Genomic DNA, 115343 nt, shown 5'->3' with positions numbered 1-115343 from the left:
TGGTCCGTACAGCTACATTATCGTATTTCATACCGTTGTACTCTACGGAAGCCATTTTATATTCTTCTGCACTGGCATTATCCAGCATATCCTGAAAATCGTCCGGGTCCAAAGTGATTTTGACATCCACGACCTTATCTTTTGGAAAGACCTGATCGTCTAGCTTTTTCTCATCGCTCGAAATGACCTTGTCTTGAGCATCAGACGTTGGATTATTTGTTGCAGACGGACTTGCGTTCTGACACCCGGCTACGGCGATGACCAGCAGCAGGCAGCAAAAACTCAGCAGGATTGACTTACCTCTGGTTTTCATCTGGGGCACCGCCTTTCATCTCGTTGTAATTAAGATACATAGTCACCGCTATAGCTGATCAAGAGTGCATTTTTGACACCTTTTAGGTCAGAGACTGTGTTGACAAAGCCGCCTACTTTATCATCCAGACGAAGCTCCAGCGTCAATTCAATATTGTTTGCGGAGACTGTTTTTTGCTTCACATTGTAACGTTTTACGGATTTGGTGATATGGCTGTGTACTTCACGTTCACTTTCATCACTGTCGCAGTTAATGACCAGTAAGTATGGCGTTTCGATAGAAGAGTGTTTGATGAACAGGAACAAAATGAGGCCGATAATGATCGAACCGATAATAGCCAAGGTGAAAAATCCTGCTCCAGTTACAATCCCTGCTACAGCTGCCCAGAACAAGAAGATCAGATCAGTTGGATCTTTGATTGGTGTTCTGAAACGAACAATGGATAATGCGCCGACCATACCGAGGGACAGCACAAGGTTAGAGTTAATCGCAATAATGACAGTAGCTGTAATCATGGTCATGCCCATAAGTGAGACGTTAAAGCTTTTGGAATATAAAACGCCGCTAAAGACACGTTTGTAGAGCAGGTAAATGAAGTATCCGATCAGAAAAGCTACGCCCAAAGTAATCAGCATTTTGGAGATACTAATATCAGATACAAAATTGTCGATCACCGAGTTTTTAATAATGTCTGAAAAATTATTTGTAGTATCTGTAGTCGTTGTTGTTGCTGCTAGCGGTGCTAGTGATGCATTCATAATCAATAATCCTCCCAAGTGTTAGTTTTTAAGAATTTGCGGCAGATCACGTATTTCGAAGCGGACTGCCTATTCAGTCCCTCAAGCTGCAACGCGATTTTAATGTACTCCGGAATGTACTCATCAAATTTCACTTCAAAAATTATGAAGTTCTCATCAATCGCCCGAATCGGATGCAAATCCTTATCGAAAATATCCGTAGAATGCAGGCCCGTACGTAATTCTTTATCGAACGTTATTCGCACATTGCCGTTGTGGCAAACATAAGGCTCGCGAACATAATCCACGATGACCTTGGGTCGCAGCAGGTTATGGCGCATCTGATCGTATAACTCCATGAACAGCGGACTGTCCGGGACGTTCAGCACTTCGTAGTTGCCCGCCATAATCTCGTCGTACATTTGCCGGGTTAGCGGTTCTTTGATTTTGGCGATATAATCGTCCATTTTAATTTTTTTCTCAAAGTGAATGATGTTGTCTTGGATGTTGTAAATGCGAATCCGGTATTTGGCCCGCTCTCTGAGACCGCCGAGCTTGTCTGCAAGTGCCGTGTTGTTGATATCGTCAAAATACAAACTCCGAATGTGGTATTCTCCACTCTCATTAGCGTGTTGATCTTTATCAATCAAGCTTTGCAATCGCTGGCGTAATATAAGGTATTGATGATAGTTAATGAAAAATTTAAGTTCATGCCGGAATTGAAGCTTCTTATTCATTTTCACACCTCGTTTCTCTCTCTATCTCTGGCTAACCTTCCTGCTTGACTAATTCTAGGAGACAGACCTTATGCTTAACTTAAAATAGACTGAATGTTTGCTGAATGTTTTACACTGCGTTAACAAAAGTCTGTATAAAGAATCGTGTGCAGATTTGACTTCTGACTTTGTAGGGGGCTATCTTATTTAGAAGGCTAGAGAGAAATTTTCATAAGGAGGTACCGTGATGAGAGACTATAAATTTGCCATAATCCTAGGAGTGCTTGTGATTGTGGTTATTTTAGTGGCTTATGGGTTGGAACGATCGAAAAGCGGAAGTGATGCAAATTCACCAGCACCGTATGATCTCGTGACTACCTTTAAGGGAGCCGCGAGCACAAGCCGCGCGTTTACTTGGTATACAAGTGATTCTAGTGCAGCAGGCATTCTGGAGATTGTAAAGGGACAGGTGTCCTCTTTTGCAAATACGGATGTACAAAGGGTAGAAGCGAAAAGCAGTTCCATCAAAACAGACAATGGCACCAAAGGTGTTCATAAAGTGGAAGCTACGGGTCTTGAACCCGGGACGTTATATACTTATAGAGTGGGTAGTGGCGTTGAAGGGGAATGGAGTCCGGCAGCGGAATTTACAACGGAAGAAGATGGACTGGACAGTGTGTCTTTTATCAACGTAACGGATTCTCAAGGGGAAACGGAAGAGGATTTTAAGCTGTGGGGGAATACACTGAACAAGGCTTTTCAGACATTTCCTGAAGCCAAATTTATTGTGCATAACGGCGATTTGACGGAGGATCCGGAGGATTCGGCAGGCTGGGATGATTTTTTTGGCAATGTGCAGGGCTGGATTTCAGGGATTCCGTTAATGCCGGTAACAGGCAATCATGATGAGGTGGATGAGGATGCAACGTATTATACTTCACACTTCAACCTGCCGGATAATGGGGCGAAAGGTTCAATTGCAGGTACCTCGTATTCCTTCGATTATGGACCTGTGCATGTAACGGTACTGAATACAGAGAGCAATCTAAAAAAGCAAACGGAATGGCTGAAGGAAGATCTGAAGAACACAGACAAGAAATGGAAAATCGTTGCGATGCACCGTCCGGCTTACGGGGGGAACTCCTATAAGAAAGTTGAAGATTGGACGGATATTTTTGATACGTATCAGGTTGACTTAGTGCTGCAGGGTCATAATCATGAATATTCCAGATCCTACCCGTTACGTGGCGGAAAAATAGTTCTAGAAGGTGAGATTTCCAAAGGTGCTAAACGAGGGACAGTCTATGTTGTGACTAACGCTTCTGGAGGGAAATTTAACGAGAAAAAAGAAGATCAGTTCTATCATGCGGTGCATTTTCAGAACAATAAGCAAATGTTTGCCGGCATTAACGTTACCGGGGATACATTAACCTATCAGGCCTATGATGTGGATGGAAAGCTGCTGGATGAGTTTGTGCTGACACATTGAGCTAAGGGAATTGGTAATATTACTAAAATACCTTCTCAGCTGTAAAGGCGGGGGAGGTATTTTTTTGATTTGCATCAAAGCACCAAACCCGGCGCAACTGTACACCATAAGACGCTTTTTCACATGTCTACCTTTTCCGTCATATAAGCTGTTAGCTTTATAATGATAAAATAGATTTAGTTATATTTGGATTTCATTTGAAGTGAAGGGGAAGTAATATGTTTATCAGAAAAGCGGTTTTTATCGGTATCATTTGTATGTTAGGTTTGACAGGTTGTGCAACGAACACTAAATCGGGTGCTGAAGGAGGGGGAGATAAGCGTGCAGAGGAGCTGCTCAGCATGTCTCGGAGTGAACTGGCTAAGCAGGAGAGCTACACTATAGAAATGGAGAAACAAGAAGAAACATCAAGCAAATCGGAAAAAAGTGAAGATAAACATTGGTCGAGCGCTGTCTCATTTCATGTCGACTATGTTAGAAATCCTTATACCGTATATCTAAAATCGGAGACTGCGGAAGGGAAGGAACGAGAAGAGTACATATCGGATACTGAATATCATACAAAGGTAATGGATGATTTATTTATCAAGCAAGACGATTATATTCCAGTGAAAGAAAAACAAATGGTACAAAGATTTATTGATCCGTACGATTATATAGACACGTACCAGATAGATTCTCAGGAGATCGTTGTTACTGAAGAGGAACAAGAATACATGCTTTCGATGGAGATATCGTCTAATGATGCGAGTAAGGAAACACTCAAATTGATGAAACAGAATTTAACAGACAAAATTAAACTAAGATATACGCTGGATAAAACTACACATTTGCCGCAAAAAGTGGAAGCGGAAATATTCACTTCATTAAAATCAGAAAACTTAGATTCAGAATCAGTGCTCACTTTGCAAACAAATATCAGCCATTTTAATGGTATAAAAGAGATTGTTATGCCTGCAGATACTAGTGAAGAATAGTTATATTAGAAAGCCTCTGGGATTTATTCCGGAGGTTTTCTTTATCAATAGAATTATTTTTGATCAAAATTTAGTGAAATTGTATCCTGAAGTGTGAAAATGGTACGATTTTTAGAGACAATCTTCTGCAAAATATAACCATTTTCTCTCGATAATGAAAAACCTTACCATTATAATGAAAGCGTTATCAGAAAATGGATTCTAAGTTCTAAAGGTATGGATTAAGGGGGAGGGAGGAGCAGGGATATAGAGTAAGAAGAAGGCATAAACAAACCAATTATATCGTAGGAGGCGTAAAACGTGATTCGTAACCGTATCCGGAAAACAGGACTTTTGGTCCTGCTTGGCGCGATGGTAGGCTCTTTATTCTCTGCATTCCCAGCTACTACCCATGCAGCCTCAAGTGAACCTTACACCTGGAAAAGCGTTGTAACGGGAGCTGGCGGGGGCTTTGTACCCGGAATTATTTTTAATCAAACTGAACCGAATCTGATTTATGCCAGAACAGATATTGGCGGTGCCTATCGCTGGAATCAAGCTACATCCAGTTGGGTCTCAATTAGTGACTCGGTAGGCTGGGTGGATTGGAACAAGAATGGCGTAGATGCTCTGGCTACAGACCCAATTGATCCTAATAAAGTCTACATGGCAACGGGTACGTATACTAATCATTGGGATAATAATGGCCAGATTATGCGCTCTAATGACCGGGGGAACACCTGGCAAACTACTCCACTGCCTTTTAAAGTAGGTGGCAATATGCCGGGCCGTTCCGCTGGTGAACGCCTAGTCATCGACCCAAATAAGAACAACATTCTCTACTTTGGAGCTAGAAGTGGTAATGGCCTCTGGAAAAGTATTGACTCAGGTGTAACTTGGTCAAAGGTAACCTCTTTTCCAAACGTAGGCACGTATATTCAGAATCCGACACTTGATTATGGGAATGATCTCGTCGGATTGTCTTGGATCACTTTCGATAAGAGTACAGGTACACTTGGCAACGCTACTCAAACGATCTATGTCGGTGTAGCCGACACGGCTAGCAGCGTATATCGGAGTACAGATGGTGGAGTAACCTGGACAGCTCTGGCTGGACAACCTACGGGTTTCTTGCCACATCACGGCGAGCTGTCATCCACAGGCGACCTCTATATTACTTATAGTAATGGTGTAGGACCGTATGATGGTAGTAAGGGTGAAGTATGGAAATACAACAAAACTAGTGGGTCTTGGACCAATATCAGTCCTACGACTGGTACAGATAATTGGTACGGATTTGGTGGATTGGCGCTGGATGCTCAGCACCCTAACACATTGATGGTATCCAGCTTAAACGCCTGGTGGCCTGATGAAGTCATTTTCCGCAGTACCAACGGTGGCGCTACTTGGAGTCGCATTTGGGATTGGGGCAATTATCCAGAACGGACTTATAAGTTCAGTATGGATATCACCGCCGCTCCATGGCTCGATCATGGAACCACTTCTACATCCCTGGATCCTTCACCGAAGTTAGGCTGGATGATGGGTGATTTGGAAATTGATCCATTTAACTCGAATCGAATGATGTACGGCACTGGAGCAACAATTTATGGCTCGAACAATTTGACCTCATGGGATACCGGTGGCAAGGTAAATATCTCAGTCATGGCAAAAGGTGTGGAGGAAACTGCAGTGCTGGGTCTAATTAGCCCGCCAACTGGAACTTCGCATTTGATCACTGCACTTGGTGACGTTTCTGGTTTCCGTCATGAGGATTTGTCGGTAGCACCAACCAAATTCCAGACCAGTCCTTCATGGGCAACAACGATGAGTATTGACTACGCTGAACTGAGTCCGTCCTATATGGTGCGGGTAGGCAGTGCAGATAAAGAAAAAACGCCAAGCATGAAGTCCATTGGTATCTCTAACGATGGTGGAGTGAACTGGTATATGCCAAACTCCGAGCCTTCAAATGGAACCAAAACAACGGTGGGCCATGGACAAGTGGCAGTCTCTGCAAGTGGTAATTCCATTCTGTGGAGCACTTCAGATATTGGGGTCTATTACTCCAAAACCTCAGGCAATTCTTGGACAGCAAGTGCAGGATTACCGGCAGGGGCGAAGATAGCGTCTGATCGCGTGAATCCTAACAAATATTATGGATTCTATGCAGGAACTTTCTATGTAAGTGTGGATGGTGGAGCTACATTTACTGCCACCGCAGCTTCGGGCTTCCCGACCAATAATGTGGCTGGATTACAGCCGAATGAAGCCCAAATCAGTATGAAGGCAGTTCCAGGTATTGAAGGCGACATTTGGTTCGCCGGAGGGAATACGGTTGAGAATAAATATGGTCTATGGCACTCCACTAATTCAGGTGCGAGCTTCACGAAGTTAACGAATGTAGAAGAAGCTGATCTTATTGGTTATGGTAAGGCTGCTCCGGGCCAAACTTATATGGCATTGTACACCGTAGCTAAGATTGATGGTGTACGGGGCGTATTCCGTTCCGATGATGTTGGCGCAACTTGGGTACGTATTAATGACGATGCTCACCAATACGCTAAGATCAATATGGCGATTACTGGGGATCCAAGAATCTATGGACGTGTATATCTCGGTACGAATGGCCGAGGCACCTTGTATGCTGATCCTGTAAATCCACCAGCTACAGGCTCGACCATTACGCCAATAACTGCAAGCTTTGATAAGAAAACAGCGAATCAAGCAGACGTTGCAGTAACTATGACGTTGAACGGAAATACACTGAGCACGATCAAGAACGGAACGGCAACCCTTGTAGCCGGAACGGATTATACGGTAAGTGGATCAACAGTGACGATTAAAAAAGCGTATTTAGCGACACAAGCGGTAGGAACGACTACGCTGACGTTTAGCTTTAGCGCTGGAGCCACACAATCCTTGGCGGTAACGGTAACGGATACTACAACACCAGTATCTAACTCGACCATCACCCCAAGCAGCGCAGGTTTTGATAAGAAAACAGCAAATCAAGCAGACGTTGCAGTAACTATGACGTTGAACGGAAATACGCTGAGCACGATCAAGAACGGAACGGCAATCCTTGTAGCCGGAACGGATTATACGGTAAGTGGATCAACAGTGACGATTAAAAAAGCGTATTTAGCGACACAAGCGGTAGGAACGACTACGCTGACGTTTAGCTTTAGCGCTGGAGCTACACAATCTTTGGCGGTAGCGGTAACGGATACTACAACACCAGTATCCAACTCGACCATCACCCCAAGCAGCGCAGGTTTTGATAAGAAAACAGCAAATCAAGCAGACGTTGCAGTAACTATGACGTTGAACGGAAATACGCTGAGCACGATCAAAAATGGAACGGCAACCCTCGTAGCCGGAACGGATTATACAGTAAGTGGATCAACAGTCACTCTCAAGAAGGAGTATCTGGCAACTCAAGCCGTAGGAACGACAACGCTGACCTTTGAGTTTAGTGCAGGAGCCGCACAATCCTTGGTTGTCACCATCTCAGATACGTCAGTAGCTCCTACAGCAGCACTGAAAGTGCAGATGTATAACGGTACAGTGTCTGCTTCCGGAAATACACTAAATCCAAAGTTTAAGCTGGTGAATACAAGCACAAGTGCTGTTGCACTTTCTGATGTGAAATTAAGATATTATTACACAATTGACGGTGAGCAGGCACAAAGCTTCTTCTGCGATTGGTCACAGGCTGGAAGCGCGAATGTAACGGGCACGTTTGTGAAGCTGCCAACGGCTAAAGCAGATGCGGATTATTATCTGGAGCTTGGATTCTCGAGTGCAGCAGGTTCACTTGATGCGGGTGCAAGCATCGATATCCAAGTGCGAGTGGCTAAAGAGGATTGGTCAAATTACACTCAAACCGGAGATTACTCCTTTAATGCGGTTGATACCAATTTTGTAGATTGGACAAAAGCGCCAGCCTACATCTCGGGTAATCTGATCTGGGGTAGTGAACCTAACTAAGAATCTCCATTAATAGTTATGCTGAAAAGGCTGTCCTAAAAGTAGAAAATTCTACTTTTGGGGCAGCTTCTTACTTTAACCCATAGACTGTGGTGTACTACGTGCGTTCTAAGAGGCGTGTACTATGTGGCAACGTTCTATAAGGCATGTGGTACGTGCTATGAGAAGGCATGTGGTATGTCGGATGCATTTATGGTTCCTACAGTGTTGGCTATATAGTAATTAGGGAAAACCTCCCTGAAAACAGCCGATATTTGCTTTAAATGAACGAAATCAGGGAATACCTCCCTAAAAATCAGGCGAATTCGTTATTTGCCAGTAAATTAGCTAATAATTAGGGAGGTTTTCCCTAATTATTGGTTGGATGACCAGAAAACTCAGAATTTTAGGGAGAAATCCCCCAATTATTCTATCAACGCTTCACTTCCTCCTGTACGGTACGTAAGAACCAGCTAATGATACTTAAAAGTAGTTCTGACATACCATTAGCTGTTTTGGCTGTTACAATGTTTGTCCGCTATCTATGGTAATGATCTGTCCAGTCATTGCTTCCTGTTCTAGCGCAGCGCAGACGAACTGGGCGATATCTTCGGGGGTTGAAATATGCTGAAGCAGCAGATTAGGGGCTAGTTTATACATCTGTTCTTCTCGTCCAGCCCACCATCTAGTAGCAACGGCGCCCGGTGCTACACAGTTAACTCTAATATTTGGAGCCAGCGCATGTGCCAGCGATTTCGTAAGACCGTGGACAGCCGCTTTGGAGACGGCATAAGGAAGGGAGGAGCCTAAGCCTGTCTGTCCAGCGATGCTGCCGAGATTGATGATGGCTCCTGAATTTTTATGGTTCATATACGGTGCAACCGCTCTGGCACAGAAAAACATTCCTTTCACATTTACATCATATAACTCATCCCATACTTCCTCTGTTGCCTTTTCCAGATCTCCGAGAGCAATATGTTTAGTTATACTGGCGTTATTCACTAGCAGATCTATTGTCCCGAAATGCTGAATAATCGAATGGACCATACTTCGCACATCCTGATCTTTAGACACATTCGCTTGTATTGCTATAGCCTGCCCTCCTTGATTCAGAATCGTCTTTACGGTTTCATTAGCTTCATCCTCAGATCTAGAATAGTTCACTACGACGTGAGCCCCGCGTTTGGATAGTTCCAAGCTTACAGCTTTGCCAATTCCAGTCCCTCCCCCAGTTACTAATGCGACTTTATTGTTGAGATCCATCCTCATGCACTCCTTAAGTTGGCGTATGTTGTTGATATAAAGTATTCTATAGAGAAAAGTGGATTTCGTATAATTGAATATAATGAAGGTTTGGTTCAATTTATTTGAATTGAACACTGGAGGACACTAGGATGGATCTAAAAACAATAAAAACCTTTCAAACAATCGTAACTTCCGGAAGCTTTAATCGTGCCGCAGAAGAATTGAACTATGCCCAATCTACAGTTACGATGCAGATGCAAAGGCTTGAATCTGATCTGGGATGTCAATTGCTTGAGCGGGGTAAGCAAATCAGCTTAACAGAAGCAGGCAGATTGTTTTATGAAGAGAGCTTACATATCGTTAAAGATATGGAACGACTAGAGAGCCGTTTGGCTGATTTAAAAATAGGGGAAGCTGGCAACGTGCGATTAGGGGTAACGGACCCGACGGCGAGCTATCGTTTGCCGCAGCTTTTAAGTGAGTTTATGGCACAGTTTCCTAAAGTGAAAGTCTCCGTGGATATTGCGGGAACCGCAGCACTTAGTGAACTACTCCTGCGTGGTGAAATTGATATGGCTGTGTGCTCGGCGCCTGAGCTCGGCAAGGAGCTTTATTTTGAACCCTTATTTGCAGAGGAATTTGTGTTACTTTTGCCAGAAGAGCATCCGCTAGCATCCAAGGAGAGTATCACCCCAGAGGATATACAGGCTCATCGCTTATTGATTACGGCAGCGAATTGTCCTTATCGCAAAAAATTAGAAAGTGTGCTGCAGGAATCAGGTGGGCCGCCACTAGATACAATGGAAATCGGGAGCATGACAGCGCTGAAATATTTTGTGGGAAGTGGTTTAGGAGTGGCTCTTGTGCCTGAGATTGTGCTGAATCCAGCCCCAGCAGGAACTATAGTACGGAAGCTGGAGGGAAAGGTTATTGATATGACCTGTGGGATCATATGTAAACTTTCAGATTATCCGCTTAAGCTAGCGAGCTCCAGATTGTATCATTTTTTAAAACAGGAACTAACCGTGACAAGGATATTTTGAATTTTAAACGAATTGTTAAGAAATAGAAAAAATAGAAAGGGCGGTGTTTGATGTTTTTTAGGAGGAAATTCAGTTTCTGGCTTTCGATTATAAGTATCATCATCTGTCTGAGTGACTATCTGGGGGTGGGGATCGCGAATATTATTCTTGTACGTTTGAACCCTATTATAGATACACTGATCTTTACAGAACCTTTTGAAAGCTTCATGGTTGATGTAAATAATCCGAGATGGGGAACCAATAGTGCGTTAATCAGCGTCAGATTCCCAACTTATATTATTCATTTTGGAACGTTTTTGATTTTGGGGATTCTAATTGATTACCTTATTCGTATATTAAAACAGAAGTAGAAGTGTAAATGAGCCTAGAAGAGGAAAGGTGAGCTGAGATGAGCGGAGCAAAGGGAAAGCTTGATTTGGAGAGAATTGTTTTTATTGGCAGGACCTATGAGGAATATTTACGTATGTTTGATTTGCTGGAATCAGATCTCATCGGCCAGAGAATTCTGGATTGTCCTGCGGGTGCTTGTTCTTTTACAGCAATAGCGAATCAGTTGGGTGGTGCTGTAACGGCTGCCGATATTGCTTACTATTACTCTGAAGATGAGCTGGCAGACAAAGGGGTTCAAGATATTGCGCATGCGATGTCCGGAATGGAAAAAGTACAGGATAACTTCGTTTGGAACTACTTTAAATCAATCGAGGGCCTGACCGAAGCTAGGAACGCAGCTTTAACCGCCAGCACTAAAGATCGAAGACAAACCCCGGAGCGTTATGTTCCTGTGGTACTTCCGGATCTGCCATTTGCGGATGAAGCATTTGATCTGACATTATCTGCTCACTTTCTATTTATGTACAGCGATCGGCTGGACTATGAATTTCATCTAAAGGCTGTTAAGGAACTAATGCGGGTGACGAGAGGCGAGCTTCGAATCTTTCCACTAGTCGACCTTTCTTGTAAAAGGTATGAGCATTTAGACCGCCTTATTGATGATTTGGTGAGGCAAGGATTTACTGCAGAGGAACTAGAGGTTCCTTATGAATTTCAAAAAGGTGCAAAGCAGATGTTGAAGATTAGAAGAGCAGAATTGTTCCTCTGAAATATAAAACGAGGGTGCCTCAAGCCATGATGACTTTGGGAGCGCCCTCGTTTTTTGTATAAATATCTATAAAGCTTACGCCACAGTTTCTTTCCGTTCTGCTACAAAACAAGCTATGCCTAATACCAGACCAAGGCCCACTAGAACCGCACCGACCCAAGGAAGCGAAGTGATCGCTAAATGAGAAATGACCCAACCGCCAATAAAGGCACCCGTTGCGTTACCGAGATTCCCGGCGGAGTGGCTGGTCGTTGAGGCAAGTGCAGGGGCTGCCTGAGCCAGACTCATAATCCGTATTTGCAGACCCGGCATGACCGCAAAGGACACCATACCCCAGAAAAATATTGTGATTACCGCAGCTATTGGGCTATGCATCGTGAAGGAAAAGATCGTTAGAATCATACTGACTGCAAAATAAAGTCCCACGATAGAAGGCATCAGCTTCCAATCCGCAAGCTTTCCGCCAACGATGTTCCCGATGGTCACCCCACAGCCGAATAAGACTAGAATCCAAGTCACACTATGTTCAGCAAAACCAGTCACTTCTTCAAGCAGTGGAGTAATATATGTGAACACGGTGAACAAGCTGGCGTTCCCTAACGCCCCGATCAATAAGAATAGTAGCAGCTTTGGATTAGCCAGCGCAGCAATCTGCTGGATAACACTCGCTGGTTTCTCTTGTTTAAGCTTTGGAATAAAAATGAGAATACCGATCAGCGCGGCGACTCCCATGACAGCAATCGCTGCAAATGAGGCCCGCCAGCCCATACTTTGTCCAATAAATGTCCCTAGAGGAACTCCGACAATATTGGCTATCGTTAAACCTGCCATCATAATAGATACGGCTCCGGCCCGCTTATTGGGTTGTACAAGATTGGATGCGATGACTGCGCCAACCCCAAAAAAAGTACCATGAGTTAAAGCTGTAATTATACGAGCTACCATGAGAACGGTATAGTTGGGTGCAAACACAGAGATTCCGTTGCCCAGTATAAAAAGAATCATGAGAAGACATAACAGTTTCTTTTGTGGAATGCGTTGCGTGAGAATGGTCAGGATGGGTGCGCCAACGGCCACTCCAAGTGCGTACATTGTAATGAGTTGGCCAGCAGTCGAAATACTAACCTGTAAATCGTTGGCGACATTTGGTAAAATACCCATAATAACAAACTCAGTCATACCAATCGCAAAAGCGCCTACCGTAAGAGAAAGTATAGAGATGGGAAAGGGCTCTTTCCCTGCTCGTTCTTTGCGTGTTTGTGCCTTGTTGAGGTTTGGAATTGCATTCATGATGCCGATGTTCAACCTTTCTTCTGCCTGTAATGAAGCTCCACCTTGGTTAAGATGATAGATCCGACATGTAAGTATTGCTTTTCTATTATTTAGTTTTCTGAAAATATTTTCAAGATAAATATTTTTTCAGATAGTTTTCATTTTTATAGATCATTGAAGGGATGGTTATTTATGAATGTTGAAGGCCAAGTCCAAGTGCTTGAATTGCCGGAAATGAAGCAAGAATTTAATAACAGTTTGCAGAGTAATGATCTTGGATTGGATATAGAAATCTATCAAATTGCGAACCCTTCCTGGCCCGATGAGGCTGAAGTGTTCCTTCCTTTGCGATGAGAAAAAATTATAAGCAGGCAGCTTTAATGGCGCTTCAGAACTTTGACCTGGATTGGACGCAGATTCGTTTTAACCAGCTATCGGATACCTGTACCTTTGTAATCGAAACTAATAAAGAGGGAACTTTTTTACTGCGCCTTCATTCGGGGAGATCTAAAGAGGAAATCAACTCCGAAATCGCGTGGCTGGAGCTTTTGAAGAGCAAAATTGATGTCCCCCTGCCAAAAGGTATTCACGATCGCACAGGTGCTGTAACGTTCAGAGTGGAACAGGGAAATGGAGAAGGTGTGTATGCCTCTTTAATGCGTTGGGTTGAAGGGGAACATGCGAATGAAAGACTTACCGAAGAACAAATTTACAAAGAAGGCGTTCTATTAGCCAAGCTGCATAAGGCGGCACAGGAGCTGGAGTTACCCTCTGGCTTTAATCGTCCTGTTTGGGATGAGCATAGCTTTCGAAAAGCAATGCTTCGTTTAAAGCTGCATTATCATTGTTTTCTTACGGATGATGAGTTTGTGCTGTATCAGTCGGCAGCTGAAAAATTATACAACTGGTTAAGCAAGCAGCATAAAAATAAGAACAGAAGGTCTTATGGCGTTATCCATGGAGATTTACATCAAGGCAACATCATATTTAAAGAGGGCGAACCTCGGCCGATTGATTTTGGAAGATGTGGTTGGGGTTATTATCTTTATGACGTGGCACATACCCTTCTTGGACTGTATCCATTGCAAAGAGAAGGGGTCATTAAGGGGTACGAAAGTATCGCCAAGCTCGATGGGGAGTGGGTTCAGACTTTAGAGAATTTTACGGTCATGGTTATGATCGAAAATTATTGCCATCACGTATCCGATCCTAGGGAAACTGAGGGTCTAAAAGCAGAACAGCCCTATGCGCTAGCGATCCTGAAAAATTATCTTAAGGGAGAACCCTTTCTTTTTGACAGGATTGAGATTTAACGTATAAAAATAGGGTCTCTTTGGGGAATTTATATAAAGTTCCCTAAGGAGGCTATTGTGATGAAAAAAAGCTGGATTGCTCCCCTTCTTGTCGCAGTGATGCTTGTTCTGACGCCACAACCTTGCTCCGCTAATAGGTTAATTCAACCTCAATCTATAACGCCCTCCAGGTCTGATTCGGGACTTCAACTGCCAGATCAAGATTCTCGCGAACTTAAGTTTCAAGACATTCTGATGTTATTACTTTTACCCCATATTGAGAAAAAAATTGCAGATATTTATTCACCGCTTCTGCGAGAATCGCCAATGGTTTATCCTTACTTTGTGGATGTGACTGAGGTGAAGCGGCTCAATGGTTTCCGTGGGTTTGATTTCTTGATTACACTTAACGTATATCCTACAGTAGGTCCACATATTTCAGTTGGAGAAGATACCATGACTTTTAGGATCTCTCCTGGTCCTAAGGTGAAGCTTGAATCGTTCAAGCATCTAAAAGACCCCCAAAAGTCAGACTTCCCACCAAATTATCAGAACATCCTGAGATAGTGTAGTTTAGGTAAGGCGGGCGGAAGAGTAGATGTTAATATGTGCCGCGCGTTGAGTTATGAGGCGAGCTATTTTTACATGAGTAGGGAGTTCTGCGGTAAAGGTAATGGGTTGAGTAGGGAAGGGAGTCTTAGGAGATGGTGAGTGAGAGGGGAGGAAGGTTGGGCTAGTGGCGTGATGAGGGTGAGTGAGAGGGGAATAAGGTTTGGTTAGCGGCATGATGAGGGGCAGTGAGAGGGGATGAAGGATGGGCTAGTGACGTGATGAGGGTGTGTATGTGAGGGGATAGAGGTTGGGCTAGTGGCATGATGAGGGTGTGTGAGAGGGAATGAAGGTTGGGCTAGTGGCGTGATGAGGGTGAGTGCGTGTGTCCGGGAGCGGGTAAACGGGATAGTTGCAGTTTATACACTTATTTGCAGGAGATAAGAAGCTTAGTCACTTTTAGTTGCATTTGGTGCAGTTAAAAGAAGTCTTTTCACACTAATTTGTTAATATCGTTGAATTTAGTTGCAGAGAATACACTTATTTCGCTCGGGCAGCACAATGTATTGTTTATAGTTGTATAAAGTGCAATTAACTCATACATTCACAAAAAAATTTAAGCAAAATAAAAAATCCATGGGTTAACGTTGCAATACCCAACTCATACCCAACGCATACCCAACTCATGCCCAGCCCACCACACACACTCCGATCTTTGGGGTGTTTTTTTTGTGGTTAGACTTGTGGTGGATTAATGGCGATTATGGTATTATGAAATTAGTGAATGTATTGATTTGAGTTACTAAATTCAAATACGGAGGTGCGAGGGATTGGGTGATCATAAATTCGAAGGCGTACACAAGAGGAGCAATTTTAGCGAAATTAAAGATAAAGTCACTAGCGATAGCGCAAGTAACAACGAGGATAAAGTTAAAGTAGGTGTAGCTACTAAAGATGGGCAGTTGGGGTTTCTTTTTACAAGGGGAGGTCTTCGGGAGGGTGCGGGTAGAAAAAGCACTGGTGTAACTAAAAAGGTATCTTTGACGTTATCTGAGGACGTTTGGCAGGAGATAGAGCAGGCTTGTGCGGATCAGAACGCATCTCGCTCTCAAGTATTTCGGAACATTATTGAGGCGCATTTTGTAAAGGAATCTAAGGAGAGTTAGGTGAAGTCTTTGCTAATCCATGTATCAAAAGATTCTCTTAGTACCGCATTACAGGCAGCATTAAAAGCCATATCCGCGAATAGTTCCTCACGTGTTCTTTCAGGAATACTTATTCAGGCGCAAACTCAGGGTCTGATATTAACAGCCAGCAATATAAGAATGACCATTGAATATAAGCTCCCTGTGAAGATGGATTCGATGGTTGTGCACAACACAGGTGAGATCGTAGTTCCCGCGCGTTATTTTTATGAGATCATTCGTAAGCTTGATCCTGGACTAATTAGGCTGGAAATCGAAGAGGCATTGATTCTAAACATTCAATCAGGGAACACTCAATTTCGTTTATGTGGAATGGATGCGGCAGAGTTTCCAAGAATCCAATACATAGATCATCCAAACATTCAAAAGATAAGCATGAAGAACACTCTCCTGAAGCAAATATTTAAAAGAGTGGTTTTTGCGGTCTCTTCATCGGAAACCAGACCTGTGCTCACAGGAGTTTTGCTTCAAATAGATAAGCGAAATATTCGTGTAGTCGCCACTGATGGCATCCGCTTCGCCCAGCATATTGTTGAAAGCATAGAAGATTACGGTGCAATTCCTTTAGATGTTGTAATCCCGGGCAGCAGCCTGGAGGATCTTTTAAAAATATTAAGCGATGATGCAGACAGCAGCACCGATTTAGAAATAGGCCCCAAGCAGATCAGATTTATTTCTAATGGATTGAGGGTTCAGTCTGCCCTTCTAGAAGGAACTTATCCCTCTGTCAATAATTTAATCCCAAAAGCGTATCTCTCCGAAGTGATTGTTAAGACAGACCGTTTGTTACATGTGGTTGAACGTATTTCTATATTGGCTGGTGAGAGTGTTATGCTCAGCGTACTTCCTTCTAACACGCTAAGTTTAGTGTCCAAGACTGCAGAAATTGGGGATGTAAAAGAAGAGATTCCTTTGGATCATCTAGAGGGTGATCATTTTCGAGTAGCCTTTAACGGAAAATATTTCAGGGACATCCTTCGGGCGATAGATAGTGAGACGCTTAGAATAAGGTTCGCGGGAAAAGAAAGACCGCTGGTGATCCTGCCTGTAGACGCATCTTCGTCCACACTTTTTTTAATTACTCCTGTGAGGACGCATGATTGAGGATATGTTAATTGCAGTATTTGAGTACATTTGAGCGAATAGCTGCAACTGAGTCCGATAGTGTGGCAAAACGAGCGAAATTATAGAAATAAGAGCAACTGAGTCCGAAATAGCCCAAACCCACTTCAGCATCACAGCTTTCCCAGACGGGAATGAGGTATATTTGATCTGGGAGGGGATGGAATGCATAATGCAAAGACGGCCATATTTTATTTCTCAGGTACTGGCAATACGGAGATTATTGCTAAGCAATTTGCTGAAAGGCTAAGAAGTAAAGGGCAAGACGTAGATTTGTTTAGAGTGGAAGATATTATTAAAGGCACTCGTTCTGTAGAATATGAAGCCTATGATCTTATAGGTATTGGTCATCCGGTTCTAGGCTTTGGCGCTTCCGGTTTTGTTGAACATTTTGCAGATCAGCTGCCTGAATGTAATGGAACCCCGGCATTTGTATTCAAAACGGCATCCTCTCCACACTATATCAATAACGGTGCTTCGAATACGGTTCTTCGTTCTTTGCGTGGGAAGGGATATATCCCTTTTCACAATTCCATTTTGGCGATGCCATGTAATTTTTATATCAAATATGATGACAGGTTGAATAAGCAGTTGTACCAAGCCGCACAGCGTAAGGTGGAATTGTTTGCAGAGGAAATCGTAAACCGAACACCACGAAATCTGCCGATTCACCCTGTGTTGGAGCGGGTTCTGAGAACAGTATATTATTGTGAGGAACACCAAGGGGGAAAATACTTCGCAAAAGGATTGCGTACAACGGACGCTTGCACACTATGTTTAAAATGTGTCAGCAACTGTCCAACATCCAATATTAGTAGCGGCGTAGAAGGAATTGTTTTCAGTCAAAATTGTTTATTATGTATGCGTTGTGTTTATTCTTGTCCTCAGAAGGCAATCCAAGCGACAAGACTGAAGGCTAGCGTAGTAGATCCCTATACTGGAGGTCCGAATCTTCATAAACTAATGAAGGATTCTGCGAATGATGGACGGTTTGTTACTCCCAAATCCAAGGGCTACTATAAGCATTTTATTAAGTATTTGGAGGAATGACATATGAATCTGTTTCGGATGGGATCTAAGCCACTGGGGATTGAGCGGATCAGCACATTTTTGGAGGATAATTATGTGAGTATCGGCTACCCCGGAATAGGGGATCTGGAGAATCTAAGCATAGAGGAACTTCGTGATCGATTAATCGGTACTTACCAATATAGTGAGCCGGAGCTTATGCAACATCTGCAAGCCCTTCAGCTATTTGTACATACGATGCAAGATGGAGATTATGTGCTGGTGGCCGATGGAGATTGGGTACATCTCGGAGACCTCGGAGATTATTTTTACAACGAGTTAAATGATAATGTTGACGAGGGTACTTGCCATCGGCGTGGTGTGACGTGGTTGAAAAGTCTGCCGATTTCTGAACTAAACGCAGGCGTGCGGGAGTTATTTAACCAAAGTGCACCGGTTGTACAATTTAAGGGTCCAAAACCAAGTGCTCGCTTGGATCTGTGGATTACAGGTGTTTCTACTAATGAACAAGAAGTGAATAGTCCGCTGGAATTGGATGAGGAGACGCTCTCTAAGGCGCTTAATATTTTGAAAGAAGCTTTGATTTGTGATGACTCCGAACGACGGGAACGAGCAGCGATTGCGATTTTACAATATGCGAAGTAGAGCACCTCTTCTATATCGGGCACACGGTTCATTATCTTCATGATGAGTTCCAATTAAAAAAAATGTTCCACCCGCTACTTGCCTCGGATGGAACGTTTTGCTGTATCTATAATCAGATGAACTCAACGAATTCGTTGACTGGCTTACGGTAGCCGCGGGGTCTGATTTTATGTTTTTTGTCTTTGCCGATCGTGATCAGCATAACAGGTACCATATGATCCGGCAGATTCAAGGTGGATTGGATAACATCAGCATCGAAGCCGATCATCGGGCAGGTATCCCAGCCTTTATCTTTGGCGATCAGCATAAAGTGCATGGCCGAGAGAGAGGCATTACGTATTGCTTCATCTCTTTGAAAAGCATCCTTATCAATGTAAGCATTGTTAATCATCTCTATTTGCTCATCATATTCCTCTTGTGACATCGCTCCTAAAGCTTTAAGCCCGCCATAGATTTCTGGAGCCTGCTGATAAGCATGCTTATCTCCTAGCACTACAATAACTGCTGAAGCAGTATGGATTTTATATTGGCCGTAAGCCGCTTCGCGAATTTCTTCTTTTAAGCTCTCGTTAGATATCACTTTGTAATTTGTATGCTGTAGATTATAGGCCGATGGTGCCAATCTGGCGTAAGAGAACATTTCCTCTAATTCATTCTGAGGGATGGTGACCCCTTCCACAAAATTCATAGCGGATCTGCGGGACTGAATCAAGTCTGTAAAAGCGCTCATAAGTATTCCTCCGTTGTGTATGTGTTCGGTTGTAAAATATAAACACCTGATATTTGTAAATGTACTAACTAAATGTTACTAACTCAAAATAACACAGCCTATAAAATTCGTCAATGATAAAATTTATTGAAGTTAATCTTGAATACCCTGTTGTCAAAAAATAGGACATAAATTAGGATATTAGGATATGTAAAAACACGGTGAATGAAAGGGTGGATAAATTGATTAATAGTAGAGAACGATTGATGATAGATTTACAAAGAATCGAAGAGAATGACTACGAGCTTAGAAGTGGACAGGACATAAAGGATTATGTGAAGTTGATGCTTGAGCATTTAGGAGATCCCGAGCCTGTGCTGCGTGATGAATTGATTTATTCCACATTCTACAAATGGATTAATGAGAAACATTGGTTTAATGATGCGGAGCTTCGTGAACTGCTGTGGATACTCCTTGACGAGCAGCATCTATTTTATCACATTGGGAACAAAGAAGATCAGACGGTGTATACAAGAACATTTTCTGTATTGGTTGTTGCTCTTATTCTCCAGCGGCATAGGGAAAAGGCTATATTGGATAGCTCTGAATTTACAAAGGTGAAGCAGGGTTTAATTCGTTATTATAAGGAAGAACGGGATTTAAGAGGTTATATGGAAAAAGAAGGCTGGGCACACGCAGCAGCACATGGCGCAGACGCCTTGGATGAGCTGGTTTTTATGCTCGGAGAGTGATGCCGAGGTGCGGGAAGAGGTTCTGACAGTTGTTCAAAAGATGCTTTATAACGATCAATACATATTCAGGGAGGAAGAAGATGAACGGATTGCTACTATTATAGTTACAATCATCGATCATCATTTACTTCCACAGCAGTCTATAACCGATTGGATTCTCAACTTGGCGCAATGTGGCAGTTGGCCTAGAAGCCACAGCCAGTACGTTACTCGAATAAATACAAAGAACTTCCTGCGTTCTCTTTATTTCAGGTTACTTCTAACAGAGAAGAATATGGACATTGTGGATGTTTTATTGAAAACTGAGAAGAATTTGAATGAATTTGTACATTAATTCACTCAAACGGTTTTAATTAACACTGGTAATTTAAATAATTTATTATAATGTAATAAAAATCACAAAATTTTATGGAAATTCAAAAACTTTGTGACATTTATAACTTGATAAGTGCTATAATAGAAATATGGCGTTAAAAGTTCTTATGTTTTTCATTACTATTAAGCAGCAAAGCTTATTGCAGAGGAGATTTGGATATGTCAGAATCAATCACTCAAACACAACCTGAACAAGAATCACCAAAAGTAGCTGTTAGCAAGGAACAAATGGATGTTCTAGAGCAGCTCTTGAAACCAGAAGTTCAGGAATCATTAACAGTCTTGGTGGAACAGCTGCCAAAATTAACTGAGCTTGTTGGCGTGCTTACAAAGTCCTATGACTTTGTGCAAACTGTCGCAGCGGATGATGTCTTGAAAAGTGATACGGTAAGTGCAATTAAAGAACTTGCTGAACCTGTAGTGCATTCCGCGAAGAATATGGCAGCTACAGTGATCGAAGCAAAAGATCGTGCGAATGAAAGTAACGAAGTTATTGGTCTTTTTGGTCTTATGAAGTTGTTGAAAGATCCGCAAGCGCAAAAGCTTTTCCGTTTCGTAAATGCATACCTTCAAGTTGCTGGAGAACGCAGTAAGCAGAAATAATCATTTTCATATCTTATACGTAAGGGACGGAGGAAACATCATGTCTAAACATATTGTCATTCTAGGAGCAGGTTATGGTGGTCTACTAAGCGCCTTAACCGTACGCAAGTATCTCAAAAAAGATGAAGCTAAAATTACTGTAGTTAATCAGTATCCTACCCACCAAATCATCACAGAATTGCATCGTCTTGCAGCAGGTAGTGTTGCAGAGGGTGCTGTTGCTATGCCTCTAACTAAGCTTTTCGCAGGTAAAGATATTGACCTGAAAATCGCGAAGGTTAATTCATTTTCTGTGGAGAACAAACAAATTGTTCTTTCTGATGGTGTGACACTAACTTATGACGCGCTTGTTGTAGGTCTTGGCAGCACTACAGCTTATTTTGGCATTCCAGGGCTTGAACAATACAGTATGGTATTGAAATCAGCTGCAGATGCTAACAAAATTCATCAACATATTGAGGATCGTATTCGTGAATATGCGAAATCGAAAAATGAAGCAGATGCAAACATCCTGATCGGTGGCGGCGGCTTAACCGGCGTTGAGCTTGTTGGTGAAATCGCGGATGTATTGCCTACACTTACTAAAAAATATGGCGTTGATCCTAAAGAAATTAAGCTTATGCTCGTTGAAGCAGGTCCTAAAATCCTTCCAGTATTGCCAGATGCATTGATCGAACGTGCTGTAGCAAGCTTGGAAAAACGTGGTGTTCAATTCTTGACAGGTCTTCCTGTTACGAATGTAGAAGGCAATGCGATTGACTTGAAAGACGGTCAAAAAATTATTGCTAACACGTTTGTATGGACTGGTGGCGTACAAGGAAATCCACTCATCGGCGAATCCGGTCTTGAAGTTAACCGCGGTCGTGCAACGGTGAATGAGTTCTTGCAATCCACTTCCCACAAAGATGTATTCGTTGCTGGTGACAGCGCTGTGGTCTTTGCAGAAGATGGACGTCCATACCCTCCAACTGCTCAAATCGCTTGGCAAATGGGTGAATTGATCGGATACAATCTGTATGCCTTCTTGAAAAATAAATCGTTTGAAAGCTTTAGCCCAATCAACTCTGGTACGCTTGCTAGCTTAGGCCGTAAAGACGGTGTAGCCATCGTTGGTGCAAGTTCTACTCCGTTAAAAGGCTTGCCTGCAACTCTGATGAAGGAAGCAAGTAATATTCGTTACTTGTCCCACATTAAAGGATTGTTCAGCCTAGCTTACTAATATAGTTTAACCCTAAACCCTGCTCGAATCTGAGCGGGGTTTTTGTTATTGTTTTTTTAGTGAAATGTTTGCATTATTGATGTTTCGTAGTAGGCTGTATTCATTGTATTTGATATAATAGATTGGGTTATATTAACAGAGGTAGTTAGAGGAGGATTTCATTTATGATATTCCAACAAAACGATGTCATTCTGTTTCAAGGTGACAGCATAACAGACTGGGGACGTAATCATGAAGACGCTTCATCGCTTGGAGTGGGTTATGCAATGATGGTCGCCGCTCGTCTGGGGTATTTATATCCAGAGAAGAATCTTACTTTTATTAACCGTGGCATTGGTGGCAACCGTATTGTTGATTTACAGGGGCGTTGGGATAAGGATTGCCTGGATTTGAAGCCGACTTGGGTGTCCATTTATATTGGAATTAACGACACTTGGCGCCGTTTTGATTCTGGTGAAGAAACCACTCCCGAGCAGTTTGAAGCTTCATATCGGGACCTGATTAAACGCACTCAGAAATCTTTGGATGCTAAATTAGTTCTTATAGAGCCTTTTGTTTTGCCTGTACCGGAAGATCGTAGTACTTGGCGTCAGGATCTTGATCCTAAAATTCATATTGTCCGCGAGCTGGCACGTGAATATGGGGCGCCGCTGGTTCCGCTAGATGGACTTTTTGCAGCGGCCTCCGTAAAAGCAGAACCGGCTTACTGGGCATATGATGGAGTACATCCTACTCCTGCAGGTCATGCACTTATTGCGGATGCTTGGCTCAAAACGATGGGAGCAATCTAATCAATTGTCATTTTAAGACTAGAACCACGCTTTAATAAGCAGGTTGTAGTCTTTTTTTAATCGCGTGTTAGTAAAGTCGTTTTTATATATTTATAGACACTGTTATAATTGGAATATGCTTATGTATTGGAGGCGATTCGCATTAGGCGGTTAATATGGATAGCACCTTTGTTATTGGTCGTAGTGTTAAGCGGATGTAAAAGTGATTTGGGCTTCATCAATGCCAGATGGATCGAAGGCGTGTCGTTGACACCCGTGGCAACTAGTGATCAGAAACAAGCGGATCGTCCTTTGCACTCAGAGAGCTTAACGCTAAAGGATTCTGTTTTGATCAAGACGCTTGCGGAGGCTATGAACAAGAGTAAAAAATTTTCTGATGATCTGGATTGGGGTCCGGAATTTGAAATGAAGCTTGTTTATGGGGACGGCTATTCGGAAGACTATTACATAGCGCTTGGAGATCAACTTGGACATGAAGGGATGTTTACTACAGCGGAGAACAGCAGTCAGGGCTACACGATTCCTGTGAAAAACTCTGACCAGTTAAGAAAGCTCATTTATGGAACAATCGATACGGAGAACATTGAACAGGCAGACCCTGTGGAGACTTCTGTCGAGGTAACAGGTCCAGTAACCCTATCACATAATGAACTGTCTCCGGTCACAGGCAGAGCGGGATTTTTAAATCTGCAACTGCTAGAGGGGACATATAGCGAAGATTGGACTACACCCAGTCCGTTAACGGGAAGAAACTGGAGTGGCCGATTTAGACTAGTTGTGACTGATGAACAAGGGAAAACGCTGAGTAGCTATCCGTTAAATGATCAATTTGCCCAGACCTTTAATGATTTTTTCCAGCTTCAGTTTGAGGATTATAATGGAGATGGTGATCCCGATTTTACGATCGGACAATATGGAACGAGTAACGGTTATTTCTATAAGCTTTTTACACTCAGAAGAAATAACGTGATAGAAGAACTGCCTATTAAACCTGAAAATCAGCTGTTTATCAGCAGTCCTGAGCGGTATTCCATAAAGCTGGATAAAGTTGATGAGCATAGCTTCAAGAGAAGTTACTACGATAACGCAGCAGGCAAACAAGTGGAAGATACTTTTCAGTGGGTAGGGAGTGCATTTCAGAGGCTGGACAATTGATTAATTCATGAAGTGAGAGGAATGTGTGTTGGATGACAAGTGATACGGTACAAGATTTAGAAGGGTTAAAAGCTATTGGAAAAGTGGTGGGCCACACCATCGCCGAGATGAAAAAGAAAGTAACCCCTGGGATGACGACTGCGGAGTTGGATCTTATTGGAGCTGAGATTCTGGAAAGCTTCGGAGCATCCTCAGCCCCGAAGATAACTTATAATTTCCCGGGCAGCACCTGCATCAGTGTGAACGAAGAGGTTGCTCATGGTATTCCGGGTCCGAGAGTGATTAATGCCGGCGATTTGATCAACATTGATGTCTCTGCTGAGCTGAATGAGTATTATGGGGATGCTGGCGTTTCTTTTCAACTGCCGCCCTATAACGATGATATTCTGCGTTTATGCCGGAGTACTGAGGAAACCATGATGAGTGTGATCAATCATCTGCGGGCAGGGATGAAGGTTAACGAGATCGGCAGAATGATGGAACTTGAAGCTCGCAAACGCGGTTATAGAGTGGTGCGTAATCTGTGCAGCCATGGAATTGGCAAATCACTGCATGAGAAGCCTTTTGAAATTCTACCCTTCTATAATCCAAGAGTGACCACAGTACTGAAGGAAGGACAAGTAATTACAGTAGAGCCTTTCCTCTCGACTGGAGCGGACTATGTTGAGCAGCAATCGGATGGCTGGACGCTAAGTGTTGTAGATAACGGTCGGGTAGCGCAGTTTGAACATACGATTATCGTGACTAAAGGTGAGCCTATTATTCTGACTAGTGTGTAAGCCCGAATAGCGACTTAAAGGGGTGGAGGATGGAGGGGGATATGAGCAAAAGCCCTTACCCGGACCCTCCGTTCCTTCCATGTCGTTAACGAAGTTGTTATTAGCCGTGATAAGTGGCAATGCGGTAAATACTTTAAAGAGACCTGTCTATTTGACAAGTCTCCTTTTTTCTAGGATGAGGCGTTACGCTTATATCCTATATTTGGCATAAATTATCGATGTTTTTTTCAATGGAATGATAAAACAGGTCTTCCGCATGAAGGACATAGGCCATGTATTCTTCCATCTGGTCAGTAAGTGTAAATTCATTCATGATATACTGCCTGGTCATAACATTCCTTAAAAGTTCCCATTGTTCGATGCTTTGCCGAGCACAATGAATGACATCGCTGAGAGCATTAGGATTTGCTAAGGAATTCAGCAGCAACAGCAATACTTTTTTCCTATCTGAATGACGGGTGAGCGTCGTCCGGGTTAAAGAGTAAAGGTCATGGGGGCGGTTTGAAATCTTTGTATTGAGGATGAAACGTCCACTTGCAAACAGATTGTTCAGTTCCTGGATGGCTGATCGTCCGATATATTCCAGGCGGCCTTCGGTACAAGAGGGCGGCTTATAATAATTCGATAGTGCGGTTCTTAAAATGAGCGTGGCTCGGGCTGGCAATTCAGCAAGCTCATCTTGATTAGGATGCACTGTGAAACAGGAAAACTGCCGATTGTAGGCATCCATAAACGAAGTTTTGGCATCTTGACCGATATTTTTGTTATGCGGATAAGGCTTGAAATACTCTTTGTTGTAATTTATATAATTGTCCAAGAAATAAAAATCAGTTGCCGTCTGCCCTAGGATCAAAAATATATGCCCATCCACAATATGATCTGTTTCCAGAGCCGGGTTTAATTCAAATGTTCTATAAAAGGGGACTCGTTTCATTAACGTATTGACAAATACGACTTCGTTATTTGCTAACAGTGTCTCTATCGTCTGGATGGCTGCCTCTGCATTGTTGCTAAAAGTATGTTTATTAGCGACTGTTATATAATCCTCGGGATCTTTGATCTCGTTCAAGCTTAATTCAAACTGGTCACTGTCAGTATGGGTAACTAATTTCAGATTAAAATCATCTAAAAACATCTTGTACAATACGCTAGAGTCATTGACATACCTCTTTAGCATGAAAAAAATATTACGGGTATAGCAGTTTCCCAGTGACTGTACCTCTGCAATAGGCTCCCCTGCAGAATTATAGTAATATTCCATTTCTAACGTCTGCAACGTCTGCATAATTGTCCCTCCAACTGCTGCTAATTCTCCAATTCATCCCTTGGAGCCGAGCGCGCTTATTATTTCGCCCAATAATTTGGTTTCGTCTGTTTGTATGGTCAACAGAGAATGTTTGAGTGCGTCTAGCACCTTGGGGTCCATGGACAGATTATACCGAAGCACCATATTTCTGTTCAGAAGAGAGCGTTCTTCAAGCTCAGTACAACGCTCAATCCATCGGTCGCTTTGCAGCAGGAGTTTTATTTGTTGGAGATATTTAAGTCTTAAAACCATAAGCTTCTTATGCTCCCACAGCAAATGATAGGCTCTAATGTCAAGCTCAGGGTCATCTTCTTTAGGATGCTCCATTTGATAAATGAGGTGTTGGTACACACTTTGTCCATAGATGCTGGTAATGGTATGGTTAATAAAATCGAATGAGCGCTTGGAGGATAGATATCGCTGCAAGCTGTCGACAATCTGTTCGACGTTTAAATCAAATTCTGCATCGATTTTGCTAAGCAAAGTTACACGCGTAATAAAATTTTCTTCCCCGGACAGATAGTCAAAGGCGGATTCCAGTTCGGAAAAGGTGCATTGAGCGGTCATAAATTTACCGCCCGTAATATTGTCCCGAATGCAGACTGTTTGGCGATCAAGATCGTAGCCGTAAATTAATGTCTCGTGAAAACGGTGTTCTTTGCCGAACTCCTGATATGCAGATATAAAGTACCGGTCGAGATGGCACCATACATAGCAATCGCCGTTGATAGAGTCTACTACAAAATCCGTAAAGGAAGACCACTTGGAAATGATGGTTCTAGGCAATATGAACTTATTGAGAAATGGGCAATAATCAACAAGAAGCTCATGATTGTCAAAAAAGTAAGTTTCCCAATCCGTTACATATCTCAGCTGAATGAAGTTGGAATAAACCCAGGGCCATATGCGGTTATCCGAAGAAATAATAGAAAACAAAGTCCCATAGGCGTTGGAAGTATTTATTAGTGGATCGGAAACGGGTAAAGTAATTTTACTCAATTTACACCTCCATATTCCCCTTATATGTAAATGAAAATGAAATAAATGACATTATTATACTATAATAATTGTTCATTCCAATTATGTGATGATAATCATATTATGATAATAAAGGGAAATGGTAATCTGGCGAAGAATAGTACTTTTGGAAACATTTTGACATACGTTTCTCTGATAAAAAAGCAGCAGAATGTGATGGGGGGAGCGATATATTGCGAATAGTGGTTTGTTTAAAGTTTATTGCACACGTGAACAAAAACAATGTGCGTGGCATTGATGATGGCCGTAAGATCTCGGCCTCACCGCCACCGAAGGCAACCTTTGAGCTAAACTATCCGGACCGGCAAGCCATCCATGTGGCATTGGAGCTGAAGAATAGCTGTAATGCTAATGTAACTCTTATTTCCATGGCCCCTCCCGGTTGTAAAACGGCTCTGCAGGAGTTTATGGGTTATGGAATCGATGAGGCAGTCCTGCTCAGCGACGCTTCTTTTGCCGGTTCGGATACATTGGTGACATCGCTGGTACTGGCTCGTGCTGTTGAGAAGCTTGGTGGATGTGATCTGGTTCTGACCGGCAGCCATTCAACCGACAGTGATACCGGTCAGGTAGGTCCGGGAATCGGCGAGTATCTAGATATCCCCCACGCGATAAATGTAACACGGTTTGAGGATATTTCGACCGATGAGGTATTGTTCCACCGCCAGCATGACGAAGGGGTAACAACCAGACAGTCTTGCCGGCTTCCGGCAGTATTGAGTATTGGTGGAATGACAGCCGTCTCTGAGTTGAAACCGCTAACAATTGCTGCCAAATTGCATGCCAGAACCAAGGATATTCTGGTATGGTCCTGTCATGACCTTGGCCTTGACCCACAGACGGTTGGTTTGGCAGGCTCGGCTACTGAAGTAGTTTCAGTGTACGAACAGCACTCCGAAAGAAAGGGGATTTTGCTGGAAAGCGATGAATATCTACGGGTATTGGAGCCGATAATCAGCAAAATCAGCGAGGTTAGAAATGGATGATTAGGATTGATCAGGAACAATGCACATATTGCCTCCTGTGTTTAAAACGCTGTCCCGCCGCTGCAATCAAGGATGAGGATGAGGGCTTGCGTATCGACGTTGCGGCATGTACTTATTGCTCAGTCTGCACGTCTTGCTGTCCTAACCAAGCCATTATAATGAAAGACAGGGCACAGGAGACCAGACAACCGTACCCTGAGCATGAGGGTATTTGCCTTGTTGTTGAACATGCTGAGGGCGCTCTCTCTTCATATTTTCCGGAACTGGTTACCGCAGCAAAACAGCTGCAGGCTATGAGAGCCCAGCGCATTTACGCTTTGGTGGTCGGAGAGCGTATAGAAGACCTAGCCCAGCGTCTGCTTCAGTGGGGAGTAGATGAGGTGTGGATGGTGAACAAACCGGGAATACAGCGTTACGCCGAAGATATTCATTATAATTTGATTTCTGCGGTGCTCCGGGATCAAAGACCGTCTGTCGTGCTAGGTATGGCCAGCGCATGGGGAAGGTCTATTTTCCCCAGAGTCGCAGTCCGCCTGCGGACGGGGCTATGCGCCGATTGCATCGATTTGAAGATGGGACCGGATCACGGGGATTTTATTATTACCAGACCGACGCAAATGGGCGAGCAATTCGCTGAGATAAAAATACCGGCAAGACGGCCGCAAATGGCAACTGTAAAAACCAATTTTTATTCCGCTGCTGAGACCGCACACGTCGCGCAGGGCAAGATTGTTGATCTAAGCTCCCTGTATTCTTGCTCTTCCTCAGTCCTGCAGTTTATGGGAGTAATTGAAGAAGCCGCGGGCAAGGAGAACATCGAGACTACAGAAATTATTGTTGCTGCCGGGAGAGGCATTCAAAACGCAGACAATCTTCGTTTAATCTATGCGCTCGCCGATGCGCTTGGGGGGAAAGTAGCGGTTACCAGACCGCTTGTAGAATGTGGATGGATGGATAGTATGCATCAAGTCGGACTGACAGGTAAAATGGTCAAGCCCAAACTGTACATCGCCTGCGGAGTGTCTGGGGCAGTGCAGCATAAGGTTGGGATGCATCATTCGGAGACGATAATTGCAATAAATACGGATCGCAATGCACCTATCTTTGATTACTCCACATATGGGATCGTAGGCGATCTTTTTACAGTCATACCTGAAATATTGTCGGCATTGAACACAGTACAGGAGGTTGGGCGATGATTGAGAAGGAGCTATTAAGACAACAAACGCTGCATACGATTGGCGTCATGCTCGATGAGCACTTGCTTCAGAAGGAGGATATGTTCAGGTTTCAAAGCGATGTCCACGACACATATTCTCCGGAATACATCCGGAGCGAGATGGAGAATTGGTACAGAACATTAGGAATCGAATATATCATCCAGCGAAAATTTTCACTTCGGATGCCGCAGTTTACGAGAGAAGAATTAGAAGAAGCGGACCGAAGAAACGAGATCATTTTATGTGTTCCCCAAGGCGTCAGTCGCAAGCAATTAGGCTGCTTGTTTAATATCCGCAATTGGGCGCTGGAGAGTGAACTGGTCGCAGCAACTCCGGAAATTGAGGATTTCTGGTTCACCGTTCCGCGGACAACCGAACCGGATATGCTGGATCGGACGGCTGTGGAAATACAGCGTACATACAAGAAAACCGGAAAATTGGGAATGAGTCTGGAGCGGTATCTGGTATTTGTCGCCCGTATGAGGCATCTGACAGGACAAACACCGGATATAAGGACAAAGATGTGGATTACCAACGGCAAATATGAAGGAAAGGCGATGCTTGTGGTTGGTTTCGACTCGGCTGGCGAGTTTACAGCACATGGCTGGATGCCGAATTTCCACTCGCCTATGGTGGGCGGACGTTATACCTGGATACCTGACCATATATAAACAGTAAGGAGACGGTTATTTCGGCTATGTACAATAAGTTCACTGAATCAGGGCCTCAGCCTAGTGTACACTTCACCGCTGCTCGCAAGGCGGAACCGGGTCCTAATGAATTGTTCATTACCAACCGTTTTACTTTAACGGGAACGGTAAAGGACCCATCGTGCTTGCAGCTTTTTCATGGGGCATGCCATTTACCAGGGCATTATCCTTACTCCAGTGTCGGAGTAGTGACTAAAGCGGGGCTTGGAGCAGAGCATCGCGTAGGCCAAGCTCTTGTGTTTTCTCCTCATTATACAAAGGATGTATGTGTCCCTCTGCACAGTGGGGTGGATGGTCAGATCTTTATTTCCAACGACTTAGACCCTGTGACAGCTGCGTTTGTTCCTATGTTTTGTGTGGCACTAAATGTGTGTGAAGAGCTGGCAGATGAAGGCATTAAAACGGTGGAACTGTGGGGAATGGGACTGCTAGGAAAGCTTTTATTAAGGTTGCTTAAGCAGGATGAAGATTTGAGCTTCAGTGTTGAAAAGAAGGAGGCCAAGGATGAGATTTGGGCCGGGTTAAACAGCGGTGTGTGGGACTGCGAGGAGAGAGCCATTGTTGCACTTGATTCGGACCTGCTCTCGCAGGTTCAACGGCATTCGGCTTTAAAAAACCATCCACCAGACCAGCACATACAATTTATTGATCTGACAAGACCTGGAATACTTAAGGAATCCATAACGCATGACCGTATTCAGGAAATCTCTCGCAGAATTGGGAAGCAAGAGCTTGAAGTAACCAGCCTAATTGCCCAACATATTCATGCGGAACATATGGAGCAATTTATCAGGCAAGCGGCGGAAGGCTTTTTTGAAGGGAAAACTGTAGTCTATGACTGGTAGAGGAGGTTCGTTATGCAGTTGACACAAGGTGTTATGGATGTACCCGCACTCGATATTGCATTTTCTGAGCAGGAGCGGCGTATCATTATGGAGCGAATTGATGATTGTCTGTCGAGAGGAGCGTTGAGTCAGGGTAGGTATGTACAGGAGCTGGAGGAACGTTTTGCCCGGTATGTAGGAGTTACTCATGCCATTGCGGTTAATTCGGGTACAAGTGCGATTGAAGCGGTAATGAGAGTGCTCGAAGTAAAGGGGCAGGAAGTGCTGGTTCCGGCAAATACGTTTATTGCCACGGCTTCCAGTGTCCTGTTTGCCGGAGGGCATGTTCGCCTTGTTGATATTGATCCCCGTACATTTTCGGTGTCGCTGGCTGAAATAAAGAAGCAGGCCACGAGTCGTACCCGAGGGGTTATTATCGTACATATTGGCGGAATTGTTACACCGGAGATTGAAGAAATCAGGCAATGGTGCGATGAGCAGGGGCTCTGGTTATTTGAAGATGCCGCTCATGCACATGGCAGCAGGATGGCCGGAAAAGGTGCGGGAGCTTTCGGAATTGCCGGAACTTATTCCTTTTTTGCCACGAAAATCATTACCTCGGGGGAAGGAGGGATCATTGTCACAAACGATCATTCAATGGCTGAGAAGCTAAGAATGTTCCGCAATCATGGCAAGCCCCAGCCTTGGGAGACTTACCACACCTCGCTTGGCAACAATTATCGAATGAGTGATATCACAGCAACGATAGCGCTTACCCAGTTTGAGCGGCTCGACGCGATCATTGAACAACGGGAAGCGATCGCCAACCGTTATACTTCCTTCTTTACGAAAAATCTTCCTGATTTCGAGATTGTGATGCCGCAGGACAGATGCAGTTGGTATAAGTACATTGTTATAGTGCCTTTAGACGTTGACAGTTCCGATTTGAAGGACAGACTCAAGGAGAAAGGCGTTTCGCTCCAAGGGGAGGTATATGCAACGCCGCTTCATAGGCAGCCGATCGCTGCTTCCCTACAGTTCAGTGGGGAATATCCGCTAGCGGATGATTATTGTCGGCGTCATATCTGCTTGCCGATTTATCCCAATTTGACTGATCAGCAGATCGATTATGTTTTGGCTGTATTCTTAAGTGTGGTCGCAGAGTTAAGGGGGCAGCAATGAACGAGGGCATTATTATTGATAATCTGAGAAAGGTCTATCGCGTCCCTGTAAGAGAACATGGGTTAAAGCATGCGTTCAAAAGTCTGATCAAAATGGAATACAACGAAGTTGAGGCGGTAAAAGGTATCGACCTCAGGGTTGAGCCGGGAGAAATTGTCGGGTTCATCGGACCTAACGGCGCGGGAAAGACAACCACGCTGAAGATGCTCTCCGGTATCCTGTATCCGACATCAGGCAACATTTCCGTCTATGGCTTCAAACCGTGGGAACGCCAACATAAGTTTCTGCGCAACATCAGTATGGTAATGGGGAACAAATCGACGTTAACCTGGGATATTACTGTCGAGGACTCTTTCTTTGTGATGAAGGAAATATACGGAGTCTCTGATGCTGATTTTAAACAAAGACTCAACGAGCTAAAAGAACTACTGGATATAGGGCATCTGCTTAAGAATCAGGCACGGAATCTCTCTTTGGGAGAACGCTCCAAGTGTGAATTAACAGCAGCGTTGTTACATCAGCCACGTGTATTGTTTTTGGATGAGCCTACTTTGGGGCTGGATGTTAGCATGCAGCTGCGGCTTCGCAGTTTTATCAAGGAGTATAACCAAAAACATGAGACAACCATCCTGCTTACCAGTCACTATATGGAGGATATTTCTTCCCTTTGTAAACGGGTTGTGCTGATCAATCAAGGCAAGCTGTTATACGACGGATCTCTGGAGCAGCTGAGCGGTAAAATAGCTCCCTACCGCATTCTCAAAGTCAGTTTTATGGATGAAGACGTAACGGGCACAATTGAAGAGCTAAAGGAGAAGTTTACTGACAGCTTGCAGGTCATGGAGCTTGCGGAAAGCTACGTATTGTTTAAGATTCAGAAGGAAGCTGTACCTGAGATTGTTTCAGAAATCTTTAATAGCTATTGCATTGGAAATGTAACAATCAATGATGCTCCAATCGATTCGGTAATTGATGAAGTGTATCGAGAGGGGAGGCTCCTTTGAATTTTCGCGGAGGCTTTGCGCTGATACGTAGGACTATGTTCGGGTTTATGGCTGAGAAAGGTTTCTTCTGGACATTGACGCTTGGTTGGATGATGGGACCTATCATCTATATGTTTGTTTGGACCGTTGCTGCGGGAGATGGAAGCATAACCGGGTTCACTCAGCAGGATTTTGTGAGGTATTATATTCTGTTAATTCTTGTGAACCAGCTGACCTACCCTACATCACACTGGACGGTCGGCGATCAAATCTATGGCGGCAAGATGTCGATTGTATTATTGAGGCCGATATCGCCTTTTTACGATGTGGTTGCATCAGATTTGGCTGTCAAAATCGTCTGTATGCCTTTTGTTATATTTGTTGCCGGTGTGGCTGCCATTTTTTTGAACTTCAGACTGGCTATATCCGGTCTGGACTTGCTGGTGGCCGTTTATCTTCTTCTCATGGCTCAAATAATCAGATTTATGCTGGCCTATACACTTTCCCTGTTTGCATTTTTCACCAATAAAATCAAGTCCTTACTTTCTATTAATGACACCCTGGTATTTTTGCTGGCCGGACAGGTAGCGCCTTCGTCGTTGCTTCCGGGATTTATGCAGGATATCTCGGATTATTTGCCTTTTCAATATATGATCAGCTTTCCGATAGAGTTTTCCCTTGGAAAGTTGGATCATTCACAGCTTGTTTTTGGCATAATTGTTCAATTCGTTTGGGCGGTCGTTATCATATTATGTAACCGTTTAGTGTGGAAAAAAGGGATTCGTGCATACATGGCCGTGGGAGGGTAGGGAACATGCTGAGATATATGCGTTTGCTGAGATTGTTTTTCTCTACAGCGCTTCTAAAGGAAGCGTCATTCCGCGGTGACTTTCTAATCAAAATTTTGTATACCGCAATTAATTTAACCGGGACGATTGGCGGGATCGCGATCCTCTTTTCCAACACAAATTCGCTTAACAGTTGGACTTTTGCGGATACGCTGGCATTATCGGGCGTGTACTATTTTATTTTGGCAATGAAAAATCTATTTGTTGGTCCAAGCCTTGGCTCATTAGCCGGGATGGAAGGGGAGCTATGGACTGGAGGATTTGATTTAACGCTGCTCAAACCGATTGAGACCCAGTTTTATGTGAGCACGAGATACTGGTCTCCGCTTAATCTGTTTGATGTTATGGTGGGAGTAGCGGTGATGGTGCTGGGCGTTTCTCAAATGCAAGAAGCGATAGGAATATCCACTTGTCTGATGTTTGTATGGGCCATTTGCAATGCTTTACTGCTGTTGTACTCAATACTGCTGTTATTAAGCTCTTTGGCGTTTTGGTATGCCGGAAGTCCGATGTTGAGTATATTCGACAGTATCATGCAGATGGGTAGATTTCCGGTCAATGTATATCAGAAACCAATCCAATTGGCGCTTACCTGGATCGTTCCTGTCGCCTTTATCGTTTCCATTCCTGCAGAAGCATTAGTGGGCAGGGTAAGCCTGTCCTATTTATTCGGAGGCAGCTTGCTAGCTGCGGTTTTGCTAATGTTAGCCAGTGCGTTTTTTAAACGAGCAGTGAAAAAATATGCAAGTGCTTCTAGTTGAGGAGGATTCTAAGTGAACACTTCTTCCATATTGGATTTGATTTATTTCAATTGCTCGAATAATCCAGGGCTTACGGCCATTGATTATGAAGGATCAACGATCACTTATGAAGAGCTACGGCAGGAACTGGAGCACAGTAGTGAGAAGCTGGATCTCGCGGGGATCCGGCCCGGGCACAGAGTTGCCTTAGCCGTTGCAGACAAATCTGCTTTTATCATGCTGTGGCTTGCATGCTGGCATACGGGAGCCGTTCCGATCCCATTTGAACCTGTGAAGAACTTACCGGAACTGGAGAGAATGCACTCGTCAAGCCATTGTCAGTATTTAATTTGCGATCCAATTGATTCGGAGGGCAGCAGTCAGCTTGAGCTCGTACTCAGAGTACCGATGTTTATTTTTAGGACTGCAACGCTTTTTTTACAGGCAGATAAGCAGTCTGATGAAGATATTGCTTTGAATTTTTATACCTCAGGAACGACTGGACCGCCTAAATGCGTACAGTTTAGCGATCGGGCCATCTACAATAATGTAATGGCCATCTGTAGAGGGCTTGAAATTACTGCAAACGACAAGCTGTTCACACCGATTTCGCCGTGGCTGCCCGCGACGCTAACCACTGTAGTCCTACCGGCCCTCTGTGCCGGTGCTACATTAATCATGTCGAAGGGAACAATGCCTGCTAGAATTTGCGAGCAGATCAATCGCAAAGAGGTAACGATTCTTTTTGCGGTTCCCTATATGTATGCCTTGCTTAATGAGTCAGTCGTGTCATCGTCAAGTGTAGCTTGGGATAAAGTGAGACTGTGCATCAGCTGCTCTGCTCATCTGGACGCAGCGACTTTTAAGGACTTTTATAAGCTGTCGGGCAAGTCTATCCGTTCATTGTTCTGTTCATCCGAAGGTGGGGCAATTGCCTATAATCCTTCAAATGAGCAAGAACTGATCAGAGATTCGGTGGGACAGCCACATCTGGGAGTTTCTATTCGGCTGCTTGACCCGGAGGGGCACGAGGTTGCTCATGGAGAGGAAGGAGAGATATGGGTCAGCGGCGCTCATATATCGTGCGGGTATTACGGGCAACCCGAGTTGCAGGCAGAGGTCTTTCAACAGGGTTGGGTACGTACGGGTGATCTGGGAAGGTTGGATGAGGCTGGGTATCTGTATTTGTCGGGGCGGCTTTCTGATAACATCAATGTCGGCGGACATTTGGTAAATCCGGCAGAGATTGAACAAGTCCTGCTGCTCCATAACGGCATTAAAGAAGCACTTGTATATGGTGTTTCCGATAAATACTATGGCAGCAAGCTGATTGCGGAGATCGTGCCGCTGGATGCCCAGGTATCAGCCGATGATATTATCAGATTCTGTTCAGCGAGACTTGCGGCATATAAGGTGCCGAGAGTAATCAAGTGGACGGATAACATTCCCAAGGGTCGCTATGGGAAGAAGCTGAGAAATCAGAATCAAGCAGCCAGTCACATCCTGACGCCATGAGGTTTCTTGTGACAGGTTGCAGCGGTTTTATCGGGAGCAGGTTAACAAGCAGTTTACTGGAACAGGGACATGCTGTCAGAGGGCTTGTATTGCCGAAGGAAAAAGGCGTTGGCGAAACACTTGCAGAATTGGGTATGGAACTGTGGGTAGGCGACGTTCTGAACCCTGAAACGATGGATGGCATAGGGGAGGATATTGATGTCGTCTATCATCTTGCCGGCAAACATTCTGGTTCTGTGTCCCGGATGAGGCAGCTGTATGTAGAGGGGACGCGGAATCTGCTGGACCAACTTTTGCGCAGCGGAACGTATGGCAAGTTCATTGTGGCAAGCAATGGGGCTGTATATGGAAGCGACAACGTTTGTGTGGCCGATGAATCTGCACTGTGCCATCCCGTTCATCCATTTGGAAGAATTACACTCGAAATGGAGCGGCTGGTCCAGCAATACTGCACCCATGCGAAATTTTCTTATATCATTCTCAGGATCGCTGAAGTGTACGGCCCGCTTGAGCATAATTATATCCGGCAATTAATGCGCTGCACTCAGATGCTGGGGAACGGGCGCAGTTATTCATCTAAAGTGCATATTGATGATGTTATTTCAATGATGCAGTTGGCCTGGAGTAATCTTGCTGTTCAAGAGATTTATAACGTGAGTGATGATCTTCCTCTAACACAGGAGGAATTGATAAAAGAGGTTCGGAAATATGCTCAACTGTCTGAAATACAATGGATTTCTCCTGAGGCTGTCACTGATCGTATCAGACTAAGTATACATGGTTTACGCGCCCTTTCCGTACGTATGGGAAACGAAAAGATAAAAAAGAATGCCGATGTACGGCTGGCATACCCTACTTACACCCATGCGATTCCTTATTTAATCGAAGAAATGTCCAATAGAAGCGAGGTGAATAGTTTGTGAGTCCGCCAAGAATTATGCTTCTTCCAAGCCCTCCTAGCTCCGGTTCTGTAGGATCAGTGAGCAAAACGCTGGGCATTGCCAAGGTTCTGCAAAGCCAAGGTTGCACGGTCAGCTTTGTGATTGGCGGCAAGCTTGCTGACTTTGTCCGAGCCAACGGCTTTCAGGTTTATGACTATCCGATTCCGCTTCCTTCAGGGAATTCCGGAGATGTTCGCAGTGCTGCCGATTATGTAGAGTGGACAGGGATGGCAGAATCGGGCTTTATTCGTCAAGCGGTTGAGGCTGAACTGAAGGCGATACAGGCTTTTAAACCCAACGCCATATTTGCCGAGTCTCGTCCGAGTGCTTCCATTTCAGCTGCCGTGGCCCAGATTCCCGCTTTAATGATTGCGAGCTGGCCAAGCCATCCAGCCTTCCCGGCCAACCTACAGTATCCGGGATCTGCCAAAGCTATCGCCGCTTTTAATGAGGTGTTGGCGGATTATTCACTGGATTCTGTTTCCAATCTGGCTGAATTATTATTTTCAAGAGCAACAATTAAAATGGCACCGACACTACCGGAACTGGAGCCGGAGCTGGCTGCGTTGAAGGAGTGCGATTTCGCCGGTTACATTCTGGATTTGGAGGCAAGACAATCTTCAAATCTGCAGTGGCATCCGGACTGGCAGGGCAAGCCGCTAATTTTTATTTATTTAAGCGTTAGTGCCATTCCCCCTTTAATTTATATTGAGCTGGTCAAAGAGATCTTTGACAAGCAACCCTACCGTGTTGCCTGTTTATGCGGATTTCATTATGAGCTTAAGGTGCTTCCTGACCATACCGACAATATTCAATTCCATTGGTTTATCCCGGCTGCTGAAATTATGCCGGAAGCAGCTCTGGTAATCTTTCATGGCGGACAAGATACTATGCTTACGACAATGTTGCATGGACTTCCGAGCATAACCGTTCCCGGTCAACATTTTGAACGGGACTATAATTGTACGCAGCTCCAAAATCTTGGTCTCACTTATAAGCTACCCGTTCAAGCATTCAGACCAAGCCGTATCCGTAAGATTGTTGAGACAGCGTTGAACGATAATTTGGCTGAGCTTCGCGGGCATTATAAGTCCAAGCTGAGGACTTTAAGCGGAACTGAGAATTGCTGTGCTGCATTGATCGCACTGGCACAAAAAAATAGCTGGCAGGTGTAATTTATGAAGATATCTGTTCCATATAACGGCGATATCCAGCTTATTGACGAGCTGGGCGGATACGAATATATCAGCTGCTTCTTCGGTGGTTCTTCTCAGGAGGGCTGTGGAAGCGGAAGATCGGCTGCGGCAATGCCGATAAGTACGCGGAGCGATATTGAACAAGCGGTTAAGCGGGCCCATATGTACAACAAAGAGTTTAACTATTTGATGAACAGTTCCTGTCTCGGCAACAGGGAATATGAGGATGAAGGCTACCGACAAATTGTAGATCAAATGGATTGGGCCGCTGAAATAGGTGTGGACTGGATCACCTTAGCCAATCAGCTGCTTGTGGACATTTGCAGGAGAAGACATCCTGAGATCAAAGTGAGCTTGTCTTCCTTTGCGGTGGTCGAAAGTGTGGAACGGGCAAAATACTTTGATTCAATGGGCGTCAAAGAGATCACAGTAAGAGAAAACATAGCCAGAGATTTCAGGCTGCTTGAACGTATACAGAACAGCGTTGAATGTGAAATCCAGGTCATTGTCAATCAGACCTGTCTCTATGAATGTCCAATGCAGGTCTATCATGACAATGTAATGAGCCATGGCTCATCCAACCGTGGAACGGATAACCAAAGCTTTATGGATTATTGCTCCGTCAAATGCACTTACGAGAAATTTAATGATCCAGGGAATATCATGAAGGCGCGCTGGATCAGGCCGGAGGATTTGGCGGAATATGAGAAGATAGGCATACACCGTTTTAAGCTGACGGACCGGTCAAAATCTACTGCCTGGCTGTTGCAGGCGGCAAAAGCCTATCATGATAGGCAGTATCCGGGGAACTTGGCTGATATTTTGAACATCGTTCACACCAACCATCGCAGAACGGCCGGTGCGGTTACACGAGAAAAGGCGGTTTTTTCCCGGCAAACGCAGCAGAGCCGCCAGAGCATCCGTGCCCTGACCTTATTGGATGTTTATATTGACAATTCTAAGCTGCAAGGTTTTATTGATTTTTTCAAAGAAGTCGATTGCCGGTCACTGGATTGTGCGGTATGCGGGTATTGTGATCAATTTGCCGTTGAAGCCCTTTCGTTTCCTGATCCTTCCGCCCGGACCAAGAGCTTAAACATGCTGCAGCAGCTGGTACAAGATACGGCAGAGCGGCAACCAAAGGTTTTCTGAGAGGAGATATAAGCATGCAGAACAAGGAGATTTTGGGTAAGCTGGCCGCTATTTTTTCAGAGGTCTTGAGCAAGGAGGTTACAATGGAGGAACTGGATGCGCAAGCGGATTTACTTGAAGCGTTCCATATGGATTCACTGATTGCTTTGCAGATTATCGTTAAGATTGAACAACAGCTTGGAATCGTCATTGAAGATGATGACCTGGCACTGGAACTATTAAATGATACCGGAAAATTGACGGCATATATTGAGGGACAGTCGGAAAGGGTGAGCAGCTGACGATGAATCTTTTGTTTCTTTCTGAAGGTGCTTATTTTGCCTATTATCAAGGGGCCGTCAAGGCTAACCGTGCAGTATTCGAGTCCCTGGCTGCCAGGGGACATCAATGTAGAGTAGTCCATCTGGTAGACCAGGAAGATTCTATGTTACAGGTGGAGGAACAGCTGCAGGAGCATGGGGTAAACAATATTATTCGTTCCGCGCATAGTCTTCAGGGGACAGTAAATGGTGTAGAATGCCATTTCACCACGAGTGTTATGCTGTTATACAGAACAGCAGGGGATTTGATGAAAAAAGGCAATCCGGACGTGGTTCTTGTGAATATGGCTTACCACACCATGGTTGCTGCGGGAATAAAGCTCGTGGCTGGAAGCGCAACAAAATTGGTTGTGATTTGTCATGATGTGATCACTCTCCCTTTTGGGCCGCATAGCTGGATCGAAAATCCGCTGCTCCGACAGGAGCTTGCCCAGGTCTCCGGCTTTATTGGTGACAGTGATTTCGTAGCTCATAATATCACCGAATGGGGTGGTTATACCAATGCTGTTTCGCTACGTTTCCCAATTTATGGGGATGGTATTTTTCCAACCTTTCATAATTTCAACAGAGGATACATCGCGATATGCAACCCTACAGAGATAAAGGGTTTATCCATTTTTCTGAAGCTGGCTCAAGCTTTTCCGGACTATCCTTTTGCTGCGGTAATTACATGGGGCGATTTGAAGCAGGAGGAACAATCCGCTTTACGTGCTCTGCCTAATGTGACACTGCTTGAACCGGAGCGCGAGATGAATTTGATTTTTGAACAGGTACGAGTGTGGCTTCATCCTTCCATCTGCGCTGAAGCTTTTGGGCAGACAGTAATTGAAGCGATGCTAAGAGGTATTCCTGTTATTGCAAGCGACCAAGGCGGCCTCATGCAATCGAAATGCAAGGTTGACTATAATCTTCCGGTGACGCCGATTACGGAAACTTACAAGGATGAAGCAACAGGACATACAATGCCGGTTATTCCCGAACAGGATACTGCCATATGGGTGGAGACTTTGCAACGGCTGCTGACGGACAGGACACTCTACGAATCCATTTCTGCAGCCTCTAAAGCTGCCGCGCAGGAATTTATAACGGAGGCCCAGCCTGAAAAATTCGAACTGTATCTGGAGAATATGCTGCAATCCGAAATGTCAGCAAGGTGAGGTGAAGAGTGTGGAAAAGACATTGGATACATCCGCCATTTCCGTTACATTGCTCGACTGTCTTCATCGTGCTTTAACAACAGGAGATATTGAACTTTGGCTGGAGACCCAGTATTTCGAAGATGAAATGGAAGCTGAATCACAGCGGGCATGGTTCCATGGGTATTTACAAAAAACAGTTCCGACTTGCATAGAATTTAACGTACGAAATGTCAGAATAAGTCTTGCTGAAATTGTTGCTGCTTGTACTTTGACCTTTACTTATGAACAGTTTGACCAGCTAAAGGATGAGCATATTTATACTATGCGCTATGTTGAAGACAAAAAAGAATGGAAGGTTGTAACGATCGAGAAAAGCTGGCTACCGTTTGGTTCGGCCGAAGCCGATCTAATTCATTACGATACTTATTCCATGACTGATCTCTTCTGGTGGACCAATGAAGCGGAATTGGAGATTGTTAGAAACAGCAACGATCCTCTGCCGGCGAATTTATACGCTCGGGCAATTCCACGAAATATACGTTCCCGGGAAGTGCACTCTGAATTGGAATGTGCGGCCATTCTATCCAATATGCTGTCTTTGCGCGTAGCTGATCTGGCAGCATTGCTGTTTCAGCCAACCGCTCTAGGGACGCTGGAGTCCTTATATCATTTTGCAAGTGAAAATATCAATTTCCAGATTGAGCGGCCTGATCGTAACAGCAGCTGGTCAAGCAAATTTACTGCTCCAACGTTTAGTTATGATGAACTGTTGACCTTGGCTGAAGATCACTTTCCATTAACCGCTAATTGTACGCCGCTTATGTCATTTTATTTTGCGGTGCTCCGATTATGCGGCTTGGCGGCTTCGGATATCGTCCAGCTCCGTTTAGTTAATTACGATTGTTTGCTCGTCTCCATCACTGGAGAGGCATACCTGTTTTTCACAGACCGGATTGTTAAATTAAATGCAGGTACTTACTATTATCAGACCGAAATCAGCAAGCTGTTCAATGAGAGGGAGTATTGGTCTGCTGCCGGAAGTTCGAATTTATCAGGCCGGACGGTGGAGCGATTAAATAACTGGTTCAAGGATGGCATTGTGTTTAAATTCACACGTCCGCTAACAACGGGAATTAGCTATATGGATGAATGCCCAATGCCCAGTTTAAAAGAATGCGCTGACCCGCTGCAACTTCATCGGTTGCTGCGTCAAACGATGCTGAGATACAGCTGCAATCTGCCGGATTCTGTATATACGTACGCCAAATATGCTTATCAGACACTATTAGTAACAAAACCGCAGGCTTATGTTCTGGCATCTATGAATAGTCCGCTTATTCGTCAGTTTCTGAGCGATTATAATACGAAACAGCATTTTTTTGAGTATGTGGATTTATTGAAGAAGAAATCCATATTTCGGGAACACGACCGACTGATGACTGCAGACCAAGTAATACGTCACGGTACCGCCGATCCGGCTTCCCTTACAGTGTTGGTGTATGTCTGGTTAAATCAAAGCCACCAGTCTCAAGGCGGGGTTTGTATAACTGATGAAGATAGCTATTGTTTTTTTGAAGGAGAAATATGGAGCGGCAAAAAACGAAAACCAGCATCAAAGATGCAAGGAAATCTGTTAGTAGCTTTTAACCATGAATCATGCTTCAGTGAGCTGATGAACATTTCTGAAGCGAAGACCGAATGGATAACATTCATACGGCAGCATATGACGATGTCTCATGAAGGAGCCGATCACATTGAATGACTGGATTAAAATTCAAGGTGCGAGAGAAAACAATCTGAAAAATATATCTCTGTCTATCCCCCGAAACAAACTAGTGGTGTTAACTGGATTGTCTGGTTCCGGCAAATCAACGCTTGCCATGAATACCTTGCAGCAGGAATGTCAGAGGCAATACATGGATTCGCTCGGTATGATAAGTGATTTTATCCACAAACCTAAGGTTGATTCTATTGAAGGGTTGTCGCCTTCCATCTGTATTGACCAGCGCCACACTAACCGAAATCCCCGGTCAACCGTTGGAACTACAACGGATTTGTACACCTTGCTTCGTATATTGTTTACCAAAAGCGGAGAAAGAGCTTGTCCTAATTGCGGAAGCCAAGTCAAGGGTTCAAGTAGTGCTGACATCTGGCAGGAAAACTATGAGTCGATCGAAACAGAGATTCAAGATCTTCCTATGTCCTATTCCGATGAGGGCAAAGCCGTGTGCCCAGAGTGCAGCCATGAGCTTAGAGCATTGACCATGTCCCATTTCTCTTTCAATAAACCTGAAGGCGCATGTCCGGTTTGTATGGGCTTGGGGGTTGAACGAAAACCGAATTTACAAGAAATTTTCAATGACAGCCTCAGCTTGAAGCAGTGTGCACTTAAGGGGAGCAATCCTCATGGAGCACAGTTAATGGCCGATAATTTGGTTGCAGCCGGTAACTATTACGGATTTGTGTTTGATCCTGATAAACCCTTGAGAGATTTGGGCACGGTCGAACGGGATCTGCTGTATTTCGGTGTATACAGCCAGCGATTTATCAGGCATTTTCCTGGGAAGACCCCTCCAACTTATGCTGCAGAGGGAAGATTCGAGGGGATTCTGACCAACCTGGAACGCAGATACAAGGAACGTGGACACGAATCGGACTATCGAGAGAAGATTGAAAAATTCTTTCATCTGCAAGAGTGTTCGGATTGTCACGGTACGAAGCTGAACGCAGACAGTCGAGCGGTTACGCTAGCCGGGAAAAGTATCACCGAAGCATCTGCAATGCCGCTCTTCCATTTGCTTGGCTGGTTGCGTAAAGTGTCCGCTCAACAGCTAGGGGGAAGTCAGGATCCGCTTATGAACATCGTTTCCGAAATGGAAAAAAAGCTGGCTCGCTTGATTGAAGTGGGTGTCGGCTACTTAAGCTTGGACCGCTCCACCGTTTCTTTATCTCTGGGAGAAATGCAGAGGCTTAAGCTCGTCTCATTAATCGGAGCTAGCTTAACAGGAGTTTTGTATATTCTCGATGAACCGACAATTGGCCTTCACCCGATAGATACCGAAGGTCTGCTCCGGGTGCTCCGGCAGTTGCGTGATCTTGGAAATACGGTTCTAGTTATCGAGCATGACCCGGATGTTATGCGGGCGGCCGATTACCTTATTGATATCGGACCGGGTGCGGGCAAGCAAGGGGGAGAAGTGGTTGCGGCTGGCTCCGTGCAGCAGCTGATTCAGTGCAGCAGATCATGGACCGGGCAGTATTTCGCTGGTAAAGATACGGTGGTTCTTCCTGAACAGCGCCGCAGAGGGAACGGGAAATGCATTGAGATTACAAATGCCAATCGCCATAACCTTAAGGATGTAAGTGTGAATATCCCGTTGAGCAAGCTCGTTGTGCTGACCGGGGTATCAGGGTCGGGGAAATCGACTCTTATGTTCGACGTCCTGGCTCGATCCGCACAGCTTCATTTTACCCAAAGCACCGAGACTGATGCCTATGCAGATGTTAAGGGCTGGGAGAATGTGCATAAGGTCATTAGCTTTGATCAATCCCCTATCGGTCAGACTGCAAGATCAAACGCGGCAACTTACACAGATGTATACACGGCGATAAGGAATATTTTTGCTGCGCTGCCTGAAGCGAAAATGCGTAATCTCCAGGCCAAACACTTTTCTTGCAACGTCCCCGGCGGCCGATGCGAACGCTGTCAGGGAGCAGGGCTTGTGCAAGTGAATTTGCAATTCCTACCGTCGGTTGAGACCCCATGTCCTGTATGCCGGACCAAACGATTTAAGCCGGAGATTCTGGATGTAAAGTATAAAAACCATAGCATTTCAGATGTATTGGCTTGCTCTGTAAAAGAAGGGATGGAACTGTTCGCGGATGAACCATCCGTATATAACAAGCTGGATGTGATGTGCCGTATTGGACTGGATTATTTAATTCTGGGCCAGCCGGCAACCACTTTGTCCGGCGGGGAGGCACAACGGGTAAAGTTGGCCAGAGAGCTCTCCAAAAGCAGTAGACACCACACCTTGTACTTGCTTGATGAACCAACAACAGGCCTGCATCCGCATGATGTGATTAAGCTGATTGATATGCTTGGGCAGTTGGTCGACTCGGGTAATTCTGTCGTTGTGATAGAACATAATACCGATGTCTTAGTCATGGCGGACTGGATTATTGACATGGGGCCGGAGGGAGGCCTGGAGGGGGGACAAGTCTTGGGTGAAAGCACACCAGAGAACATCGCGGAAATCAAGAATTCCAAAACAGGTCGAATTGTAAATCAGCTTCTCAATCAATATCAACAAAACTTAGAGGGGGAGTATACGTGTTAATTCTTGGTTTAAGCGGTGGGCTAGGACATGATTCAGCGGCATGTTTGGTTCATGATGGCGTTTTGGTGGCCTATGCTGAGGAGGAGCGTTTTTGCCGAAAAAAACATGCTTACGGAGAGCCCCCGGTTTTGTCGCTCCTCAATTGTCTGTCACAAGCGGGCGTTGCTTTTGAAGATATCGATCTGATTGCTTTATCATGGGACCCGCAAAAAGCGGAAGAATTGGGGATATTGGAGAAATTCAAGAAGCACCCGGTATTATCAGGCAAAAAAATGCCCACTATCATTTCGGTCAGCCACCATTTATGCCATGCGGCAAGTGCCTACTATTTATCCGGGTTCGATGATGCGGTGATTTTGGTTATGGACGGACAAGGTGACGATATTTCAACCACAGTAGCCTATGGGAAGAATGAGCATATTGAGGTTAAGCAAGAATACGGGATTTCACAATCGCTTGGATTTTTTTATTCCATCGTCAGTGATTATTTACAGCTTGGAGCATCGGGAGAAGGAAAGCTGATGGGATTAGCCTCTTATGGAGAGTCAGTCTATGACTTTTCTGTACGGTTGACGGAAGACGGGTACGAGATTCCTATCGGAGAACCTGATAGTTCGCTTGGTTTGGAGGATAAGTATAACAAGCTGACCCGAATATGGATGAAGGAAATGTACCGTAAATTCGGTGATCCTCCAAAGCGTATCTATAGCAATAATACACTGTATGGCGGGCTCAATTATACGGTCGAATACAGCAAGAAGCACAAAGATATTGCCGCATCGGCGCAGCAGGCGCTGGAAGACACTATTGTGCATCTTTGCCAGCAGACCATCCGGCAAGGCAACAGTAAAAATTTGGTGATAGGCGGAGGTGTTGCTCTCAATTGTACGACGAATGGAAGGCTGGAACGCCTCGGAATTTTCGATGAAATCTTCGTATTACCGGCAACCAATGATGCTGGGGGCTGTATCGGAGCTGCCATGATTGCCTCTAAAGAACGTTCCGTTCTCCCTGTAAAGGGCAGACTGAAGACTCCTTACTGGGGAATTTCCTATGATGACAACCATATATCGGAGGTATTAAACAAGCTTGGTTTGAAGTATAACTATTCATCCGATATTTGCCGGCAGACGGCAGAACTGATTGATAGAGGTAAAGTCATTGGCTGGTTCCAAGGCGCAGCCGAGATGGGGCCAAGGGCATTGGGCAATCGTTCCATAACAGCCAGTCCTGCAAGTTATGATTCATATGTAAAAGTCAATCAAAAAATCAAATTCAGAGAATCCTGGAGACCGCTGGCGCCAAGTATTATGGATGAACATGCGGATTGGTTGGTGGAGGAGGCGCAGTATTCGCCGTATATGCTGAAAGCCTACACAGTCAAAGAAGAGAGAAGGCAGGCTGTTCCTGCCATCGTGCATGTAGATGGATCTACCAGACCGCAAACGGTTCGAAGCGAGGTGAATCCGGTCTGGCATCAGCTTATTGCCGAGCATTATAAGTTGTCTGGAATTCCGCTGATAATGAACACATCGCTTAACACACGAGGAGAACCGGTGTGTGAGACTCCATACGACGCCATCAAAACCTTCTATACCTCCGCTATGGATGCGCTGGCGGTCGGCAATTTCTTAATCGAAAAATAATACGGGAAACGAGGGGATTTGACCGTTATGAACAGAGATGAGGAATATATCCAAGCGACAGTGATGGAACTAATCCGCAAAAATGGAGCCTTACCCTTAGTAGAGCAGAAAGAGACGCTGCAGGCTGCTGATTTGAACAGAACTTTAACCGAATGGGGAGTTAATTCGTTCCGGGCTTTATATCTTCTGTACGATTTGGAGGAGGTCTTCCGGGTTCAGATTCCAGACAACTGTCTCACTCCAGAGACCTTTGAGTCTCCCTTGACGATTATTAACTGTCTTAAAGTGTTGCTCAATGATAAGGCAATTTCCTGATGCATGATTTTTAATTCCAAGAATCGGGAGGATGAAGTATGACTCGAGGTTTATCAAATTGGGAAGCGCTGCTGCAGGCCGAGCGAATGCATAGAAGTCTCCCTCCTATCCGTGCTGATTCCGATTTAACCGATATTCCGCTGAGCGGCGCTCAGCGCAGATTATGGTTTTTGCATCAATTGAACCCTGCCAGCTCCGCTTACAATATGACGATACAATACCGCTTGAAGGGTTGTCTGAATTATAAACACTTGACTGAATGTCTGGGTATATTGAAGGAAAGGCATCGAATTTTAGACACTGTATTTTACGAAAAAGACGGGGAGCCTTACCAAAAGACGGTTCCACAGCCCGCAGCGGTCAGGATTGAGCGGTTGGATTGTCTTGAGTCAGAGATGGAGAAACAGGCGTTGGATTGGTTGGCAATGGAGATTAATAAACCGTTCGAATTAAATGGAGGCTCTTTATTTGAGACGGTACTGGTGCAGATGAGCCCAACCGAGCATTTACTGATATTTCGTTTCCATCACAGCATTTCAGATGCGTTGTCTCTGGATATTTTTACAAATGAATTCAGGGAGATCTACAACGCTTTGGAAGAAGGCAGGGTGGCACGCTTGCCTGAATTGCCGGTACAGTATTCTGCTTATGCGGTCTGGGAACAAAAATATATTGCAAATGCCGGCAATCCAACACTAATGGATTATTGGAGCAACAAGTTAGCTTCGGCAGATACACGGCTTGATTTAAACCTTGCGGCAATGCCTGAAGCTGCTGGGCCAACCGATTCGGAGTGCAATTATGGGGGAGAGTTGCCGCAGGATGCCTATAATGAAATGCTGGATTTTATAAAACGTCACCCCGAATTCACGGTCTATAACGTTATGCTCGCAGCCTACCGGGTCCTGATGTTTAGATATACCGGCCAGTCTAACCTGATTATCGGCTCAACCATGGCTAACCGTAACCGCATTGAAGTAAGGAATCTTATTGGTTTTTTTGCCAATACTTTGCCACTCACCACCAATGTGCAGACTGAAGACAGCTTCTTTGAAGTATTGAATAAAGAGAAAGAAACAATTAATGAGGGCATTGCCTATCAACAAGTCTCTTTCGACAAGCTGGTCAGTATTATGCATCCAGATCGCAGGCCAGGGGAAAATCCGCTGTTTCAAACGATGTTTACTTATGTGCAGAGCGGCAAAACGGATTTGGAGTTATCCAACCTAACTGTTGAAGCGTTAAAGGCAGATAAAAGCTCTTCGGCCTTTGACCTGACGATTGGGCTGAATGATACCGGAAGCGGAGTGCAATTATTTTACGAATACAACAATGATAAATGGTACGCGGCCTCATTGAGGCAATTCCATTACCACTACATTAACATTCTCCAGCAGCTGCTGCAGCGACCGGAGGCTACGGTTAGCAGCCACATGTTTTTGACCGCGGAAGAAATCAATAAAGTGATCTACGAATGGAATGATACTTGTACGGATTTCGGCTGTCTGGACAGCCGAAGGTTCATAAGCCAGATCAAAAAACAAGCTGCGAAGCATAGTCATCTGCGGGCTGTATTTTTGAGCGAAGAAGACAACATGAGTTATGAGGAGCTTGATCTGGCCTCAGATATGCTTGCTTCGAGGCTGATACAATTGGGGATCGGGCGTGGCAGCCTTGTTGGGTTGGGCTTGGAGAGATCTGTTGAGCTAGTCACCTCAATTCTGGCGGTAATTAAATGCGGCGGGGCATTTATGCCGCTTGATCCACAGCTACCCTCCAAACGTCTGGCCCATATGATTTGTGAGTCGTCGTGTGCACTGATCATCACCCAGGAACAATATGCGGCTCTGTTTAAACCGATGCATAAGGTGGTCCTCGTCGGGATTAGCTCTTATTCAGCTGACTTAAGGTGTGAAATTGTGCACAATGAGCCGGTCGAACCCAGCGATTTAGCCTATGTTATCTATACTTCCGGTTCAACCGGAACCCCGAAGGGCGCGATGAACAGCTATGAGGGATTATACAACCGGCTTCTTTGGATGCAGCAGCAGTTTGGTTTGGATGAGACCGATAAAGTGCTGCAGAAGACACCGCTCACTTTTGATGTGGCAGTATGGGAGCTGCTGTGGCCATTACTGCATGGAGCGGAATTGGTATTAGCCCGACCGGATAAACCGCATGATCCTGAATATATTGGGAATGTGATTGTCGAGAGGCATATTACGACGATTCATTTTGTTCCGGCGTTACTGCAGCAGTTTATGGACTCCTTTCCAATAGAAAGCTGCATTTCACTTAAAAATGTCATTTGCAGTGGAGAAGAGCTGAGTACCACATTACGTGATTCTTTTTTCTCAAAATCCGCTGCGCATTTGTTCAACTTGTACGGGCCCGCTGAGGCGGCCATTGATGTAACCTGCTGGGACTGTGCGGAGAGCCGAGGCCATTCAAGTGTTCCGATCGGCAAACCGATTTCCAATCTCCGAATCTACATTCTGGATAAATATCTTCTGCCGGTTCCCGTTGGGGTTTACGGAGAAATATGCATTGGTGGAATAGGAGTGGGCCTAGGATACATCGGAAATGAAGAGCTGACCAACCGCAGTTTTGTACCCGATCCTTACTCCAGACATCCTGCTGCTGAACGTCTGTACCGCACAGGAGACATGGGCAAATTCCTCGAAGAAGGCACGATTATTTATGGGGGAAGAACAGATCAACAAATCAAGCTCAACGGTGCGCGGATAGAGCTGGGTGAAATCGAGGCCGTATTTCGCCGTTACAACCGGATCAAAGAGATTCTTGTCCATCCGCTCAAGCAGAATAACGGGGGGCAGCTTATGATTGCCTATTATGTAAGCGATGAAGAGATTGCCGCTTCGGAGCTGCGAAATTATGCGAGAGCTTATTTGCCGGCCTATATGATTCCTGGCATCTTTATGAGACTTGAGAGATTTCCGTTAAATCGAAATGGTAAGGTTGATCGCCAGGCGCTTCCGCTGCCTGATGTGAGATTTAAAGAAGCGAGCAGCGCTCTACTTCCTAAAAATGAGTTTCAGGCAGAGATAGAATCTATCTGGCAAGAGTTGTTGAGTTTGGAGGGTCGTGCGATCGGCATTGCCGAGAATTTTTTTGATCTGGGCGGCCATTCGTTATTAGCTCTAAAGCTAGTTAGTATTGTCAACAAAAGATTCAATACAAATATAACCATTATGGAGTTGTACCTAGGCGAATTTACGATTGCAAGAATGGCGGACATGCTTGCTGAACCGTCCTCTGCTGCAGCCCAGGGGCAGCTGACGAAATCAGTGTTATCTCAATTAGGAATGTCGTTGGAAGAAATTTTGCAAGTAGGCGAAGGAACATTAGGCCAGAGATAAATGATGGACAGGGAGGATATGATGGACCAAATACAACAGCGGGTGGAGGTATTGCTGCGCCTATTTGTAAAGTGTGATATTTCCTTGGAGCCCGAAAGTGTGTTCACAGATCTGGAAATGGATTCGCTTACTTACATCAAATTTATTGTTGAAGTTGAGCGGGCGTTGCAATTGGACTTTGATCCTTACCTTTTGGTAGCAGGACATTTTCCTACGGTTGGAGATTTAACGGCATATCTCTGGAGTAAAAATGGTGAAGGATGTGCCACAGATGCCTAACCTGCCGATCAAGTACCCTATGGTGAACAGCAGCATGAACAGCTCTCATCTGCTCAGTGTAGTAGAAGTCTGCTCTAGAAAGATGGATTGGCTGCATAACCATTATATTCATTTGTATCTTGGAGCGAATATGGATGTGATGGATCTTGAATTTCTGTCACCCGAGCAATCTTTGGGGCATTTCCCCTATCTGAATTTGAAAGAGATCAGGCTTGGTCCTGAACGTGTTGCTGTAAAACAGATCTTGGATTGTCTGGCCGAGAAGGAGTATGTCGAAGTAAGCTTGGATGAATTTTATATAGAAGGTAAGCACTATTTTAATAAGGTTCATTTCGAAAGGAATTTTATGATTTACGGCTATGATGATCTTAGTCATACATTTAGTATTGCTGGCTCGGATTACGATAAAATCTTCGAGTTTCATGAGCTTCCCGCCGATCAGATCATATCATCGCTGCGCGCTCATGCATTCGAGCGGCGTTCGATTCGCTCTGTCCGGCTAAATGAAGCTGATAAGATGCATTTTGAGCCAACTACACTGATCGCAAGCCTAGCGGATTATTACTATTCACGCCAGCCAGAAACCATGGTAACCTGCCCGGGAACAGATGGAGGTTCGTGTTGGGGAATGAAGGTGTATGGAGCGCTGCTAGACTATTTAGATAGGTTGGCGCGTAACGAAATTTTCTATTGTGTTCGTCCGTTTCATTTACTCTGGGAGCACAAAAAATGCATGGTTAACAGGCTTGGATATTTATCTCAATGTGGATATAACCTTTCTGATTTCATTATGAAAGGCTATGAGGATATATACGAAACCACTCTTATTCTCAGAAACATTTTGGTGAAATATCATCTTGAGCCTGACCTTAACCTGTTGCGGATCGCTGCACGCACAGTGGAGAGTATCGATGTGCAAGAGCGCGCGCTTCTGTCAGCGCTTTTGAAAGAGTTTAGTACTGTAATCAGCAAAATAGAAGAAAAGGAGAATTCTCGGTGATACCCGATAAATGTGAAGTTGTTATTATTGGATCTGGGGCAGTCGGGGCGTGTACAGCCTACTATTTAGCCAAAAAAGGAATAACCGATGTGGTAGTGCTTGAGAAAAGCGAAAGTTTAGGCGGAGCAACCACATCTATCTGCGCAGGCGGGATGCGAAGTCAGTTTACAACGGAGATAAATATTGAATTGTCCAAGTTAAGTTTTCGATTGCTGGAGCAGCTTGATTCGTATAACCTTGTTCAGGATGAAATGGACCAGTGCGGATATATGTTTATTTTCACGGCACAAGATAATCTTTCTGAGTTTTATGATGCGATGCTTTTGCAGCAAAGGTTGGGTGTGCAAACGGAATGGATGGAGCCTAAGCAGATTCAAAAGAAGCTGCCGATGCTGGTTCTAGAGGATGTAACCGGTGCAACTTACAATAAGCAGGATGGATTGATCGATCCCAATAAGATTACAAGCACGTATATTCGGCTCTCCAGAGAGCTGGGTGTCAAATATTATCCTGGAGTCGCTGTAACGGACTTTATTACTGACGGTTCCGCGATACAGCAAGTGGTAACGTCAGAAGGAGCGATAACTTCGCGAGTTGTTGTAAATGCTACGGGCCCCTGGTCCAAATTTGTGGCTGCTAAAGCCGGAATTGAGTTGCCGGTAATCCCCTGCCATCAGCAGTTGTTGGTTACAGATGTGCTCCCATGGCTGCCCGCCGATTTTCCCGTTATTGTGTTCCCCGGGGAAGGTCTGGGCTTACATAAGGAGACAGGCGGTCTGTTAACGGGCTTAAATAAGCCCTTTGTTGCAGGGGGATGCGAAGATCCGGATTATAGCTACTCAGACCCGGAATGGGAATATAAACATCTGGAAGCTGCTCTTCGTCGGCTACCTCGTCTCCAGGAAGCAACCATCAAATCCTGCTGGGGAGGGTATTATGATGACACGCCGGACTCCCATCCGGTGCTGGGCGCTGATAACAAAATCCAAGGGTTTTACCATGCGTCAGGATTCAGCGGACATGGTTTTATGCACAGCCCGGCCGCCGGACTCCTAATCAGTGAAGAAATAGCCGGGAATTCGGCACAAACATTAGACATATCATCATTGCGGTCCAATCGCTGGCTAACTGCAGCAGGCAGAAAAATTAATGAATACTACAAGATTTAGAAGTATAGGAGGTTTATTGAAATGGAGAACTCTAAGAACCAAATGTTAAAGCTTATAGATAATATGCTAAACGCAAATGTGCTTCAGCGGACGGATCTCAAACGGTTTACCGCAAAACTTGAGCATTCACCGGATGATCCCGAAATGCTGCGTCTGGAGCTTGAATCCTGGTATCGTGGGATGGGGGTAGATCAGATCATTGGCAGAAAATTCGAACTATCGCCTTGTCCTTTTACAAGCGAAGAGATTCGTTCATCGAGAGAAAATGGAGAAATTATTTTGTGCTTTCCCAAGGGAATTACACGGGAACAGATTGGTGAGCTTACAAGAATTTCAAGCTGGGCCTTAAAAGATCCACTTGTGACAGCCGCAACGGAGCAGGAAGATTGCTGGATTCGAACATCGGCTGCGCTGTCGCCTTCATTAATGAAACACACAGGGCTAGAGGTTGCACACTTAGTGGAAGACAGCGGGGATCTTAACTTTAGTTTGGAAAGGTATCTTCTTTTCGTGGCTAGAGTGAGATTCTTGACAGGTAATACCCCGGATTCGGAATACTGGATTTGGCTTCCAAGAGGGAGATACGACCGTTCGGGAATGTTAATTGCCGGTTTTGACCGAAATGGCTGCTTTAATGTGCATGGCTGGATGCCCCAATTCTCTGCCAGTTTTTTGGGTGCCAGATTTGGAACACTTCCCGGTTCCGCTGCCAAAGTCGGTTCTTCCATCGTCTCAGATTCAGACCTCAGTTTCACTAAAATTTAACAATGGAGGCCGAAATCAATGGCAGATCGTCAGAGTAAAAGAGTAGCCTGTGTTATTCCCCCGTTTTACCGGCTTATTGAGTCGAAAAACAATAGGATCAGTCCTGCTATGCATTACATAGCGGAGATATTGCATCGTAGGGGTCATGCAGTCACGTTAATTAATGGCGATAATGCTCCAGATGATCATGATTATACAGAGCGGTACAGTATGACTATGAACAGCTGGCTTATGCAGGAACGTTGTACTCGGGGGCATGAAAGCTTTGATATGGTCATAAATGAGCTAGAGCGCTTTCAGCCTGATTATGTGTTTATTGGTGTTGGCGATGTTCTGATGCCTACTGTCGAACTTGGAAGTACTCAGTCCTGTGCATACCTTGCAAAAGAGATAAAGAAGAGATGGGGAGATAAGGTTACCTGTATTGGTTATGGACATTTGCTTAAACATGCCAAGCTGAAGGACACGGCTGATTTGGATACGATCATTGTTGGAGAAGGCGAGGATCTTGCGGTTTCTGTAGTAGAGGGGAATGCAAGGGGAATGCTGCCTGTTAAATGGGCCCAGCAATTAAACGATCTTCCGATACTGACAGATTCATATTTAGCGCAGAAAAATAAGCCGGAAGACTGGGACTACATTATGTCTATGCGCGGGTGCCCCAAACGCTGTACATTCTGTTATCAGCCCTCGCTGCGCGGCTGCAATGTCTCCTTTATGTCTCCCGAACGTTTTGTTAGCGAAATCCGCTACCGCATTGAACGTATGCATGTATTTGGATTTTATTTCTCAGATATGATCTTTCTGCCGGGCTTAGGCAAACGCACTTCAGAAATGCTTAGATTGCTGATTGAACTAAAAGAGGAGTACCCTGAGTTTCACTGGTGGGCAGAGGCGCGCGTGGACATTTGTGTGAGACAGAATATCCTTGATAAGATGAAGCAGTCGGGGTGCGTGCATTTGAAATTTGGTGTGGAAATGGCCAACCAAAGGATGCTGCAAGTGGTGAATAAAGGAATTAGATTGACGGAAGTCGAGGAAGCTTTCCGCATGGCAGCGGAGGCGGGAATCAAACGGACAGCCTATATTTTGCTGGGATGCCCTGGATTCAATGACCAAGATTATATAGAGATGTTACCTTTTTTTAAAGCCTTAAAGGCTGATAATTATGTGATAAATATCAATGTTCCTTATGTTGGCACACAGCTATATGAACAGGTGAAGGAACAGCTTTTTGATTTTGGAATTTATAAAGATGGTGAAGAAAGCTACATGCATACTTCCTTGGTGATGCAAAAATTCTGGGGAATTTCTGATGAAACACGGGATAGTTTTTTTGCACTTCAAGGAGAGAAAGATGATGCAAAAGTAAGGAATTATAAGCGGAAAATTGTAGAGAAAGCTGCTTTTATAGAGAATGACGTGTTGTCCTTTCATGAATAGGATTCGCAAGTACTTATGAGCTGAAGGAGTAGCGATGAGCGATGGAGATTTTCGGGGTGAAGGTGGCTGAGCTAATATCTGAACCTGCGTTAGAAACATTAATGTGGCGCATCCCCCAACAAAAGAGAGAGCGGCTTAAACGCTTTAAAAGAGTGGAAGCGTTGCAGCATTCTCTTATTGCTGAATTGCTGGTTCGTGTAAGCTTAAATAAACGGTTAAAAGTGAACAACCGCGATATCGAGTTTGTTACAAATGTCTACGGAAAACCCTCCCTAAAAAAAAGGGGGGGTACTGTAGAGTTTAATATTTCGCATTCAGGAGAATGGGTGGTTTGCGCATTAGATGAATTGCCGATCGGTATTGACATTGAGCAGATTCAGCAAGCCGATCTTAATATTGCTAAGCGTTTTTTTTCGCAAGATGAATATGTCCAATTGACGGAATGTGAAGAGATGGGTCGGATGAGTCTTTTCTTTGACCTTTGGACACTTAAAGAAAGCTATATCAAAGCGATAGGGAAGGGATTATCTCTTCCATTGAACTCGTTTTCGTTTCGTTTAAACAACGGAATTCAATTGGAGAACCATGACGCAATCGGATTGTATCACTTTAAGCAGTATCATATTGATGAGAAATATAAATTAGCCGTATGTGCGCAAAACCCCTTATTTCCCGGGGAGGTTTCAGTGGTAAACCAATGCCAATTTCACCAGGATTGCATGCAACTATTGGATGCTTTTTAACGATCTAAGCCTAGGTGATATTGAACTTGTTACAGAGAAGCGGCTTATCTACAGATAAGTTGCTTTTTGTCTTGCACGTTTTCGCTTTATCTAGATTTGAAGTTTTCTGCCAAGGTGTTAATATTCCCTCATCGGTTATATGCATAAGCCATTGATTTGATGTAAAATGTCCATGAGTGATTAATGCTGGAGATTTGATCAAATATTGATGGAACAGGAAACTCGCATACGCGATGCAAGGAATCGTTCGAATCTGAAGATAACTATCGGAGGGACCAGAGATGGCTGAGCAAAAGATGATTGAAGTGCCGTTTCAGCAATGGGTAAACGATAAGGAGCTGTGGGTACAGCTTAATGATTTGATGATGCAGGAGAGTAAACTCCCAGGACCACGAGTGAATTTGGAGCTCTCAGACCATTTCGCCAAACAATTCGCGCATCCTAATCTAACAGATACAGGCTGGGAGCTGCTCGTCTCTTGGACTAATATTACTGAAGCTGAAGCTGGGGTGAATGATCCCCGTGAGTTTCTGCCGTTTTGTGCGATTAGGGCGTTCGGTGCTTATTACAGTTACGGTGGAGAAGAGCAGCAAGTAGTGATTCAAAACATCATTAAGACAGCTATGAATGACTCGCGATGGAGGGTACGTGAAGCATCTGCTATGGCGCTGCAAAGTATAGGGGAGGATGATTTCACCCTACTTAGACAGCTGATCGACATGTGGGAGAAAGGTGCGAACAGGCTTGAACAACGGGCTTTTGTAGCGGCATTAGCGCATCCTCCTCTTTTAAAAAAGAAAGAAAATACGCTATATTGTCTTCAGTTGGCTGCCCGAATCATGGAGAGTATAGATGGTGGGGGAGCGCAACATGAGGACGCTGAGCATTTTCGTGTATTATCTAAGGGACTTGAATACAGCTTGAGTGTATTTGTGGCGAATGAGCCTGAAGAAGGCTTTGTTATGCTGGAGAGATTTGCAAAGAGCCGAGATGCCCGAATCATTAAGATTGTGAAGAGTAATCTTGGCAAATCGCGTCTGAGTAAAAAATATGCTGCCCAGGTGGCTGAGATTCTAAAGGAATTCGATAACATAGGAAAAGATACTTAGGATACGAGTGCCATTTGGCAGTTGTATTTAATCATTTTTTTGTTTTTACTTATATTAGAATTAACAATTAAAGAAACAAAGAGAATTAAGATAATCAAAGAAAACCATTCTATGGATTGTTCGAATATTAAACTGTAAGTTATATTAATAAATTCAAAGACAACTGTTATTATTAAAAATATTGCCCAGCGATCTTTTTTCATGAAAATATACCATCCTAATCTATATGGAGAATATTGATAGATTTTAAGTTGTTCATATCCTCAAAAGTTTGACAAACGCATGAAATGTAACTATTATAGTTGCATCTGAATGATGTTTTGCAGCAAGGCAGAAGGAGAGATTTCTATGAATATTAGCACCCGATTTGCGGTAGCCATTCATATATTAACGTTGATTGACAGCAATAAAGAAGGCAAAAGCACTTCGGAGTGGATAGCTGGTAGCGTAAACACAAACCCTGTAGTTATCCGTCGGCTTACGAGTATGCTGCAAAAAGCAGGATTAGTAAATGCCCGCCCCGGAGTCGCAGGTGCTTCGCTTACACGTAGCGCATCCGAGATTACGCTGCTGCAGATTTATAAAGCAGTTAATGCGGTGGAAGAGGACTCGTTGTTTTCTGTCCATGAGCATCCTAATCCCGATTGTCCTGTTGGCAAGAATATAGCCAGTGCAATTGTACCTGTGTTCTCGCTCGCCCAAAAAGCAATGGAGAATGTTCTCCAGGAGGTTACATTGGAGCAGATTGTGAATGAAATGCCTGAATTATGATTACTCCATATCATAGCTTAGAAGGAAGGCCAGAACATGTGAAAACGTGATTCTGGTCTTTTTTTGCTTAATTAGGTTTATGGACAAAGAAGGGAAGTAAGAGGGAATATAGAATCTGTATTTAGAAGCCGGATTAAAGATAATATACATACATTGAGGGAGAGCTAAAGAATGTTAAAGAAATTACTGCCTATACTACTAATTATAGTAATGATTACCGGATGTAATGAATCAAGGGATACCACTAAATACGAGGATGCGAATTTTGGAATCACCTTTAACTATCCGGATCATTGGGTTGTAACTGAGAAGTATGGAGCGCCATTATGGTTGATAGTCTCTACGACTGATTATAAACCTGCTGAGGGACTTAAAGGTCCAGGAGTAATGCTCTTTGGATTTAAGCCTAAGGATATGGAGCTTGTCAACAAATGGCTCGGGGATGCCCAAACGAATTACAACAACGGGGCGGAGCTGACAAAAAGTAAAGCTAGTTTAGGCGGGTTAGAGTCCATAAAGTACGAAACTGAAGTATTCGAAGAGGAAGGGAGTAAAGGGAAAGCTATCTATTACGTTATTGAGGAACCGGAAATGTCATTTATGGTGCAGTTCCCTTACAGTGTGGATGAAGTACATAAAGAAGACATGAAGAGGATAGAGGATATTTTACAATCCATAAAGTTTACAAAAGATTAAGTGGGACTAGAACAAGATAGCTGGAATGGTGAAATGTACGGTATAAATGCCTTTGTAATGGGCTGTAGTAGCTGAAATGGTGAAATGTACGGTATAAATGCCGTTGAAATGTGCAGAAGTGGCTGGAATGGTGGAATGTACGGTATAAATGCCGTTGAAATGTGCTGAAGTGGCTGGAATGGTGGAATGTACGGTATAAATGCCGTTGAAATGGGCTGAAGTGGCTGGAATGGTGAAATGTACGGTATAAATGCCGTTGAAATGGGCTGAAGTAGCTGAAATGGTGAAATGTACGGTATAAATGCCGTTGAAATGTGCGGAAGTGGCTGGAATGGTGGAATGTACGGTATAAATGCCGTTGAAATGGGCTGAAGTGGCTGGAATGATTAAATGTACGGTATAAATGCCGTTGAAATGTGCTGAAGTGGCTGGAATGGTGGAATGTACGGTATAAATGCCGTTGAAATGGGCTGAAGTGGATGAAATGGTGAAATGTACGGTATAAATGCCTTTGAAATGGGCTGAAATCATCCAAAGTAGCAAAATGAGAAGCAAAAATGCCCTATAAATGAGCAACAGTCGCTGATGCAGTACAATTAGAATTAGGATAAGTAACTTTTTTAAAGATCAATATATACGGAGGTTCTACAGTGGAGCAAATTGCAATAATCTCAGACATTCATGGAAATATACCGGCCCTTACGGCCGTTTTAGATGACATCCAGCAGCGGGGAATCAGCAGAGTCTTTTGTTTAGGCGATATTGTTGGAAAAGGACCGAACTCAGATCTAGCCGTTGATATCATAAAAAAGAATTGTGAAATCAGTGTTATGGGGAACTGGGATGATTTAATGAATCAGGATGTTGATTTTGAGATGGCTCGGTGGTGCCGCGGGTTATTAGGTCAAGAACGTCTTGATTATTTAAGCACGTTGCCGTTTTCGATTGAGTTTATGATAAGTGGTAAATTTGTGCGATTATTTCATGCTTCGCCACGAAGCCTGTATGAACGTGTTCAACCTTGGGATGATTATGAAAAGCGATTATCTTTGTTTGATTATTCTGATCTCTGCCAGGAGAAACGACAAGCGGATATCGTAGGTTACGGGGATATTCATAATGCTTTTATTCAACATCTAGAAGGCAAGACTTTATTTAATGTAGGCAGTGTGGGGAATCCGCTTGATTTAACCCAGGCATCTTATGTGATTATGGAGGGAGAATACATGGGAGGGTCAGCAGCTCCTTTAAATATGCAATTTGTAAGAGTGCCTTATGACATCGAGTTAGCCGTTCAACAGGCCGTTGAGGCAGATATGCCAGCTGCTGAGCCTTATATTCGTGAGCTTAGAACCGCGCAGTACAGGGGAAGTGTCCGGGGATAATAAAGGAAAGGATAATAAAGGAAACAAAAAATCAAACTGCAACCTTAATCCAAGCCATCAAAAAGTAATGGAGGGAACAAATTGAAGCTTAGTCACGTATTTGAGCAATTCCCTACTTTGGAATCCGAGCAATTATTACTGAAAAAGATTGAAGTCAGCAACCTTAATGAGGTATTTGGGATATATAGCAATGATCAAGTGTTTGAGTACTGTGGGATTATTCCAAAACATAATAAAGATACAGTTAAGAATATGATCGGGCATTTCGAACGTGATTTTACCAAAGGGGTAAGAGTGAAATGGGGGATTTTCCTCAAAAATAACCCTTACATACTGCTAGGTATCATCGAAGTTATGGATTTTAATCAAAAGGTGGATATGGTGACGATCGGTTACTTTTTGGCGGAACTTTACTGGGGAAAAGGGATTGCAGCTCAGGCCATTCAGTTAGTGGTGAAATATTTATTTGAGACTGCAGAAGTCAATCGAATTCAAGCTGAGGTTATGCCCTTTAATGAACGATCGAAGCGGGTGCTTTTGAAAAATGGTTTTACGAAAGAAGGCACATTAAGGCAGGCGCATGTATGGTCAGGTAAAGGGCTGGTGGATCTGGAGATCTACAGCATTTTGGCAGAGGAATATTTTGCAAGCATCGGTAAGCCAAGAGTAAGCAATAGGATGTAATCCTAGTGAAAGAAGGGGAAAACATGGGCACTATCGTAGTTATTGGCGGGGGAGAGTTAATCGAGCTTGAAACGCTGGAAATTGATCGTGAAGTTGTGCAGCTAACTCAAAAGGTTAAGCCGAAGGCGTTATTTATTCCAACAGCCAGTAGTGATGCGCCAGGGTATTGTGATACTTTTAGCAAAGTATATGGCGATATTCTCGGATGTGAAACAAGTCACTTATTGCTTGTGAGCCAAACCTACACTCAGGATGAGATTACAGATTTAATTACAGCTGCTGATTTGATTTATGTTGGTGGAGGCAATACCCGAAAGATGCTGGAGATTTGGAAAAATACAGGGGTAGATACGCTTTTGAAAGAAGCTTATTCCTCTGGAACCGTATTGGCCGGGCTTAGCGCAGGTTCCATCTGTTGGTTTGAATATGGGCATAGTGACTCTGAAGCGTTCGACGACCAGGGGGAATGGCAGTATATCAAGCTTGCAGCCATGGGGATTCTGCCGGGAATCGCGGTGGATAACAATTGTGCAATCATCTATAAAGATAATGAATATAAAGTGATGTCGACCAGAGAAGTAGCTAAAGCCTACCGTGTGATTGACTCCGAGCAAGGTGTTGTCGTAACGGAAATAGAAGAACATCCAAGCTACAGACCTCTTTATGAACTGTATGGCGCGTTATGATTATTTTTGAAAAGCAAGAGATCAGACTGAGAACACTTGAGTTAAACGATGCCGCATTACTTGTGAAATGGCTCTCAGATCCCGTTGTACTGGAGTTCTATGAAGGCCGTGATCGCCCGCATGATTTGGAGCTGGTGAGGGAGCATTTTTACGACGAGCAAGCAGAAGTCACGCGGTGTATAGTGCAATACAAGGAGCGGGATATAGGTTATCTTCAGTTCTATCTTATAGATGATGAAGAATTAGAAGTGTACGGCTACGTGGGATTCAAAGGTCAAATCTTTGGGATGGACCAGTTCATTGGCGAGCCTGATTTATGGAATCAAGGAATTGGTTCACGGCTCATTAAAGAAACGGTTAAGTATCTTATCGAAATAAAACAAGCGGACAAAATCGTCATGGACCCGCAAGCCTGGAATAAGAGAGCCCTTAGAGTATATGAGAAGATTGGCTTTGTGAAGAAGAAATACCTTGAACAGCACGAGCAACATGAAGGAGAGCTAAGAGATTGTTGGTTGATTGAATACACGAAGCAGGCGAGACAATAAATATCTTTTTAACAATCGGATAAGGAAGGTGCACTTATTAAACTACTGTTTGTCTGCAGCCAGAATCGCTGGCGGAGTCTAACTGCGGAGAAGATCTTTCAAGGAATTGATGGTCATGAAGTGAGATCTGCAGGGACTGAAGATCATGCCAGAATCAAAATTTCTGAAGGGCATTTGGGTTGGGCGGATGTGATTTTTGTGATGGAGAAGAAACATGTTCGAAGAATTCAAGATAAATTTAGAGGTTGTGTAATTGGCAAAAAAATAATTTGCCTGAACATAGCTGATGACTATAAGTATATGGATGAAGATTTGATCGGCCTTCTGGAATCCAGTGTATCCGAATATTTTCTGGAATGGAGCAACAAAAATGAGAATTAGAACAGAAACTGTGGCAGACTATAATGGAGTATTTCAAGTGAATGTTAAGGCTTTTGGTGATCGGGAAGATGAAGCGCGGTTGGTCGAAAACATTAGAAATTCGCAGGGGTTTATCCCGGAGCTCTCGATTGTAGCGGAAAAGGATAATGAGATTGTAGGACATCTACTGTTAAGTAAGGCTGTAGTTCAAGATGGGGAGAAGTTATCTGATGTGATTGCGTTAGCCCCATTAGCTGTTCTGCCGAACGTTCAGAAGCAAGGAATCGGCAAGGCGCTGATCCAAGAAGGGTTAGAAAGATGTAGAACGCTTGGATATGAGCTTGTCTTTTTGATCGGGCATCCCGAATATTACCCGAGATTCGGATTTCAACCCGCAGGGCTACATGGGCTGGAGTTGAAGCAATTTGAGGTACCGGAGAATGTCTTTATGGTCTGTGAGCTGAAGGAAGGCGTACTGCAGAGGATTAAGGGAGAGTTGAAATACCCGGAAACCTTTTTTTGAATTACTTATAATATTATTTTGTGAATCATGTTTGGCTGTGAACCAGTCGACATGATTTTTTTATAGGTAATTGACAAACATATAGAAGGTAACTATACTAAAGATAGTTAATTTGTAACTGAAATAGTTACAGCATGATTAGGAGGAATTTATAATGACGACTAAAACAATACTTCAACCAGACACTCAGATCGGTCTGGTGCAGATTAGAGTAAGTAATTTGGAGCGTTCGCTCACCTTTTATCAGAATGTTGTGGGATTAAGCGTTTTACGGCAGACTGGCCGCAAAGTTGAAATGACCGCTGACGGTCAGAATGTGTTATTGATTTTGCGGGAGATTGAAAATGCGCGGGTGATCCGTCCTAATTCTGTGGCTGGGTTGTATCATTTTGCTATCCTTGTTCCAGATCGTCCTAGCCTTGGATTGGTTGTGCGTAATTTGATCTCTTCGGGGATTGAGGTGGGGCAGGGCGATCATCTGGTCAGTGAAGCACTGTATATTCAGGATCCAGATAATAATGGGATTGAAATTTATCGAGATCGACCTAAGAGTGAATGGAAATATGATGCGGAAGGGCATGTAATGATGTCCACTGATCCAGTGGATGTAGATGGACTACTGGCTGCTTCTGAAGGTTTATCATGGAACGGGCTGCCAGCAGGAACAGTGATTGGGCATGTACACTTTCATGTGGGGAATTTAAATAAGGCGAAAGCCTTCTACGTCGATTTGCTTGGTTTTGAACTAACAGCCAATTATGGAAGTGCTGCTATGTTTATCTCTGCTGGTGGTTATCATCACCATATCGGGCTGAATGTTTGGGCCGGACAGGGTGCACCTGCGGCTCCAGCTGATACTGTAGGGATTGATTATTTCACATTAATTCTTGCGAATGAAGAGGAACGTAACGCTGTGGTGGAGCGAGTTCGGCAGGCTGGTTACGCAGTTACAGAAGAGAATGGAAATCCTACATTCCAAGATCCATGGAACATTGGAATCAGACTTGTTTTAGAAAGATAAATCTATATCCATTTTCGTCCATTTATTTTATAATATTGGAAATAGGTGGGCGGAAGGGTGAAGTTTGTTGGAAGCATTCAAAATGGCGTATATAATTCTCTGTCATAAAAATCCGGAGCAGATCAATATGCTAATCGATAGTTTAACTAACGAGTCCGTAGAGTTTTTCCTGCATGTCGATCAGAAAAGTAATATTGAGGCTGATATTATTCATCGTAACGATATTCATTTTGTGGAAAAGCCTATTGATGTACAGTGGGGGCATTACAGTCAAATTGAATGTATTTTGAAGTGCTTTTCGCTGATCAAAGAACATGGGGATTTCAATTATATTCACATCTTAAGCGGTCAGGATCTGCCTCTAGCTTCAAATGAAGTGATTCTAGATTTCTTTAAGATGAATGAGGGTAAGGAATTTGTGAAGTATTTGCAGCTGCCTAATGCAGCGGAAACTTGGGGATGTTACGAGCGGGTCTCAGTTTATTATCCTAGGTTCCTCATCTCAAGGACCCGGCGTATGACAGCGATCAGAATGAGGTACATTAAACTAATTATGAGCGTTCCGTTTCTGCAAAGAAAATTAGGTGCTTTGCCGAAAGGTTTATATAAAGGCTCGAACTGGATGTCAATTACAGGTGAATGTATGGAATACATCTTGGATTTTACAAAAAGCTCTCCGGAATACGTCAGATTTTTTAGGAACACTTTATGTGGAGATGAAATCTTTTTCCATACGATAATTTTGAATAGCGTTTATAAGATGCATGTACTGAATGAAATTAAGCGGTATACAGATTGGGAAACAGGACCGGATTATCCTAGAACACTAACGATAGAAGACTATGATCGGATCACTCAACGGGGCACGGAATGCTTTTGGGGGAGAAAATTTGATCTCGATATCGATAGAACCATCGTTCAGGAGCTTCTTGATATAAATACTAAAGCGAAAACATCGTAAACTCAGGAGGACAATCATATGAAAATCGCAGTTGTTGGAGCAAGTGGAAAAGCTGGAAGTCGAATTACGCAGGAAGCGTTGGATAGAGGTCATGAAGTTACAGCGATTGTACGGGATGCATCTAAAGTAACAAATAGGAAAGCGAATGTCATCGAAAAGGATGTATTTGCGCTTACCACTGAAGATTTGCAGGGGTTCGACGTGGTTGTGAATGCTTTTGGTGCGCCGTTTGGACAAGAACATCTGCATGTGGATGCCGGGAATGTGCTTATTGAAGCTTTGAAGGCTTCGCCCGATACAAGATTGATTGTAGTTGGCGGTGCAGGAAGTCTATATGTAGATGAAGCCAAAACGCTTAAAGTAGCGGATACGAATGACTTTCCTGACTTCATTAAGCCAACAGCGACGAATCAAGCTAAGAATTTGGAGATACTACAAGGAACAGATTCACTCTCTTGGACCTTTGTTAGTCCATCTGCTAATTTTGCCATTGGCACAAGAACGGGCTCTTATGTAAAAGGTAAGGATAATCTTCTGGTGAACTCCAAAGGCGAGAGTTATGTCAGCTACGAAGACTATGCCGTTGCTATTGTTGATGAAATCGAACAGCCGCAGCATATTCGTGAACGGTTTACGGTAGGTTCAGAGTCTTAAGTGATAATTAAGAATAGCGATCATATATGAAAAAAGAAGACAGAGCCGGATTTCAGGCTCTGTCTTCTTTTGTACAATTACAGCTTTCCTTTTCCTTCTGCTAGTTCAGCAATACGTCTGTTTGCATCTCCGCGGTAGCGTCCGCCGTGATAACAAATGACCGTATCGATCTCATACTCAGAGAACTTGGTCAGAGAGGACAAAGCCAGCTCCATGTCAGGTGTGGCGGAAGGAGTGGGACCCTGTAGCTCGCCATTCTGAACGGTCAAGGCATCGGCAGCAATAAGTGTACGGCTATTATGATGGTAAAGACTGAGATGCCCTGGGCTATGGCCTGGGGTATGGATCACCGTAATTCCACCGGCAAAAGGTAACTTTTCTCCATCCACAAGTGTTTGATCCACTTTTCCTTTAGGAGGATGGGCTAATACAGAGAGGAAGGCACGCCGCCACTCCTCAGGTACATGAGCTGGGATCATAGCCGCTGCCACCGCTAATGCTTCGGGAGTGTGCTTAAGGAGCATTCGCTCTCCTTGAATATAGGGCTGCTCAATTTCATGAGCCAGAACAGTAAGCTCTAGATCTTCTTCAGCCAATAGGGCAGGGAGGCAACCAATATGGTCTAAATCCTGATGCGTGATAATAAGGGTGCGGAGCTTCTGCCAAGGCACATCCGCTTCTTTTAGAGCCTCTTTGAAATTAGAGAGTAGACCCGGGAATCCGGTATCGACGAGTACGGCGGCATGTCCATCCCAGAGTAGCGTGGGGTAAATCGTGTCTTTTCCACCCATAACCTGCGCTGTAATCTCGAGCATTTCTATTCCTTGAGCAATGTACATAATATCCCTCCGTGATTGATAATAAGAGCGACGCCGTGAGGCTAATGCATATATTACTCAAAACTAGAAACGAACACAATAGGTAAATATTTTATTATAACACAAATAAATATTTATGTCAATATATATCTGATGGAATTTTTGTGGAATTTGTAGGGGGTTTTATTATTGAGAATCTTTTGCTAGATTTTGCCCTTGCCTAAAGCTTTGCGATATAATAATCAAATAAAAAAAAGGGAGTTGATGTGGTTTGGAGACATTTCTAGTTGTACTCGTCCTACTTGGGCTTATCGCAATATCCAACATCATAAACCGATTCATTCCCTTCGTGCCGATACCCTTAATACAAATTGGCTTGGGTGTAGTGGTCGTACTATTGCCTTTGGGAATACATATGTCACTGGAGCCAGAGTTGTTTTTCGTGTTATTTATTGCGCCGCTTTTGTTCAATGACGGAAAGCGAACACCAAGAAATGAGTTATGGAACCTGCGTGCTCCAATCTTAATGCTGGCACTAGGCTTGGTATTTGCTACAGTGCTTATCGCTGGATATTCCATTAACTGGATGATCCCCACCATTCCACTCGCAGCTGCTTTTGCGCTGGCAGCGATCTTATCGCCGACAGATGCTGTGGCGGTAAGCGCAATCGCTGGGAGAGTACATCTTCCCAAGAGTATTCATCGTATTCTAGAGGGTGAATCATTGATGAATGATGCCTCTGGTCTTGTTGCGTTTAACTTCGCTATTGCAGCAGCTGTTACAGGCATATTTTCTTTGCCGAAAGCCTCTATTAGCTTTGTGATTATTGCTCTAGGTGGACTAATTGTCGGAGCAATACTCGCGTTCCTCCTGATTCGGTTCAGCGTATTTATTCGCAGACTGGGGATGGAGGACATCACAGTGCATGTGCTGCTGCAAATCCTGACTCCTTTCATTGTGTATCTGATTAGTGAAGAAATAGGGGTATCCGGTATTTTAGCTGTGGTTGCAGCAGGCATAATTCATGCTGTCGAGAAGGACCGTGCAGTTTCGCCACAGTATAAGCTACAGCTGGTGTCCGCCAGCACATGGTCTGTGCTGCTCTACATCTTGAATGGCTTGGTCTTCCTTATTCTCGGGTTGTCGATTCCAGATGTTATTGAAGTGATCTACCGGGATACAGCTGTGGACAATCTTATGGTGATTGGTTATGTATTAGCGATAACGTTGCTGCTTTTTGTGCTGCGTTTTATATGGGTGTATGTGTTCTCCCTGGCTGGCGCCGGCCTGCAAAAAATGGAAAAGTCGTCTATTAAGTCTATGCTAATCCTGACAATTTCAGGAGTGCGAGGCGCGGTTACTTTAGCCGGTGCCTTCTCGATTCCTTTTGTGTTAGGGGATGGCTCACCTTTTCCTGAACGTGATCTAATTATCTTTATCGCTGCGGGTGTGATTCTGATGTCACTGCTGATCGCTAGTATCTTTTTACCAATTCTCGCAGGTAAAGAAGAGCCGGTTGCTGAACCGGGTGATACTGAGGTTGAGCAGGCGGCCAAATCTAAGGTTGTTGCCGCCGGGATAACCTTGCTTCAAAGTATGATGACAGAAGAGAGCAAGGAATCTGCATTGCCAGCTTTGAGTGAGTTTAAAGAAAAAGTTTATAGTCTTAACCGCGAAGATCAGGCGAATGACCCCGCATTGGAGAACTTCCGCCGACTTGGGGTTGAAGCAAGGATTGTGGGTCTGCATGCCGAACGCAAAGAGCTGAGCCAATTGCTGGCCAACAATGAGATTCCTGCCTCAGTGGCGCTGAAGATGGAAGAATTCTTGGATCATAGTGAAGTCTTTCTAGCCAGAAGTCTAAACTCTCAGATCAGAATCTCCATTACGGAGATTAGACGGCTGTTTGCGGGGATGTTCTCTGGCCAGAATGAAGGGGAAGCTAGTCAACTGATGCTGCAACAGGCTGAGTGTGCCAGAAAAGCTAAGATCTCTATGTCTCATGCAGCGATTGCTGCTATTAATGCAAGTAAGAATGAGAACAACCGTAAAGCAGCTGAGAAGGTCGCAGACAGTTACGAAAAGCTGATCTCACGCCTCCAGCAGGGACAAGGCTGGACTAAAGATGGTCTTGTTGATGATCAAAAGCTGGAATTGAAACTGAAAGCTATTCAGGAGCAACGGGATAAGGTCCAGCAAATGTACCAGGATGGAACCATTAACCGCAAGCTAGCCGGTAAATTACGCAAGTTCGTCGATCATTTGGAAACATCCATTTGGGAGGATTAGCTGTGTTGAACAAAGTAATGGGAGAAAGTTTGTTATTCACTGAAATTCGCGAAGAGCATCTGTCGGATGTACTCGATATTTATAACTATTACGTGCTGAACACTACGGTTTCTTTTCATACCGAGCCTTTAAGTTTGGAGGAAATGCGGCAATCAGTGATGAATGATGATCCGCGGTTTAAATCATACGTTATATTATCCTGGGACAATGTTATTCAGGGCTATGTTCTGATTGCTAGACATAAGAGTAAGCCGGCTTATGATAGCTCTGGGGAGATCAGTGTGTATTTGAAACCGGCTTGTGTGGGTAAAAGAATAGGACAGCATGCCTTACGCTTTATTGAAGAGAGAGCTGCCGAACTGGATTTCCATGTGTTAGTAGCTACCGTTTGCGCAGAGAATGAACGCAGTCGCCAGCTTTTCTCAAAGAATGGATATGAACAATGCGCCTACTTCAAGGAGATTGGCTGTAAATTTGGTCGAAGACTGGATATCGCCAGCTATCAGAAAATCTTAGGGGGAACTCAAATATGAAACTTGCGGAAGCATTAGTGAACCGAAGTGATCTTACTCGTAAAATCGCGCAGCTAAAGCAGCGGCTCGATCGGGTCGTTAAGGTGCAGGAAGGGGAAGAACCGGCAGAGCAGCCGGAGGCTCTTTTGCGTGAGCTGGAAATAGCTGTTAACGAGCAGACGATTTTGATTCGAGCAATTAATCGAACGAATTCATCTGTGGCCTTCAATGAGAAGTGGAGTATTGCCGATGCCCTAGCCGAACGGGATAAAATGCTTCAGCTGCGGAAGCTTTTTAGCGATTTGCTTGAGCAAGCATCGATCACTCAGGATCGGTACAGCCGCTCTGAGGTTCGTTTCCAGAGAACGGTGGATGTCGCCCAGATTCAGAAGCAGATTGATGAGCTGTCTAAGTCTTATCGGGAGTTGGATTTTAAAATTCAGGAGAAAAACTGGACGGTAGACTTACTTACACCGTAATAAGCTAAGCTTTATCACAGCAGAAGGTAACTGATCTTCATAAAGGCGAGCGCAACCCGCCAACAGGGAAAGTTGGACAAATTGACAGATGCCGGGCCAAATCTGACCAAATCATAACTTAGCCCCGTACTGTAACAACTGTAAAGAGTACCTATTAATGTAACTACCAAGCGCTGATTTATGTAAGAACGGTGAGGGCGGGGACGGGGATATTTTTGCTGTGGTTAGGCTTTTACATAACATGAAGTGGCTCTATTAGGATAGGTATATTCGTCATACATAATGTGAAATAATGTCGAATAAAGTTGAAAAAAGATGAATAAAATTTGCATTATCGTCCTGTTTTGCCTATCTTATCGCTCGTTATCTTGTATAATTTACGAATACGCACGAGGACTTCCTAAACCGCTGGTCTATTCGTATGTTGATTGTACAGGATGAGAGAGTGATTCATTGGCCGAGAAGGTTTAGTGGCCCTTGTCTCTTCAAACATTCTACTATTCCTTTCATGAAAGAGAGAAGTGACAAGTGACCATGAAATCAATTGCCTGGGTAACCGACAGTACATGTACAATCGATCCTGAGTTCGCCAAGAACAACCATGTGTATATTGTTCCTTTACGTCTGATTATTAACAACGAGTGTTATAAAGAAAATATAGATATTACGATCGATGAGTTCTATGAGAAAATGCGTCAGCATGATCAAGTAGGCAGCTCACAGCCGCCAATCGGTGAGTTTATCGAGTTATACGAACGGTTGAAGGAAGAATATGATGAGATTATCGCGGTGCATCTTTCGACAGGGCTTAGCGGAACATACAATGCTTCCATGCAAGGTGCTGAAATAGCAGAAGCTAATGTCATTGGAATTGATTCTAAGGTTGGCGCTTATCCGATTCGGGAAATGATCACGCGAGGTATTCATTGGCACAAGATGGGCTTTACTGCCCTAGAAATTAAAGAAAAGATAGAGAATATCATTCAAAATATGTCCTTCTACTTAATCCCTTCAAGCTTGTCCCAGCTTCACCGTAGTGGGCGTGTTTCTGGTACACAGGTAGTGCTTAGTCAATTATTGCGGATAAATTTGCTGCTGCGTTTTGACGAGGGTAAGGTCATTGTTGTGGAAAAAATCCGTACGATGAAGAAGACGAAGCAGGCGCTGTTAGATATCTTTAAACAGGATGCTGGACTTGTTAGCGATGTGTGCATCATGCATTCCAATAATTTAGAAATGGCGCTGAAGTTAGAAGAAGACATCAAAGAAATGGCGCCTGATTTACGTACGGAGATTATGACATACATTCCTGCCGTGGCTGTTCATGCGGGTGAAGGTACCGTAGGACTTTCTTGGATTAAAAATAACAGGATCAATAGTATTTATTCGGAGGTTGAACCTGTAGCAGTACTTGTGTAGATAGGACAGTAAACAAAGAAATCGCTTCTTGGAAGAGGGTTGGATGATCCTCATTATACCAAGAGACGATTTCTTTTTTTTTGAATCTATGAGATGACGTTGTAAGAAGGTTAGGCTTTGCTTGCACGCCGGCGGAACATTTGTCCGATAACTTCACTCAGTACCAGTCCAGCCGCAATTGCGCCAGAGAGCATTAATGCCCGAACAGCGATTTCTACAGCCAGATTATAGTTCTCTTCCACAAATCTGCGCATAGCATCGTAAGCAAGGCCACCCGGAACAAGTGGGATAATACCGCCTACACTAAAAATAATAACCGGCATTTTGAAGGATCGGGCAAACAACTGGCTGACGATGCCCACAACTACAGTAGCTGCAAACGTAGCAACAACAGGCCCACACTCTACATCAAGGATCACATACACCATCCAGCCTACCATTCCAGCAAAACCACACTGCAGTAGAGCGCGCTTAGGCGCATTAAATAAAATACAGAAGGTTGCCGCGGCGATAAAACTGGTTATAAGTTGCAAAATCATGAAGGGCTAACCTCTTTCACATGGAGAATTAAAATAGTGATAGTACAAGCCCAATGCCTGTACCGATCGCAAAAGCAGTTAGAAAGGCATCGGCTCCTTTGGATATGCCTGAGACCAGATGACCGGCCATCAGATCACGAACGGCATTTGTAATGAGTAGACCGGGTACTAGAGGCATCACGGAGCCGATGATGATTTTGTCCATTTCTTGACCTATACCCAGCTTTACAGAATAGAAGGCTAGAAGTCCGATCAGGAAGGAAGCAGAGAACTCTGCAAAAAATCTAGTCTGCACAAGACGATGCAGGTAGATAACCGCAGCATAACCTAACCCGGAAATCGGCAATGCGGGGAGAGCATCCCACAAGCTGCCTTTAAACATAACGGTGAAGCAAGCGCCGGTAAGTGCCGCAGCTATGATTTGCAGCCATACCGGATACGCATGTGCGGCATCATCGACCTCTCCTAATCGTGTCCGAGCTTCCTCGGCTGTAATCTGACGCTCGTTCAGACGCCGCGAGATATCATTAACCTCCGAGACTTTCTGCAGATCTGTGGTTCGCTCGGCAATCCGATATAACTTAACGGGTTCCGTTCTATTTGTGGTGAACATAATAACGGTTGGCGTCACATAACTGTGTGCCCCTGGAAAACCGAGAGAAGCAGCCATACGTGTCATTGTATCTTCTACTCTGTAGGTTTCTGCACCGTTTTGCAGCATGATCTTGCCAGCAAGAAGACAGAGATCAACGATTTCATAATAGGTAGTGTTAGTGTTGCTCGTGCTTTCCAACTTCTCCGGTCCTCCCCTGGAATGTTACATATCTATGTGTATATACTTATGATTGTCGCTTCATTGTGTGAAAATAACAACCTCAATATAGCATTATAAACGATATGGGATATATTTTAATATAGTTTAAGAAATAAAATGTATAAAGATGCACTGTTTATTTATAGTGCCCGCCAATTTTTCCGGATCTGTCCTTAAGTTGTCCGGCATCTGTGAACGATGCGGCGCGTCCAATGATCGATTCTCCGTATTTATTCTTCAGCGCATCAGTGGCCCGTTCGAGCTCGCGGTAGCGGGGGCGCGACTCAAATAAGGTTAGCTGATATTGGCTTTCGTCAGACAGATTGGACAGGCTTAGATGAATTCGGCGCACAGGCTGACCTTCCCAATGCTGTTTGAAAAGAGCGAGGGCGGCCTCGTATACCAGCTGGGTTGCATTCGTAGGATCGCTCATCGTAGTCTGCCTCGAGAAGCCGCTGGGGTCATCAAAGCTGGCGCCTTGGCAGCCAACAGACACGACTGCACCATGCACCTTTAGTTTGCGGCTGCGCCTGCACACCAGCTCTGAGAGCTCCAGAATGATGGTCTTGATCTCTTGCAGTGTATAGTAATCCCGTGGCAGTGTCATTTGGTGCCCGACGCTCTTGGGTGCTACTTCATAGGTAGCGGGACTTACAGGGCTATCGTCGATGCCATTGGCAATTCGCCAATACAGCTCGGCATCGATATCGCATTTTTTATGGAATTTCTCCCGCATGCGCCATTTCAGCTCGCTTAGCGGCATCTGTGCCAAATGGCCTATCGTTGTGAGGCCCATGCTTTGGAAGTGCGCGGACATGCGGCGGCCTACCATAAACAACTCACTAATGGGCAGCGGCCAAAGTACATCTGGAAGCTCTTCCTGAGTGAGAGTAAATAGACCTTCCGGGTTCTTCTTGGCCCACAGGTCGCAAGCCATTTTGGCGGTAACCTTGGAATAACCTATACCGATACGTGCGCGCACACCTGTATTTCTGCGGATTAAGTCCTGAATGGTCGCAGCGATCTGTCTTGGGCTTCCGAATAAGCTGAGGCTGCCGGTGATATCAATAAACTGCTCATCGATGGAATAAGGTTCTACGAGGTCACTGAATTTGCGTAGAATGTCCGTGATTTGGGAGGAAACATCGATATATTGCTGCATATGCGGTCTGACGACGATTACTTCGGGGCATTTCGCGAGTGCTTCCTTCAAGGTCTCGGCGGTAGTAATGCCAAAAGATTTGGCTAACGGACAAGCGGCAAGCACAATCCCGCTTCGTCTAGCTGGATCTCCGGCGACAATAAGCGGTTTGTTGCTGTATTGCGGATTAGAGGCCTTCTCCACGGAGGCGTAAAAGCTCTGACAATCGGATAACAAAATAACACGCTCTTTATTCATAGATTCACACTCTCCAGGTGAGGTAGAGATACGGTAGATGATTTTCTTATTATTATAATACGAACATATGATCGTGTATATTCATATTTTTTTCCATTTCTCTTCAGTCTCCAAGGTGCAGAGACCTGTGGCCACACCCCCAGCGATAATCGTGAGGATGGAGTGGAAGAAGGTTTCTTTAGAAATTAGGAGTCCTCCCGCGCCGATAATTATGAAATCCGTCAAAAAAATGATGAGTCCAAGATTAAGTGGGAGATACCTTTTGATATATTGAGCCAGCAGATCCGTTCCGCCTGTACTGGCTTTGAACCGCAGCATAAGCCCAAGACCCGTTCCCATTAAAAAACCGCCAATAATGGCGCTGGAAATGGAGCCGAACTCAAAATAATACAGAAAGTGGTACTGCAAAGGACCGAGAAGCTCAATGAGAAACGATGAGGTCAATAAGCCTAATATACTGTTGAAAAAGATATCGCGTTCCTTCAGCCAGGCTAACAGGAATATCGGAAAGCTGCAGAGAAGGACAGCTATACCGATTTTGGCATCGGATAAATAATTGATGATGAGGGCTATTCCTATTATTCCCCCATCTAGGATTTTATATGGGACTAGAAAAAAATTAGTTGCTGCTGCAATAAGCAAACTTCCGATCAGGATGATCGCGTATCTTAATAATGACTGCATATTTAACATCTCCACATTAAAGGCATGTCTTATAAATATGCTTGTCACTTCCAAAAAATTGCAGTGAAGCAAAAAAACTGATTTCGGGCCTAATCATGCGGACCCAGCAGACCCTATTAGGCAGATATAAGGCATTTTTTCGAGCTAACGGACCCAGTTGCAGCTATTCCCTCAAATATGGTCCGATTGCGGGCAAATTATGGGCAATAAGAGCTATACAGTCCGAAACTGCCGCAAAATGGGCCGAAAATCACAAATAGGTGCAATACGGTCCGATACGATCAAGATCGAGCAAAGGTAGCTGATTTCGAGACGTAGACAGCTAGGTTATGCAACAGGTAACAAATTCTGCGCACGGAGTAGCTAGGTTAAGCCATAGGTAACTAATTCCGCACGGAGTAGATAGGTTGAGCCCTAGACAGCTAGTTTAAGCACTGGGCAGCACGTTTAGGAGCAAATTTGGCAGGCGGCGTTCTTTTCAGCAACTGTTCGGACTCAGTTGCTCTTATTTCCATGATTCCGCTCATTTTGTCACACTATCGGACTCGGTTGCAGCTATTCGCTCAAATGCGCTCCTTCTCTGCGCAAATCAAGGGCAATAAGAACTATACAGTCCGAAACTGCCGCAAAATGGGCCGAAAATCACAAATAGGTGCAATAGGGTCCGATACGATCAAGATCGAGCAAAAGGTAGCTGATTTCGAGACGTAGACAGCTAGGTTATGCAACAGGTAACAAATTCTGCGCACGGAGTAGCTAGGTTAAGCCATAGGTAGCTAATTCCGCACGGTGTAGATAGGTTGAGCTATAGGTAGATAATTCCGCACAGTGTAGCTAGGTTGAGCTCCAGACAGCTAGTTTAAACAATGGGTAGCACGTTTAGGATCAAATGCGGCAGGCAGTGTTCTTTTTAGCAACTGTTCGGACTCAGTTGCGCTTATTTCCATGATTTCGCTCGTTTTGTCACACTATCGGAATCAGTTGCAGCTATTCCTACAAATGTGGTCCAAATGCGGGCAAATTATGGGCAATAAGAGCTATACAGTCCGAAACTGCCGCAAAATAGGCGGAAAATCAAAAATAGGTGCAATCCGGTCCGCAACGGGGAATGCTATGAATGATTAAGCAGACGCGTCTCCGGGGGATACAGAGAGTAGTGTGGTGGCTATACGGTGAGTTACTTGCTGATAAGCTTTGGAGGGTCGAGCCGCATAATCAGCGTTGATCTATGGTAAGTATGAGTGCGCCGCGCCTAGGAAGGTAAACTGGTAAAATTATTGCAAGAAGCAAGAAGCAAGAAGCAAGAAGCAAGAAGCAAGAAGCAAGGAGCAAGGAGCAAGGAGCAAGGAGCAAGAAGTAAGAACAGCAGAAGGATTTAGGACGGATCACGGGTACACAATAAATGTGCCAATCGGAGTACTGCTCCATCACAATAGTTACTTAAGTTTCTCCGAGCTAGAGGAGCATCTTGCATCCAATTAAGCCATAGCTAATCACGTAAGCCAGCAGCACAGAAGAAAGCCAGCCTCCCACAAGAAAGCTACAGCATCGCATTAACAACGAAAACAGCACGCCTCCATTATGAGACGTGCTGTTTTTGCTGTTATCGGGAATACCGCTTGCGGAAGCGAAGCGGAGAGATTCCGATCTGCTGAGTAAAGCGACGAGAGAAGTAGGCGGTGCTCTCGAAACCGATACGTTCTGCGATCGCAGCTATAGGCATCTCTGTCTTAAGCAGAAGCAGCTTGGCCTGTTCCAAACGGTAATCCGTTAAATACTCCATCGGAGTCAGTCCATATACGCGTTTCATGCAGCGGGCAAGGTAGTTATAATGAAAATGCAGCGCATCCGCCAGAGAGGCATTGGAGAGAGGCTCCGCATAATGATTGCGGATATAAGTCTCTGTCTTCTCGGCAATCTCTACCGCATGACTTTCTGAAGTATCATGCTGCGCTAGATCCATCATCCGCAGCATTTCTTCAAAAATCCTTTGCTGCTCCCAAACTGCACTGGAACGTCTTCCAGTGGACAGCTGTAAAAGCTTCTCAGCTTGTCCACTCCGTTTAAAGGGATCAGGAAGGGGACCAAACTGCGGGATGCGAATGGTATATGGATGAGTAAGAAACTGCCGGAAATGTGTCTCTCGGTTGATATACACAGGCTCGCCTTCAGAGCTTGACCAATCTGCGAGGGTATGAAAATGAATCCAAATAAACGAAGTCAGCTCCTCGCAAGACTTAACGGAATAATGATAGCGGTCAGGCAGCAGAAGCAGCGTATGCCCAGCCGCAACCTCCCATTGATTATGCTCTTCACCGATAAATAGGCAACCTTGCTCTACAATAATCAGATCAAATAAGCCGATATGGCTTCTATTTGGATGCTGCTCTCCGGGTTGATAAACAGTGTGATTGCATTCCAGAAAATATGGAAAAGGCGGCGCTGCGAAATGTACATAGGAAGGACTCACTGTGTTCTACCTCTCTTTTTATCGTAGTCCGAGCTCAAATTGTCCTTGGAAATAGGAGTGTGAAATAGTACAAAAAAGGGGTTGCTTCTGATTATAGTTTTTATCTATTGTACGCTCTATAATTGTAATTAGCGAGTATAAAATAAGGCTAAGGGGAAGATGATGATGAATAAAACGATCCAGGATCAGCAAGTTGTAAAAGATCAATCCGTTAGCATTAAAGATGATTTCTGGGGAAGTTATATAAAGCTGGTACAGGATGTTGTAATCCCGTATCAATATGAGGCATTGCACGACAAAGCAGCGGGAGCTGAGCCCAGTCATGCCATTGCTAACTTTGAGATTGCTGCGGGCCGGAAGAGCGGCGAATTTTACGGCTGGGTTTTTCAAGACAGTGATGTAGCCAAGTGGCTGGAGGCCGTAGGTTATTCCTTAAGCATCAAACGTGATCCCGAGCTGGAGCGTCAAGCGGATGAAGTGATTGACCTCGTTGGAGAAGCGCAGCAGGAAGACGGGTACTTAAATACTTATTTTACGATAAAAGAACCCGGCAAACGCTGGACTAATCTGAACGATTGCCACGAGCTGTACTGTGCTGGGCATTTCATTGAAGCCGCCGTTTCTTACTATGAAGCTACAGGCAAAAGAAAACTGCTCGACATCATGTGCCGAATGGTTGATCATATCGATTCTGTGTTTGGTCCGGAAGAAGGAAAAATGCGGGGATTTGATGGTCATCAGGAGATTGAGCTTGCGCTCGTTAAGTTGTATCGGCTCACAGGTGAGGAGCGGTATTTGAAGCTCAGCAGCTTTTTTATTAATGAGCGAGGTCAACAGCCGAATTTCTTAAAGCAACAATGGGATAATCTGGGGAGTATCAATTTTTTCACAGGTCAGAAGGAGAATTTAGATTTAAAATATTACCAAAGTCATCTTCCGGTAAGAGAACAGGAAGTGGCTGTAGGACACGCTGTGCGTGCGGTTTATATGTATACTGCTATGGCTGATCTAGCCGCACTTACGGGAGATGATACCCTTCGCGAAGCATGCGAGAGACTGTGGAATAACATCACTACTAAGCAAATGTACATTACTGGCGGGATCGGATCTACGCATCGGGGTGAGGCTTTCACCTTCGATTATGATCTGCCTAACGATTCGGTGTACGCAGAGACTTGTGCATCTATTGGGTTGATCTTTTTTGCACAACGGATGCTGAGAATATCGCCGGATGCACGTTATGCCGATGTCATGGAGCGGGCGCTTTATAACAATGTGTTGGGTTCGATGGCACAGGATGGTAAGCACTATTTTTATGTAAATCCACTGGAAGTATGGCCTAAGGCATGTAGCTGCAACCCAGATAAACATCATGTGAAGTCCGAGCGTCAAGGCTGGTTTGGCTGCGCTTGCTGTCCTCCGAATGTGGCGCGTCTGCTGACTTCGCTTAATCAATATATCTATACGATCCATGGTGATACGCTCTATACGAATTTGTATATTGGCAGTGAGCTGACAACAAAGCTGGGTGGAACAGATGTTGCAATTCAGCAAGAGAGTAACTATCCATGGGAAGGTACAGTCTCGTTGAAGATTAATCCTGCAGCGGAAGCAGAGTTTGGGATTGCCTTGCGGATTCCATCTTGGAGCCAAGGTATGGAGATCAGAGTCAACGGTGAAACAATGAATACTGCTGAGAACATCGAGCAGGGATACCTCGTTATCCGGAGACTGTGGAGAGCAGGAGATGTAATCGAAGTGCATGACCCTATGGAGGCACATCGTATCTACGCACATCCGAATTTGCGTGCAGATGCTCAAAAAGTAACGATTCAGCGTGGACCTCTTGTGTATTGCCTTGAAAGTATAGATAATGGTGAGCCTTTAAGCTCAATTTCTTTAAAAGAAGGCAGTGAACTTACTGCGGCTTTTGATGAGACATTGCTCGGCGGCGCTGTTGTTGTCGAGGCAGAGGGGCTGCGTGTAGATAAAGAGGGCTGGAGTGGTGGACTTTACAGTAGAGTAAAAGCACCAGTTCAAACTGTTAAGGTTAAGGCAGTTCCGTATTACTTATGGGGAAATCGTGGCAGTGGTGAAATGAAGGTATGGATTCCGGAAGCCAGCGTTTAAGTTATCGGTAGACATAGATCTCGGGAATGACTGTGTTTTATCAGTATTTTCCAAGGGGGACAGCTGTAATTTACAGTCTGTCCTTTTCTTTTTGCAAAAAGGAGAACACACGCGAAATGGCGAAATTAGAAGAAACATAGAAATATTCTTAAATCCTATAAAAGTGGAGGCGGGCTATATTTATAATCATGCTCCAGAGGGTTATACTTGTCCCTTTTGTTTGTTGGTTTCGGGCATTGAAAATGAACATGTGCGTTCTAAGCAACGGATATTATTTATAAAGATCATTACATAACGGCTTTTATTGCTTCTCATTGGTATCCGAATAATGAAGGGCATGTTCTAATCATCCCTAATCAGCATATCGAGAACATTTATACATTGGATGTTGAAATTTCAAACCGGATACATGAGCTGGAGATTGAAGTTGCTAGAGGACTTAAAGAAGTTTATAAATGTGATGGCGTTTCTTCTAGACAACATAATGAGCCGGATGGCAGCCAAGATGTATGGCATTATCATCTACATGTGTTTCCAAGATATCATGCGGATAATCTGTATGGCACTTATGGGAAGTTATCGGATGAGACAGCAAGAAAAAATTTCGCCCAATTATTAAGCGGATATTTGAGCAACAATAAGAACATTGGGGCTTATTAAGTTGAGAGGGGGAGAAGTATGAAGCCAAACTTTTTCGAAAAAGTTATAGAGTCAGAAGAAGAGTTAAGGTCTTTATTTGGGTACCCAAGCGAATTGGTTAACAACAAAACCATAACTTTTATAGATCATCATTGCCGTGATTATATCTCAAAATCCCCAATGCTTTTTATGGCTACAAGCGGTTCGTCCGGTGCTTGTGATGTCTCTCCGCGCGGGGACGCAGAAGGTTTTGTTCACGTGTTGGATGATAAACATTTAGTGATCCCTGAACGCCCTGGGAACAGACGGTTTGATTCTTTGCGGAATATACTTGAGAACCCAAAAGTCGGTTTGATATTCATCATTCCCGGACTTGAAGAAACATTAAGAATAAATGGGCACGCGAGTATAGTTAAGGATGAAGAAATATTGAAACCTATGGAAGCGCATGGTAAAGTCCCGGTCATTGGAATAGGCGTGGAAGTTGAAGAATGTTATATGCATTGTGCAAAAGCCTTTAAGCGGTCACATTTGTGGGATGACGATTATTGGCTTGCGAAAGAAGTATTGCCTAATCCATCAAAAATACTGGCGCAGCATGCCCGCAAACTTGGAGTTACTCCAGAGGATATCTCGAAATCACTAAAAGAAAGCTATGAAAAACGGCTATATTAACATTTTTGACTTAGAAATGGAATGGGATTTGCCCTTCATTGTATGCTATATTTGATCTGGATAAGGCAACTGATCATTTTACAGATAATATTGGAGGCATCACAATGAGTAAACGTTATCGAATGACAAGAGCAATGCAGAATGATGGAGATTCAGCACCAACCCTATCTTTAGAAGAGTGTAAGCAATATTTCGCATCCAAACCTGATTTCACCTATACATCAGTTTTTACAGTAACAGGTGCCACTACCATGTCCATTGAGGGAGATTTCTTTATGTGGAGCTATGGTGATACAACAATCCCATTTAGACATTATCAGGGCGATATTTATGTTTCTGGCGCCAATGAAGCCGTGATTCCTAGAATGCTTGAGGTTGCGAGTGATTTAAGAGCGGATATTGTGGAAGGGTAAAAAAAAGATGCCCCCTGAATCCTTCAGGGGGCATCTAATGTTAATTTTAGATCCGCTCAACCGTTCGTTTGAACGATTGAGCGGATTTTTTATATTAACCCAGTTCTACAACTACTTGGTGTACAGCGCCGTCTCCAACAGGAGTGATGATGTTACCTTCTACAGCTGCGCCATCCAAGGTAAGACTAGCTACACCTTTGGATACATGGTTCGGGTTCTTGATTTGAATCACATAAGTATCTCCACGGAAGACACGGGTGATTTCAAAGCTGTCCCACTCTGTAGGAATACAAGGATCGATCTTCAGACCATTGAAGTCCGCTTGAATACCAAGGATAGATTGTGTAATCGCTACATAGTTCCAAGCAGCAGTACCAGTTAACCAGGAGTTTTTAGCTTCCCCGTGGCGAACGGCATCTTTACCTGCGATCATTTGCGAGTATACATAAGGTTCAGTACGGTGAATTTCGCTGATGTCCTCCAAGTAAGCAGGAGCAATTTTAGCGTAAATTTCAAACGCTCTGTCACCATGTCCAAGTACTGTTTCAGCGATCATGATCCAAGGGTTATTGTGGCAGAAAATACCAGCATTTTCTTTGTAGCCCGGAGGGTACGTAGAAATTTCACCCAGGTTCAGATAGTACTTGGAATATGGTGGCTGTTGCAATACGATACCGTATTTAGTATCCAAATGCTCTTGCACGGAAGTCAGAGCTTTTTCAGCTTGACCATCTTCCACACCGATACCGGCCATAACACAGATACCTTGTGGTTCGATGAAGATTTTACCTTCTTCGTTTTCTTTGGAACCGATCTTGTCGCCATAGTGGTCATAAGCGCGCAGGAACCAGTCACCATCGAAACCGTGAGTCAGTGTGATTTCACGCATGTTGTCAATCTTAGCTTCTGCATCCGTAGCTACATCATTAAGTCCGCGCATCCGGCAGATTTCTGCATAGTCCGGTCCAACGAAGACGAACAGACCCGCGATAAATACGGATTCCGCTACGCGGCCTTCGATGTTGGCAGTAGTTTGGAAAGATTCGCCCGGCTCTGTAGAGAAGCAGTTCAGGTTCAAGCAGTCATTCCAGTCTGCACGGCCGATCAGCGGCAAGCCGTGAGGTCCGAGATTGTTAGTTACATGCTCGAAGGAGCGTTTCAAGTGCTCAAACAGAGTAGCTGTGTTATCCGGATTGCTGTCAAAAGGAACCTGCTCATCAAGAATCGATGTGTCGCCAGTTTCTTTGATGTAAGCAGCTGTGCCAAGGATCAACCAAAGCGGGTCATCATTAAAGCCGGTACCGACTTCATTGTTACCTTTTTTGGTGAGCGGCTGGTATTGGTGATAGGCACTGCCGTCTTCAAATTGTGTAGCGGCGATATCGAGAATACGTTCTTTAGCACGTTCAGGAATTTGGTGTACAAATCCGAGCAAGTCTTGGTTTGAGTCGCGGAAGCCCATACCACGGCCAATACCGGATTCAAAGTAAGAAGCGGAGCGGGACATGTTGAAGGTAACCATACATTGATATGGATTCCAGATGTTAACCATACGGTTCAACTTGTCGTCGCCACTTTGGATTTGATATTTGGACAACAGGTTATCCCAGTGTGCAGCCAGTGCAGCCAAAGCGGCGTCCACTTGAGCGTCTGTAGCAAATTGCTCGATCATAGCCTCTGCTGGTTTTTTGTTGATTACGTTCAGAGATTCCCATTTGTCTTCTTCTGGGTTTTCAATGTAACCAAGGACAAAGATGAAGCTTTGCTCTTCGCCTGGCTCCAGAGTAATGTTCAGGGCGTGCGATCCGATAGGGGACCAGCCGCTCGCTACGGAGTTAGTTGGTTCACCTGCAGCAACAGCTTGCGGGCTTTCCAGACCATTGTACATCCCTACGAAAGCTTCGCGGTCAGTATCAAAGCCGGCGATTTCTTTGTTAACAGAGTAGAAAGCGTAGTGGTTTCTGCGCTCACGGTATTCTGTTTTGTGATAGATAACAGAACCCTTCACTTCAACCTCACCAGTGCTGAGATTGCGTTGGAAGTTAGTCATATCATCTTGTGCATTCCAAAGACAGAATTCTGCAAAAGAGAATAGCTTAACGGATTTCTTCGCGGAACCCGTGTTTTTCACTACAAGACGATGTACCTCAGCATTATGACCCATAGGTACAAAAGCAAGCTGGTTTACAGAGATGCCGTTGCGTTCACCAGTAATGGAAGTGTAGCCAAGACCGTGACGGCATTCGTAGAAGTCCAGATCACGTTTTACTGGCATCCAGCCTGGAGTCCAGAAATCACCATCATCATAAAGATAGTAGTAACGGCCGCCAGCATCCATTGGGATATTGTTGTAACGGTAACGGGTCAATCTTCTGAGACGAGCGTCTCTATAGAAGGTATAGCCACCAGCAGTATTAGAAATAAGTCCGAAAAATTGTTCATTACCAAGGTAGTTAATCCAAGGGTAAGGTGTTTTTGGTGTGTTAATTACATACTCTTTACGAGTGTCGTCAAAGGTACCGAATTTCATGTGAGAAAGTCTCCTTTCGATTGTGAACGCGCGTTTATAAGTTTCAGGAAAAATTCCCTCGAGGGAAGGGATTCTTTCCGTTGTTTCTAAAAGATAGTATTAGGCAGTGATTTCGAGAACCAATGATAGCAGCTTCACAGAAAAATATGTATTCTTCAGTGAATGATGAATCTGTGCTACTTCTTCGGCGGTTGACAGGAATCTCTCTCCACTAAACGAGCTGGAAAGCTGATCGTGCTGAAAGTCGGCTGCTGCGAATCACACAGCTCGATTACTTTTTCCACTGCAGCCTTGGACATTTCATAAATCGGCAAGCGTACAGAGGTCAGCTTAGGCTGAATACGGGATGCCAGCTGAATGTCATCAAAACCAGCAATGGAGATATCCTCAGGGACAATGATTCCGTGTTCGGAGAACGCTTCCATCGCTGAAATAGCCATGTCATCGTTGGAAGAGAAGAAGGCAGTCGGCAAAGGTTCATCAGAAGCAAGCAGCTTCTTGACCTCTTCATAAGCCGTCTCTTTCAGAAAATCACCCTTTAGGATAAACTTCTCATTCATAGGCAGACCATGTTTTTTTAGCGTATCCTCATAGGCCGTGTAGCGTTCTCGACCAGAGTACGTATTCATTTGCCCGCAGATGATGCCGATCTCTTGATGGCCTAGGGAGATTAAATGTTCAATCACTTCTGTGGTGCCCTCGTAATCTTTGGAGTTCACAATGGCCAAATGATTGCGGTCAAGATGCTCCGACATAATCTCTGAGATATCATAATCAATCAGTACTAGCGGAGAATCGAGTCCCACCATTTCGCGGACGATATTAATATCCTTCTGAGTGCCGACAATTATACCACCGTCAATCCGTTTTTGCAGAAAAGCTTGTTTTACCTTCAGAAAATCGTCCGGAGAGTATACCGTATGAATCAGAACGTAACATCCGCGGGCATTCGACGTGTCGACTACGGCATCGACGAATGGTGCAAAGTAATTGTTCTGATAAATTCGGGTAGTGTTCTCTTTCTCGTTCATACTGATGGCGAACAATCCGATGGTATCGGTTTTCTTACCGGCCAGAGCCCGTGCAAAGCTGTTCGGTTCGTACTGATGTTGCTCAATCACCCGCAGCACTTTAGCCCGGGTTTCTTCAGGAACATTGGAATAGTTGTTGATCACGCGGGATACCGTACTTCGGGAAACCCCGGCCAACTTAGCAATATCTTCGCTGCGCATGTTTCCCCTCTTTTCATAAACGCGCGTTTATGAGTTTATTGTAAGCGAAAGCATCGTATAAATCAATCGTAAAAAAAGAAATTTTGCGATCAAGTTAATAAAGGGTGACCTATTTTAAATAGAAGAAGAATCCTACCAAATAATGATAGAGCAGAATAACTAGAAATAGTTTGTATAAGTTTTTTGCGGAGAAAGTGCATTGAAAGCTATGAAAGTCATGCTACTATTGTGATAAAGGTTATTGAGAATGATAATCAATGACAATAAAGCATAGGAGTGAAGGGATCAATGGCAAGATGGGGTCAGAAGTTTTTGTGGGCAGCGGTACTTATAATGGCAATCACCGCGCTGGCAGCATGCGGAACGAATAACAATACTGCGAAAGAAAACGTTGCTAAGACAGAGAATGCAGAGGAATCTACCTCAGCGAGCACTAGCGCACCAACTGAAGGAAGTGGAAATGCCGCAGAAGAGGGTGCAACCCGGACGATTGCCGGGGAATTCGGGGATGTTGAAATTCCAGTTAAACCGCAACGGGTAGCCGGGATCTATGTAGAAGATTATTTGAAGGCATTGGGCATTACCCCGGTGGTTCAGTGGTATCATCCAAGCTGGGGCAAACAGGATTATTTAAATCTGGATGTGCCAGAATTCGATATCACGGGTAGCGTGGAGGCATTATTGGAAAAAGACCCCGATTTGATTATTGTGGACGGAGGCGCTGATGCGGCGAGGTATGAACTATATTCCAAGATAGCACCAACCTATCGTCTACCTGAGGCGGTGTTGCAAGACTCAAGACAAATGCTTACAGCTATTGCAGATGCCCTTGGTATTCCGGAGAAGGCGGAATCCGTCCTTGCAGCGTATGATCAGAAGGTGGCAGAGGGGAAAGCTAAGCTGCAACAGGCCCTGGGTCAGGAAAAAGTAGCGGTGATCCGGCTTAACGTAGTGGATAAAACCTTTGCTCTATTCGGTGTTAAAAACCGCTATACCGGTGTGATTTATGATCAATTTGGGCTGACACCCGTGCCTATGGCGGCAGAAATGACCGAATATCAATCTGTTATTTCTGAAGAGCTTATTCCTCAGCTCGACGCGGATCATATTATTGTGTTCCCTGATAATGGGGGCTGGGATACTGAAGGGAATCAGGAAGCGATTCAAATACTTGAGGGTCCATTGTGGAAGAGTCTGCCTGCGGTGAAGAACGGGAATGTCTATAGAATGGAACGTTCCCACTGGCAGTCCGGTGCCATCACAGCCAATTCGATGAAGCTTGATGACTTGCTGAAAGCTATGGTGAAATAAAACGGTAGCCATCGTAAGGAATAGCATAAAGAAGGTCTATCAGCATAGTTGATAGACCTTCTTTTTTATTCTAAACTATAGTAAAGTGAATGAAAATGGTTCTCAATTGGAGGGCGCTAGAATGGCAGAAGATTTACAAGACAGCAATAAAAAGAGGCTATTCTATAGCTTGATTAACATAGAAGCCCAATCCTTATCGGTGAACGGACAGACCTTAGTGTTTCAAGATCATACCCTGATCATTGTATCGGAAGGACAGGGATGGTTAGAAGCCGAGGGGAAGCGTTTTCCCCTGGAAAAAGGTGTCGGGTTCTTGTTCGAACCGGGGCTTATAAGCAGAATCAATGCCGAGGAGCGAGGACTTAGCTTTTATAGGCTTACTTTTGAAGTAATCGAAACCGGGGGAAGTAAGCAGAGTGGAATGGAAAAGGGGACTAGAGAAGGAATTCTCCGGTCTGGTCCGCTAAGCTGCAGACCTTTTTCACAATGTGCACTACTGCTTGAGGCTATCTATCATAGTCGCAGAAGTACGGAAGAGATTGAATGGTTCGCAGGCCATACCCGCTTTCAAGAGTTACTGCTGCTGATCATGCGGGCAAAATCCTCTGTCATCCAGATGAAAGGAGCCCATGAGGCGGTGCAGCGTTCCATCCGCTATATGCAGGAACATTATAATCACGCCATAACCGTCGATCAATTGGCTGAAGTGGCAGGCGTTACACGTGCACGCTACACACAGATTTTTAAAGAAGTGACAGGGCGGATTCCCTTAGAGCATTTGAACGGACTTCGTATTGAAAGGGCCCAGCAGCAGTTGCTGCTTACGAATGACCGTATGCATGATATCGCGTTATCCGTAGGATATAGCAATGAGTATTATTTTAACCGGCGTTTCAAAAGATCGGTGGGCGTTACGCCCGGCCAATACAGAAGCTTCCATCAGGAAGGGCTGCGGGTGTTCGCTCCTTTTCTGGAAGACTATCTGCTGGCTCTGGATATTACACCGGTGGCGCAATATTCTCACGCTCAGTGGGGGAAGCAGGAGTATCTGTCCCTCAACGATGTGCCTGCGGTTGATATTTCAACTGGCGATTGGCAGGAGCTCTCCCAGTACATGCCCGAACTGATCCTGCTGGATGATGGCTTTCAGCGTTGGCACCTGGAGGAGTGCAGCCAAATTGCTCCGTTGTTCAAGCTGCCTTTTCATCAGGAGGATTGGCGTGCCACGTTATTTTCTGCAGCAGCCGTCTTTGGCAGAACGGACCGTGTCCAGGAAGTGATCGGCAATTATGAGCATCGGGCGCAGCAAGCCAAACGAGTGCTAAACCGTTCTGTCCAAGGGCAGACTGTAGCATGCTTAAGAATATCTTCCTACGGAATCAATCTCTATGGATGCGGGCAATTGGGTTATACAGGTAGCGTACTCCATCATGATTTAGGTTTGCAGCCCCATGAATTGGTTCCGAAGTTGACCCGTGGACAGAAGCGGGTGAGCCTAACAAGAGAAGAGCTTGCGAGCCTGACTGCAGATCATTTGTTCATTACCTTTGATCGACAGGAAGGAGAAGGACGGGAACTGCTGGATACACCGCTTTGGCGCAGTCTGCCCGCTGTGCGTAGTCGCTGTGTATATGAGGTGGATTTTATGGCCTGGATGAATTACGGGGTATTGTCGCATCAGCGCAAGATTGAAGATGTGCTAAGAGCGTTAGGGTAAGTGTCAGAAACTAGTCCAGATAAAAACGAGGATAATAAGTGCCACTATACTGCTGAGGCGAGTCATTAATAAATAGGCATCACTGGGCTCTACATCGCCTTTCATCATCCAGCCATAGCGCATGTACCATCCCAAATGAGGAAAGAAGATATTAAGCAATGCTAACAGTACAAAGAGGAATATAAAAATGCCCATGATTTATCACTCCTTTATCTAATGTATACGCCATACTATACGGAGCGTTCCCCAATTTATAAGTGAGTTTCCATATATCATTTAAGCATACGCACGCGATACGAGTCAGTGCAAGGCAGGTCAGAGGAGATTTAAGCCTGAGAAATATTGTAAGGGATACCCTAGCCACCTTGACAGGTGGTTGGGGTATTTTTGTGGCACTATTCAAGGCTGTGTTATCGAAGGCGAATGTTTAGAGGCGTGCTTGTTGTGTTTACATAACAAAGAGTTCGGAAAATATAAAATGTATTTCTAAAAATAAAGGAGGAATTGATCGATGTCTAACCAATATACGATGCAAGATCCTACCACTCAGTACACTAAGGCTGGACCGGAATTTCAGCAGCAACAAGCGGAGCCGGGTCTGCAGAAGAAAATGAATCCAGTACCTGATACAGGAGAAGATACCTATAAAGGAACTGGGCGCCTGACCGGACGTAAAGCGTTAGTTACGGGAGCAGACAGCGGTATAGGTCGTGCTGTTGCTATTGCTTTTGCTCGTGAGGGGGCGGATATTGTTCTATCTTATATGCCCGAGGAAGAGGAAGATGCGAAGCAGGTGGTCAAGCTAGTGCAGGAAGCGGGTCGTACTGCAATCGCCATTCCAGGCGATCTGAAGGATGAGGCATACTGCGAACAGCTCGTCGATACTGCGGTTAAGGAGCTAGGTGGAATTGATATTTTAGCCAATATCGCGGGCAAACAGCAATTCGTCCCAGACATCGCTGATCTCACTACGAAGCATTTTGACGATACATTTAAGACGAACGTGTATGCCATGTTCTGGCTGTGCAAAGCTGCAGTGAAGCATATGCAACCGGGCAGCACCATTATTAACACTTCTTCTATTCAAGCTTATAATCCCTCGCCGATCCTTCTGGACTACGCGACTACCAAGGCGGCTATTAATACATTCAGTAAGTCTCTCGCTCAGCAAGTAGCTGATAAGGGAATTCGCGTCAATGTAGTGGCGCCAGGTCCTGTATGGACACCTCTTCAAGTTGTGGGTGGGCAACCGGAGGAAGTGCTGAAGGAGTTCGGTGCGAGCACACCACTAGGTCGTCCGGGACAGCCTGCGGAGATGGCTCCGGCATATGTATTCCTGGCTAGCCAGGAATCTAGCTATATCAGTGGCGAAACACTGAATGCGAACGGCGGAACACCAACTCCATAAGCCGCTCAGCGGAATGTTGATATTGTAAATACGGCGAATCATTCAAAAGTACCCTGCTAATTTTAGTGCGGGGTGCTTTTGTTTTTATATAAAGAAAGGAGTATTATCGAATTCGAGGCTTTTTCTCCCATTATTTTCATAGAATATGATCTATACTGATCAAGATTGTCGAATACATAGGTTTCCTGCGATTACCCAAGAAATAATTTGAACGGCTCTAAGTTTTAGGGGAGACCACAGAAAGAATTAGGAGATGTATGATGCGAAAAAAGAAACTAGCAATCCTCACCATTTGCTGTGTCTTATTCATGGCGTGTTTTCAATCGGGATCTGTCCTTGCGGATAAAGGAAACGGAACAGTAGTAGATAGTGGAACCAAGGAAAGGCTGATGGAGAAGTATGATCTTGTAGAGCCTGAACCCGCAAATCCAGCAGCGCATGGGAGTCAATACGATTTTGGAATTAGTAACCCTATTTCTTTATTGGTCAGCATCAGTAGGCTGTATTTGTATCCATATGTTTTTGCAGCACAGGAAATAATTAATCATTTGATCGATCAAAGCGAAATTAGTAATTAGTTACTTGTATGTCCTTCAAAATATAATCCCAGCTATCATAATCGTTCATATCCTCAGGAACTTCTAACACACAAATATTATTAATATTCCAACTTAATTCTTGTACCGAGGTTGCTTCACGAACGGGATTAAGAATAAGAATAATAAATTCGTTCGGTTTTAATAAACCAGATAAAATCGATTGTAGCTCTACAGCCTGTTCATATGAGGCGGACCATCTAATGAATAAAGTTTTTTTACTGGTGATTAACTTGTCCCAAAATCTATTAATTCGTAATTCCAGCTTCGCTTTATACGAAGGATAGGTTGTAGACCAGTGTTTACCTTGGTGGATTGGAAAATCATGAACGGAGATAATGTTATATAAAGTATCCTGAATAAAATAGGATTTCACTAATGCATTTTTGTTCCAATTAGGATAGACTGGTATTCCATCCTCCAGAAAAAAATGTGTTTCATCAAGGATTTGCAGATTTATTAATTCCATGAAATTTTGAAATCTATTCTTATACAGTCTATTTACATCAGCTAATGAATAAGAAACCATCCAGTCGAGTGGCATGGAGAATTTCCTCAAGCTATTTCTTTGCAGATTTATAGCAGGAGCACAAGACATCCCTAAGCTTACTATTAAATCATAGCTTTTTTTCACAGCTTGTAATTTCATGGACGCACCCATTTTCAATCAGATTCAGTTCCTAATAAATTATATACACCATTTTCTAGGAATGATTGGACTTTAAGTGTAATGAGATACACAGAAAAAAGAGAGCAGCAATTTCACTGCCCCCTAAACCTATTAGTTACGTTGTAACAAAATATATCCACTAATGTTTGAAGTCTTTTTACGAAAGACTACTTTAAAACCAACATCGTTGTCTAATAAGCAAGCCAAAGCGGTGTTAAGCAATCCATTGGGTCTCAAGCTAGGTCTGCAAGGCACGGCATTTCCAATAACACGCGCGGCAATAATCCTACGTGCTGATCCAGGAACCAAAGGATTTCTGCTCCAACTGATCAAAACTAAATCAGGCTGACGAGTAGCCATGGAAGATCTACCCCTTTCTATTAAGTTTCTTTATATAAAATGCACCATAGATTTTAATGTGCTAACCAATAGCGGAGTAAGGAATACATAGGATCGTGTAGGGAGAGAGGGAGAATAATATGGACAAGGTGTTACATAAGATAGCTAATTTGATTAGCGGTGAGGCTAATAGAGTCATCATTGGGATCTCGGGTCATGGTGCATCTGGAAAAACAACGTTTGCTCATAATCTTTTAAAGCTTTTGCAGCAGGATGATGTGAATTATATTAATACAGACCCCTATATTGTTGAATCTAGTCTTAGAAAATACACTTCTATCGACTATGAATATAAGAATGAACATTACCACGATAAAGTGACAGCTTGTCATCCTGCTGCTCATTATATATCTGCTTTAGAGAGAGATATTCATATGTTGAGGGATGGGTTGGATTTTTACACCATTGGCACGGACTATACAAAAAGTATGTTCATATCTTCACAAAACAAGATAAATATTGTAGAAGGCATGAGCGTTGCTTTTACTGACCCAAATTTGTATGATCTGAAAATCTACTTATATACGGATGGAGAAACCGAGTTGGTGAGAAGGAGTATACGTGATGTTTCTGAAAGAGGAACGGATATAAATTATTTAAGAAAATCCCATGAACAGCGTAGGATGCAATATGAGTTGTTTATGCATTCTTATCATCATAAATTTGATATCGTTTTAAAAAACTCCAATGAAGAGTATGTTCTTGAAAAGGGAACGTTGTAAAGTCAGCTTCATTCTCGTGGAGTAAAAACAGTGAACAGCGAATCAGGCAATATATTGTGTTGGTCCAGTCGGATATCAATAAAAACACGGAAGCCGCTTTACTGGCTTCCGTGTTTTTGGAACTGTGTAGATGAACAGATGCTATTTATTTACCGCTGAGTCACCTATTGGAGTGAATGTATTCTCCACAGTAATGTTAGAGAACTTAGCATAGTTCAGTTGCTCAATCTTATTGGCAACATCATTACTGTCAACGGCAAATCCGACATATACCGAACCATCCATAGCAATAGTTCGCTCGCCAATTAGCTTCCAGTCTTTTCCGTCCGTTGATCCGTAAGCATAAAAAACATCTCCCTTACGGCCAAGCTTGAGCCAATACCCTTGCTCCACACCATTTATTTTGAACGGAATATCTGGAACAAGTTGAATGCCAGCTTTTTCAGCAGCTGATACGCTGTCTAAAGTTTCAGTTAATTCATCAAATCCTCCGCCCTTAATGTTTCTGCCCGTCAGATAAGATGACCAGCTGGTTTCTTTGGACAACTTCACATAGGAGATACCAAGGGCCGCCGCGGCACTGTCTTTATTCAAGTCATCGCGGATCATTAGCCCGGTGAAGGCATGGTTGTCAACGGCCCCGATTTCTTCGAGCTTCGCGGTAAATTCCATATCTCCGTTCATTTCTTTATACACGAAGTGGAAGTCATCTTTGGTTGCATTGTTTGCTTCTGATCGTTCTGTGCCACCTTCACTTTTTCCAAGCTTTCCGTTGCCTTTAACGGTAAGCACATCATTTGTCATACTTCCGGAACCCTTAATGTACGGATCACCGATATCTGCTGTAGTCCAACCCTTTCCAGCCAGGGAAGAGGTAGCGGTATTGACATGAATGTTAGCAGCTGTGGTCTGCGTCTCATTTCCTTGGGTATCGGTCACTCTTGCAGAGATATAGTATGAAGCATCCGTTAAATTCTTGAGGGTATACGTATATGTGTTGCCTTTTTTGACTGCTTCCCCAAGATATTTAGAGCCATTATATACAGCAACTTTTTTTATTTTGTTTCCGGATTTAGGGGAAGCGTTAATTTTAACTTCGACCTCTTTCCCGGTAACAAATTGTGCATTGTTTTCTGGCGCCAAAAGCTTAGCAACGGGGTTGTCGGCGACGTGTTTCATATCAACTAGACCGTTAATATAAAGCTCAAGCCAGGTGTAACCATTTTTAGTAACCGTTTTGTATGCATCCTTGATGCCCCAGATTTTATTTTTCTTTTCCCACTTGTCGTCTATTCCGTTTTGATTAGTGTCAAATTGCTTATCATATTGTGCCTCAATGACGCCAAAGTCTGAAATGTAACCCCCGACTTCATGTTCAGTGTTGATATATCTTCCCGAGTTCTGCTCGACTTCTGCCACAATTCTTGCATCGATAGCATCGCGACGCGGATAGGTAGCTCCCGCTTGTTGCAGAATGCTTTTTAATAGTGATTCATTCGCTTGCTTTACGCCGGACTTAACATAATTATCAAATGCTTTATTGGTAATACCATGGTTAACTCCAGTACTGTCCGCGGAAAGATATGGTGTGGCTGCAAGGGTCGTCTTTTGTTCACCACTCTGTACACCGGAAAATTTCACATAATCTGAAGAATCATTCAGTAAGCCTGTGAGCTTGCCGTTAATTCTGTTTCCAGCGATGTAGAAACCGCCCAGCTTGGTAGCTTCACCGGCATCAATGACTCTGTTAGTTACATTATCTCTTGTACCTGGACCGGCAATTTCGATATTGTTCATAAAGTTAGTAAAAGTAAAACCTCCGCCATAAGTGCCGTTAAAGCCCCAATTGTAAATTACATTGTTCGAGAACTGAACAACCGCCACATGATCAGCATCTGCAGCACCTGCGTAACCGCCGCCTAGTCTTGGGTTTCGCGAGGTATGGTTCGCATACAGATTGTGATGGAATGTTGTTTTGTCTCCGCCTGAAATACCACCGTAGCCATGTCTTCCTTTGGAATGCCCGGATAGAGTCAGACTTTCGGAAATAATGGACCACTGGATCGTGCCATTTTCGCCTCTATATAAAGATAGAGTTTCATCTGTGTTCCAACTGAAGGAACAATGGTCAATGAGGAAGTAGTTGTTGTCTCTCCCCCAAAGCGCATCCATTGAATCGCTGCCATTATACACATTAGTGGCACCCGGACGGAAAGAGGTGTAGCGTATGATGATATTCTCTGAATTGCTGATATTGGTATCCCAACCTGCAATGGTAATTCCGTTGCCTGGAGCGGTTTGCCCAGCGATGGTCAGGTTTTTAATATTATTGAGACTTAACGTGCTCTTCAGTTCAATCGTTCCGGAAACATGAAAAACAATTGTACGACCCTCTTTAGGAGTAGATAAAATCCCATAGCGAAGGGAGCCTGCAATCGGTTTGTCTTTTACAGCGTAATCTTCAAGGGTAGTTACGATGTATACATCGCCTCCTCGACCACCGCTCGTATAGGCGCCGCCACCTTCCGCGCCAGGAAAAGCAAGAATAGAGGCACCCGCAAAACTTTTGTCTCCGTCTGTCTGCCCTGAAGCTGCAAGTGTGTGACCTCCTAAAAATGAAAACGCTACCGAAAAACTCAATAAGACACCCATAACCTTACCTGATTTTTTACTCTTCCATTTCATCTTTTTGACGTATAACATGGATACAGTCTTATCGCTGAATGCTGTTCCTGTTATACTTCCTCCTCTCAGTGAAATGTTACTGGTCTGCGACAAGCAGCTTACTGGTAATACTTTAAAACTTTTAGGGCGTATTTACCTGCCAAAAAAATCTTTTTTTGTGCCAACTATTGCTCTTTGGTTCTTGCGCAAACGAACAAATTCATATTATGTTCTTAGTATTACAGCAGCTATAGTGCTTAGCATTCCATGACGATAGGGAGAAAAACATGAATATTAAATATCAGCATCGTGACCAGGCGTTTCACTCCTTTATTTCTACCAATAACACTTATCCTCTTCATCTACACAAAAATGTAGAGATAACAATGGTTTTGTCCGGCAAAATCAATATCAACATCAATGGAAAAGAGTATGATTTGTCTGAAGGAGACATAGCGATTATTTTTTCCAATCAACCTCACAGCTACAAAACCATAGAGAAAAGCCAGATCCTGCTGTTCTTTTTTGACGCCACGTTTCCGGGGGATTTTGCGGGGGATTTGCTTAATCATGTTCCGGATAACCCTATAGTTTCGAAACAAAAGGTGCTTCAAGATCTGCTGGCAACCTTGTATAAACTATATAAAGAACAATGTGATGTTCGTCTGCTCAAGGCTTATACCTCTGTAGTATTAGGGCACGCTCTGCCGTTACTGCTAATGAAAAAAGTAGACTACAAAAAAGAAATGGATCTCGTCCCCAAAATCCTTGCTTACATCGACATGCATTTTTTAGATCACATAAATCTGGATACGCTTTCAAGAGAGCTTGGCATTAGTAAATTTATCATTTCCCGAATCTTTTCTGAGCAGTTTCATATTTCATTTCGTGATTACATCAATGGCCAACGGGTAGCCTTTGCTCATATGCTGCTGTTATCCACTACCCATCCGGTCACGGATATTGCGTTTGATTCCGGATTCAACAGTTTGCGCTCTTTCTATCGTGTTTTTAAAAATGAATACGGGATAACCCCCAATGAATTTCGCCGAAAAGTATCGAAGGAGTGTGTAGAATGAAAATGCTGAAGATGGCTTATATTCTATTTGACGGGATGACTACGTTAGATTTTGTTGGTTTTTACGATGCGGTTACCCGGATGGGAGTTCTAAAGGCGATAGAAAATGTATCGTGGGATTTTTGTTCCAACAAGGAAGAAGTCACGGATGATCGAGGATTGACGTTGAAAATAAACCAGGTTTCCCCTGATCTGTCAGCCTATGATTTGATATTTATTCCTGGAGGGTTATCCACTCGACAACTTAGATTCGATACTGATTTTATAACATGGATTCAGACTGCTCGAGAGGTTGAATACAAGGTGTCAGTGTGTACAGGGGCTTTGATTTTGGGAGCTGCCGGTTTCTTAAATCAGAAGAAGTCGACTACCAACCCTTCTGCATATGAACTATTAGCACCTTATTGTTCCGAAGTAGTTAAGGAACGGTTCGTAAGGGATGGAAATGTTTTTACTGGGGGAGGAGTAGCAGCTTCGATTGATCTGGGTTTATATTTCATAGAATCGCTTACTAATGAAAATGTAGTTCGAGAAATTCAAGAGAAGATGGATTACCCATATTACAAGCCAATTAACCCTTCCAAAGGGAAATCATAACTATAATATATGGGAATTAATGATATAATATCCAAAGTGAAATAATTAAGGTGATGAATAGAGGTGTAAGTATGTTGGACACTAACAATAGCAATAGAATGCTGGTAACTTTTCCTCATAGTAAAAAATATCCTTATTTAACTTCATATTGTTTATTAGCCAATGCTTTATACGTAGGTTTGAATGTGTTTTTTGATCTTAGTGTTTATTATTATTTATTTTTTGTCCTGCCAGTTTTTCCTTTTCTATTTATTTCGTTAAAAAGTCAAAAGGAAAAGCATAAACTTGAAGTACTAGATGATAGTGTAGTAATTGGTGAAACAAATATTACGTGTGGTTCCTTGAAAAAAATTGTGATTCATAATCCTATTTCAATATTTTTTCATATGATTCCGGCTCAAAAAAAGAAAAAAATAATTACGATACAGGTAAATAAGGATGAAGCAAAGGATCGAAAAACAATATTAGAAGAGCCACTTAGTCCCAGAAGAGATGTTGAAGATATGAGGTGTCACGATGAAGATAGGGAAACCGATTAGAAAGAAGATATACGGATTTATTTTGCAAGACAATGAAGTTGGAGAAAAGACCTTATTAGTCTATCTTAATGAACCAGAAGTACCCTTTAGATTAGTAGGTGGAAATATCGATGCCGGGGAAACAGAAGAAGAAGCGTTATTCAGGGAAATTCAAGAAGAAAGTGGACTTAAACAATTTAAATTAGTAAAGAAAATAGGCACACAATATTATTATAAGGATTTTATAGATGCGAATGTCGAAAGACATGACTACCTTCTAATTCCAGAAACGAGATTACCTGAAAAGTGGAGCTTCACTGGAGAAGGAGAAGGTGAAGACTATGGGACTATTTTTAACTACCAATGGATAAATCAAGATGAAATATACTTATTAGACCAAGAGTTTAGGGAATACATGACGGAAGATTACATGCAAGAATTATTCAGCAAGGTAAAAAGGTAATCCATCTAAACCAAGTGCGAAATGATAATTTGAAAAATCGGCTGTAAGTATAAAAAGCATAAAGATGGTGGGATTGTTTTGCGTGCAGTTAAGCCTATAACGTTATGGTTTATTTCGACGGTTTTATTCACCCTGGCAGCCTTTGGATTGGAGCTTTGGGAAGGAAATAAAATAAGTACAACAGAATATTACGGTTTTCAAAACATTGGGTTTGCTTTTATTTTTCTGATGTTCCTTTTTTCAGTTCTTCTTTACCCGGTTATACTGCTTCCTTTATCATGGGTTATTCGAAAGATAGCTAATCCTTTAATAAGCCGCATAATGATATTCTTATTGAGTGGTATTGCGGGATATGGTTTCTTTTACGAGGTGTACGATGAACGCTTTATACGGGAATACCATTTGAATAGTAGTACAGCTATTGTTTTTTTCGGAATTGCTGGTTTCATCTATGCTCTGGTGGATTACTATTTTGAGTCGCAAGCCATTAAAGCCGAACAAAATCCCTGCTAACCGTGGCGGCCGGCAGGGACTTTATTTTTTAATCTAAGTATTAGGTAATTTGTCAACCTCATCAGTAAAAGCTCTCAAGTACTGGGTGAATATTCCTGTATCTATTTTGGTGGTTGCATCATTTGCAATAGGAGGCGTATCTTGGATTTGTTTGTACATACGATCCATCTCACCCGTGAGCTTAGCCCAGATGCTTTTAATTGAATCATATTTTGCATCAAGGTTGTTGATATAATTATCATACTCCATTTTTTGGGTCATTGCTTTTGCTAATTGCTCGATTGTAAAATCTATATCTATTGTTTGACCCGTAGAGCCAGTTCCTGAACCTGCATACCAGCTGATATCAACAAATCCATCATTCCAAATATCTGAAACGACAAAATTACTGATTTCTTTAAGCGTCGCTTCAGGAGACTGTTCAGTTGTACCTGCATTACCTGAAGCTGAAGTATTAATTACAGGTTCCTTAAAGAGTTTCCTCACTTCGTTAAATGCATCCTTGTCCTTGTCATTAGACGAATATCCCCAACCAACTTTATCATCCTTAATAAAAATGATAAGTTCGCTATTGGAGGAAGACTTCTCACCTTGGATAAGCACGAGTTTATCTTTTCCGCCATCTTTGTCCGTATAATCAGCTGTTTCAATTACTGTAGGATTCTTAAGTTTATTATTCTCGGGTGTCTCAGTAGATTCAGCCATTTGGAAAATGGGTTGTACATCTGGAAGTATATTTTCGGATACGAATTTCTTTTTCGCTTCGATATCTGAACCATTGAGGAAAATCTCCACATAGTTGAGAGCCAGTTTCTCGGAAGCTGTAAGTTTCTTTTTTGGCTCAGGAGTGGGCTCTGAAGGGCTGGCTGTTGCTTCGGACGGTGTAACTCCTGTAGACGTTGTATTTTTTTTCTCTGAATTTGTTGTGGAACTACCACATCCTGAAAGGATTACAATAGTTGCCACGATACATAAAAAAGCTTTTTTGTTCAATCTTATATCCCCCTAAATCTGCTAATAATTGCTAGTTGATTCTACCAGATATAGGAATAGTAATCTATGAATTTTAATTTATGACGGAACCAATATATTAGATTAGCGTGTTTTATTTTTCGGAGGTGAACATTTTGCTGAAAGTACTAAGGGTGTGCGGTATTTTATTCAGTGCAGCAACAATCATTCTGGGAATCACATTTTTCCGCGGTCAGGATCAAGTGATAATCTCTTGGACTATGCTGGGGATGTGCGGAGCTTTAATATTTAATGGAGCGGCATTGTATTTGAAAACTAAAGATAAAATGGCTGTGCTATCCTCGATTGTTGGGATTGTACTGTTAATAGTCTCGCTTACTCAGTTTCCTTTTTGAAAATTAAAAACAACCTCGTCAACCTTAATGGGTCGATGGGGCTTTTTTACGTTATTTTCCTTTATATTTATTTCTTTTTCTTCTTTGTGGGTCCGATCTGGCGTCTTACCTTATCGTTCTCATCTACCTCAATAATATAAATCTCCTTCACTGTACCGGAGAGAGTAAACCATTCACGCATAGCTTCAACCTCAGTCATCGGTCCTAATATTCGTTTCCCCCTATAACATATAAAAAACACTCATACTCCTTAGTTTGTTTGCGGAAATGCAATAAATGCTTATAAAACAAATTATAAACCTGAGCGATGACTTTGTATGTAATAATTCATGCCTGGCGGGATATTTTTACATTGATTAACGAACGTACGTTTGGTTATAATACAAACAAATGTTCTTATCCTTGGAAGGTGAGTAATTATGCAAATAAGAATCGGTCAAACCATTGAAATAGTGTACCAAGATAAATCAGGTAAGATATCTCAACGTAAAATTGAAGTGAAAGGGATTCGTGGAGAATATATTCGCGCAACTTGCTTATCAACCGGAGCTCCGCGCGTATTTCTGGAGGCTAATATTCTTGCTTGGCAGCCTGTGCAAATGAAGCGACATGCTTAGTGACACCGCCCGAAAGCTACTAATGATCATGCGCCACTCTGCCGTGCATCATGCTCATATGCCAACTTTACAGGAGTTAGAAATCAAGAGTGGACGGACACCAAGTAAGATCATTAGTGGGCTTAGGGAATTAGTTAACGAAAAATATATAGAATGGACCCCGCACACTCCACCAGAGAGCGCCCGAATTATTGAAGGCTGGGAAAGGATTGACCCTAGGTTTAAAAAGAAAAAGTCAGAGCCACAAGAGCTCCAGTGGGGGATAGATGGTAGCAAAACGAATTACTGGACGGATTATTAGGAGGGCAACTTCATGATGAAAAAATTAGAGAACGTATGGGAGTGTAGCAGAATGATATTGCCCGAACATAAAAACCGGATTATAGATGACAATAATGAGCAGGAACGTCGTGAAAAACCCACTCTAGATCTACAGGAGATAGAGCGCTTTGAAAAATTGTTATATCGTTCGATGGAAGAGCACAGCCCGATTGCACTCACTCTGTTTGATCCCATGGAGAATATATTAAAACGAGGTATCGTGATGAAACTGGATAAACAACAGGGAATTAAACTCCGCTGGTCGGAGGATGAGTGGGATTGGTTCAAGATGGAGGATGTTATTGCAATAACTACATAATTCACTTAATAAAAAACAGGTTAGGAGCAATCTCCTAACCCGCGCTGTACTTCTGATATTAATGTTCTGCTCCGTGGAATAAGACCACTGGTGAGGTACTTGGCAGTGCTGGCGCAATGCTGACGATAGTGAGGACCAACAATAAAGATACAGCAAATTTCTTCACAGAGACTCAACCCTTTCTTTGAAATTTATTATTTTCTCTTCAAAATCTTTAATTTGAGTAGTATCAGCACATGAACGTAATGATTCGAAGTATACTACTGCTTGTTTAAAGATTTTATCAGAGTTTGTGACCTCTGCAGAATCTAATAATTTCATGCTATATTTGATAGCTGTATTATAATCTTGAATTTTTGTTTTATATCTGATCATATTAATAAAAAAAGTTTCTTGGTAGGAATTTATTATAATTTCATCAGCAGCGGTATCCTCAAATTTTGAAATTCTATTAGAGAAAAGAGCTAAATGAGATTCAATGTTTAAATCAAAATTAGTAGCTGCCTTTAACAAAGTTATTAGTCCTGGTAGAACTTCTTTAGAGTTGGATAAAAGGAACGAAACATAGCGATCTATGAATTGAATATTTCCAGAAAGCACTTCTACTTCTAAAAGATTTGGTTCTGATATGTACTTATAATAGGCTACCTCATTTAATCCTTCAGCATCTAATCCCTTGAACCAACTCAAATCGCTATAAGCTTTAATGTAAGTTCGAGCTTTATCATAATTTTCAATTTCTTTGTGGGCTAGTCCCAACATAAGCAAGCTGTATCCATAATAATAAATTAAAGGTCGTTGGTGTTTTAGTTCCAGTTCATTATTGTGTGTGTAATTATTATAAATTTGAGTTATTCGGTTGAAAAAGGTATCTGCTAGTTTTAGAAGATTGGGCCAGCTTTCAAAAGAATATATCATTTTAAGAACTTTTACGGCTGGATCAAGATCTAGAAGATTTATATCTAAATCTAAATCGATATTTCCATCCAACAGCCTCACCTGCCTTTATTTTACATAATATACCTGTATTATACAATGTAATCAATAGATGGTCAATTAAGTGCTCCATATAAAAAATAGATGATTAATAGGGACCAATAAAGTAAATCTATCCATTGTTGCGCCATGATGTGTGCCTGGGTAAGCTTTGGCCCGATGGCACTGACACGTACTGCGTATGGCCAAAGTTTATTAAAAGAAAGTGAGGCGATCGGTGGAAATCAACTGTCTAGCGAACATATCGTCAGTTTGGGAGAGCCCGCGACTCATGCGGTCGCGCTCCCGTATTTCCGAGTTATTTTCGTCGAGGTATTGAAGTAACGGAAACGGAACGCTGGGCTGGTGAGGTTTGGTAGTAGTAGAATTACCGCTCTAGATGACCACATAAAAAGTCATATAGATTATGTAATGCTTCAAGAATAGCAGCAGCTACGACATAAACTAAAAGGTTGCTATTGATTAAATCATTTACCGTATTATGTTTTGTGAGTACAAACTGGAAGAATGTGTACATCGCAATTGTTGCATATGCAGCAACCTTGGAAATATTAAATAACTTATCAAAGATCATTAACAGTGCGTCCACCTCCTTAAGGAATAAATATTATCAATAAATACCTAATTTGAATATCTGTAAACAGAAGCTCAGAGCTGCTGGCAGAAGGCGGTTAAGCTCGATCCGGAATCGGCTGTGTCGAGATTTTATCTAGCTATCTTTTCGGTAAAGAGGTGTTAATTTACTGGTTTCAAAAAAAGAGGCTAGGAGAGTCTGTCTAGCCCTCTACGTTTGGAAGATGTGACAACAGTTGCTCTACTTAATACACAGTACGCATTTAGTTGAGCAACGTGAAGTAAATAAAAGGCCTACACCATAAAAATGTAGGCCCACCCATTAAAAGTTACTCTGTTACTAATTTTGAGAAAATGCTTAAATCAATAAACTTTCCTTTGGACATTTCGCACTTTCTCATTGTTCCTTCGAATGTATAGTTTAACTTTTGCAAAACTCTTATGGAATTATTGTTTTCGGGTTCGACTTTTGCTTCTATCCTGTTGAAATTTAAAGTGTTGAACGCATAATCCATCAGAGATTGAATGGCCTCAGGAGCATATCCCTTGCCCCAATAATCTTTACTAATATCGTATCCAATCTCTGCTTTAGCGTTTGAAGAATCTATAGAATTATAACCGCAGGAACCAATTATGCGATTTGATTCTAACTCGATTATGGAATAACGAATAGCTTTGCTTTCCAAAGACAGGTTATTAAGAATTTTAATCATTTCTACTGCTTGGCTTTCATCAGTGAAACTATTGATATTCATAAACTTTGTAACCTCAGGATCAGACCAAATGTTAAACAAACTAGCAGAGTCAGATAATTTCATTTTTCTTAATTTTAGTCTTTTGGTTTGTATTTCTGTAATCAATATATTACCTCCATTATCTATTTATTTTGGGGTTAAGATATCGATATCTGCGCATAGTTCAGTCCCTTCAATATTTAATTCAACACTATTATAACGTAAGAGTTTTTTTATGTCACAGTACGAAGATACAGATCATTAAAGGAGTAGGAGTATCCCTCCAAAGGTTATGACGAAGTAGAAGCCTATTGCGCATCAGGGAAGAGAAGGTCGTCGTTTTGATAACGAAATGATGTTTTTATCCTTATCATCACCATGGTCCGCATTTTCTTCTATCTCTTTTTTCTCATCGTGAAACTCAACAGGAGATTGGGCCGTGATGTAGTCAAATGGAGTGTAATTATTATTTGGTAATTTTCTTGTAAGGATTACCTTTACAATAATGATTCCTAATGAGAGATAGAAAATCGCGCCTACTCCAGCCAACATGAATAGTACTAATCTCATTGTTAACACCGCCTTTGTTTGATTTTATAATCAAATGGTAATATTTACAAGAATCAGGCTGCTGAGTACTATTCATTCGACTGAGATTTGATGCACAGTAGGAAATGCTTGGGCCACTAGATTTTACAAATGGTGGAACCTTCGAACATACGAATGAAGTGTAGCACAATAGTCATACCTACACATGAAATGATTTGACAGTTATAAATATTAATTACTTTAAAGCATCACAGAAAGGTTGTTTTACAGACACCATAATCATATGGATATCCGATCTCATCTTTAAATGTAACCTCTGCACCATATCGACAGATACTGCTCTTAGAGACAGAACCTTTAATGTTGTATATTTCATCTACTGTGCTTCTTGGTAATAAGATAGGTTTTTAGATATATCAGTTTCTAACGGTAAGACCAATTTTTATGTAGTTACTACATTGAATAATAATGGAAAGTTAAGTTTCAAACGAAGCATCAGCTACCCCTCAGAAGGCAGATCAACCTGAACCAGAACCATCTGGTGTTCGCGCAATACTCACAATTACATTAATAACTGGTCTTGAAAAAGTCAGTGTGGCGGCGGTGCCCCGACTGCTGTATTTCTGTAACGTTTCCGCTTAATTGGCTTTGTCAGAAGCTTCATAGATTAGGCAACGAAGGGTCTGATCGGGATAGCGGAACTCCGCGATATAGCTACTTCCATCTTCCAACAACAGTTTAACATCCACCATTCCGCGTTTGTTGTTAAACTCGGTGTCGGTTAGATAAGCTTTGACAATGGTTCTTGTTTCTCCCTGTTTGTCCGTGATGACCTGCACGGCTTTATGAATCCAACTGGCATCCTTCTGGATGGTGCCGGCTGCGTCGTCGTCGATGGGAGTTCTCTTCAGTGCCAAATTAATGGCTGTCGTATCCTCTACGGCACCGGTTGTTGCATTAATCAACACATCATATTCCCAGAATACCTCGCCTGATCCGAGCAGGGTAAGATTCTTGTAAGGAGCAAAATGAACTGTCCAGGTTGGACGTTTGTTTATTCCCAGCTCAATCAGCATTCTCGATATTTTTAGCTTGGACACGTCGGCATCGAACAGCTTGCGCACACTGTCAGAGGCTAGTGCCTCAGCTTCAACCTGGCTGATTTTCTGAGGCTGAAGCTGAGGCACAGGCGGATTTCGTTTTGACACGAAGTAATTCAGCCGGTAGTACCAGTCAATCAGCTGTAACAGTTCCTCATCAGTCATACTCCTCTCCGGGTAGGTGTACGTATTGGTTTCTAAATCTAGATACATATCTGCTTGTCCAGCCTTTAACGGCAGCTGCTGCTTGGGGCGGAGGCCGTCATACACATACTTATCGTCCAACACTTGTCTGCGGTTGATTTCGGATTCGGTTTGTTCCCGACCTGAAATATGGGGATCTTCTGCCTTGTCTATAAAGTCATAGATTTGCTGGATTTGCGCCGCTGTCATCTGTTGATACAGGTCTTGTTGTATGGTGGATACCGGCGCCGGCGCCTCCACCTTTAGCACGGGTATCGTGCTTTCGCTCAAAGCCAGCCGGTTACTGCCCTGAATTGACGAACTGTTCTTGGCGAAAACTACGGAATTCATCAGGCTGGGGACGATCAGAGCACTGGCTGCAAGCACACCAGCTGAAAACAGGATAACAACTAATGTAGCGAACCGCTTTTTCTTGTTCAATCGGATTACCTCCATTGGGATCTAAGATGATGAATCTTTATACATCTTAACACCAAGTTATTATAGAATTAGGAGGATAGTTGTTATGGAGTTGTAAAAAGATCGGATACTTCCCCTTCACCAAGGACAGTCAGGAGTTAATCTCAATTTTGTCCACGTTCTTCTTCAAGAGCCACAGCTACAATGCAAGAAGTGTCTTTACAATAAAGATGTACCAGAAGCGGGAAGTGTTTACTTAGTGTCGTATTTACATCGATGTGATTAGTCATAACTTTTCACCTAATTGGAAGTATGATTCGTGGGATAATTACATGAACAACAATAAAGTTATTAAGAAGGACTTTAAAGCAGAAAAACGATTGGTTGCGAAGAAATAGATAGTTCGGAGAACAAGCAGTTTTTGTACTGATGAACAATAAAGATTTTCAATACAGAGAGACATACTTTATTGTGGGGAATCCAGCAACTCTATGGATACTCATACTTGGATTGGTTTCGTTTGGAACAAGATCCAATAGGTCATCTTATGGATTATGGTGGGATTGTAGAGGGGGATACACCGGATCTATTAAACTAGCTGGATCTCATTTTGTTTGGGAGTGATTTGAATTTAGAGCATGCATTAAATAACCTACGATATCACACTTCTTTAATCCGTTTGATCGCCCAAGAAGGAAAAGAAAATAAACCACTCTTAGTTCTTATTGTGAAGTAACCTGAAGAGTCGCTCTCCTGACAAAAACCAACATATGTCTCTCCACTGACTAAATGTATTTGTAGTTGTAATTCTGTTTCAATTGCGTGAAAAATCAGTGTGAGATTCATATTAAAGCCCCCTTGCATAAGATGATTATATTCATAAAATACCCACTTCATTGTTAATGAACGCAAAATAGTTGACAATTGACAATGTTGTAATATTTTAAGCGTGATTTTGGCATAAGCATGTCTATAACAAATACCCCGTCAATCACTTAAGGTTGATGGGGTATTTGTTATATTGATGAAAACTAACGATCCTTACCAGTGTTATAGAGCAGCATATATACTTCCCAATGAATTATATTAAGTTTATACAGTAAACTTTAATTCCTTTAGAATGATATTCAGGTGATTCCTAACGGATTTGTTTAATGGTTGTAAAGGCAAGGGAAGACTAGGACTTTTAATTAAGCCAATTATTTCAGCAGCTGCTGAAATCACTCGAAGGCTACCGTAGCTATTGAATAACTTCCAGATCGGTTCTAGTAATTTTGTAAGGTGTTGTGCTTCTTCTAAATGGCCACTTTGAGTCATTCTTGTGATATCTAGACATAACCTCGGAAATAAACCACCTAGCACTGAGTACCATAAGTCACAACCTGCACTCAAGCCTAGATATGCGGATGGATTCCCGCTTATTCCAAACGTAACATGGAGTGGAATAACAGCTCTGAGTTTTTCTACACGTAACTTGGCTTTATCAGATTCTGACGGTATGCCGGGAATCTTAATGGAACAAACATTAGGTGACCTAGCAATTTTTCTGGGCAGCTCATCACTGAAATGGAAATGTGAAGTGCCGGGATTATCATAAACACAAAGTGGAATGGAGAGTGAACTTGTCACCTGTTCGTATACAAAAAACACTTCTTCATCTGTTAGCGCCTGATAGGAGATAGGAGCCAAGAGTACTGCACTTGTCCCAGCTTGTTGTGCATCTTCCGCTAATCGAAGTACTTCTGAAGTTCGAATCGCACTTATGCTTGTCATCACGGGAGTCCCTTCAGCAGAACTAACAGCAAGCTCAAGGACACGCAAACGCTCCCCTCTACTAAGATGCGCATAGTTTCCAGTTGATCCCAGTACACCAATTGAGTCTACTCCTGCCTTTACCAATTCTTTAATAAAAAAAGGGACCAATTTTAGAGGCTAGGTGTTGTTAGAAATTATGAGTTGCCACGTTTGTCCCGTAGCGATTTAGATTCTGAACAAACATAAAATAACCTGTCAAGCTTATGCCTGAAGGGTCTATTAGTGCTTATACGATAAACTCTGTAAATACTGGGCTTCGAAGCATGCCAGATTTGGTCCAGTTCCTCATTCTTACCTTTGCTTGTAGCCGGGACTCCAGATGTACAAACTCCGTATCCTTACCTTTGTATATCAAGATATCAAAGATGGCGTAATACGCTGGGAGTGTCCCAGTGAGTTGAGTTATTTTATCAGTTCGTCTCGCTTGAAATCGGCTCATAACAGATTCAAAATCGGATACTCACAGTACGAAGATACATGGACAGAGAGGGTTAATAGCCCTCCTCTCACAAAGGTTATGACGTAGTAGATACATATTGCGACATGAAAAAAGATAAAAATGCTTATGCATCCTTATCTTTTTCAAGTAATTCTATTATTCTGTCTAATTTTTTCTCTATGCTACTAGTTTTATCTGAAACCTTGTTTTTGGTTCCATAATCACCTTTTAACAGTAAAACCAAGGGAATTGCCAAAACAAATGCCAACGGTATTAAAAAAAAATATTGCAAGATAACACCTCATTAAAAGTTTTTATTTAAGTATAACAAATTTCAAAAAAAAGACTCTCTCCCACAAGGAGGATATAAGAGATAGTTTGGCTGTACTGAACTTATAAAGGGGATGGATAATCTTCATTTCTTACCCATTAAAGATATACCATAGTAATCCATAAGCTATTCCGAAGTAAGCAATCACACCCAGTAAAGAGATGGATAAAAGAATAGTGATAACTTTCTTACCGTTCATAAAATTCACCTCTTATTTAATATCACGGAATGAGGGAGGAACTGACGTCAACGTGGATTGAAATTATTTTTGCTTTTATCGCTATCCTATCTTTTATTTCAGCAGCTGACAAAGAATCTATTCTTTACAAGCAACGTGGCATGCACATGGCAGCAATATGTGTTGCTTCAATTATTGCACTAGCTGCAGACGTTATTTTTTCATAAAACCCAAATTTGAGAGGAGTAATTATAAATGAAAGTTCAGATAGCAGCACATTTCAATAAGCAAACGAAGGATTCCAAAAAGGAACTTTTATAGTTCCACGTAAAAGGTGATGACGAGAAGAAGCCTGAGCTTAACGCAATGACGAGATCAGTGGTTGTGTTGAACATTGACGGCGTAGAACAGGCGCTGACAACCGAATTCAGCAAAAGTACGAAGGATGCGAAGAAGACAGTGCTGGAGTTCATCGTTAAGGGTGACACATCCTCTGAAAACTCCTATGAATTCTACCGGAAGGCTGATCAGATGTAGTCTTGGAAATCGCTGAATCTCAAATGAGCATTGAAGAGTTCCGAGGTGATGACGATGAAGAGGATCATGAAGAGCCAAGAGAAGGCGTACGAGGCAAGGTTAATCCAGACGGTACTATTGAGCTTGAAGACAAGGATCAACTAACCATTGAGGTGATCGCTGCCGCTGGTGAAAACGGTCCGCCGATACCTGAAGGTGACGATGATCTACCGTTCTAAGATGGTATACTCCCCGGCTTCGGTCGGGGGATTCTTAACAAAGGGGGGGATTGCCCGGTGCAACAGAGTTTTTTGCCTGAGATAGATAGAGAACGGACGCAAGCTACCGTTGAGGCGGCTCTTGAAAAATATAGGATATTTAAGTTTTTGTCTTTCGAGGAGAGAGAGGCAACGACAACCGCAGCATGGTTAGACACCCCAAAAGGATCCACTGGAGTTACAACTGATCAAACCTCCAACATAGCTATTCATAATGTAGATACTCAAGCAAACCGCAAGAGCTTCTGTGAACGGATAGAACGAGTGGTGAACCGCATGCCTAAGATGGAAGGGTTCTTGATTAAAGAACGTTATATGACAACAGAGCATGATTATATTACTCATGAGAAAGTGTATTACTTTAAATTTCAGCCGCCGATTAGCTCGGGGACATATAGCAAGATACGTTGGAAGGCTTTTTATAAGCTGGCCTTGAATTTGAATCTAGTAATCGAGAAGGAGGAAGAGAAGGGTGATTGAACAAATGTATAAGACTACTTCTGATTATCCCTCTGTACTTACAGCGAAGGAAATCCAACAAATACTTGGTATAGGTGAGCGTCAAACATATGAACTATTAAACTCGGGTCAATTTCATATCGTGCGGGTCGGAAAGATGATAAAAGTCTCAAAAGATGTATTTCTTAAATGGTTACAGGGATAAAAAAGTGGTGCCGATTATGGCACCACTTTTGCTTTAGTCTACTACAGGGCACCATAATGGCACCAATTTGTATTTCAGTCAAAACCTAAACATTCCATTCCTGAACAAAAGAAAAAGCCTTATATAATAAGGCTTTTTCAGTATAGGACGGATGGGGTTCGAACCCATGACCCCTACCCTGTCAAGATAGTGCTCTCCCGCTGAGCTACCGTCCTGCGACGAAATTTATAATACCATACGATAGAGTAGGATGGCAATTCTTTTTTATAATCAATATAGATGTAGAGTGGTGTTTTCTCTTATCTCCTCCGACTAAGTAGTTAATAGCTAGAAAGGGGATGACCCATCATCCCCCTGCACCGAGTCAGATAAAAAACGGGAGTAGAAATAGACTGCTTATTCCGAAAAAAGGGATACGGCGTGGATAGAAGCGGCGTCTTGGGTAAAAGCCGGGCTGGAACCCGAATTGTCTATAGTTCGACTGCTCAGCAGGCATTCCGTTCATACGATCGACCATTTCGTTGCTGGGAACCGCAAGGGTGATATAGTTCTGGTCCACGTGAGCGATGAAGCCGTCAAAGGATTGACCATCAGTCGTTACTATACCTACATATTTATTCATGCAATTCCAAGCGACCTGTTGATGAAAATTTGTATTTGATTCCATGGATATCCTCCTCGAATGTTTCAATCCTGATAACAGTCTATGGTCCTTTGCCTACAACGTTCACGGCGTTTGCCTATATGTAGGAAGGTTAATTTTCAGGGATAATCACTGAGGAGGATTCGATTAGTTCTTTAATCAATACACATGCTTGTACTGTACTTTCTAATCAGTATTATTCTTGGAGTTATTGGAATGAGCTTCAATGGAGTAGATAACTTCTTTTTTGCCAGTAAGCGGGGAGTCATTTATAAAATACAATTTGTCACCGCTCCGCTTTACGAATTTCAAATTATCTCCTTTAAAAGGAACATCGTTATTTTCCGCGTATTCCTGATCCTTTGCTGTGAGTAGCTCCTTATACAAAAGGGTTCGCTCGCCTGTTTGGCGGTTGATTAAGGTAAGCAATCCATTCTGATTTCCACGAAGCAGTATGATTTCTTTATCAATGCCTTCTACATAGTAAGCATCCTCCTCGCCACCCAGCTTTACAAGATCAAGAGTATCTATTACATTGCCTGTGCCGTCTTGGATGAAACGTAAGGTATTACCATCATGCAAGATTAGGTTGCCATCATAAGGTTTGAAATCCGCATCTCCTCTGAACTGGTAGGCGAATGTGGCCTTGCGTAGTAATGCACCATTTTTGAATATAAGTGTGATTTCGCGTGTATTAATATGAGGCTCTCCATAGGAGTCAATAATCCTAATGACTAGCAGCCCCCCCGCCGTTTTCTCGATCTTCATCCCTGCCCAGTCAAAGTCTGTTTGGAGTGAAGTGAGTTTTATCACCGTATCCTTGCCTTGTGAGACATATAAATCACCATTAGCCTTGACCAGCGTATAGGTACGCCCTCCATAGGATTCTGTGAAAACATTGTAGGTCTTCAGATCATCCGCTAAAAGTGTATTCGTTGTGGAGTCTAGACGGAGATTGCTGCCTTCGAAAGCCTTAACGATAAAACGCGCCGGCACAAATATCCCATCTTCTTTGGATTTAAAAGGTATTCCTCCAAGATCTACCGCTTTCCCGTCAAGCACGCCAGTTTGACTCCCGATTCGAACAGCAAAACTTTTAGTCCAGCCTTTGAACAGAGCACGTTTGCCGGATTTATCCCAGTCCATTTTTAAGCCAGCTTGCTCAGCGATCCCCCGAACATCTACGTAGATTACACCATTTTTGAGCAGCGCAGGTCCGCCTATGTTTCCACCAGGAATGCCAAATTGGTAGTATACTTGCGAAGCATTAGCAGAGGAAGCTTGGGCGAGCGCAGAGGACTCCGATACAGTTAATGAAGAGCTTGCTGACATGGTGGCAGGGAGTAAAAGTGTTGAGAGCATTAAGACGGATAACCAAGCTTTGGAGTGAAAAGAGAGCATGTGAACCAACCCTTTCTTTAAATGGCAGTAAAATTTATCCAAGATAGTTGGTTTGACGCTGAAACGTTTCTAAAAGTTGCGTCGTATACTTTCCGAAGGGCTCACTGTAGAAATATCCTTAATGCTTCTATGATAAGATAGATGGAACTGTACAGTAGTTTCTTAAAATTGAAAGATAAAGGAGCTTGTGATCTTGCCGCAAATGCAAAATGAGCAGAAAAAGAATACTTCTACTCCGCTGAAATGGTTGGGGGGCGGAGCCGCTATGCTCCTGTTAAAAGGAAAGGCGATTTTGTCTCTGCTGAAAATAGGTAAAATTGCCGGGCCGTTAATTTCCATGATGGTTTCGATAGGGGCATATGCTTTAATTTATCCGTGGGGGTTTGCCATAGGTATCGTCCTGCTTTTGCTTGTTCATGAATTGGGACATGTTATAGCCGCTAAGCGCATCGGGCTACCCGTCAGCGCTCCGCTATTTATTCCTTTTTTAGGCGCGTTAATTACTATGAAAAAACATCCGCTGGATGCGAAGACAGAAGCGTATGTAGCTTTTGGCGGACCGATTCTGGGTACTATTGGGTCTACTGCTGTTTTTGGAGCGGCATATTATATGGATAGTCCGCTTCTTTATTCCCTGGCTTATATAGGCTTTTTGCTTAATTTGATTAACCTGCTGCCAATCCATCCGCTAGACGGTGGACGTATCGCTACCGCGGTTACGCGCTGGCTGTGGCTTGTGGGTCTGGTCGGTGGCTTAGCTATAATCGTTTACTTGCGTTCGATTTTGTTCTTTATCATCTGGGCAATGTTTGCTTACGATCTGTATAACAAATTTGTGAAAAGACGTAACAACAACCGGCCGCAGTCTGTGACTAAGGGTTTCTTAATTCCAGTGGAGCCCTTGAGAGAGGCGGGTTACATGATTCCAGGAGCTGAGCATCGCCGGGATTTACCTTTTACCACCTACAGTGATCTAGAGAGACAGCAGTATGTTGTGGTGAGATGGGATCAGCTGAATTATTATGGCAAAGCTACACTGCCACAGCAATGTATTATTGAAAAGGTAAGAATTTCGCAGCTGGAGCAAGTAACGTTAGAGAATGGTCTTCATTTAAAAATGCATTGTGAAATCAGCTATACAGTCCATGATAATGATAAGTATTACGATGTACCAGCCAGTACACGTTGGAAATATGGGACAGCTTATTTTGTTTTAGCAGGCTTTCTGGTTGGGATGATGTATTTAGTCCATTTGGTTGGAAACGTCAATCTCTAAGAGGGCAACTGGAATGAATAGCTCCTATTGTTTATAAAGCTCCTGAATCGTCAAAGCTGTAGTGAGTATAACTGCAGCTGCGGTGAAAGGAGCTTTTTTAATGTCTAAAATTGTGAAATGGGAAGTCGGCGTTTGCCTAGTGTTACTACTGGGTGTAGTGGGTTGTTCTACGGCGAAACCCACAAAAGTTATGGAAATCAATGAGATGACCAATCTGGATGGCAAATCTAAAAGTCAGTATCCTCCGTTATCACCTGTGATGAAAGACGTATATAACCGTTCGATCCCTGAAGAAGTATATTCTGTGGATTAGTCTACTGAGAGATTACGGATTCCATATGTAGGCTTTTCTTTCTAGTCATTATTTTATATAATAGACAACTATCGTTGGCTACATAGAGAGAGGAGTTTGCAACTAACATGGCGGCAGAAATCTTACGGGTAACTACAGAGGAACAGCTTCAGATGGGGCTGGATATCCGCACTAAAGTATTTGTTGAGGAACAAAAGGTACCGGCCGAGGAAGAAATTGACGAATACGATGCCATCAGTCCAAATGCGCACCATATTCTGATTATAGATGAAGGGGTACCTGTAGCAACGGGGAGATTGATCTATTACAAAGCAGGTACTGCTAAAATGCAGCGCATCGCCGTATTGAAAGACTATCGGGTCAAAGGATACGGACGTGTCTTGTTGCTGGCTATGGAAGAGCTTGCTCGGGAGCTTGGACTGGAAGCTTCAATTTTAGATGCTCAGTGTCAGGCAGAGAATTTCTATAAGAAACTCGGCTATGAAGTTATTTCTACGGAGCCATTCTATGATGCAGGTATATTACATGTACGGATGCAAAAAATGCTTTAAAGATTGGCGCACATAATTATTGGACTCTTTACGCAAGCTAGGATGTGCCGAATGATGGCAAATCCAAGTGCAAGGGGCGAGCTAAAGTGCCAAATAACGAACGAGAATCTTTCGTAGCTGTTCAAAAAAATGGGGATGGCGATTTGACAAGCTTCCAGACCTCTACAGGACGTGTGCTGGCGTATGACCAAGCCCTGCAAGAAGTACAGGCCGGAAATATTGCCGGAGTGAACGCTTTTAAAGGTAAGGATGGAGAAACTTATATCCGCGGAGATGCGGATGGAGATCCAACTAACAATCTGGATAATTTGCCGACATTTTCATAGTTCAACACGAAAAGCCGTACATACGTCAACAGACGTTTATGTACGGCTTTTTTTATATGCAAAGATCAGAGCTTATAATTCACATGCTGCTCTAAAAATTCCATCTCCCCTGTAAGTCCGACGAAATCTGGTTGTTCATCGCTATAATGCATGAGCTTGATCCGTTCGCGAACATCTTTAGGCAGAGACATCAGCTCTTCCAGCGTAGTGTGAACAACGCCTGTTCCGCCTAATTGGCAGTCATGCAGGATGATCCGGATCCCGCGCTCCCGCACAAGGCTAATCAGTAGATCCGGCTGAAAGGTCATGTCCGCACTATAAAAAATCTCGTTATTTATTAGAAGGGAATAACTGTTTTTGCCGGGAATATGCGGTGTTTGTACGATCTCTAATGAAAGAGTAGGAGAGAGGTTGTAGGTAATTTCAGGCTGCAAGGGCTTAACTTCGAAGATATCAGATAAGGAAGATACAGCATCTTCTTGGTACAAGCCTCCCTTTAATGTATTGTTCCACAAGGGCTCTATAAGTGTCTCAGGAAGCAGCAAGGTCATTTTTTTACCGTGCACATGCTTTAAGGTTAGCGCAAGCTCTTCCAGCCCTCCAACGTGATCCGCATGAATATGTGTAATGAGCGTAGCATTTACGTCATTGAAGGATTTTCCAAGTCTATGCATGGCAAGCGGGGCTGTTATCCCGCAATCAATCAGCAGGGTGTAATTTTCATCTAGCAGCAAGCCATTGTTGTTAAAATATTTTTTCGCAAAAGCATTGCCTGTTCCTAGCATTTGTAGGCTTAGACTCATAAGAAAGAACCCTCCTGAAATCGGTTATAGCTAATGTTTCTGCTTCGAATAAGACCATAATATCATTTTTCGCAAGATCAATGAAATATTTACCTAAAATTAGCGCAACTTGCTGAAACAAAGTAAGTATATATTAACAGCATGAATTATCTGGAGGGTCTCAAATGAATAGATGGAAAAAAATCACTTTGTGCGTGTTTGCTTTTTCCTTAATGGGTGGCTCATTATTATTCGCCGATTCCGTTAATCAGAAAATTAGAGTATGGAGCAACGGAAAAGAAATTGTAGACGGCGGTTATCTAATTGATGGAAAAACGTACATTCCTGCTAGAGAAACAGGCGGGGTTGTTACTTGGGACGGTTCTGGGAAAGTTACGATTCTTAAACCTAATGTCCATATTGTACTTTTTAAAGGGGATACGGTTTTTGGCAATGTCAACGTAGGCAAGCTGAAAATTAAGATATTAACACAGGTAGATAGCCTGACTGAAGAGATTTCAGCTGTGAAAGTAGCCATGACAGATCCGTCTGGTAACGTTAAGGATATTCAGTCGCAGGTGCTTGAAGGCTCACAGAAGGATAATTTCTGGTTTCCAACCTCTGAGTTTACTTATGACTTTAAAGAAGCGGGCAAATATCGGGTAGGCTTCTATATTAAGCCATCCAAAAATGCAGATTACGTACTTGTGTCGGAGAAGGTAATTACAGCGTTAAATTAGGTGTTCTAAATTGACCTGAACTAATCTAACGTGGTACGATACCAGATGTAGGATAATACAATTCAAAGTGAGGTATTACAATGAGCGATCACAAACATGAGCATGGTGAAGCATGCGGTTGCGGGCATGATCACGACCATGAGCACGAGGAGTTTGTGCTGACCTTGACGAACGAGCAGGGCGAAGATGTGGAAATGGTGCTTGTAGAAACGTTCGACATAGGCGAGAAATTATATGCTCTGTTGTTAGAGCGCGAGAATCCAGAAGCAGACGGCATTATTCTGCGTATGGAAGAAGAAGACGAAGAAATGGTATTGTATAATATCGAAGATGAAGAAGAATGGAAAGCTGTTGAAGAAGCTTACAACAATCTGCTTGCTCAGCAAGAATAGATTCTAGCGACTAAACTTAAGCTGTTCTATGTGAATGGGACAGTTGATGCTTATATACAGAAACCCGATACTCATTATGGTATCGGGTTTTTGTATAAATGATTGAAGTTTTTTTAGGAAAAGATGGATCTTAGGATATAGGATCGGCTTCAACAATCACCTTAACATTAGTGAT

At 43.3% G+C, this 115343-nt stretch carries 121 protein-coding genes, 1 tRNA gene and 4 pseudogenes (2 of these 126 only partly in view); 89 read left to right on the top strand and 37 right to left on the bottom strand.

The window, feature by feature from the left end; translation table 11 throughout:
- The 3 genes in view from MHH49_RS29535 to MHH49_RS29525 are tightly spaced (at most 29 nt apart) and all read right to left on the bottom strand, a layout consistent with a single transcriptional unit that may run on beyond the window.
- On the bottom strand, window positions 1–313 hold the beginning of the coding sequence (locus tag MHH49_RS29535) for a CotH kinase family protein (protein WP_341138717.1). It extends 1634 nt beyond the left edge of the window; the window shows 313 of its 1947 coding nt (coding positions 1–313); its start codon is at window positions 311–313; the stop codon falls past the left edge of the window.
- 29 nt (window positions 314–342) lie between these two features.
- On the bottom strand, window positions 343–1071 hold the full coding sequence (locus MHH49_RS29530; protein WP_036683492.1) for a DUF4956 domain-containing protein: 729 nt from the start codon (window positions 1069–1071) through the stop codon (window positions 343–345).
- Between the two features lie 2 nt (window positions 1072–1073).
- Window positions 1074–1787: a polyphosphate polymerase domain-containing protein gene (locus tag MHH49_RS29525; protein WP_036683495.1), complete on the bottom strand. Its 714-nt coding sequence runs from the start codon at window positions 1785–1787 to the stop codon at window positions 1074–1076.
- 226 nt (window positions 1788–2013) lie between these two features.
- Here MHH49_RS29525 and MHH49_RS29520 point away from each other — a divergent pair, with 226 nt between their 5' ends.
- The 4 genes and pseudogenes from MHH49_RS29520 (at window position 2014) to MHH49_RS31285 (ending at window position 8204) form a co-directional block, all read left to right on the top strand.
- Window positions 2014–3255, top strand: a complete 1242-nt coding sequence (locus MHH49_RS29520; protein ID WP_341138716.1) for a purple acid phosphatase family protein — start codon at window positions 2014–2016, stop codon at window positions 3253–3255.
- 218 nt (window positions 3256–3473) lie between these two features.
- Complete coding sequence (locus MHH49_RS29515) at window positions 3474–4232, top strand: DUF6612 family protein (RefSeq protein ID WP_076317251.1); 759 nt, start codon at window positions 3474–3476, stop codon at window positions 4230–4232.
- Between the two features lie 351 nt (window positions 4233–4583).
- Window positions 4584–7469 (top strand): annotated as a pseudogene (locus tag MHH49_RS29510) (X2-like carbohydrate binding domain-containing protein); the annotation flags it as partial.
- A complete protein-coding gene (locus tag MHH49_RS31285; RefSeq protein ID WP_445667577.1) occupies window positions 7470–8204 on the top strand; it encodes a X2-like carbohydrate binding domain-containing protein in 735 nt (244 codons plus the stop codon).
- A 501-nt stretch (window positions 8205–8705) separates the two neighbouring features.
- Here the strand turns inward: MHH49_RS31285 and MHH49_RS29505 are convergent.
- Window positions 8706–9446: an SDR family NAD(P)-dependent oxidoreductase gene (locus MHH49_RS29505; protein ID WP_341138715.1), complete on the bottom strand. Its 741-nt coding sequence runs from the start codon at window positions 9444–9446 to the stop codon at window positions 8706–8708.
- A gap of 131 nt (window positions 9447–9577) precedes the next feature.
- On the opposite strand from MHH49_RS29505, the gene MHH49_RS29500 reads away from it, so the two are divergent.
- On the top strand, window positions 9578–10471 hold the full coding sequence (locus MHH49_RS29500) for a LysR family transcriptional regulator (protein WP_076272847.1): 894 nt from the start codon (window positions 9578–9580) through the stop codon (window positions 10469–10471).
- A 388-nt stretch (window positions 10472–10859) separates the two neighbouring features.
- Window positions 10860–11570, top strand: coding sequence for an SAM-dependent methyltransferase (locus MHH49_RS29495; protein WP_341121086.1), 711 nt, complete (start codon window positions 10860–10862; stop codon window positions 11568–11570).
- Between the two features lie 75 nt (window positions 11571–11645).
- On the opposite strand, the gene MHH49_RS29490 is transcribed toward MHH49_RS29495, so the two are convergent.
- Complete coding sequence (locus MHH49_RS29490; protein WP_038574369.1) at window positions 11646–12860, bottom strand: MFS transporter; 1215 nt, start codon at window positions 12858–12860, stop codon at window positions 11646–11648.
- Window positions 12861–13034: 174 nt separating this feature from the next.
- Between MHH49_RS29490 and MHH49_RS29485 the strand changes: the two genes are divergently transcribed.
- From MHH49_RS29485 to MHH49_RS29455, 7 genes are all read left to right on the top strand, one after another.
- Window positions 13035–13196: a hypothetical protein gene (locus MHH49_RS29485; protein WP_155288118.1), complete on the top strand. Its 162-nt coding sequence runs from the start codon at window positions 13035–13037 to the stop codon at window positions 13194–13196.
- Between the two features lie 26 nt (window positions 13197–13222).
- Window positions 13223–14155, top strand: a complete 933-nt coding sequence (locus MHH49_RS29480) for a phosphotransferase enzyme family protein (RefSeq protein ID WP_254924695.1) — start codon at window positions 13223–13225, stop codon at window positions 14153–14155.
- Between the two features lie 60 nt (window positions 14156–14215).
- The gene (locus MHH49_RS29475; RefSeq protein WP_036685880.1) at window positions 14216–14701 is read left to right on the top strand and encodes a DUF3888 domain-containing protein; all 486 of its coding nucleotides are present in this window, start codon (window positions 14216–14218) and stop codon (window positions 14699–14701) included.
- Window positions 14702–15513: 812 nt separating this feature from the next.
- Window positions 15514–15849: a hypothetical protein gene (locus MHH49_RS29470; RefSeq protein WP_235219526.1), complete on the top strand. Its 336-nt coding sequence runs from the start codon at window positions 15514–15516 to the stop codon at window positions 15847–15849.
- Window positions 15850–16992, top strand: a complete 1143-nt coding sequence (dnaN, locus tag MHH49_RS29465) for a DNA polymerase III subunit beta (RefSeq protein WP_036685882.1) — start codon at window positions 15850–15852, stop codon at window positions 16990–16992. It begins immediately after the preceding gene.
- A gap of 183 nt (window positions 16993–17175) precedes the next feature.
- The gene (locus tag MHH49_RS29460) at window positions 17176–18060 is read left to right on the top strand and encodes an EFR1 family ferrodoxin (protein WP_038570079.1); all 885 of its coding nucleotides are present in this window, start codon (window positions 17176–17178) and stop codon (window positions 18058–18060) included.
- A gap of 3 nt (window positions 18061–18063) precedes the next feature.
- Entirely contained in the window at window positions 18064–18684 is a 621-nt protein-coding gene (locus MHH49_RS29455; RefSeq protein WP_076317100.1) for a hypothetical protein, read from the top strand.
- Window positions 18685–18796: 112 nt separating this feature from the next.
- Here MHH49_RS29455 and MHH49_RS29450 read toward each other — a convergent pair whose 3' ends face one another.
- Window positions 18797–19414 (bottom strand): nitroreductase family protein, encoded by a 618-nt coding sequence (locus MHH49_RS29450; RefSeq protein ID WP_036685885.1) that lies wholly within the window; start codon window positions 19412–19414, stop codon window positions 18797–18799.
- 221 nt (window positions 19415–19635) lie between these two features.
- Here MHH49_RS29450 and MHH49_RS31280 point away from each other — a divergent pair.
- The 6 genes and pseudogenes from MHH49_RS31280 to map all read left to right on the top strand — a co-directional run bounded on the left by MHH49_RS31280 (window position 19636) and on the right by map (window position 25067).
- Window positions 19636–20479, top strand: a pseudogene (locus MHH49_RS31280) (DUF2785 domain-containing protein).
- A 200-nt stretch (window positions 20480–20679) separates the two neighbouring features.
- Window positions 20680–21123 carry a DUF1641 domain-containing protein gene (locus MHH49_RS29435; protein WP_036685888.1) on the top strand — a complete coding sequence of 148 codons (444 nt, stop codon included), beginning with the start codon at window positions 20680–20682 and terminating at the stop codon, window positions 21121–21123.
- Between the two features lie 40 nt (window positions 21124–21163).
- Window positions 21164–22342 carry an NAD(P)/FAD-dependent oxidoreductase gene (locus tag MHH49_RS29430; RefSeq protein ID WP_036685891.1) on the top strand — a complete coding sequence of 393 codons (1179 nt, stop codon included), beginning with the start codon at window positions 21164–21166 and terminating at the stop codon, window positions 22340–22342.
- A 164-nt stretch (window positions 22343–22506) separates the two neighbouring features.
- Window positions 22507–23133 carry an SGNH/GDSL hydrolase family protein gene (locus tag MHH49_RS29425; protein ID WP_341138714.1) on the top strand — a complete coding sequence of 209 codons (627 nt, stop codon included), beginning with the start codon at window positions 22507–22509 and terminating at the stop codon, window positions 23131–23133.
- 168 nt (window positions 23134–23301) lie between these two features.
- Window positions 23302–24288: a hypothetical protein gene (locus MHH49_RS29420; protein WP_141118534.1), complete on the top strand. Its 987-nt coding sequence runs from the start codon at window positions 23302–23304 to the stop codon at window positions 24286–24288.
- A gap of 32 nt (window positions 24289–24320) precedes the next feature.
- Complete coding sequence (gene map, locus MHH49_RS29415) at window positions 24321–25067, top strand: type I methionyl aminopeptidase (protein ID WP_076274924.1); 747 nt, start codon at window positions 24321–24323, stop codon at window positions 25065–25067.
- A gap of 196 nt (window positions 25068–25263) precedes the next feature.
- On the opposite strand, the gene MHH49_RS29410 is transcribed toward map, so the two are convergent.
- Window positions 25264–26352: a hypothetical protein gene (locus tag MHH49_RS29410; RefSeq protein WP_076147175.1), complete on the bottom strand. Its 1089-nt coding sequence runs from the start codon at window positions 26350–26352 to the stop codon at window positions 25264–25266.
- 33 nt (window positions 26353–26385) lie between these two features.
- Window positions 26386–27372, bottom strand: coding sequence for a hypothetical protein (locus tag MHH49_RS29405; protein ID WP_076274925.1), 987 nt, complete (start codon window positions 27370–27372; stop codon window positions 26386–26388).
- A 221-nt stretch (window positions 27373–27593) separates the two neighbouring features.
- On the opposite strand from MHH49_RS29405, the gene MHH49_RS29400 reads away from it, so the two are divergent.
- The 27 genes and pseudogenes from MHH49_RS29400 to MHH49_RS29275 all read left to right on the top strand — a co-directional run bounded on the left by MHH49_RS29400 (window position 27594) and on the right by MHH49_RS29275 (window position 57356).
- On the top strand, window positions 27594–28397 hold the full coding sequence (locus MHH49_RS29400) for an electron transfer flavoprotein subunit beta/FixA family protein (RefSeq protein ID WP_339813655.1): 804 nt from the start codon (window positions 27594–27596) through the stop codon (window positions 28395–28397).
- Window positions 28394–28480, top strand: a pseudogene (locus MHH49_RS31275) (4Fe-4S binding protein); the annotation flags it as partial. The gene MHH49_RS29400 and the pseudogene MHH49_RS31275, both read left to right, overlap by 4 nt.
- Window positions 28481–28483: 3 nt before the next feature.
- On the top strand, window positions 28484–29596 hold the full coding sequence (locus tag MHH49_RS29395; protein WP_339810817.1) for an electron transfer flavoprotein subunit alpha/FixB family protein: 1113 nt from the start codon (window positions 28484–28486) through the stop codon (window positions 29594–29596).
- Window positions 29593–30288, top strand: a complete 696-nt coding sequence (locus tag MHH49_RS29390) for a hypothetical protein (RefSeq protein WP_036685905.1) — start codon at window positions 29593–29595, stop codon at window positions 30286–30288. The genes MHH49_RS29395 and MHH49_RS29390 overlap by 4 nt, the downstream gene beginning before the upstream one ends.
- Window positions 30289–30314: 26 nt before the next feature.
- Window positions 30315–31172, top strand: a complete 858-nt coding sequence (locus MHH49_RS29385) for a hypothetical protein (protein ID WP_038570095.1) — start codon at window positions 30315–30317, stop codon at window positions 31170–31172.
- Between the two features lie 12 nt (window positions 31173–31184).
- A complete protein-coding gene (locus tag MHH49_RS29380) occupies window positions 31185–32333 on the top strand; it encodes a DegT/DnrJ/EryC1/StrS family aminotransferase (protein WP_051491421.1) in 1149 nt (382 codons plus the stop codon).
- Window positions 32330–33337 (top strand): ABC transporter ATP-binding protein, encoded by a 1008-nt coding sequence (locus MHH49_RS29375; RefSeq protein WP_036685909.1) that lies wholly within the window; start codon window positions 32330–32332, stop codon window positions 33335–33337. The genes MHH49_RS29380 and MHH49_RS29375 overlap by 4 nt, the downstream gene beginning before the upstream one ends.
- Window positions 33334–34125, top strand: a complete 792-nt coding sequence (locus MHH49_RS29370) for an ABC transporter permease (RefSeq protein WP_036685911.1) — start codon at window positions 33334–33336, stop codon at window positions 34123–34125. The genes MHH49_RS29375 and MHH49_RS29370 overlap by 4 nt, the downstream gene beginning before the upstream one ends.
- A 5-nt stretch (window positions 34126–34130) precedes the next feature.
- Entirely contained in the window at window positions 34131–34925 is a 795-nt protein-coding gene (locus tag MHH49_RS29365) for an ABC transporter permease (protein WP_036685913.1), read from the top strand.
- A gap of 12 nt (window positions 34926–34937) precedes the next feature.
- Window positions 34938–36419, top strand: a complete 1482-nt coding sequence (locus MHH49_RS29360; RefSeq protein WP_036685915.1) for a class I adenylate-forming enzyme family protein — start codon at window positions 34938–34940, stop codon at window positions 36417–36419.
- Between the two features lie 8 nt (window positions 36420–36427).
- Window positions 36428–37342 carry an NAD-dependent epimerase/dehydratase family protein gene (locus MHH49_RS29355; protein ID WP_036685918.1) on the top strand — a complete coding sequence of 305 codons (915 nt, stop codon included), beginning with the start codon at window positions 36428–36430 and terminating at the stop codon, window positions 37340–37342.
- Window positions 37339–38535, top strand: coding sequence for a glycosyltransferase (locus MHH49_RS29350; protein WP_036685920.1), 1197 nt, complete (start codon window positions 37339–37341; stop codon window positions 38533–38535). The genes MHH49_RS29355 and MHH49_RS29350 overlap by 4 nt, the downstream gene beginning before the upstream one ends.
- A gap of 3 nt (window positions 38536–38538) precedes the next feature.
- Window positions 38539–39708 carry a peptidase U32 family protein gene (locus MHH49_RS29345; protein WP_036685921.1) on the top strand — a complete coding sequence of 390 codons (1170 nt, stop codon included), beginning with the start codon at window positions 38539–38541 and terminating at the stop codon, window positions 39706–39708.
- Between the two features lie 14 nt (window positions 39709–39722).
- Window positions 39723–39989, top strand: coding sequence for an acyl carrier protein (locus MHH49_RS29340; RefSeq protein ID WP_036685924.1), 267 nt, complete (start codon window positions 39723–39725; stop codon window positions 39987–39989).
- 2 nt (window positions 39990–39991) lie between these two features.
- Window positions 39992–41185 (top strand): glycosyltransferase, encoded by a 1194-nt coding sequence (locus tag MHH49_RS29335; protein WP_036685925.1) that lies wholly within the window; start codon window positions 39992–39994, stop codon window positions 41183–41185.
- A 10-nt stretch (window positions 41186–41195) separates the two neighbouring features.
- Complete coding sequence (locus MHH49_RS29330) at window positions 41196–42929, top strand: hypothetical protein (RefSeq protein WP_036685928.1); 1734 nt, start codon at window positions 41196–41198, stop codon at window positions 42927–42929.
- Entirely contained in the window at window positions 42922–45507 is a 2586-nt protein-coding gene (gene uvrA / locus MHH49_RS29325; RefSeq protein ID WP_051491422.1) for an excinuclease ABC subunit UvrA, read from the top strand. Before MHH49_RS29330 ends, uvrA begins: the two co-directional genes overlap by 8 nt.
- Complete coding sequence (locus tag MHH49_RS29320; protein WP_036685931.1) at window positions 45501–47153, top strand: carbamoyltransferase family protein; 1653 nt, start codon at window positions 45501–45503, stop codon at window positions 47151–47153. Before uvrA ends, MHH49_RS29320 begins: the two co-directional genes overlap by 7 nt.
- Before the next feature lie 27 nt (window positions 47154–47180).
- A complete protein-coding gene (locus MHH49_RS29315) occupies window positions 47181–47468 on the top strand; it encodes a hypothetical protein (protein WP_076141736.1) in 288 nt (95 codons plus the stop codon).
- A gap of 38 nt (window positions 47469–47506) precedes the next feature.
- Window positions 47507–50848 (top strand): non-ribosomal peptide synthetase, encoded by a 3342-nt coding sequence (locus MHH49_RS29310; protein ID WP_076274929.1) that lies wholly within the window; start codon window positions 47507–47509, stop codon window positions 50846–50848.
- 18 nt (window positions 50849–50866) lie between these two features.
- A complete protein-coding gene (locus tag MHH49_RS29305; protein WP_162164283.1) occupies window positions 50867–51127 on the top strand; it encodes an acyl carrier protein in 261 nt (86 codons plus the stop codon).
- Window positions 51120–52127: a hypothetical protein gene (locus tag MHH49_RS29300; protein ID WP_076105500.1), complete on the top strand. Its 1008-nt coding sequence runs from the start codon at window positions 51120–51122 to the stop codon at window positions 52125–52127. The genes MHH49_RS29305 and MHH49_RS29300 overlap by 8 nt, the downstream gene beginning before the upstream one ends.
- Entirely contained in the window at window positions 52124–53296 is a 1173-nt protein-coding gene (locus MHH49_RS29295) for an NAD(P)/FAD-dependent oxidoreductase (RefSeq protein ID WP_036685941.1), read from the top strand. The genes MHH49_RS29300 and MHH49_RS29295 overlap by 4 nt, the downstream gene beginning before the upstream one ends.
- Window positions 53297–53317: 21 nt before the next feature.
- Window positions 53318–54061 (top strand): hypothetical protein, encoded by a 744-nt coding sequence (locus MHH49_RS29290; RefSeq protein WP_339810804.1) that lies wholly within the window; start codon window positions 53318–53320, stop codon window positions 54059–54061.
- An 18-nt stretch (window positions 54062–54079) separates the two neighbouring features.
- Window positions 54080–55504, top strand: coding sequence for a B12-binding domain-containing radical SAM protein (locus MHH49_RS29285; RefSeq protein WP_076105502.1), 1425 nt, complete (start codon window positions 54080–54082; stop codon window positions 55502–55504).
- Window positions 55505–55545: 41 nt separating this feature from the next.
- A pseudogene (locus MHH49_RS29280) lies at window positions 55546–56151 on the top strand (4'-phosphopantetheinyl transferase family protein); the annotation flags it as partial.
- Between the two features lie 377 nt (window positions 56152–56528).
- Window positions 56529–57356: a hypothetical protein gene (locus MHH49_RS29275; RefSeq protein WP_339810802.1), complete on the top strand. Its 828-nt coding sequence runs from the start codon at window positions 56529–56531 to the stop codon at window positions 57354–57356.
- Here MHH49_RS29275 and MHH49_RS29270 read toward each other — a convergent pair.
- Window positions 57353–57559, bottom strand: coding sequence for a hypothetical protein (locus MHH49_RS29270; RefSeq protein ID WP_076147195.1), 207 nt, complete (start codon window positions 57557–57559; stop codon window positions 57353–57355). The two genes, MHH49_RS29275 and MHH49_RS29270, sit on opposite strands and share 4 nt — an antisense overlap.
- Window positions 57560–57704: 145 nt before the next feature.
- Here MHH49_RS29270 and MHH49_RS29265 point away from each other — a divergent pair, with 145 nt between their 5' ends.
- Complete coding sequence (locus tag MHH49_RS29265) at window positions 57705–58127, top strand: Rrf2 family transcriptional regulator (protein ID WP_076100677.1); 423 nt, start codon at window positions 57705–57707, stop codon at window positions 58125–58127.
- A gap of 171 nt (window positions 58128–58298) precedes the next feature.
- A complete protein-coding gene (locus tag MHH49_RS29260; RefSeq protein ID WP_076272864.1) occupies window positions 58299–58823 on the top strand; it encodes a hypothetical protein in 525 nt (174 codons plus the stop codon).
- A 6-nt stretch (window positions 58824–58829) separates the two neighbouring features.
- Here MHH49_RS29260 and MHH49_RS29255 read toward each other — a convergent pair whose 3' ends face one another.
- Window positions 58830–59378 carry a hypothetical protein gene (locus MHH49_RS29255; protein WP_341138713.1) on the bottom strand — a complete coding sequence of 183 codons (549 nt, stop codon included), beginning with the start codon at window positions 59376–59378 and terminating at the stop codon, window positions 58830–58832.
- Window positions 59379–59473: 95 nt separating this feature from the next.
- Between MHH49_RS29255 and MHH49_RS29250 the strand changes: the two genes are divergently transcribed.
- The 9 genes from MHH49_RS29250 (at window position 59474) to MHH49_RS29210 (ending at window position 65645) form a co-directional block, all read left to right on the top strand.
- Window positions 59474–60208 (top strand): metallophosphoesterase family protein, encoded by a 735-nt coding sequence (locus MHH49_RS29250; protein WP_036685954.1) that lies wholly within the window; start codon window positions 59474–59476, stop codon window positions 60206–60208.
- A gap of 81 nt (window positions 60209–60289) precedes the next feature.
- Window positions 60290–60892 carry a GNAT family N-acetyltransferase gene (locus tag MHH49_RS29245; protein WP_341031840.1) on the top strand — a complete coding sequence of 201 codons (603 nt, stop codon included), beginning with the start codon at window positions 60290–60292 and terminating at the stop codon, window positions 60890–60892.
- Between the two features lie 23 nt (window positions 60893–60915).
- Window positions 60916–61578, top strand: a complete 663-nt coding sequence (locus MHH49_RS29240; RefSeq protein ID WP_341138712.1) for a Type 1 glutamine amidotransferase-like domain-containing protein — start codon at window positions 60916–60918, stop codon at window positions 61576–61578.
- Window positions 61575–62126 (top strand): GNAT family N-acetyltransferase, encoded by a 552-nt coding sequence (locus MHH49_RS29235; RefSeq protein ID WP_076100671.1) that lies wholly within the window; start codon window positions 61575–61577, stop codon window positions 62124–62126. The genes MHH49_RS29240 and MHH49_RS29235 overlap by 4 nt, the downstream gene beginning before the upstream one ends.
- 36 nt (window positions 62127–62162) lie before the next feature.
- Window positions 62163–62507 carry a low molecular weight protein tyrosine phosphatase family protein gene (locus tag MHH49_RS29230; protein WP_076100670.1) on the top strand — a complete coding sequence of 115 codons (345 nt, stop codon included), beginning with the start codon at window positions 62163–62165 and terminating at the stop codon, window positions 62505–62507.
- A complete protein-coding gene (locus MHH49_RS29225; protein WP_076100668.1) occupies window positions 62497–63009 on the top strand; it encodes a GNAT family N-acetyltransferase in 513 nt (170 codons plus the stop codon). Before MHH49_RS29230 ends, MHH49_RS29225 begins: the two co-directional genes overlap by 11 nt.
- 154 nt (window positions 63010–63163) lie before the next feature.
- Window positions 63164–64030: a VOC family protein gene (locus MHH49_RS29220; RefSeq protein ID WP_341138711.1), complete on the top strand. Its 867-nt coding sequence runs from the start codon at window positions 63164–63166 to the stop codon at window positions 64028–64030.
- A gap of 82 nt (window positions 64031–64112) precedes the next feature.
- Entirely contained in the window at window positions 64113–64991 is an 879-nt protein-coding gene (locus tag MHH49_RS29215; RefSeq protein WP_036686534.1) for a beta-1,6-N-acetylglucosaminyltransferase, read from the top strand.
- Window positions 64992–65009: 18 nt separating this feature from the next.
- Window positions 65010–65645 (top strand): NAD(P)-dependent oxidoreductase, encoded by a 636-nt coding sequence (locus MHH49_RS29210; RefSeq protein ID WP_036685963.1) that lies wholly within the window; start codon window positions 65010–65012, stop codon window positions 65643–65645.
- Between the two features lie 77 nt (window positions 65646–65722).
- On the opposite strand, the gene MHH49_RS29205 is transcribed toward MHH49_RS29210, so the two are convergent.
- Window positions 65723–66484 carry an MBL fold metallo-hydrolase gene (locus MHH49_RS29205; protein ID WP_076272867.1) on the bottom strand — a complete coding sequence of 254 codons (762 nt, stop codon included), beginning with the start codon at window positions 66482–66484 and terminating at the stop codon, window positions 65723–65725.
- Window positions 66485–66734: 250 nt separating this feature from the next.
- On the opposite strand from MHH49_RS29205, the gene MHH49_RS29200 reads away from it, so the two are divergent.
- The 4 genes from MHH49_RS29200 to MHH49_RS29185 all read left to right on the top strand — a co-directional run bounded on the left by MHH49_RS29200 (window position 66735) and on the right by MHH49_RS29185 (window position 71163).
- Window positions 66735–68753 (top strand): Na+/H+ antiporter, encoded by a 2019-nt coding sequence (locus tag MHH49_RS29200; protein WP_036685967.1) that lies wholly within the window; start codon window positions 66735–66737, stop codon window positions 68751–68753.
- Between the two features lie 2 nt (window positions 68754–68755).
- Complete coding sequence (locus MHH49_RS29195; RefSeq protein ID WP_341138710.1) at window positions 68756–69286, top strand: GNAT family N-acetyltransferase; 531 nt, start codon at window positions 68756–68758, stop codon at window positions 69284–69286.
- A complete protein-coding gene (locus tag MHH49_RS29190) occupies window positions 69283–69744 on the top strand; it encodes a DIP1984 family protein (protein WP_038570144.1) in 462 nt (153 codons plus the stop codon). The genes MHH49_RS29195 and MHH49_RS29190 overlap by 4 nt, the downstream gene beginning before the upstream one ends.
- A 534-nt stretch (window positions 69745–70278) precedes the next feature.
- Window positions 70279–71163, top strand: a complete 885-nt coding sequence (locus tag MHH49_RS29185; protein ID WP_341138813.1) for a DegV family protein — start codon at window positions 70279–70281, stop codon at window positions 71161–71163.
- A 110-nt stretch (window positions 71164–71273) separates the two neighbouring features.
- Here MHH49_RS29185 and MHH49_RS29180 read toward each other — a convergent pair whose 3' ends face one another.
- From MHH49_RS29180 to MHH49_RS29165, 4 genes are all read right to left on the bottom strand, one after another.
- Window positions 71274–71702, bottom strand: coding sequence for a threonine/serine exporter family protein (locus MHH49_RS29180; RefSeq protein ID WP_036685970.1), 429 nt, complete (start codon window positions 71700–71702; stop codon window positions 71274–71276).
- A 28-nt stretch (window positions 71703–71730) separates the two neighbouring features.
- On the bottom strand, window positions 71731–72495 hold the full coding sequence (locus MHH49_RS29175) for a threonine/serine exporter family protein (protein ID WP_051491428.1): 765 nt from the start codon (window positions 72493–72495) through the stop codon (window positions 71731–71733).
- 157 nt (window positions 72496–72652) lie between these two features.
- On the bottom strand, window positions 72653–73915 hold the full coding sequence (locus tag MHH49_RS29170; protein WP_036685972.1) for a DNA polymerase IV: 1263 nt from the start codon (window positions 73913–73915) through the stop codon (window positions 72653–72655).
- A gap of 81 nt (window positions 73916–73996) precedes the next feature.
- Window positions 73997–74599 carry a YitT family protein gene (locus tag MHH49_RS29165; RefSeq protein WP_036685975.1) on the bottom strand — a complete coding sequence of 201 codons (603 nt, stop codon included), beginning with the start codon at window positions 74597–74599 and terminating at the stop codon, window positions 73997–73999.
- A 459-nt stretch (window positions 74600–75058) separates the two neighbouring features.
- Here MHH49_RS29165 and MHH49_RS29160 point away from each other — a divergent pair, with 459 nt between their 5' ends.
- A complete protein-coding gene (locus MHH49_RS29160; RefSeq protein WP_340960348.1) occupies window positions 75059–75310 on the top strand; it encodes a hypothetical protein in 252 nt (83 codons plus the stop codon).
- Window positions 75311–76202: 892 nt separating this feature from the next.
- Here MHH49_RS29160 and MHH49_RS29155 read toward each other — a convergent pair.
- Window positions 76203–77069 carry a helix-turn-helix transcriptional regulator gene (locus tag MHH49_RS29155; RefSeq protein ID WP_036685980.1) on the bottom strand — a complete coding sequence of 289 codons (867 nt, stop codon included), beginning with the start codon at window positions 77067–77069 and terminating at the stop codon, window positions 76203–76205.
- A 162-nt stretch (window positions 77070–77231) separates the two neighbouring features.
- Here MHH49_RS29155 and MHH49_RS29150 point away from each other — a divergent pair, with 162 nt between their 5' ends.
- The 4 genes from MHH49_RS29150 (at window position 77232) to MHH49_RS29135 (ending at window position 80926) form a co-directional block, all read left to right on the top strand.
- A complete protein-coding gene (locus MHH49_RS29150) occupies window positions 77232–79199 on the top strand; it encodes a glycoside hydrolase family 127 protein (protein ID WP_235219537.1) in 1968 nt (655 codons plus the stop codon).
- A 270-nt stretch (window positions 79200–79469) separates the two neighbouring features.
- A complete protein-coding gene (locus tag MHH49_RS29145) occupies window positions 79470–79859 on the top strand; it encodes an HIT family protein (RefSeq protein ID WP_305953612.1) in 390 nt (129 codons plus the stop codon).
- Window positions 79860–79877: 18 nt separating this feature from the next.
- Window positions 79878–80513: a pyridoxamine 5'-phosphate oxidase family protein gene (locus MHH49_RS29140; RefSeq protein ID WP_036685984.1), complete on the top strand. Its 636-nt coding sequence runs from the start codon at window positions 79878–79880 to the stop codon at window positions 80511–80513.
- Window positions 80514–80617: 104 nt separating this feature from the next.
- Window positions 80618–80926: a hypothetical protein gene (locus tag MHH49_RS29135; protein ID WP_076104769.1), complete on the top strand. Its 309-nt coding sequence runs from the start codon at window positions 80618–80620 to the stop codon at window positions 80924–80926.
- Window positions 80927–81020: 94 nt separating this feature from the next.
- On the opposite strand, the gene MHH49_RS29130 is transcribed toward MHH49_RS29135, so the two are convergent.
- Complete coding sequence (locus MHH49_RS29130) at window positions 81021–83456, bottom strand: GH36-type glycosyl hydrolase domain-containing protein (RefSeq protein ID WP_036685988.1); 2436 nt, start codon at window positions 83454–83456, stop codon at window positions 81021–81023.
- Between the two features lie 176 nt (window positions 83457–83632).
- Entirely contained in the window at window positions 83633–84688 is a 1056-nt protein-coding gene (locus MHH49_RS29125; protein ID WP_076220152.1) for a LacI family DNA-binding transcriptional regulator, read from the bottom strand.
- A gap of 288 nt (window positions 84689–84976) precedes the next feature.
- Between MHH49_RS29125 and MHH49_RS29120 the strand changes: the two genes are divergently transcribed.
- Window positions 84977–85999, top strand: a complete 1023-nt coding sequence (locus tag MHH49_RS29120) for an ABC transporter substrate-binding protein (RefSeq protein WP_341138709.1) — start codon at window positions 84977–84979, stop codon at window positions 85997–85999.
- A 121-nt stretch (window positions 86000–86120) separates the two neighbouring features.
- Entirely contained in the window at window positions 86121–87716 is a 1596-nt protein-coding gene (locus MHH49_RS29115; RefSeq protein ID WP_341138708.1) for a helix-turn-helix domain-containing protein, read from the top strand.
- 3 nt (window positions 87717–87719) lie between these two features.
- Here MHH49_RS29115 and MHH49_RS29110 read toward each other — a convergent pair whose 3' ends face one another.
- Window positions 87720–87911 carry a DUF6199 family natural product biosynthesis protein gene (locus MHH49_RS29110; RefSeq protein WP_036685995.1) on the bottom strand — a complete coding sequence of 64 codons (192 nt, stop codon included), beginning with the start codon at window positions 87909–87911 and terminating at the stop codon, window positions 87720–87722.
- Window positions 87912–88227: 316 nt separating this feature from the next.
- Here MHH49_RS29110 and MHH49_RS29105 point away from each other — a divergent pair, with 316 nt between their 5' ends.
- Together MHH49_RS29105 and MHH49_RS29100 are read left to right on the top strand one after the other, a co-directional pair.
- Window positions 88228–89124: an SDR family oxidoreductase gene (locus MHH49_RS29105; protein ID WP_036685997.1), complete on the top strand. Its 897-nt coding sequence runs from the start codon at window positions 88228–88230 to the stop codon at window positions 89122–89124.
- A 257-nt stretch (window positions 89125–89381) separates the two neighbouring features.
- Window positions 89382–89702, top strand: a complete 321-nt coding sequence (locus MHH49_RS29100) for a hypothetical protein (protein WP_162164284.1) — start codon at window positions 89382–89384, stop codon at window positions 89700–89702.
- Here MHH49_RS29100 and MHH49_RS29095 read toward each other — a convergent pair.
- Both MHH49_RS29095 and MHH49_RS29090 read right to left on the bottom strand, forming a co-directional pair.
- Complete coding sequence (locus MHH49_RS29095) at window positions 89692–90369, bottom strand: DUF1796 family putative cysteine peptidase (protein WP_036686545.1); 678 nt, start codon at window positions 90367–90369, stop codon at window positions 89692–89694. The two genes, MHH49_RS29100 and MHH49_RS29095, sit on opposite strands and share 11 nt — an antisense overlap.
- A gap of 132 nt (window positions 90370–90501) precedes the next feature.
- Window positions 90502–90750 carry a hypothetical protein gene (locus MHH49_RS29090; protein WP_036686000.1) on the bottom strand — a complete coding sequence of 83 codons (249 nt, stop codon included), beginning with the start codon at window positions 90748–90750 and terminating at the stop codon, window positions 90502–90504.
- Window positions 90751–90869: 119 nt separating this feature from the next.
- Between MHH49_RS29090 and MHH49_RS29085 the strand changes: the two genes are divergently transcribed.
- On the top strand, window positions 90870–91511 hold the full coding sequence (locus tag MHH49_RS29085) for a uridine kinase family protein (RefSeq protein ID WP_076104771.1): 642 nt from the start codon (window positions 90870–90872) through the stop codon (window positions 91509–91511).
- 141 nt (window positions 91512–91652) lie between these two features.
- Here MHH49_RS29085 and MHH49_RS29080 read toward each other — a convergent pair whose 3' ends face one another.
- Window positions 91653–94214, bottom strand: a complete 2562-nt coding sequence (locus tag MHH49_RS29080; protein ID WP_051491430.1) for an Ig-like domain-containing protein — start codon at window positions 94212–94214, stop codon at window positions 91653–91655.
- A gap of 248 nt (window positions 94215–94462) precedes the next feature.
- Here MHH49_RS29080 and MHH49_RS29075 point away from each other — a divergent pair, with 248 nt between their 5' ends.
- From MHH49_RS29075 to MHH49_RS29055, 5 genes are all read left to right on the top strand, one after another.
- Window positions 94463–95254: an AraC family transcriptional regulator gene (locus tag MHH49_RS29075; protein ID WP_036686005.1), complete on the top strand. Its 792-nt coding sequence runs from the start codon at window positions 94463–94465 to the stop codon at window positions 95252–95254.
- A gap of 5 nt (window positions 95255–95259) precedes the next feature.
- Window positions 95260–95850: a DJ-1/PfpI family protein gene (locus MHH49_RS29070; protein WP_036686550.1), complete on the top strand. Its 591-nt coding sequence runs from the start codon at window positions 95260–95262 to the stop codon at window positions 95848–95850.
- A 71-nt stretch (window positions 95851–95921) separates the two neighbouring features.
- Entirely contained in the window at window positions 95922–96389 is a 468-nt protein-coding gene (locus MHH49_RS29065) for a hypothetical protein (protein ID WP_036686006.1), read from the top strand.
- Window positions 96367–96831: an NUDIX domain-containing protein gene (locus tag MHH49_RS29060; protein WP_051491431.1), complete on the top strand. Its 465-nt coding sequence runs from the start codon at window positions 96367–96369 to the stop codon at window positions 96829–96831. Before MHH49_RS29065 ends, MHH49_RS29060 begins: the two co-directional genes overlap by 23 nt.
- A 78-nt stretch (window positions 96832–96909) precedes the next feature.
- Window positions 96910–97344: a hypothetical protein gene (locus MHH49_RS29055; RefSeq protein ID WP_051491432.1), complete on the top strand. Its 435-nt coding sequence runs from the start codon at window positions 96910–96912 to the stop codon at window positions 97342–97344.
- 33 nt (window positions 97345–97377) lie between these two features.
- Here the strand turns inward: MHH49_RS29055 and MHH49_RS29050 are convergent, their stop codons facing one another.
- Entirely contained in the window at window positions 97378–98337 is a 960-nt protein-coding gene (locus MHH49_RS29050; protein ID WP_051491433.1) for a hypothetical protein, read from the bottom strand.
- A gap of 134 nt (window positions 98338–98471) precedes the next feature.
- Here MHH49_RS29050 and MHH49_RS29045 point away from each other — a divergent pair, with 134 nt between their 5' ends.
- The 3 genes from MHH49_RS29045 (at window position 98472) to MHH49_RS29035 (ending at window position 99968) form a co-directional block, all read left to right on the top strand.
- On the top strand, window positions 98472–98711 hold the full coding sequence (locus MHH49_RS29045) for a hypothetical protein (RefSeq protein WP_036686008.1): 240 nt from the start codon (window positions 98472–98474) through the stop codon (window positions 98709–98711).
- 419 nt (window positions 98712–99130) lie between these two features.
- A complete protein-coding gene (locus tag MHH49_RS29040) occupies window positions 99131–99328 on the top strand; it encodes a hypothetical protein (protein ID WP_370510578.1) in 198 nt (65 codons plus the stop codon).
- A gap of 313 nt (window positions 99329–99641) precedes the next feature.
- A complete protein-coding gene (locus tag MHH49_RS29035) occupies window positions 99642–99968 on the top strand; it encodes a YolD-like family protein (RefSeq protein ID WP_341138707.1) in 327 nt (108 codons plus the stop codon).
- Between the two features lie 162 nt (window positions 99969–100130).
- Here MHH49_RS29035 and MHH49_RS29030 read toward each other — a convergent pair whose 3' ends face one another.
- The 9 genes from MHH49_RS29030 to MHH49_RS28990 form a co-directional block, all read right to left on the bottom strand.
- Entirely contained in the window at window positions 100131–100958 is an 828-nt protein-coding gene (locus tag MHH49_RS29030) for a hypothetical protein (protein WP_036686014.1), read from the bottom strand.
- A 373-nt stretch (window positions 100959–101331) separates the two neighbouring features.
- Window positions 101332–101538 carry a hypothetical protein gene (locus MHH49_RS29025; protein WP_036686015.1) on the bottom strand — a complete coding sequence of 69 codons (207 nt, stop codon included), beginning with the start codon at window positions 101536–101538 and terminating at the stop codon, window positions 101332–101334.
- 328 nt (window positions 101539–101866) lie between these two features.
- Window positions 101867–102397: a GNAT family N-acetyltransferase gene (locus MHH49_RS29020; protein WP_036686017.1), complete on the bottom strand. Its 531-nt coding sequence runs from the start codon at window positions 102395–102397 to the stop codon at window positions 101867–101869.
- A 192-nt stretch (window positions 102398–102589) separates the two neighbouring features.
- A complete protein-coding gene (locus MHH49_RS29015) occupies window positions 102590–102841 on the bottom strand; it encodes a DUF3951 domain-containing protein (RefSeq protein WP_036686019.1) in 252 nt (83 codons plus the stop codon).
- Between the two features lie 617 nt (window positions 102842–103458).
- Complete coding sequence (locus MHH49_RS29010; protein ID WP_256715480.1) at window positions 103459–104544, bottom strand: hypothetical protein; 1086 nt, start codon at window positions 104542–104544, stop codon at window positions 103459–103461.
- Between the two features lie 143 nt (window positions 104545–104687).
- Complete coding sequence (locus MHH49_RS29005) at window positions 104688–104813, bottom strand: hypothetical protein (protein WP_339810779.1); 126 nt, start codon at window positions 104811–104813, stop codon at window positions 104688–104690.
- A 370-nt stretch (window positions 104814–105183) separates the two neighbouring features.
- Window positions 105184–105369, bottom strand: coding sequence for a hypothetical protein (locus MHH49_RS29000; protein WP_038570197.1), 186 nt, complete (start codon window positions 105367–105369; stop codon window positions 105184–105186).
- Between the two features lie 246 nt (window positions 105370–105615).
- Window positions 105616–106422 carry a dihydrodipicolinate synthase family protein gene (locus MHH49_RS28995; RefSeq protein ID WP_339810776.1) on the bottom strand — a complete coding sequence of 269 codons (807 nt, stop codon included), beginning with the start codon at window positions 106420–106422 and terminating at the stop codon, window positions 105616–105618.
- A gap of 479 nt (window positions 106423–106901) precedes the next feature.
- A complete protein-coding gene (locus tag MHH49_RS28990) occupies window positions 106902–107069 on the bottom strand; it encodes a hypothetical protein (protein WP_155288124.1) in 168 nt (55 codons plus the stop codon).
- Window positions 107070–107652: 583 nt separating this feature from the next.
- On the opposite strand from MHH49_RS28990, the gene MHH49_RS28985 reads away from it, so the two are divergent.
- From MHH49_RS28985 to MHH49_RS28970, 4 genes are read left to right on the top strand one after another with little or no spacing between them, the layout of a single operon-like run.
- A complete protein-coding gene (locus tag MHH49_RS28985; protein ID WP_178420353.1) occupies window positions 107653–107823 on the top strand; it encodes a hypothetical protein in 171 nt (56 codons plus the stop codon).
- Between the two features lie 23 nt (window positions 107824–107846).
- Window positions 107847–108041, top strand: coding sequence for a hypothetical protein (locus MHH49_RS28980; protein ID WP_143758675.1), 195 nt, complete (start codon window positions 107847–107849; stop codon window positions 108039–108041).
- Window positions 108042–108098: 57 nt separating this feature from the next.
- Entirely contained in the window at window positions 108099–108560 is a 462-nt protein-coding gene (locus MHH49_RS28975) for an ArpU family phage packaging/lysis transcriptional regulator (RefSeq protein WP_076100642.1), read from the top strand.
- Window positions 108553–108744 carry a helix-turn-helix domain-containing protein gene (locus tag MHH49_RS28970; protein ID WP_370510577.1) on the top strand — a complete coding sequence of 64 codons (192 nt, stop codon included), beginning with the start codon at window positions 108553–108555 and terminating at the stop codon, window positions 108742–108744. The genes MHH49_RS28975 and MHH49_RS28970 overlap by 8 nt, the downstream gene beginning before the upstream one ends.
- Window positions 108745–108887: 143 nt before the next feature.
- On the opposite strand, the gene MHH49_RS28965 is transcribed toward MHH49_RS28970, so the two are convergent.
- From MHH49_RS28965 to MHH49_RS28955, 3 genes are all read right to left on the bottom strand, one after another.
- Window positions 108888–108959 (bottom strand) — tRNA-Val (locus MHH49_RS28965).
- Window positions 108960–109108: 149 nt separating this feature from the next.
- Window positions 109109–109411: a hypothetical protein gene (locus MHH49_RS28960; RefSeq protein ID WP_036686108.1), complete on the bottom strand. Its 303-nt coding sequence runs from the start codon at window positions 109409–109411 to the stop codon at window positions 109109–109111.
- A 162-nt stretch (window positions 109412–109573) separates the two neighbouring features.
- Complete coding sequence (locus MHH49_RS28955; protein WP_339810769.1) at window positions 109574–110788, bottom strand: copper amine oxidase N-terminal domain-containing protein; 1215 nt, start codon at window positions 110786–110788, stop codon at window positions 109574–109576.
- A gap of 202 nt (window positions 110789–110990) precedes the next feature.
- On the opposite strand from MHH49_RS28955, the gene MHH49_RS28950 reads away from it, so the two are divergent.
- From MHH49_RS28950 to MHH49_RS28935, 4 genes are all read left to right on the top strand, one after another.
- Entirely contained in the window at window positions 110991–112064 is a 1074-nt protein-coding gene (locus tag MHH49_RS28950; RefSeq protein ID WP_339813648.1) for a site-2 protease family protein, read from the top strand.
- 100 nt (window positions 112065–112164) lie between these two features.
- Window positions 112165–112377, top strand: coding sequence for a hypothetical protein (locus tag MHH49_RS28945; RefSeq protein WP_036686109.1), 213 nt, complete (start codon window positions 112165–112167; stop codon window positions 112375–112377).
- 107 nt (window positions 112378–112484) lie between these two features.
- On the top strand, window positions 112485–112928 hold the full coding sequence (locus tag MHH49_RS28940; RefSeq protein WP_036686111.1) for a GNAT family N-acetyltransferase: 444 nt from the start codon (window positions 112485–112487) through the stop codon (window positions 112926–112928).
- An 86-nt stretch (window positions 112929–113014) separates the two neighbouring features.
- Window positions 113015–113254, top strand: a complete 240-nt coding sequence (locus tag MHH49_RS28935; protein ID WP_036686113.1) for a DUF3892 domain-containing protein — start codon at window positions 113015–113017, stop codon at window positions 113252–113254.
- 65 nt (window positions 113255–113319) lie between these two features.
- On the opposite strand, the gene MHH49_RS28930 is transcribed toward MHH49_RS28935, so the two are convergent.
- A complete protein-coding gene (locus MHH49_RS28930; protein ID WP_076104781.1) occupies window positions 113320–114057 on the bottom strand; it encodes an MBL fold metallo-hydrolase in 738 nt (245 codons plus the stop codon).
- A 164-nt stretch (window positions 114058–114221) separates the two neighbouring features.
- Here MHH49_RS28930 and MHH49_RS28925 point away from each other — a divergent pair, with 164 nt between their 5' ends.
- Window positions 114222–114776 carry a copper amine oxidase gene (locus MHH49_RS28925; RefSeq protein ID WP_036686116.1) on the top strand — a complete coding sequence of 185 codons (555 nt, stop codon included), beginning with the start codon at window positions 114222–114224 and terminating at the stop codon, window positions 114774–114776.
- A gap of 80 nt (window positions 114777–114856) precedes the next feature.
- Complete coding sequence (locus tag MHH49_RS28920; RefSeq protein ID WP_036686118.1) at window positions 114857–115168, top strand: DUF1292 domain-containing protein; 312 nt, start codon at window positions 114857–114859, stop codon at window positions 115166–115168.
- Window positions 115169–115298: 130 nt separating this feature from the next.
- Here the strand turns inward: MHH49_RS28920 and MHH49_RS28915 are convergent, their stop codons facing one another.
- Window positions 115299–115343: the 3' portion of an aminotransferase class I/II-fold pyridoxal phosphate-dependent enzyme gene (locus MHH49_RS28915; protein ID WP_036686120.1), read on the bottom strand. 1431 nt of this gene lie beyond the right edge of the window; 45 of the gene's 1476 nt are visible here — the last part of the coding sequence; the start codon falls outside the window, past its right edge; it ends in the stop codon at window positions 115299–115301.

The sequence above is a fragment of the Paenibacillus sp. FSL F4-0122 genome, assembly GCF_038002845.1.
Classification (GTDB): domain Bacteria; phylum Bacillota; class Bacilli; order Paenibacillales; family Paenibacillaceae; genus Paenibacillus_AQ; species Paenibacillus_AQ odorifer.
The sequence above is the reverse complement of the archived record's forward strand: the minus strand, read 5'-3'. Positions and strand labels throughout refer to the sequence as shown.

Coding starts and splice junctions, on each gene's coding strand:
- MHH49_RS29530 (WP_036683492.1), bottom strand. CDS start 1,071: ATGAATGCATCACTAGCACCGCTAGCAGCAACAACAACGACTACAGAT.
- MHH49_RS29525 (WP_036683495.1), bottom strand. CDS start 1,787: ATGAATAAGAAGCTTCAATTCCGGCATGAACTTAAATTTTTCATTAAC.
- MHH49_RS29520 (WP_341138716.1), top strand. CDS start 2,014: ATGAGAGACTATAAATTTGCCATAATCCTAGGAGTGCTTGTGATTGTG.
- MHH49_RS29515 (WP_076317251.1), top strand. CDS start 3,474: ATGTTTATCAGAAAAGCGGTTTTTATCGGTATCATTTGTATGTTAGGT.
- MHH49_RS29505 (WP_341138715.1), bottom strand. CDS start 9,446: ATGGATCTCAACAATAAAGTCGCATTAGTAACTGGGGGAGGGACTGGA.
- MHH49_RS29500 (WP_076272847.1), top strand. CDS start 9,578: ATGGATCTAAAAACAATAAAAACCTTTCAAACAATCGTAACTTCCGGA.
- MHH49_RS29495 (WP_341121086.1), top strand. CDS start 10,860: ATGAGCGGAGCAAAGGGAAAGCTTGATTTGGAGAGAATTGTTTTTATT.
- MHH49_RS29490 (WP_038574369.1), bottom strand. CDS start 12,860: ATGAATGCAATTCCAAACCTCAACAAGGCACAAACACGCAAAGAACGA.
- MHH49_RS29485 (WP_155288118.1), top strand. CDS start 13,035: ATGAATGTTGAAGGCCAAGTCCAAGTGCTTGAATTGCCGGAAATGAAG.
- MHH49_RS29480 (WP_254924695.1), top strand. CDS start 13,223: ATGGCGCTTCAGAACTTTGACCTGGATTGGACGCAGATTCGTTTTAAC.
- MHH49_RS29475 (WP_036685880.1), top strand. CDS start 14,216: ATGAAAAAAAGCTGGATTGCTCCCCTTCTTGTCGCAGTGATGCTTGTT.
- MHH49_RS29460 (WP_038570079.1), top strand. CDS start 17,176: ATGCATAATGCAAAGACGGCCATATTTTATTTCTCAGGTACTGGCAAT.
- MHH49_RS29455 (WP_076317100.1), top strand. CDS start 18,064: ATGAATCTGTTTCGGATGGGATCTAAGCCACTGGGGATTGAGCGGATC.
- MHH49_RS29450 (WP_036685885.1), bottom strand. CDS start 19,414: ATGAGCGCTTTTACAGACTTGATTCAGTCCCGCAGATCCGCTATGAAT.
- MHH49_RS29435 (WP_036685888.1), top strand. CDS start 20,680: ATGTCAGAATCAATCACTCAAACACAACCTGAACAAGAATCACCAAAA.
- MHH49_RS29430 (WP_036685891.1), top strand. CDS start 21,164: ATGTCTAAACATATTGTCATTCTAGGAGCAGGTTATGGTGGTCTACTA.
- MHH49_RS29425 (WP_341138714.1), top strand. CDS start 22,507: ATGATATTCCAACAAAACGATGTCATTCTGTTTCAAGGTGACAGCATA.
- map (WP_076274924.1), top strand. CDS start 24,321: ATGACAAGTGATACGGTACAAGATTTAGAAGGGTTAAAAGCTATTGGA.
- MHH49_RS29410 (WP_076147175.1), bottom strand. CDS start 26,352: ATGCAGACGTTGCAGACGTTAGAAATGGAATATTACTATAATTCTGCA.
- MHH49_RS29390 (WP_036685905.1), top strand. CDS start 29,593: ATGATTGAGAAGGAGCTATTAAGACAACAAACGCTGCATACGATTGGC.
- MHH49_RS29385 (WP_038570095.1), top strand. CDS start 30,315: ATGTACAATAAGTTCACTGAATCAGGGCCTCAGCCTAGTGTACACTTC.
- MHH49_RS29380 (WP_051491421.1), top strand. CDS start 31,185: ATGCAGTTGACACAAGGTGTTATGGATGTACCCGCACTCGATATTGCA.
- MHH49_RS29375 (WP_036685909.1), top strand. CDS start 32,330: ATGAACGAGGGCATTATTATTGATAATCTGAGAAAGGTCTATCGCGTC.
- MHH49_RS29365 (WP_036685913.1), top strand. CDS start 34,131: ATGCTGAGATATATGCGTTTGCTGAGATTGTTTTTCTCTACAGCGCTT.
- MHH49_RS29345 (WP_036685921.1), top strand. CDS start 38,539: ATGAAGATATCTGTTCCATATAACGGCGATATCCAGCTTATTGACGAG.
- MHH49_RS29340 (WP_036685924.1), top strand. CDS start 39,723: ATGCAGAACAAGGAGATTTTGGGTAAGCTGGCCGCTATTTTTTCAGAG.
- MHH49_RS29335 (WP_036685925.1), top strand. CDS start 39,992: ATGAATCTTTTGTTTCTTTCTGAAGGTGCTTATTTTGCCTATTATCAA.
- MHH49_RS29315 (WP_076141736.1), top strand. CDS start 47,181: ATGAACAGAGATGAGGAATATATCCAAGCGACAGTGATGGAACTAATC.
- MHH49_RS29310 (WP_076274929.1), top strand. CDS start 47,507: ATGACTCGAGGTTTATCAAATTGGGAAGCGCTGCTGCAGGCCGAGCGA.
- MHH49_RS29305 (WP_162164283.1), top strand. CDS start 50,867: ATGATGGACCAAATACAACAGCGGGTGGAGGTATTGCTGCGCCTATTT.
- MHH49_RS29300 (WP_076105500.1), top strand. CDS start 51,120: ATGCCTAACCTGCCGATCAAGTACCCTATGGTGAACAGCAGCATGAAC.
- MHH49_RS29290 (WP_339810804.1), top strand. CDS start 53,318: ATGGAGAACTCTAAGAACCAAATGTTAAAGCTTATAGATAATATGCTA.
- MHH49_RS29285 (WP_076105502.1), top strand. CDS start 54,080: ATGGCAGATCGTCAGAGTAAAAGAGTAGCCTGTGTTATTCCCCCGTTT.
- MHH49_RS29275 (WP_339810802.1), top strand. CDS start 56,529: ATGGCTGAGCAAAAGATGATTGAAGTGCCGTTTCAGCAATGGGTAAAC.
- MHH49_RS29270 (WP_076147195.1), bottom strand. CDS start 57,559: ATGAAAAAAGATCGCTGGGCAATATTTTTAATAATAACAGTTGTCTTT.
- MHH49_RS29265 (WP_076100677.1), top strand. CDS start 57,705: ATGAATATTAGCACCCGATTTGCGGTAGCCATTCATATATTAACGTTG.
- MHH49_RS29260 (WP_076272864.1), top strand. CDS start 58,299: ATGTTAAAGAAATTACTGCCTATACTACTAATTATAGTAATGATTACC.
- MHH49_RS29240 (WP_341138712.1), top strand. CDS start 60,916: ATGGGCACTATCGTAGTTATTGGCGGGGGAGAGTTAATCGAGCTTGAA.
- MHH49_RS29235 (WP_076100671.1), top strand. CDS start 61,575: ATGATTATTTTTGAAAAGCAAGAGATCAGACTGAGAACACTTGAGTTA.
- MHH49_RS29225 (WP_076100668.1), top strand. CDS start 62,497: ATGAGAATTAGAACAGAAACTGTGGCAGACTATAATGGAGTATTTCAA.
- MHH49_RS29220 (WP_341138711.1), top strand. CDS start 63,164: ATGACGACTAAAACAATACTTCAACCAGACACTCAGATCGGTCTGGTG.
- MHH49_RS29215 (WP_036686534.1), top strand. CDS start 64,113: ATGGCGTATATAATTCTCTGTCATAAAAATCCGGAGCAGATCAATATG.
- MHH49_RS29210 (WP_036685963.1), top strand. CDS start 65,010: ATGAAAATCGCAGTTGTTGGAGCAAGTGGAAAAGCTGGAAGTCGAATT.
- MHH49_RS29205 (WP_076272867.1), bottom strand. CDS start 66,484: ATGTACATTGCTCAAGGAATAGAAATGCTCGAGATTACAGCGCAGGTT.
- MHH49_RS29190 (WP_038570144.1), top strand. CDS start 69,283: ATGAAACTTGCGGAAGCATTAGTGAACCGAAGTGATCTTACTCGTAAA.
- MHH49_RS29185 (WP_341138813.1), top strand. CDS start 70,279: ATGAAATCAATTGCCTGGGTAACCGACAGTACATGTACAATCGATCCT.
- MHH49_RS29180 (WP_036685970.1), bottom strand. CDS start 71,702: ATGATTTTGCAACTTATAACCAGTTTTATCGCCGCGGCAACCTTCTGT.
- MHH49_RS29170 (WP_036685972.1), bottom strand. CDS start 73,915: ATGAATAAAGAGCGTGTTATTTTGTTATCCGATTGTCAGAGCTTTTAC.
- MHH49_RS29165 (WP_036685975.1), bottom strand. CDS start 74,599: ATGCAGTCATTATTAAGATACGCGATCATCCTGATCGGAAGTTTGCTT.
- MHH49_RS29150 (WP_235219537.1), top strand. CDS start 77,232: ATGATGAATAAAACGATCCAGGATCAGCAAGTTGTAAAAGATCAATCC.
- MHH49_RS29140 (WP_036685984.1), top strand. CDS start 79,878: ATGAAGCCAAACTTTTTCGAAAAAGTTATAGAGTCAGAAGAAGAGTTA.
- MHH49_RS29135 (WP_076104769.1), top strand. CDS start 80,618: ATGAGTAAACGTTATCGAATGACAAGAGCAATGCAGAATGATGGAGAT.
- MHH49_RS29130 (WP_036685988.1), bottom strand. CDS start 83,456: ATGAAATTCGGTACCTTTGACGACACTCGTAAAGAGTATGTAATTAAC.
- MHH49_RS29125 (WP_076220152.1), bottom strand. CDS start 84,688: ATGCGCAGCGAAGATATTGCTAAGTTGGCCGGGGTTTCCCGAAGTACG.
- MHH49_RS29120 (WP_341138709.1), top strand. CDS start 84,977: ATGGCAAGATGGGGTCAGAAGTTTTTGTGGGCAGCGGTACTTATAATG.
- MHH49_RS29115 (WP_341138708.1), top strand. CDS start 86,121: ATGGCAGAAGATTTACAAGACAGCAATAAAAAGAGGCTATTCTATAGC.
- MHH49_RS29110 (WP_036685995.1), bottom strand. CDS start 87,911: ATGGGCATTTTTATATTCCTCTTTGTACTGTTAGCATTGCTTAATATC.
- MHH49_RS29105 (WP_036685997.1), top strand. CDS start 88,228: ATGTCTAACCAATATACGATGCAAGATCCTACCACTCAGTACACTAAG.
- MHH49_RS29100 (WP_162164284.1), top strand. CDS start 89,382: ATGATGCGAAAAAAGAAACTAGCAATCCTCACCATTTGCTGTGTCTTA.
- MHH49_RS29095 (WP_036686545.1), bottom strand. CDS start 90,369: ATGAAATTACAAGCTGTGAAAAAAAGCTATGATTTAATAGTAAGCTTA.
- MHH49_RS29090 (WP_036686000.1), bottom strand. CDS start 90,750: ATGGCTACTCGTCAGCCTGATTTAGTTTTGATCAGTTGGAGCAGAAAT.
- MHH49_RS29085 (WP_076104771.1), top strand. CDS start 90,870: ATGGACAAGGTGTTACATAAGATAGCTAATTTGATTAGCGGTGAGGCT.
- MHH49_RS29080 (WP_051491430.1), bottom strand. CDS start 94,214: ATGTTATACGTCAAAAAGATGAAATGGAAGAGTAAAAAATCAGGTAAG.
- MHH49_RS29075 (WP_036686005.1), top strand. CDS start 94,463: ATGAATATTAAATATCAGCATCGTGACCAGGCGTTTCACTCCTTTATT.
- MHH49_RS29065 (WP_036686006.1), top strand. CDS start 95,922: ATGTTGGACACTAACAATAGCAATAGAATGCTGGTAACTTTTCCTCAT.
- MHH49_RS29060 (WP_051491431.1), top strand. CDS start 96,367: ATGAAGATAGGGAAACCGATTAGAAAGAAGATATACGGATTTATTTTG.
- MHH49_RS29040 (WP_370510578.1), top strand. CDS start 99,131: ATGCAAATAAGAATCGGTCAAACCATTGAAATAGTGTACCAAGATAAA.
- MHH49_RS29035 (WP_341138707.1), top strand. CDS start 99,642: ATGATGAAAAAATTAGAGAACGTATGGGAGTGTAGCAGAATGATATTG.
- MHH49_RS29025 (WP_036686015.1), bottom strand. CDS start 101,538: ATGATCTTTGATAAGTTATTTAATATTTCCAAGGTTGCTGCATATGCA.
- MHH49_RS29015 (WP_036686019.1), bottom strand. CDS start 102,841: ATGAGATTAGTACTATTCATGTTGGCTGGAGTAGGCGCGATTTTCTAT.
- MHH49_RS29005 (WP_339810779.1), bottom strand. CDS start 104,813: ATGACTAATCACATCGATGTAAATACGACACTAAGTAAACACTTCCCG.
- MHH49_RS29000 (WP_038570197.1), bottom strand. CDS start 105,369: ATGAATCTCACACTGATTTTTCACGCAATTGAAACAGAATTACAACTA.
- MHH49_RS28985 (WP_178420353.1), top strand. CDS start 107,653: ATGACGAGATCAGTGGTTGTGTTGAACATTGACGGCGTAGAACAGGCG.
- MHH49_RS28980 (WP_143758675.1), top strand. CDS start 107,847: ATGAGCATTGAAGAGTTCCGAGGTGATGACGATGAAGAGGATCATGAA.
- MHH49_RS28960 (WP_036686108.1), bottom strand. CDS start 109,411: ATGGAATCAAATACAAATTTTCATCAACAGGTCGCTTGGAATTGCATG.
- MHH49_RS28955 (WP_339810769.1), bottom strand. CDS start 110,788: ATGCTCTCTTTTCACTCCAAAGCTTGGTTATCCGTCTTAATGCTCTCA.
- MHH49_RS28950 (WP_339813648.1), top strand. CDS start 110,991: ATGCAAAATGAGCAGAAAAAGAATACTTCTACTCCGCTGAAATGGTTG.
- MHH49_RS28945 (WP_036686109.1), top strand. CDS start 112,165: ATGTCTAAAATTGTGAAATGGGAAGTCGGCGTTTGCCTAGTGTTACTA.
- MHH49_RS28940 (WP_036686111.1), top strand. CDS start 112,485: ATGGCGGCAGAAATCTTACGGGTAACTACAGAGGAACAGCTTCAGATG.
- MHH49_RS28930 (WP_076104781.1), bottom strand. CDS start 114,057: ATGAGTCTAAGCCTACAAATGCTAGGAACAGGCAATGCTTTTGCGAAA.
- MHH49_RS28925 (WP_036686116.1), top strand. CDS start 114,222: ATGAATAGATGGAAAAAAATCACTTTGTGCGTGTTTGCTTTTTCCTTA.
- MHH49_RS28920 (WP_036686118.1), top strand. CDS start 114,857: ATGAGCGATCACAAACATGAGCATGGTGAAGCATGCGGTTGCGGGCAT.